This window comes from Paenibacillus sp. MMO-58 (assembly GCF_037146255.1).
In the GTDB taxonomy this organism is placed as follows: Bacteria; Bacillota; Bacilli; order Paenibacillales; family Paenibacillaceae; genus Pristimantibacillus.
Genome location: NZ_JBBCVY010000001.1, coordinates 749,729 through 865,071 on the forward strand (window position 1 = coordinate 749,729; position 115,343 = coordinate 865,071).

The window sequence follows — 115,343 nt, forward strand, 5'->3', positions numbered from 1 at the left end:
TCTGGCGGAAATTATTCTGCTCTTTATCGATGATGTGTTCGCAGCGCTTAAGCCTGACGGTATTTACATTGCATCGGGTATTTACATGAACAAAGAAGCCGACGTGGAGGAAGGACTGATCCGCTCGGGCTTTGAAATCGTAGATAAGCGCCGCGATCAGGATTGGATTGCATTCGTGGCGAGAAAGCCGCAGGTGAATGAATGAGCTGGGATGATTTCTTAGCGTATCCAATCGAGGACCTGCCGTTTATTGCGCTGGTCCTGATCATATCGTTTACGGTGCATGAGTTCGCCCATGCCTATAGCGCTTATAAGTTTGGCGATAACACGCCTAAAGAGATGGGAAGAGTAACTCTCAACCCGCGCGTGCATATCGATCTGCTTGGCGCCATCCTTATTCTGATCGCAGGCTTCGGTTGGGCGAGGCCTGTTCAGATCAACCCAAGCCGGTTCAAGAATCCGCGCGTCATGGGAGTTATCGTATCGGCCCTTGGTCCTATCAGCAATTTGCTTCTTGGCGTCTTAGGCGTTCTTATTGTGTTAATACTGGAGAAGACCGGTCTGATGTATGCAGGTTCAAACGGCGTTAACTTGGCGCTTCAGCATTTTTTCTTTTATTTCATGTATCTGAACTTCCTTTTGTTTATCTTTAACCTGATTCCGCTGCCGCCACTCGACGGTTACCGGATTATTCAGGATCTGGTGCCGCTGAAGGCACGGATTAAGATGGATCAAAACGTACAGTGGGGTATGTACATTTTCCTCCTGCTCGTGTTTCTTCCACCGCTTCGCCGGGTTACGCTAGATCCGATTCTCGGCTGGTGGGAGCCGCTTTACAATTTCTTTTTCAATTTATTCCAACCGCTGTTTTAAGCCGCATTTCATAGATTTTTAAGGCGGAAACATGCTATTATGAAGGATGGTTAGACTGACGCAATGCAGCGATATTTTGTGGCAGCGGAGCAGTTTGACGGCTCTAGCGTGCGTTTAATAGGAGAAGATGCCTTCCACGCCGTCCGCGTGATGCGGATGAAGCCGGAAGAAAAGTTTATCGCTAGCGACGGCATTTCCCGCGTCGTGCTTGCTTCGGTACGCGAGGCAACCTCTTCGGAGGTAGTAGCGGATATTGTGGATGAGCTGCCGATGGGCAGCGAGTCCAGCTGGTCGGTAACCATCGCGCAAAGCCTGCCGAAGGGCGATAAGATGGAGTTGGTCATCCAGAAAGGGACCGAGATTGGCGCTTATGCTTTTGCGCCTTTTCAATCCGAGCGGATGATCGTTCAATATGACGGCAAGAAGGAAGCGAAGCGTATGGAGCGCTGGAGCAAGATTGCCAAGGAAGCAGCGGAGCAGTCGCACCGCTGCCGTGTTCCGGCTATCGAGCCCGTGCGCAGCTGGCGCGAGCTGAAGGAAGTTATTCCGGCTTTTGATTTAGCGTTATTTTGTTATGAACGGGAAGGCGATGCAGCAGCGGGAACGGGCATCCGGGATGCCGTGATAAGCTGGAGGAAGGCTGGCCATACGCCAGCCGAGCCGAAGGTGCTGCTCATCGTTGGTCCCGAAGGCGGCTTTACGGAACGGGAAGCAGATGAGGCAGAGGCGGCTGGAGCCGTTATCGTAGGCCTTGGCCGGAGGATCTTGCGGACGGAAACCGCGGGGATCGTCGGTCTTACCTGCTTGCTGTACGAAGCCGGAGAAATGGGAGGAGCGTAACGATTTTATGCCATCGGTTGCATTTTACACCTTGGGATGCAAAGTTAACTTTTACGACACGGAAGCGATTTGGCAGCTGTTCAAAAACGAAGGATACGAGCAGGTTGATTTCGAATCGACGGCTGACGTTTATCTGATCAATACATGTACGGTTACCAATACGGGCGACAAGAAGAGCCGCCAGATTATCCGCCGCGCGGTGCGCCGTAATCCGGATGCGGTTATAGCGGTTACGGGCTGTTATGCCCAGACATCCCCAGCGGAAATTATGGCGATTCCGGGGGTTGACCTCGTTATCGGAACGCAGGACCGCGAGAAAATCATGACGTTTGTGAACCAGATTCACGATGACCGCCAGCCGGTTAACGCGGTTCGCAACATTATGAAGACCCGTGAGTTCGAGGAGCTCGACGTACCGGATTTCAACGAGCGCACGCGCGCTTTCCTGAAAATCCAGGAAGGCTGCAACAACTTCTGCACCTTCTGCATTATTCCGTGGTCGCGCGGTCTTTCGCGCAGCCGCGATCCGAAGAGCGTGCTCGAGCAAGCGAAGCAGCTTGTAGCTTCCGGCTACAAGGAAATCGTCCTTACCGGTATTCATACGGGCGGTTACGGCGACGATATGGAGAACTACCGTCTCGTTGACCTGCTGTGGGATCTGGATAAGATCGACGGACTGGAGCGGATCCGGATCAGCTCGATTGAAGCCAGCCAGATTGACGATGCGATGATCGACGTGCTTAACCGTTCGACCAAAATGTGCCGTCATCTGCATATTCCGCTTCAAGCCGGCGATACCTCGGTGCTCAAGCGGATGCGCCGCAAATATACGACGGACGAGTTCGCTGCCAAGCTGAAACGGATCCGCGAAGCTATGCCTGGCGTGGCGATTACGACTGACGTTATCGTTGGCTTCCCTGGCGAAACGGAAGAAATGTTCGAGAACGGCTACAAGTTTATGGAAGAGGTTGGCTTCTCGGAAATGCACGTCTTCCCTTATTCGAAGCGAACAGGCACGCCGGCTGCCCGCATGGACGAGCAAGTGGACGAAGAAGTGAAGAACGAACGCGTTCATAAGCTGATCGATCTGTCCGAGAAAATGCAGCTTGCTTATGCCGAGCAGCATGTAGGTGCCGTACTGGATGTAATTCCGGAGCGTGACTACAAAGGCGCTCCCGGTACGGGGCTTGTGATGGGGTACTCGGATAACTATATTCAGATTGTGTTTGAAGGAACCGAAGCGCTTGTCGGCAAGCTTTGCCGCGTAAAAATTACTGAAGCAGGCGTCAATGAATGCCGCGCTCAGCTTGTCCGCGTACTGGACGATGTACCGGCAGAAGCGATGAGAGCTTAGAGATAGTAATAACGCACGAGGATTTCACGCTCATTTCTGTCGTATCGGAATAAGTGGGGAATCCTCGTTGTTGCATGCAAATGTCAAGCAGGCAAGGGGGGAAACGGAAATGGTTGAAATTTCGGCAGGAGGCGTAGTCTATCGCCGGAACGAGGCTGGACTTTTGCAAATCCAGCTGATACAGGACCGTTATGGCAAAGTGTCGCTCCCGAAAGGCAAGATGGAGCCCGGGGAGACGGTCGAACAAACGGCGCTTAGGGAAATTGCCGAGGAAACGGGCATGATCGGGGTTATCGTTAAACCGATTGACCAAATCAAGTATCAGTATCATGATGCGAATAAGGGAACCGTCAATAAGGAGGTTCATTATTATTTGGTTGAAGCGGTTGGCGGATCGCTCCAGGCACAGGTGGAAGAAATCCGCGGTGTCGAATGGTTTGATCCGCTTGAAGCCTGGAGACGCCAGAAGCAGTCGGGCTATGAGAATAATAACCGGATTGTAGCGGGAGCCCTCAGCTTGCTTGGCGTAAAGTTTGATTAGACCGGAAGCTTGCGGAAAGCCGGCAAATAGCAGAACGGCAAGGCAATCAGCGAGCTTAGAATATTGAAAATCGTTTGGGCGTGTGCGATTTGGCTGGCCGGGGAATGGGCGAACCAGCCTGAAATAGCCGATAGCTCGCCAAGGAACGGCATGAAAAGCAAAGCGCCGCCGGCGTTTAGGATGGTATGAGACCATGCTACGTATTGACCAGACTTTGAACCGCTGAAGGATGCGAGCAGCGCGGTTGCGCATGTACCGATATTCGCGCCTAACACAACGGCAACGCCAAGCTCGAGAGGCATTGCCCCGATGGCTGCAAAGCCCATAATAATACCGATTACAGCAGCACTGCTGTGGACGATTGCTGTCAGCACCGCGCCGGCGGCTAATCCCCACCAGAGGCTGCTTGTTGATTTTTCCAGGAACCAGCTGAACATGGAGCTTTCCTGCACGGCGGGACCAATCGCCTGCATCATGGCCATCCCGGCAAGCAGCAGGCTGAAGCCGCCTAAGGCAACGGCGGAGGAGCGAACGGTCTCGAGCAGCCGAAGCGACCGGTTTTTGGGCCAGATTCCGAGTTCGTTCAGCAGTACGGTTGAAAGCCAGCCGGTCAGGGACAGCAGAAGCAATGGAACGGACAGTTTATTTAAGCTCAGGCCGATAAGCTCGGTCGTCAGGCAGGTGCCGATGTTGCTTCCTAGGATAATGCCTAGTGTCCGGGGGAAGGTAAGCAGGCCGGCATTGACGAGCCCTATGGCGATAACGGTAACGGCTGTGCTGCTTTGCAAAAATGCGGTAGTTGCCGTGCCGACTGCAAGGCCATGGATGGGGGTCGCCGTTGAACGATGCAGCATACGCTGCAGATACGGGCCGGCTAACCGGTGCAGCGCCAGCTCCATCAGCTTCATCCCGCTTATAAAGATGGTGAAGCCGATCGCCATTGGCAGAAGAATGGAATGGAGCATAGCAGGATTCTCCTTTTTATAAAAAGTTATCGTTGATACATATGCTTACGCTAAGACAAGCATGACAAGCCAGGAACAGAGAGGGAGATTAACGAAGTGAGCAAAGCGAAAGTATGGCTGCAGAAGGGCCGCAGGAAACGTCTTGAAGCAGGCCACCCATGGATTTACGCAAATGAAATCGAAAAGCTGGAAGGGGAAGCGGAGCCGGGAGCGCTGGTAGATGTCGTTGGGTCTAACGGTAAATATTTGGCAACCGGTTATTACAATCCCAAGTCCCAAATCACGGTCCGGGTCGCCTCCTATCAGCCGCTTGAAGAGATGGACGCGGGCTTCTTCCGCGAGAAGTTTCGTCTTTGCGAAGCGCACCGCAGCCGGTTCGTGCAGGACCGCGATTGCCGGCTCGTTTACGGAGAGGCTGATTTTGTTCCCGGTCTAGTGGTAGACCGTTTCGCCGATGTGCTGGTCGTTCAGATTCTGACGCTTGGACTGGATATCCGCCGGGAAGCGATTGTAGACGCTCTTGTTGACGTATTCCAGCCGAAGGGGATCTACGAGCGGAGCGATGTGGGAGTTAGGCAGCTGGAAGGACTTGAGCTGCGTACCGGAGTTCTGTACGGGGAGTGCCCGCGGATACTCGAGATTGAAGAGAATGGTCTTAAGCTGGAAGTCGATATCGTGGAAGGTCAAAAGACCGGTTATTTCTACGATCAACGCGAGAACCGCGCTTCTATCGAACCCCTGATGAAGGGCTGGGGAGCTCGCAGCGGCATTCGCCTCGAGAACCGTCCGGCTGATACGGATACCGAAGTTACGAGGCTTGTACCGGTGAATACGAACGGCAAAGAAGTGACTTTCCCTTATTGGGACGGTGCGACCGTGCTGGAGTGCTTTGCCCATACCGGCAGCTTCACTCTCCATGCCTGCAAATACGGCGCGAAAAAAGTAACCTGTCTCGACGTATCCGAGCATGCCATCGATACGGCGCGCCGCAACGTGGAGCGTAACGGCTTCACGGATCGCGTAGAATTTGTCGTGGCGGATGCCTTTGATTATTTGCGCACGCAGGTAAAAGGCGTTGAAGAGCGTGCGGAGCGCAGCCGTGCCGGTGCGGATACTTCGAAGCCTCTTAGCGGCGGGGGCCGTACATGGGATGTTGTTATCCTCGATCCTCCCGCTTTCGCAAAGACCAAAAGCGCAGTTGCCGGAGCATGCCGGGGTTATAAAGACATCAACCTGCATGGCCTCAAGCTGGTTAACGAAGGCGGCTATCTCGTTACGGCCAGCTGCTCGTACCATATGCGGCCGGATCTGTTCCTAGAGACGATTCAGGAAGCGGCATCCGATGCCGGCAAGCTGCTGCGTCTCGTGGAGTGGCGGGCTGCTGGCAAGGATCATCCGCAGCTGCTTGGCGTATCGGAAGGGCATTACTTGAAATTTGCCGTGTTCGAAGTGCGGAGTAAATAATACGGAAAAAGCCGTATGGATCGGTGAGGGATCCATGCGGCTTCTTGTTCGAAAAATAGACATATTCAATCGATTAATAGATGTGTATAATAGGAATGTAACGCTGAGAGACAGACGACTGTACCCAGCGGTTCCATAATGGACAGAGCAGTTCACTGCATGTCTGCTAACCCATAATCCGGCAGAGCGGAAATCCGCATGCGGGATTTTTTATTTTATTCTAAGAATTTATAATGGACGATAGCCGGTTCACCTTGCTAGAAGGATTCTTTGAATTGACGGCTCAGCTCGACACGCTGAAGCTTCAGCAGCCAGACCTCTTCCCGTAACGTTTTCAAATCGGAGGAATCATCGGAATTTCTCAATTGCCGATAAAGATCAAGCATCTTCCGGTTGATGACGTCAAACTTTCTCCATAGTTCAGCGGCTTTCACTGACAGAGCCTGCTGGCATGCTTGTTCCTTCCACCCGGCGAGCGAACGGGTAATCTCCTGCTGCCACTCCAGATCGCCGATTTGCTTGGCATAGTTGTATAAATCCAGATAATCGTTAATCCATTGCGTATCTTCCGAGGTCATTTGCCGTTCCTCCAATCCGGATCATTATATTACCTAGTATTATACTCGGCATTTAAGGGATTGCAATATTTTCTTGTTAAAAAGATAGCACTTCTTCCAGAACATACGTTTGTCGTCCGGGTGAAAAAGGACCCGCGCTATGATAGAATGATAGATTATGAGATAGATTCGGAGGGGAAGAGTTAGGATGGGGCTTCGATTTGTGCTTGGCCGCTCGGGAACGGGGAAAACAACGTATTGTCTGGACGCAATCCGCGCCAAGCTGCAAGGCGAGCCGGATGGAGCGCCGCTTGTTATGCTGGTCCCGGAACAGGCTACATTCCAGACGGAGTACGCGCTTTTGAAAGGCACGTCGCTAAGCGGGACGATTCGCGCCCAGGCGCTTAGCTTCCGCCGTCTGGCCTTTCGCGTCATGCAGGAGACGGGCGGCACCGCGTTAATTCCGATCAGCGATAACGGCAAGCATATGATGCTGTTCAAGATTATACACAGGCTCGGCAAGCAGCTTGAGCTTTTCCAAAGCGGGGCGGAGCAGCCCGGTTTCATTGAACGGCTTGGCGAGCTGCTGACCGAGTGGAAGCGCTACGGGATTGATGCCGATCTGCTGAAGGAAAAAACGGCATCGGTAGAAGACGCGTCGCTACTTAACCGGAAGCTGCATGATCTTCGGCTTGTATATGACAAGCTGGAGCAGGAATTGCTTGGCCTTTATATCGATTCGGAAGATTATTTGACGCAGCTGATTGCAGGCTATGCCAACGCGCCGGCGATGCAGGGTGCCCATCTGTGGATTGACGGCTTCCATGGTTTTACGCCGAAGGAATACGATGCGCTTGGCACGCTGATCGCTTCTTCCGCGGAAGTGACCGTTGCGCTTACGCTTGACCGTCCTTACGATAACGGCGAAATGCCGCATGAGCTTGAACTTTTCCACCCTACGGCCGAAACGTACGGCAAACTGGCTGCTCTAGCGGCGCAAGCCGGCGTACCCGTGCATGAAACCGTCGTGCTGGATGAAGGAGTTCCATACCGCTTCAAAGGGAGTTCGATGCTGGCTCATCTAGAGAAGCATTATGGCGGAAGAACCCCAATGCTTATACCGGATAAGAAGCTGCTGGCTGTAGACAGTTCTGCCTGCGGCGTATCCCTCCATGCCTCCGCCAACAGAAGAGCCGAGGTGGAAGCAGCGGCGCGGGATATGGTTAGGCGGGCACGCGAAGAGGGTCTTCGCTGGCGAGACATGGCGGTTATGGTGCGGAACGCGGCTGAATATACGGACTATATTCAAACGATTTTCGATGATTACGAGATTCCCTACTTCCTTGACCAAAAGAATAATACGGTCCATCATCCGCTCGTTGAATTTATCCGTTCCGCGCTGGAGACGGTGCTACACGGCTGGCATTACGAGGCGGTATTCCGGTGCATCAAGACGGAGCTGCTGTTCCCGATTGACGGCAGCATGTCGCGCGAGCTTTTTGACCGCTTGGAGAACTATGTGCTGGCAGCCGGAGTCGACGGATGGAAGTGGCTTGACCGCTCCAGGTGGAAGCCGCTTATGCAGCAGTCTCTTGAGGATGAGCCGGAAACGGTATCCGAGCCGTCCGCAAAAGCCAAACGGGAATTTCAGGCCGTTATGGCGGCGAGAGAGGCGATTGTACCTCCGCTTCGCCGGTTCGAACAGTCTTTGAAGAAAGCCTCCAACGTCAAGGACATGTGCGAAGCGTTATACAAGCTGCTGGATCATGCGGATGCCGCCGACCGCCTTGAACGATGGAGCCGCGAGGACAGCGCGTCCGGTCGTACGCAGCGTGCCAGATCACACCGCCAGCTATGGGATGGCGTCATGCAATTGCTGGATCAGCTGGTGGAAATGGTCGGGGACGAGGATATGCCTCCGGAGCTGTTCGCCGGCATGGTGGAGACGGGGCTCGAAAATCTGAAGCTTGCGGCGGTACCTCCCGCGCTTGATCAGGCACTGATCGGCAGCATGGACCGGACGCGTTCCGGGGATGTAAAGATCTGTTATGTGCTTGGCGCCAACGACGGCGTAATGCCGATGCGCATTCAAGAGGACGGCGTGCTGACCGAGCAGGAGCGGGAACGCCTTGCCGAAGAAGGTCTGGTCATGGCGCCGGGCGTAAGACGCAGACTTCTCGACGAACGTTTCCTGATCTATAACGCCCTGACAACGGCCAGCCAGCATCTGTGGATCAGCTGGGCGCAGGCCGATGAGGAAGGGAAAACGCTGCTGCCTTCGGAAGTGATCCGGCAGGTGAGGCAGCTGTTCCCCGGCATTCCGGTCTATCAGAAGGCGGGAGAGCCGACTCCGGGTATGGAGACGGGCGAGCAGCGCTCTTATATCGAGCATCCTCAGAGGACGCTTGCCTATTTGATCACGGAGCTTCGTGCCTGGCGGCAAGGGTCCGAGATTGCGCCATTCTGGTGGGACGTCTATAACTGGTTTGCGATCCGGCCGGAGTGGCAGGACAAGCTGCACCTCATGAACGGGTCATTAAGCTTCTCCAATCAGGAGACGGTGCTTACGACAACAACGGCAGAGCAGCTCTACGGGACCAAGCTGAAGGCAAGCGTGTCGCGGATGGAGCGATTCGTATCCTGTCCGTTCCAGCATTTTGCCATTCACGGCTTAAGGCTGCGCGAACGCCAGATGTACCGGCTTGAAGCGCCGGATGTCGGGCAGCTGTTCCATGCGGCGCTCAGCCGTCTGGCCGGAAGCGTCGGGCAGCGCTGGGGCTCGATGCCGGAAGGGCAAATTCGCGAAGCGGCGGCGAAGGCCGTTGACGAGCTGGCGCCAAGGCTGCAGTCGCAAATCCTGCTCAGCAGCGGCAGGTTCCAATACATTGCCCGCAAGCTGAAGGAAATTGTTGCACAGGCGGCGGTTATTTTAAGCGAGCATTCCCGCAGGGCTCAGTTCCAGCCGGTCGGGCTCGAGGTTGATTTTGGCCCGGACGGCACGCTGCCTTCCCTTGTCATTCCATTAGATAACGGGGGCACGATGGAAATTATCGGACGGATTGACCGCGTAGACGCGGCTGAGACCGAGGAGGGCTTGCTGCTGCGCGTCTTGGATTACAAATCGAGCGCAACTCAGCTCAGGCTGGAGGAAGTGGCGTTTGGACTGTCTCTGCAGATGCTCACATACCTTGACGTGCTTGTTACGCATGCTTCCGAATGGCTCGGAAAGCCGGCATCGCCTGCGGGCGTGCTTTATTTCCACGTTCATAATCCGATGCTTGCGGTATCCAACGGGCTATCCGTGGCCGAGGTAAACGCAAGAATGCTGAAAAAATTCAAAACTCGGGGACTTATTACAGCCGAAGCGGAAACGGCCAGGCTGATGGACGGCGATCTGGAATCCGGCTACTCGGAGATTCTTCCTGTTGCATTGAAGCGCGACGGAAGCTTTTACAGCAGTTCTTCCGTTGTGACGGACGATCAGTGGGATGTGCTGCGCAGCTCTGTCAGACGGACCATCGGAAAAATAGGTGCGGAAATCGGCTGCGGAAAGGTGTCGATCGAGCCTTACCGTCTCGGAACGAAGTCGCCTTGCCAATACTGCGATTACAAGCCGGTATGCCAATTTGACCCGTTATTCGACGGCAATGAATACACGAAGCTGAGCAAGCTTTCGGAAGATGAAATTTGGCAGCAGCTGCATGGAGAGGAGGAGACAGCGGATGGAAACGAATAATAGGCCGGCTAAACCGGAGAACAGCACATGGACCGATGACCAGTGGCACGCGATTGTGACGGAAGGCTCGGATGTTCTGGTTGCCGCGGCGGCAGGTTCGGGAAAAACGGCGGTACTGGTAGAACGGATAATTCGGAAAATCTCCTCGTTCTCCGATGTTGACCGGCTGCTGGTCGCAACCTTCACGAAAGCGGCGGCTGCCGAAATGAAGGACCGGATCCGGATTGCGCTGGAGAAAGAGCTCGAAAGGCAGCCGGAATCGGAGCATCTGCGCAGACAGCTTGCGCTTATGAACCGGGCGTCGATTACGACGCTCCACTCATTTTGTCTCGATGTTATACGCAGGTATTATCCGTTAATCGGGCTCGATCCGGGCTTCCGGATTGCTAATGAAACAGAAAGCGAACTGATGCGCATCGACGTGTTGGATCAGCTGTTCGAAGAAAAATACGAAGGATCCGCCGAAGACAGCGGGGCATTCCTGCGCCTGGCCGACCGCTACGGCGGCGAGCGCGGCGACGAGCCGTTGTACAAGCTGGTTCAACAGCTCTATGACTTTGCGCAGAGCCATCCTTGGCCGGAGCATTGGCTCCGCCAAACCGCGTCCAGCTTTATGGTTGAGGACGTGGAAGGGCTCAGGAGCAGTCCTTGGGTGGCCAGCTTGAGGACTGACGTCGAGCTGGCGCTGTCGGGTGCGGCGTCCCTTCTTGAGCAGGCAATGCGGTTGACGCGGGAGCCGGCGGGGCCGGCCCCTTATGCGGCAACCTTAGAAGAGGATCTCGCGGTTGTGGCCAGCCTAGCCGAAACCGTACGCATGCATCCTTGGGAGATGTGGTTCGAATCGTTCCAATCCGTGCAGTTCGGCAAGCTGAAGGCTATGCGCGGCGATGATTACGATAAAGGCATGCAAGAGCAGGCCAAGGAGCTTCGCGATCAAGCGAAGAAGCTGATCAGCTCGCTTGCGGACGAATTGTTCGGACGTTCGGCGGAGGAGTTCGCGTGGGAGCTGCGGGAGCTTGCTCCGCTCATGGCTGCGCTGTCCGAGCTTGTCATTGAATTCGGACAGCGGTACGAAGCCGCGAAGCGGGCGAAGGGTCTGCTCGATTTTGGCGACCTGGAGCATTATTGCTTAAGGATATTGAGATCGCCGGAGTCAACGCCTGAGCTTACGACTCCGTCGTCTGCGGCTACGGAGTATCAGCGCCAGTTCGATGAGATTCTGCTTGACGAGTATCAGGATACCAACATGGTGCAGGAAGCTATCGTGTCCCTGATTGCCAATCCGCATGCCGGCAACCGGTTTATGGTAGGCGATGTGAAGCAGAGTATTTACCGGTTCCGTCTGGCGGAGCCGAATTTGTTCATGAGCAAATACAAAAATTACGGTGCGCCGGGCGGTGACGGTCTTCGTATCGATCTGGCCCGCAACTTTCGGAGCCGGCTTGAAGTCGTTGACGGAGTAAATGACGTATTCCGCGCCATCATGAGAGAAACGGTCGCGGAGATGGATTACGACAAGCGTGCCGAGCTGGTATGCGGGGCTTCCTATCCCGAGCCTGACAGGCCAGGACGATTTGCCGTCGAGCTTGCGGTTATCGATAAAGCGGGCTCTTCGGACGAGGAGGATGGGTCGGCATCAGCTGCGGATTCCGATGAAGAATCCGAGCAAGGCGCCGGCCCGGCTGCCGAATCGGCGGAAGAGCTGCAGACGGCGCAGCTGGAGGCAAGGCTTATTGCCCGCCAGATCCGTACGCTGCTTGACGAAGGCTTCCGAGTCTATGACGGCAAGAAGCGGGAGAACCGCCCGATGGAATGGCGCGACATTGTCATTTTGCTGCGGGCCACGCAGGCTTGGGCTCCCGTCATTATCGAGGAGCTTCAAGGTGCGGGCATTCCCGCCTACGCGGAGCTGAGCAGCGGGTATTTCGACGCGACAGAGGTGGAGACGATCCTTTCCTTGCTTCGGGTGATTGATAATCCGTATCAGGATATCCCGCTAGCGGGTACTCTTCGCTCCCCGATTTTCGGCTTGAATGCCGAAGAGCTGGCTCTTATCCGGATCGGTGCAATGCATGATACCTACTATGACGCGGTGCTGCAGGCGGCGGGCGATCTTCTTTTGCCGGATGAGCTGAGACGCAAGCTGTCGCTGTTTCTTGACCGGCTGGACAGATGGCGGAATGATGCTAGACAAGGCTCGCTAGCCGATTTGATCTGGAGTATATACCGGGAGACCGGCTATTACGATTTTGCGGGGGGTCTACCCGGAGGCGTGCAGCGTCAAGCGAATCTTAGAGCGCTGCATGACCGTGCCCGCCAGTATGAGGCGACCTCCTTCCGGGGCTTGTTCCGCTTCCTGCGCTTCGTTGAGCGGATGCGGGACAGCGGCGGTGATCTGGGTACCGCCAGGGCGCTTGGGGAACAGGAAAACGTCGTGCGCATTATGTCCATTCATAAGAGTAAAGGACTTGAATTTCCCGTCGTGTTTGTGGCAGGCTTAGGCAAGAACTTTAATCAACAGGATTTGCGCAGCGCATTTCTGAAGCATAAGCAGCTTGGCTTCGGTCCCAAATTTATCGACCCGGAGAAACGCGTCAGCTATCCGACTCTGCCGTTCCTCTCGATCAGGCGGCGTATGCGGATGGAAATGCTTGCCGAGGAAATGCGTATTCTCTACGTTGCGTTAACCCGTCCCAAGGAGAAAATGTTCCTGGTCGGCACCGTGTCCGATGCCGCGGCCAAACAGCGCCGCTGGCAGACCGCCTCGGATGCCAAGGGATATATTCCGGATTTCCGGTTAAGCTCGGCGTCTACATTTCTGGACTGGCTGGGTCCGCTCGCATCCGCAGCTTTTAATCAGCTGCCGGATGAAACGGTGCCGGGACAGGAGGAATCAAGACTGCTGCAATGGCGTGCAGGCGTTGTAGATGCCGCCATGCTGGGGCTTGAAGCGGCGATTGGCGTCGAGGAGCGTACGGAAGAGGATCAGGCGAGGGAAGACCGCCTGCAAGGGGTATTGTCTTTAGCCCAGCTCGATCGGGTGGACCGGGATGAAGAGCTTCGCAATCGGCTGGAGTGGCGTTACGGCTATCGCGCATCTACCCTTGTAGCGGCCAAAACGTCGGTTACGGAGATGAAACGGCTGCATTCGGAAGCGGTGGAAATGCCGGAGGACAGCGCAGCTTTATATCCGGTCGGTGCCTTTTCCGAAAGGCAACAAGAAGACGGCAAGAAGAGCGGCAGCGGTGGCAGTTATACCTTCCGGTTAAGACGGCCGCGGTTCATGGAGGAAGCCGCGCTTACGGCTGCCGAGAAGGGAACGGTAAGCCATCTTCTGATGCAGCATTTACCGCTTACCGGTGATGTAAACGTGGTCCGGCTTGAGTCTATTCTGAGCGATATGGTATCGCGAAAGCTGCTGACCGCAAGACAAGCAGAGTCGATCGATCTTCCGGCCGTTGCAGCCTTTTTCGACACGGAGATCGGCAAGCGGCTTGTTCTTGCCAAATGGGTAAGGAGAGAGGTTCCGTTCAGCTGCATGTTCCCGGCGCAGCGCGTGTATCCGGGACTGGCATCCGATATGGCCGGAGAACCGGTTCTGATTCAGGGCGTCATTGACTGTCTCTTCGAAGACGAGAACGGCATTGTCCTGCTTGATTATAAAACCGACCGGATCTATATGAAGCAGTGGGAGCAGGCGGCAGAGCGCCACAGATTCCAATTGGAGCTGTACGCGGAGGCTATCGAGTCGGTTATCGGCCGGCCGATTGCGGAAAGCCATGTATTCTTTTTTGATGGCGGACAGGCAGTAAAGTTATAAAGACGCTAGGCTATCGCATTCATCTCCGCGGGAGGACAGCATTCCTGTCTTTCCGCGGAATAATGACTTTTTTTATCGACTTGGAAGGATGAACAAGAGATGGAACAGGATAAGGAACAATCAAAGAAACGGTCTTACGCACTGCCGATTACTTTATTGCTGCTTGTATTCAGCCTTACGGGCAACGTGTTTCTATACTCGCAATCGCTGCAGGGCGGCCAGGATGATAAGTACGAAAAAGGGTTGGATGTAATCGAGGCCGCTAAGAAAGCAACCTCTTATTATCAGGCCGTGCTTGATGATGCGGCTGCTATTTTGGAAGGGAAAACGTCAGAGGCAGGCACCGTGATCCGCGATGCAGCCGGTGTGAATGATTTCTTGCAGCAAGCGGGCAGCTTTGATGCGGATCATCCCTTTGATTCCGGCAAAATCTATGCCTACATGATTGACGTTGATCATTCTCTATCGTACATAAAAGAGCAGGACGGACCGCTTACAACGCAGGAATCCGCGTACTTGAAAGCACTGCAGGACGTCTATTCGAAGCAGCTGGCGATCGTCAAGCAGTTTAACTTCGACGCGGACAAAACGCGCAGCGGTGCGATTCAGATCGGGGCGGGAATCGGATGGCTTGATATCGCCAAGCAGTTGGAGCAATCTATCGAAGAGCAATCTAGCATGAAATTGTCCGCCCAGTAGCCAAAAGCCCAGTTCTGCATACGCTAGTAGCAGACGGGAGGCTGACAAGGATGGAGAAAAGCAAGAAGGAAAAAGGGAAATTGACAGAGGTGAAGCCGGCTGCGTCCAAGCCGGCAACGATTGCTCCAGAAAAGGCAGAGAGCCTGGCACCGGCCGTGCAGGCGGCGGTAACGGCGCCGCAGACCCAATCGCTGAAGGAACACTGCTCCGCGCATATTCACCGCTATGTGCTCGCGCAGACGCATGACGGATGGTGTATCGACGGCATCGTTGAATACGTGGATGACCAATATTTATGTCTGGCAGTCCCAAGCAGCGGGTCCATGGGCTGGGACAGCAGAGCATTTTTGCCGTACCCTGGTCTTTATCCGTATCCCTACTACCCAAGAGGACGCTTCAATCGCCAGGTATTGCCTCTGGCAGGGCTCCTCGCATTGTCGCTATTGCCATTTTATTAAGAGCAAAAGGTTATATCCGGTTCAGGAACGCGTTTGCGTTCCGGCTGGCATTCTCCGATTGGACGAGCATACCATTTGTTTGTTATAATTATTGGCATAGTATGGAATGAAGGGAGGGGCATATTTGGACTGTATTTTTTGCAAAATTATCGAAGGCTCCATTCCTTCGACGAAAGTGTTTGAATCCGAGAACGTCATTGCGTTTAAAGATATTCAGCCCGCGGCTCCTGTACATATATTGATTATTCCCAAAAAACATATTCCTACGATGAACGATGTTACCGAAGAGGATGGACCGGTCATCGCGGAATTGTTTGCAGCTGCTCGGGAAATCGCTAAGCAGCAAGGAATTGCCGAGTCCGGTTACCGGCTCGTTAATAATGTGAACAGCGACGGCGGCCAGGTTGTTTATCATCTTCACATCCATTTACTGGGTGGGGAGAAGCTAGGTGCACTAGTAGGAAATAGTGTAAGTTGACACTTCATTTTGTTTTGTCTTATAATGAAGTGTGATAAACCGTGTTTATGTTTAATGCTCTGGACGGTCTGTTTCGGAGGGAGGGAAAACTGGTGTCTGAAACTAAAGTTCGCAAAAACGAAACTATTGATGCTGCGCTTCGCCGCTTTAAACGTTCCATCGCTAAAGATGGTGTTTTGGCAGAGGTGAAAAAACGCAAGCATTATGAAAAGCCAAGTGTAAAGCGCAAGAAGAAGTCCGAGGCTGCGCGTAAGAGAAAGTTTTAGGAGGATCCTTCCATAATGAACCTGAGCGATAGATTGAACGACGATATGAAGCAAGCCATGAAGAATCAGGACAAGTTCAAGCTGACTACGATTCGCATGATTCGTGCAGCTGCTAAAAATTTGGAAATTGATTTGAAGCGTCCTCTCGAGGATGCTGAAGTGGTAGATATACTTAGTCGTGAAATCAAACAACGTAAAGATTCCCTCCAAGAATTTAGCAAAGCCGGCCGAGATGATCTGGTTACAGATCTTTCAGCAGAAATTGAAATTATTAGTCAATACCTTCCCGTACAGCTGACCGAAGAAGAGATAAAAGCGATTGTAACGCAGACCATCCAGGAACTCGGTGCTTCTTCCAAAGCCGAGATGGGAAAAGTCATGGGTGCGCTTTTGCCAAAAACAAAAGGGCGCGCTGATGGTAAACTAGTAAATCAATATGTACAACAATTTCTGCAATAACTATATGTTCGGACGAAAACACCCCTTTCGAGGGGTGTTTTTGCTTTATTTATGACAATTTTGAAACATAATGTTCATATAAGCGTATTAACGGTTACTGATTGAAAAGGAGGAGCGACACTTTGCAAACGAAACGATGGCGCATTGCAGCTGTCATTTGGCCTCTTCTGATGCTTGTTTCGATGCTGCTGGTTACGGCAGGCGGACTGGCAACCGGCGGTAAAACCGCGCATGGAGCGGAAGGGTCAGGGCTTGGTCCCGCGGTGTACGTTGTGCCGGTTAAGCAAACGGTGGAGTCCGGACTTAAATCGTTTTTGGAGCGGGCATACAAAGAAGCGGCCGAAGCAAAAGCGGAGAGAGTTATTCTGGTGATCAATACGTTTGGCGGAGAAGTAACCAGCGCCGAGGAGATTGGCGAACTGATCCGTAAAAGCAGTATTCCTACTACTGCTTATGTAGAAGGTAAAGCGGTTTCGGCAGGAACTTATATTGCGCTTAATGCGCAAAACATTGTTATGGAACCCGGGAGCACGATTGGCGCAGCGGCAGTCGTTAACGGCTCCGGCGATCTTATCGACAACCCGAAGGTTGTTTCCTTCTGGGTGAAGACGATGAGGGAGGCTGCTGAGCTAAATGGCCGTAACCCGGATATTGCCGCCGCGATGGTGGATCCAGGAGCGACATTGCCCCTTCCGGATCTGAAACAGGTGAAGCAGTCCGGCCAGATTCTGACCTTAACGGCTGATGAAGCGCTTAAAGTCGGATATGCCGAATACAAAGCGGAGTCCGTGGATGACGCGATCAAATGGCTGGGGCTTGAAAACAGGGAGCGGATCGAACTTAATCCTTCGATTGCGGAAAAGATTGCTACCTGGCTGGTAAATCCGATCGTCATGACCGTGTTATTCATCTTGGGCATTGCAGGTATTGCGATCGAGCTGTTTGTGCCGGGCTTTGGAGTTCCGGGCATTGTAGGCATTCTGTCGTTTGGCTTGTATTTCTTCGGCCATTACATTGCGGGGTTTGCGGGGATGGAGTCCGTTGTGCTCTTCATTGTCGGAATTGCGCTGTTGTTAATCGAGGTCTTTGTGCCTAGCTGGGGAATACTCGGCATTCTCGGCAGTGCCTCGCTGATCGCCGGCGTGTTGACAGCAGCTTCAAATCCGATGACGGCATTTATCTCGCTCGTTATCGCTTTGGTGGCAGCGGCCGTAATCCTGTACTTTGTAGTCCGAAAATACAAAGACCGGGGGATCTGGAACAAATTTATTTTGCGCGAGAAGCTGACAACCGAACAAGGGTATTTGTCCGCGGAAACCAAGGAGGATCTTCTTGGCCAGGAGGGGATTGCGATAACGCCGCTCCGCCCGGCGGGCACGATTCAGATTGGTGAGAACCGGATTGACGTTGTGACATCCGGCGAATTTATCGCTTCGGGCAAAACGGTAAAAGTAATAAAAACCGAAGGGACTTGGGTTGTCGTAAGAGAGGTCCTATAGGATAATAAGAAAAAAATGACATGGAGGGTTATACCCAATGGACGGAATGGTATCAGTTTTAATTATTGTAGTGGTAGCGATTATTGCGCTATCGGTATTCCTCAGCTTCTTCCCGATTATGCTGTGGATTTCCGCTCTGGCATCGGGCGTACGGATCGGCATTATTACGCTGGTTGCGATGCGTCTTCGCCGCGTAACGCCTAGCCGGATCGTGAACCCGTTGATTAAAGCGACAAAAGCCGGTCTAGGGCTTACGATTAATCAGCTGGAGAGTCACTTCCTCGCCGGCGGTAATGTTGACCGTGTCGTTAACGCCTTGATTGCAGCGCAACGCGCGAACATTCCGCTCGTCTTCGAGCGTGCGGCCGCAATTGACCTCGCAGGCCGCGATGTCCTGCAAGCCGTGCAAATGAGCGTTAATCCGCGTGTTATCGAGACGCCTATCGTAGCTGCGGTTGCGAAGGACGGCATTGAAGTGAAGGTTAAAGCCCGCGTGACGGTACGCGCTAATATCGAACGCCTCGTCGGCGGTGCCGGCGAAGAAACGATTATCGCCCGTGTCGGCGAAGGTATCGTTACAACGGTTGGTTCTTCGAATTCGCATAAAGACGTACTCGAGAATCCGGACATGATCTCCCGTACCGTGCTTGGCAAAGGTCTTGACGCGGGTACGGCCTTCGAAATCCTGTCCATCGACATCGCGGACGTAGACGTAGGCAAAAATATCGGCGCACACCTGCAAACCGAGCAGGCTGAAGCAGACAAGCGGATCGCGCAGGCGAAAGCCGAAGAGCGCCGCGCGATGGCGGTAGCGCAGGAGCAAGAGATGAAGGCCCGCGTCGTAGAGATGCGCGCGAAGGTCGTGGAGTCCGAATCCCAAGTACCGCTCGCGATGGCGGATGCTTTGAAATCCGGTAAAATCGGCGTAATGGATTACATGAACCTTAAGAATATCGAAGCCGATACCCAAATGAGAAATACGATTGGCAAGCCGGACACTCCTAACGATAAAGACAACTAAGGCGTTTAAGCCGTGTCTGGCAAGGAGGTGCTGGCGTGAAAATTATAAGTTTCCTTCTCGAAAATATATATTGGGTAATCGTGGTGGGCGGGGTGCTCTTCTCGATGTTCGGGCGTTCGGGCGCCAAGAAGCGTACGAACCGGATGCCGAGCTTTGGAGGAAGCAACGAACGCGAGCCGCAAAAACCGGAATACCGTCAAGAACCGGCATGGGAAGAGGATGACGAAGAGGAATATCAGCCTCAGAAGCCCATAATGGCTGGCTCTCCCGTTCAAGGAGAAAGGGGTGGCTCCGTGGAAGGGAACAGGTCGCAAACGCTGGAGAGGACGATTCAGGCGGCACCAAGCCGGCCTGCGGAACCGCCTCGAGCGCGGCTTGCTGCAGCTAACAAACCTCAGACGGCAGCGGCTCCTGCAGCATCTGGTCAAACCGATACGTCGAATCCTAAAGCCGACGAGCTGCGCAAAGCGGTCGTATGGGCCGAAATATTAGGTCCTCCGCGTTCCAAGCGCCCATTTGGCAAATAGACCTTAAAACCATAACAGCCGGGTAACGATGCGATCATGCATCGTTGCCCGGCTGTTTTTTTATCGGAACGCTACTCCATATATCTCATAAATCGTTCCAACGTCGCATATTTTGGTACAGTACAATAATGTGCACTCGCGCGGCGGAGGGGGACAATGGATCAACTATGGGCCGTATAAACCGTAAATTTCGAAAATGGACTGCCGATATATTGGATTTGCCGCAGGATGTGGTCTATGATCTGCCCCGCATGACGATGATCGGCGATCGACAGCTCTATATCGAGAATCACCGCGGCGTGCTTCATTTCTCCAGCGATAAGCTGAGACTTGCCTTAAGCAAAGGCGAGCTGGAGGTAACGGGAACCTCGCTTGTCATACGTACGATCTGGACGGAAGAGGTATTCATAGAGGGTCAAATTAAAAGTATCGAAGTAAGGGATCAGGAGGGATAAGCATGGCGGGTCAATGGCTGCAGTGGGTACGCGGTGTTGTTACGGTGCATATCAGGGGCGGACAACCTGAACGGCTTGTGAACAGGGCTCTCGAAGGGGGGCTCGAGCTGTCTTCCATTCGGTGGACAAGCGGTGGGAAGCTGGAATTCGAACTGTCGGTAGGCGATTTTTTCCGTCTTCGCCCGTTTCTGAAAGAGACAGGCTGCAGGGCGCATGTCGTCAAGCGGGAAGGGATGCCTTTCTGGCTGGTCCGCTTTGAGAAAAGAAAGTTTTTCGCGATCGGGATCGGACTGTTTTTTGTAGGCATCTATTTGCTGTCCTCCCTTGTCTGGTCCATTGAGGTGAAGGGGAATGTCAAGCTGACCGAGGAACAGATACTGACCGCTGCCAAGAAGGAAGGAATCTTTCCGATGCAATGGTCGTTCAAGCTAAAGGATAAAGACCTGTTATCCAAGGAATTGGTAACCGACCTTCCGGGAACGACCTGGGTTGGCGTAGAGAAAAAAGGGACAAGGATCGTTATTCAGGTCGTTGAATCGACGGAAGCGGAAAAGGCGGAGCTTCAGAGTCCGAGGCATTTGGTTGCTTCGAACGATGCTGTCATAACGGAAATCTATACCGAGAAGGGCCGCCCTGTCGTCAAGAAAAATATGAAAGTCAAAAAAGGACAGACTTTAATCTCGGGAACGATCGGAGGCGGTTCGTATACGCAGTCGGTTGTGGCGAAAGGCAAGGTCCGAGGCCTTGTCTGGTACGAATTCAATGTCGCTTCTCCTCTGACGCAGGAGGTTAAAGTATACACGGGAGAGAAGAAAACAAAGTGGTACGCGGTCATTGGAAGCCGTGCGCTGCAAGTAAGCGGTTATGGCAAAAATCCGTTCGACACGTCCGAAAACGTTGTCGTGGAGGAACAAGCGACATGGCGCGGCTTGAAGCTGCCGTTCGGACGGCTTAAGAAAACGGTTATGGAGGTCCGCACCGATGAGCGGGAGCTTACCGAAGAGGAAGCGAAAAGCAACGGAATGCTCCAGGCGAAGGCCGATGTCATGGTGAAAGCAGGCAATGACGCGGTTATATTAAAGGAAATTGTTTTGCATGAAAAGACGGACAATGGTAAAGTTTATATGAAAGTTCTATTTGAAGTGGAGCAATCAATCGTAGAAGAGATGCCACTAGTCCAGATGCAAGGAGAATGAGGTTGTTGCAGAGTGAAGCAAAAGTAGTCAAAATTCCGCTCCAAAATGCAGTAGAGGGCTTGGCCGTATTTGGTCCCCAAGATAAGTATCTAAAGCTTGTGCAGCAACAGATGGAGGCTACTCTGTCATCCCGAGACGCGGAAATTGTTATTTCCGGCCCGGCACAAGAGGTGGAATCGCTAGAGCAGTTGTATAACGTGCTGCTACAGCTTGTCCGCGGCGGATATACTCCGTCCGAGAGAGACATTACTTATGCGCTTGATCTTGCGCGCAGCATGCAAGCGGAAGAATTGCTCGATTTGCTTAAGGCTGAGATTACGACGACTTACAGAGGCAAGCCGATTCGCGTGAAGACGATCGGTCAGCGGCATTACGTGAAGACAATCAAGAAGCAGGATATCGTGTTCGGTATTGGCCCTGCCGGTACCGGCAAGACTTATCTTGCGGTTGTTTTGGCCGTAGCGGCGCTTAAGGAAGGCTCTGTTAAAAAAATAATGTTGACCCGTCCTGCAGTTGAAGCCGGCGAAAATTTGGGCTTCCTGCCAGGCGACCTGCAAGAAAAGGTAGATCCGTATTTGCGCCCGCTCTATGACGCGCTGCATGACGTACTGGGTCCTGATCAGACGACAAAGGCGTTTGAGCGCGGAACCATCGAGATTGCACCGTTAGCTTATATGCGCGGACGCACGCTCGATGATTCGTTTATTATTTTGGACGAAGCGCAAAACACGACCCCGGAGCAAATGAAAATGTTCCTGACAAGGCTCGGCTTTGGCTCGAAAATGGTGATTACAGGCGACGTGACGCAAATTGATTTGCCGCGGGGCAAAAACTCCGGGCTTATCGAAGCGCAACGCATTTTGAGAGATATTGAGGAAATTGGTTTTATTCATTTTTCCGAGCAGGACGTCGTTCGCCATTCCTTGGTTCAGAAAATAATCGTGGCATACAACTGGGACGCTGAAAACAAAGCATAGAGAGGAATGTCCGCTCGATGAATCAGACTCAGGCCGGAAAACAAATTAACCTTCAACAGACAAAATCGGCTGGCTGGAAGCAGAGCACAGCAGTGCGAGTCCTGCTCTTATTTTTGTTTGTGCTGCTGTTTTATTTCAGTCTGGCTCCCCATCTGGTACCCGAAACTTACGATATTCAGGTGGAAGCCCCAAGCGACAAGGATATCGCAGCCCCGCATCAAATATTCGACAGCAAGGCTACGCTGGAAGCGCAGGAACAGGCAGCGAATAAAATCGATTCCATCTATTCCAATGTTGCTCTGCGCAACGAACAGCTGATCGATCAAATTTTTATTCGGATTGAGCAGCTGAATCTGGATGATCAGGTGACGGTACAGAACAAGGTTGAAATTTACCGGAATGAGATTCCCGGCAAATACGATGCGTTTGTCGATAATTTCGTCAAAATGAATATGGGCACGGGCAAGTACAACGACTCGCTGCTCGAAGAGATGTCGAAGGTAATCAAGGAGCAGGTATATACGATTCCGGAAGAGACGTTCTACAAGCTTCCGAATCTGACGCTGGATCAGCTGGAAGAGATGCGTTCCGTCGGACAGGATGTCGTACGCAAGCTGATGAGCGAGCAGCTTCGCGATGCGGAAACGGCGCGCACGAAGGTTGCGGAGCTGGTGAACGCAAGCTCGCTGACCAACCGCTCCAGCCGCGAAATTGTGCAGGAGCTGGCACGTTTTACGATTATGCCGAACCGGTTCCTCGATCAGCAGGCAACCGATGAAGCGAAAATTCTCGCGAAGCAGAATACGCCGCAGGTCGTCATCAAAGAAGGCGATCTCATCGTGAAAAAAGGCGAGATCATCACGCCCGAGATGTATGAGCTGCTGAAGGAATCCGAGCTTCTGCAGGACAAGCGCAATTATTGGCCGCAGCTTGGCCTGCTGCTCATGTCCGTGATGATCGTAGTTGGCCTGTATACATATATACACCAATATGGTAGCAGCGACACGACCAAGCCAAGCTACGGCAATACTCATTTGCTGATGCTCTGGCTCATTTATCTGATTAATATTATTACGATGCAGGTCATCTCCCTTACGCAGACCGATTCGGCGCCTTATGCCGGTTATTTGGCCCCGGCTGCGCTAGGCACAATGCTGATTACGCTGCTGCTTGATGTGCATTTGGCGCTTATCAGCTCTGTTTTGTTTGCGCTATGCGGAAGTATTATACTTAATACGCAAACCAGTCAAATTTTCGACTACCAATACGGGTTTGTTATTATCGTCGTATCCCTGGCTGCGATATTCTCGATTCACCGGGCAAGCCAGCGGTCTACCATCCTTAAGGCGGGCATTATGGTCAGCTTGTTCGGTTCGCTGGCTGTATTGTCGCTTATGTTCCTGAAGGAGCAGATGGAGCAGGGACCGCTCGTGTATTCCCTTGCTTTTGCCTTTGCAAGCGGACTATTAACGGCGATTCTTGTTATCGGGCTTATGCCATTCTTTGAAATTACGTTTGGTATATTGTCCGCGCTGAAGCTCGTAGAGCTGTCGAATCCGAATCATCCGCTGCTGCGCAAGCTGCTTACGGAGACGCCGGGTACTTACCATCACAGCGTAATGGTAGGCAATCTTGCCGAAGCCGCTGCCGAGTCTATCGGGGCAGACGGTCTACTGTGCCGCGTAGGTTCTTATTATCACGATATCGGCAAGACGAAACGGCCAAGCTATTTTATCGAGAATCAGACGAATATGGAAAACCCGCATGATACGATCGAACCCAAGTTAAGCAAGTCGATCATTGTCGCTCATGCGCGCGACGGCGTGGATATGCTGAAGGCGCAGAATATTCCTAAGCCAATCCGGGATATCGCGGAGCAGCATCATGGGACAACCTCCTTGAAATTCTTCTACTTCAAAGCGCTGAAACAAGCGGAGGAGCAGGGGCTAACCGTGAATTTCACGGAGGATGACTACCGTTATCCGGGTCCAAAAGCGCAATCGAAGGAAGCCGCGATCGTTGGTCTGGCCGATTGCGTGGAGGCGGCCGTACGCAGCCTGCGCAGCCCTACGGTCGAGCAGGTAGAAGCGATGATCCAGAAGATTATTAAAAGCCGCGTAGATGACAATCAATATAATGAGTGCGACCTGACCATGAAGGAGCTCGACAAAATCGCGCATTCTTTGAAAGAGAGCGTTATTGGTATATTCCACTCGCGGATTGAATACCCGGAAGATGTAAAACCAAAGGAGCGTTAACTAAGCATGAGCTTGCAATTAGACTGGAGCAACGAACAAGAAAAAATGGAGATTCCCGATCAATGGGTCGAGAGGCTGGAGCAGCTTTTACAGATTGCCGGCGAAATGGAAGGACTCACGGATGGCGAAGTGACGTTGACCTTTACCGACAACGAGCAGATTCACCAGCTTAACCGCGAATACCGCAATATCGACCGCCCTACGGATGTTTTGTCCTTCGCGATGCAGGATGACGGAACGGAAGAGCTCGATATTATTTTCGAGGTGGAGAGCGAGGATGAGATTGATCCGATCTCCGGCATGCTTGGCGATATCGTGATCTCGGTTGAGAAAGCGCAGGAGCAAAGCGAGGATTACGGTCATTCCCTGGAGCGGGAGATTGGCTTCCTCTTTGTACACGGATTCCTTCATTTGCTCGGTTATGACCATATGGACGACACGGGCGAAGCCGAAATGACGGCTAAACAGGAAGCCGTTCTTCAAAAGGCAGGTCTGTCGCGTTAATGCCGAAGTTTATCCGCAGCCTGTCTTTTGCTTGTTCAGGAATTGTCTTGGCTGTCCGGTCTCAGCGTCATATGAAGATTCATACGGCGGCAGCCGTTATCGTGTGCCTGTTAGGGGCGTTCCTGCCCCTGACCCGACTGGAATGGGCGGTGCTGCTGTTAACGATATCTGTTGTATTCACGCTGGAAATGGTGAACACGGCGATTGAAAAAACCGTTGACCTGGCTAGTCCCGGCATCCACCCGCTTGCGAAAGCGGCCAAGGATATTGCTGCCGGTGCCGTGCTGGTTGCGGCATGTTGTGCGATAATGATTGGGCTGCTCATTCTTGGGCCGCCCTTATGGCATTTTATATTGGATTAATACGAAGAATAGGAGTTGAGGCTCATGGCATTCGAAGGATTATCGGAGCAGTATTCGAAATTGCTTGAAGCAGCGAAGGAGGCCATGTCGCGGGCATACGTGCCTTACTCCAATTTTCGCGTAGGCGCCGCGCTTCTGGATGAAAGCGGCCATGTCCACTCCGGCTGCAATGTGGAGAATGCCGCGTACAGCCCTTGCAATTGCGCCGAGAGAACGGCGTTGTTCCGCGCAATCTCCGATGGCAAGCGGCCGGGAGAATTTCAGGTCATTGCCGTCGTGGGCGATACTGACGGACCAATAACCCCTTGCGGAGTATGCCGTCAGGTACTGGTTGAGCTGTGCAAGCCGGATATGCCGGTTGTTATGGGCAATCTGCGCGGCGACTGGAACATTATGACGGTTAGCGAGTTGCTGCCGGGTGCATTTACACCGGCTTCATTAGAGAAAGGAAGTTAACTATACACATGACTCAAACGAAATTCCGTTCCGGATTCGTGGCGATTATCGGTCGTCCGAATGTCGGCAAATCTACGCTTATGAATCATTTAATCGGGCAGAAAATTGCCATTATGTCGGACAAGCCGCAGACGACCCGGAATAAAATCCATGGCGTGTACACGACAGATACATCGCAGATCGTTTTCCTCGATACGCCCGGTATTCATAAACCTCAGTCCAAGCTTGGCGACTATATGATGAAAACAGCCGAAGGCGCCCTAAAAGAGGTTGAAGCCGTACTCTTCCTGATTGACGTTGCCGACGGACTAGGCGGCGGTGACCGATTTATCATCGAGCAGCTGAAAAAGGTGGATACGCCCGTATTCCTTGTAATGAACAAGATTGACAAGGTTCAGCCGGAGAAGCTTCTTGAAATTATCACCCAATACAAGGATCTGTATCCGTTTGCGGAAATTGTGCCGATCTCGGCGCTTCAAGGCAACAACGTCGAGACGCTGCTTGCGCAGATCCAGAAATATTTGCCGGAAGGACCGCAATATTATCCGGCTGATCAGGTAACCGACCATCCGGAGCAATTCGTCTGCGCGGAGCTTATCCGCGAGAAGATTTTGCATATGACCCGTGAAGAAATTCCGCATTCCATTGCTGTTGGCATCGAGGATATGAGAGTGCAGGAGAATGGCGTTGTTTATATCGGCGCGGTTATTTTCGTGGAGCGGGATTCCCAGAAGGGCATTATTATCGGGAAGAAGGGTGCTTTGCTGAAGGAAGTCGGCAAGCAGGCCCGCCGCGATATCGAAGCGCTGCTTGGATCGCGCACTTTCCTGGAGCTTTGGGTCAAGGTGAAGAAGGATTGGCGCAATCAGGAGCGCGTGTTGAAGGACTTCGGCTTCCGGCATGATTAAGCCGGATTTGACGAATTTTGTTAAGGATAGCATTCGGAAAAATGCCGTATCCTAATTACCGTCTGGGGCTTCATTTCCATGGCGGAAAGGGATGAATACGAATGCGAAATTTTTCGTGGAAGTATTTTACATTGACCGGTGATGTGGAGTCATACATGCTCTACAAGGAAATGGATCAACTTGGTCCAGAGAATCATCCTCAACATTTGCCGGGAGACAATGAGGAGCTTGCTGCTGAGTTCGAGGATTCGTCTGCCCTTTAATGGATTACCCTGCAGGCTGCCTTGAATCAAGCATGGGGGAGAAGGTAGTATGCTATATCGTGTGGAGGGCATTGTCATCCGCAGCATGGATTATGGGGAAGGCAACAAAATAATTACGCTGCTTACGAAAACAAACGGAAAGCTTGGCGTAATGGTGCGCGGCGCGAAGAAGATGAAGAGCAGGCATGCTTCTCTCGCGCAGCCATTTACATTCGGTGAGTTCGTATTTTTCAGGAATAAAGGTTTAGGCACGCTTAATGCTGGTGAGATTCTTGAATCTCACCATCTTTTACGTGAGAAGCTCGATTTGGCGGCTTACGCCTCTTATTTGGCAGAGCTGACGGACAAAATGCTCCAGGAAGACGAATCCGGTGCCATGTTGTTTGAACAGCTTAAGGCAGGGTTTGCCGCAATGGAGGAAGGCAAAGATCCGCAAATCGTATCGCATCTGTTCGAGATGCGCATATTAGAGGCTGCGGGTTATGCTCCGGAACTGGAAATTTGCGTCAATTGCAGCAGCGAGCAGGGACCGTTCCGGTTAAGTCCGTACGCTGGCGGCGTATTGTGCCCGAGATGCGCAAGGAACGATGCCCAGGCGATCCCGATTGGGGAAGGGGCTTACAAGCTTTTGCGGTTGTTCAGTCGTATGGACTTGAGGCGTCTTGGAGCTATTCAGGTGAAGCCGGAGACGAAAAAAGAACTGAAGAAGCTGATGCGGGAGCTTATGGACGTCCACATCGGCATTCCGCTGAAATCCAGAACATTTCTTGATCAAATGGACAAATATTCCTTCGAATAAACGGCGTGCTCGGTCCCCAGACTGAGCACGCCGTTTTTATTTTCCTGTATGATTAATCTTGTTCAATTGGGAGGAAATGGAGGTATCGACGCATGTCAGCACAGCAAAACAAATTGGGCTGGTCGTTGCGGGATTGCTGCTCGGCATATTGGTTGCGGCTATAGACAATACGATCGTCTCAACCGCTATGGCGACGATTGTCAGCGATCTTGGCGGACTGGACAAATTCGTTTGGGTTACCTCAGCTTATCTGGTGACAGAGATGGCAGGTATGCCGATCTTCGGGAAGCTGTCCGATATGTACGGACGGAAAAGGTTTTTTATATTGGGAATCAGCTTGTTTCTGATCGGTTCCATCTTGTGCGGTACAGCTGAATCGATTACGCAGCTCAGTATTTACCGAGCGATACAAGGGATCGGCGGCGGTGCGATGATGCCGATTGCCTTCACGATTGCGTTTGATATTTTTCCTCCGGAGAAGCGGGGAAAGATGGGCGGCTTATTTGGCGCCGTATTTGGAATGTCCAGTTTATTCGGACCGTTAGCCGGCGCTTATTTTACCGATCATATTAACTGGCGCTGGATATTCTACATCAATATTCCTCTGGGAGTTATTGCGCTGCTGTTTATCGTTTTATTCTATAAGGAATCGCTTGTCCATTCCAAACCCAAGATTGACTGGCTTGGAGCGGGGACTTTGTTGGTGCGATTGTCAGCCTGATGTTTGCCTTGGAGCTTGGCGGGAATAAGTATGCTTGGGATTCGGCGCAAATTCTCGGATTGTTCGGCGTATTTATTGCTTTGTTTCTACTTTTTCTCTATGCGGAGACCAAAGCGGCGGATCCAATTATCTCGTTCTCGATGTTCAGGCAGCGGCTGTTTGGGGCTAGCACAAGCGCGGGTTTGTTTTACGGAGCGGCTTTTATTACAGCCGCGTTGTATATCCCGATCTTCGTCCAAGGCGTGTTTGGCGGTACAGCCACTAATTCCGGACTAATGCTGCTTCCGATGACGCTGGGATCGGGTTCTCATTCTCGGTGCTTGGTATGTCGGCGATTCACGGGATGGAGATGCGCCAGCGCGGCTCGGCCAATTCCACGATGGCATTTGTCCGTTCCCTTGGGATGACGGTCGGAATTACGATTTTCGGAATCATTCAGAGAAACGATTTTGCAAGCCGGATGGCCGATTCATTCGGTGGCGGAGGCGGAGCAGCAGTACCTTCCGGGGATAATGCCAGACAAATGCTGGCGCCGGAGACGAGAGCTCAGATTCCGCAGGACGTTATGGACAAAATCGTCGGCATGCTCTCAAGTTCGATTTCCGTTACTTTTATGTGGTCGATCATTCCGGCCGTGCTTGCGCTTGTCAGTGTCTTGTTTATGGGGAAGGCCTCCATGAAGGATCTAATCGGTCATCCCGTAAAGACGGAATCGAGCGCTACGGAAGTGGCTGGGCATTAGTACCTAATAACTGGTTTGACAACGGCATTAAAAATGTTTAATATATTTGAATATGAATATGGACAGTGATGGAGAAAGTAGCAGTTGATGCCTTGAGCTAGCGATCCGGGGATAGTGGAAGCCCGGGCAGGCTAAACATGCGAAAAGGCACTCCGGAGTCAATTAACGAAAAGAGGATTTTCGCACGCTGCCGGAATGAGCAGCGACAAGCGGAAGTCAAGTAGGGTGGAACCGCGGGAGTCAGCTCTCGTCCCTACGTCTGGCAGCAGGCGTAGGGACGAGAGCTTTTTGTGTCCCGCCTTCGCCATACTCATTGATAAAGGAGCGGAAATTGTCATGAATTTTCAAAACATGATATTGACTCTGCAGCAGTTCTGGGCAGAGCAAAACTGTATTCTCGTACAGCCGTACGATGTCGAGAAGGGTGCGGGAACGATGAACCCGATGACCTTCCTCCGCACGATTGGCCCAGAGCCATGGAACGTAGCTTACGTCGAGCCTTCCCGCCGTCCTGCCGACGGCCGTTACGGCGAGAACCCGAACCGGTTGTACCAGCATCATCAATTCCAGGTTATCCTGAAGCCGTCCCCGGACAACATTCAGGAGTTGTATCTGGAAAGCTTGAAGCGTCTTGGAATCGATCCGAAGCATCACGATATCCGCTTTGTTGAAGACAACTGGGAATCGCCAACTCTGGGCGCATGGGGCCTTGGCTGGGAAGTGTGGCTGAACGGCATGGAAATTACCCAGTTTACGTATTTCCAGCAAGTCGGAGGCATCGACGCTAACCCGGTTGCGGTCGAAATTACGTACGGTATGGAGCGTCTGGCTTCGTACATTCAGGAAAAAGAGAATGTGTTTGATCTGGAATGGGTAGACGGCGTAACTTACGGTGACGTCTTCCTGCAGCCGGAATTCGAGCATTCGAAATATACGTTTGAAACTTCCGATTCCGCGATGTTGTTCCAGCTGTTCAACATGTATGAGGAAGAAGCGAAAAAAACGATGGAGCATAACCTCGTATTCCCGGCTTACGATTACGTGCTGAAATGCTCCCATACGTTTAACCTGCTGGACGCACGCGGCGCGATCAGCGTAACGGAACGTACGGGCTATATTATGCGCGTCCGTAATCTGGCGCGCGCTTGCGCAGCGACTTATCTCGAGGAGCGGGAACGTCTCGGCTTCCCTCTGCTGAAGAAAGGAGTGGAGAACAATGGCTAAGGATTTATTACTGGAGATCGGGCTTGAGGAAGTACCGGCGCGTTTTGTGCGCGGTGCCATGAACCAATTGAAGGAGAAGGCGGTCAAATGGTTCGACGATTCGCGTATTTCTTACGATTCGGTTGAAGTGTTTGCGACTCCTCGGCGTCTGGCCCTGTATGTAAAAGGCGTAGCCGAAAAACAGGAAGACGTAAACGAACAGGTTAAAGGTCCTTCGCGTAAAATCGCCCTTGACGATCAAGGCAACTGGAGCAAAGCGGCGCTTGGTTTCGCGCGCAGCCAAGGCGTTGATCCGGAACAATTCTTTTTCCAGGAGCTTGCCGGCGTTGAGTATGTGTATGCGAACAAAAGCAGCGTAGGCACGGAAACGGCTTCCGTATTGCCGGAAGGGCTGACAAACCTGATCACATCGATGTCCTTCCCGAAAAACATGCGCTGGGGCAGCTATGAACTGAAGTTCGTGCGTCCTATCAAATGGATTATCGCTTTGTTTGGCCAAGATATTATTCCGCTCGAAATCACGAACGTGAAGAGCGGCAACGTATCCCGCGGCCATCGCTTCCTTGGCGAAGAGACGGTTGTGGCATCTCCCGCGGATTATAAAGAGCGTCTGCGCGAGCAGCATGTCATTGTTGACGTTGAAGAACGCGAGCAGCTGATCGTGGCTCAAATCCAGGAGCTGGCCAAAGAGAAGAACTGGGAAATCGCGATTAAAGAAGATTTGCTCGAAGAGGTCTTATTCCTGGTCGAGTATCCGAACGTATTATATGGGACATTTGATCCTGCATTCCTCAATATCCCGCAAGAGGTTCTTATTACGTCGATGCGCGAGCATCAGCGCTACTTCCCGGTATTAAATGCGGAAGGCCAGCTGCAGCCATTCTTCGTAACGGTGCGTAACGGCGACCGGACTTCGATCGAGAACGTTGCGAAAGGCAACGAGAAGGTTCTTCGCGCCCGTCTTTCCGACGCGAAATTCTTCTACGAGGAAGATCAGAAGCTTGCGATTAACGATGCGCTTGCGAAGCTTGAAAATATCGTTTATCACGAAGAGCTGGGTACGGTTGCGGACAAGGTTAGAAGAATCCGCGCAACAACCGATCTGATTGCTGCAAAACTTGGTGTCGACACAGATACCGCTGCAGCTGCAAGCCGAGCGGCGGATATTTGCAAATTCGACCTGGTTACTCAGATGGTATACGAATTCCCAGAGCTGCAAGGCATTATGGGCGAAGATTATGCCCGCAAAGCAGGAGAAAGCGAAGCGGTAGCGAAAGCGATCAATGAGCATTATCAGCCTCGCTTTGCAGGCGACCGTGCGCCGGCATCTCTTGTAGGCGCTATTGTAAGCCTTGCCGACAAGATGGATACCATCGCGGGCTGTTTCTCGATCGGCATCATTCCGACAGGTTCGCAGGATCCTTATGCTCTGCGCCGCCAAGCATCGGGTATCGTCCAGATCATTCTGGCTCAAGGTCTCGATCTGGAGCTGACAGACCTGTTCGACGCAGCGCTCCAGGTGCATGAAGCACGCGGAATGAAACGCGGCGCGGACGAGATCCGTAAAGATTTGAACGACTTCTTTGCGCTTCGCGTGAAGAATGTTCTGTCGGAGCAAGCTAACCGTTATGACGTCGTTGATGCAGTTATGGCAACCGGCTTTAATGATTTGCGTATTACCGTTGAACGGGCGGCACTGATTAACGAACTGGCATCCGGCAATGAGCGCAGCGAGTTCAAGCTGACGATCGATGCCTTCAACCGGGTATGCAACCTGGCTTCCAAAGCGGAGTCGCGTGCAGTGGATCCGGCTCTGTTCGAAGTAGAGGCAGAAGGTGCTCTTTACGAGCAATGGCAAAAAGCCCATCCAGCGGTTGCAGCAGCTATCGCCGAGGGAGATATTGCTTCTGCGCTTGCTAATTTGTCTTCGCTTAAGCAGGCGATTAACGCATATTTCGATTCGGTTATGGTTATGGCCAAGGATGACGCTGTGCGCAGCAACCGTCTGGCAACTCTTTCGCTTATCGCGGACGACATTACGGCGATTGCCGACTTCTCGAAGCTGGTCTGGTAATTCAGGTTGCACTCGTCAATGTATCATTGTCGTCAATCCATAGAGGGAAGGGATGATGATTACGGCAGGTTCAGCTGAAGTGATTATTTACGTTGTATCCGACGCTGCGGGGGATACCGGAGAGCTCGTCGTAAGAGCTGCGGTCGCGCAGTTCCATCCGGTTCAGACGGACATTCGCCGCGCGCCGTTTGTCATGGATGTGCCCACTCTTGAGCGGTTTGTTGTGCAAGCCAAGCTGTCGGGCGCTATCGTTCTCTATACGCTTGTCATCCCGCATTTGCGGGAAGCGATGAAGAACCTGGCCAAGGAGCATCAAGTGGAAGCCATTGATCTGCTAGGATCGCTGATCGAAAGCCTGGAACGGCAGACCGGCCGTCATTCGCGTCAGGAGCCAGGTCTTAACCATGTTCTTGACGCGGATTACTTCCGCAAGGTGGATGCCGTCGAGTTTGCGGTGCGTTACGATGATGCCAAGGACCCTTCCGGCGTTCTTAAAGCGGATATCGTGCTGATCGGTGTATCGCGGACGTCGAAGACGCCGCTGTCCATGTATCTGGCGCATCAAAAATTCAAGGTAGCCAATATTCCGCTCGTTCCGGAAATTAAGCCACCCAAGGAACTGTTCAACGTCCCGGTCGAAAGAATTATCGGCCTGACGATTGGCGTTCCGTACTTGAATACGATCCGGAAGGAAAGGCTCAAGGCGCTTGGTTTGCCGAACAGCGCGTCGTATGCCGCGGAGGACCGGATCTTGAAGGAGCTTGAATACGCGGAAGCGATTATGAGACAAATCGGCTGCGTCGTTATCGACGTATCGCATCGCGCGGTAGAAGAAACAGCGAGTTTGATTATGGAGCATTTTCGCGGCGTTTAAGCCAAAATGCAGGATTTTTTTGAAGTATTGCCGTATATAATAGTACGGTAATTGAAATATACAACAATAAGCGGTGATGCGTGATGGAGCTTAATCAACCGACAGTCGTCGTTGACGGCGACGCTTGTCCCGTTAAGACCGAAATTGCTCGGACCGCACGCAGCTTCCGCGTCCCGGTTGTCATGGTATCTTCCTATGACCATCGGCTTGAGCCGCAGGAAGGTGTTTCGGTTGTGCAGGTCGACCGGAGCAGCCAATCGGTCGACTTGTATATCGTCAATCATATAGCCAAAGGCGATATCGTGATTACGCAGGATTTTGGTCTGGCATGTATTGCAATCGGAAAAGGGGCGGTCGTCTTGTCTCCGCGCGGCGAGCAGTATTCGGACGAGAACATCGATTATTTGATGGAGCGGCGTCATGAATCTGCGAAAAGAAGGCGTGCCGGGGGTAAAACGAAAGGCCCAAAAGCAATGAATCATGAGGATCGGGAGCGTTTTCAACAAAAGTTGACAAAAGTTTTATCAAACTTGCAGGAGAAACATGACATTTAGCGAATATTATTTACGTGTCATTAGGATGAAGGTGATGGATAATGACCTACGGTAAAATACCGGATGACGTTATTGAGGCGGTACGCCGTCATCATGACATCGTAGATACGGTGAGCAAATACGTTCATCTCTCTAAGAACGGCAAGTATATGAAAGGGCTTTGTCCCTTCCACTCGGAGAAGACGCCTTCCTTCACCGTGACGCCGGAGCTGCAGATTTTTCACTGCTACGGCTGCGGCAAGACAGGCAACGTTATCCGGTTCGTGGAAGAGATTGAAAGCTATACCTTTCCAGAAGCGGTCCGAGTGCTTGCCGAAGAGGCAGGCATCCCTGTTACCTGGGCTAATCCGGACGGCTCTAAGCCAACGGCAGCCGATACGGAACGCAGCGCTGTTCTTGAAGCGCACGAGCTGACTGCTAAGTTGTACAACTATTTGTTGAATAATACGCAGCATGGCCGTGCCGCTAAAGACTATTTGCGCGATCGCGGGCTCGGCGACAAACTGATCAATCATTTTATGATCGGTTACGCGCCGGAACAGTGGGATACGCTAAGCCGGTTCTTAACAGCCAGAAATTTCGATTCCTCCTTAATGGAAAAAGGCGGGCTGCTATCCGCGAAATCAGACGGAAGCGGATATGTGGACCGGTTTCGGGGACGAATTATGTTTCCGATTTGGGATCGGGACGGCAAAGTAACGGCGTTTGCGGGACGAATAATCGGTGAAGGCCAGCCGAAATATTTGAATTCACCGGAGACGATGTTGTTTACGAAAAGCCGCACGATTTACAATCTGCATCATGCGCGACCTGCCATCCGCAAGAGCAAGCAAGTTGTTTTATTCGAAGGGTATATGGATGTTATTAAATCTTGGAGTGCGGGCGTAAAGAACGGGATTGCCACAATGGGAACGGCCTTGACGGAAGAGCATTGCAGCATTCTTGCAAGGCAGGCTGAAGAAATTGTGATCTGTTACGACGGTGATGACGCCGGACAAGCTGCCGCCATGAAGTCAATTCCGATGCTCGAAGGAGCAGGTCTTAGAGTGATGGTGGCCATGCTTCCGAAAGGAAAGGATCCGGATGAATATATTACCGAATACGGTCCGGATGATTATCTTCGGGAGGTCATTGATCAGCCTGTCACAACTACAAAATTTAAGCTTATATATTCAAGAAAAAACCATATACTGCTAAAAGAAGAAGGTCGGAAAAATTACTTGCTTGAAGCCGCCGGAATTGTGGCAGAGCTTGATTCGGCTATTGAACGCGAGGTTTACCTGCAGGAGCTTTCGCGCGAATTTAATTTCCCATTAGAGGTATTAAAGCAGGATTGTCACCTTAAGCATCAAGAATTGCAAAAAAAGAAACCCGGAAGGGATAATAACGACAATTCGTGGAATAATGGTAGGAATGAAAATCGCCGAAGATCGGGGCCTCCCGTGCTAATGCCTGCCTATACGTATGTAGAGCGGAGGCTGCTTCATGTGATGATGCGCGACAGGGATGTGGCGCAAACCGTACATGAAAAGCTGGGAGACGCGTTCAATATTGAGGATCACGCAGCGCTTGCTGCTTATTTATACGCTTTTTATGCGCAGGGCTATGATCCGGATGCCGGGAGGTTTATTGCCTCGCTCCAAGACGAACGTCTGGAGAGAACGGCTGCAGCCATTCTGATGATGGACGGAGATTTTCCTTTTGACGATGCAATTTTGGAAGCCGATATTCAGGACATTATCAAAGTACCTAGGTTCCGGGAGATCGACCGAAAAAAAGAGGAAATGATGCAGGCGGAACGCGCCGGAGATCATCTGCTCGCCGCGCAAATGTTAAGTGAGATTATAACCCTAGAGAGACAGCTAAAAGGAACGACTTGACGATCGGTTCTAGGGAGGAGGGAGTCGGAATATGGCGAATGATCAGCATACTGAACTAGATGCCGAACAAAAATTGGATTTAGTGAAGGAACAATTGATTGAACAGGGGAAGAAAAGAGCCTCCTTAACTTATAAAGAGATAATGGAGAAATTATCGCCGTTTGATCAGGATCCGGAGCAAATCGATGAGTTTTTCGAACAGCTTGACGATTTAGGAATTGAGGTATTGAACGAGAGGGACGAGGATCGCGACCCGCTTAACCGCGGAGAAGATTCGGAACGCGAAAGTGATGATTTTAACTTCGACGATGACCTGGCTCTTCCTCCAGGGATCAAAATTAATGACCCTGTACGCATGTATTTGAAGGAAATCGGCCGTGTTCCGCTCCTGTCGGCGGATGATGAAATCGAACTGGCAAGACGGATCGAGAACGGGGATGAGGAAGCGAAGCGCAGACTTGCGGAAGCTAACCTTCGTCTCGTTGTCAGTATCGCGAAACGCTACGTCGGCCGCGGCATGCTTTTCCTTGATTTAATTCAGGAAGGCAACATGGGTCTGATTAAAGCGGTAGAGAAGTTTGATCATCAAAAAGGCTTTAAGTTCAGTACGTACGCAACCTGGTGGATTCGCCAAGCGATTACGCGCGCCATTGCGGACCAAGCGCGTACCATTCGGATTCCGGTTCATATGGTCGAAACGATCAACAAGCTGATCCGGGTTTCGAGACAGCTCCTTCAAGAGCTCGGGCGCGAACCGACCCCTGAAGAAATCGCTGCGGAGATGGAACTCAGTACCGATAAAGTAAGGGAAATTATGAAGATTGCTCAAGAACCGGTATCGCTCGAAACACCGATCGGTGAAGAAGACGATTCGCATCTTGGCGATTTTATAGAGGATCAGGAAGCACTTGCACCTGCGGACGCGGCGGCTTACGAGCTGCTTAAGGAGCAGTTGGAAGATGTACTTGATACATTGACAGAGCGTGAGGAAAATGTACTCCGTCTGCGTTTTGGCCTTGACGATGGCCGTACTCGCACCCTCGAAGAGGTTGGCAAAGTATTCGGCGTAACCCGTGAACGGATTCGTCAGATCGAAGCGAAAGCACTCCGCAAGCTCCGTCACCCAAGCCGCAGCAAACGGCTTAAAGATTTCCTAGAATAAGATAGCATTAACCGATAAGGACCTTTCTGCTCTTGCAGCAAGGTCTTTTTTTCCAATTGAACCTATCGTCATTCTACCTGAGAGGATAACATAAGGCATATGAATGAAGAGCGACGCCAGATTATCGTCAGAGAAATTGAGCACTGGAGCAGGAGCAAATTGCTGCCCGATCAATATTGTGATTTTCTGCTTAACTTGTATATGGATCATGATCAGGAAGTAAGGCGTGAATCCAATCATTCGATAGCCAAGGCGGTAATGGCCGTTCAACAGGCTTCAGGTAAGCATTGGCTCCTTACATTTGGTTTTTTTACCTTTATTTCCTTTGTTGTGCTTTATTTTAACGTTTTTCACCCTCTATTGCAAATTGGGGTTTCGGCTGTTGGCGTCATTGGTCTTCTGTGGTTTGGCGCCCGTTTGAGAAGGCGTCATGAGTCAGCCGGGCTTGCTGTTACCGGTGCCGGCATGCTGTTGATGCTTGGTGCCGGCCTATACATATTGGATCTGCACGAGATGACGGAATGGGGTTGGCAGGCGGGGATGCTTGGTTTTTGCGCGCTGTTCTGGGGGGTGTACGGAATTGCGTCAAGAATCCAGCTGCTGCATCTTTGCGGCTGGCTTGCGGGAATAATGGTATATGCATGGCTGCTGGCCAAGTTTACGAGCGCGCCGGAGTGGTATGAATCGCAGCTGTATTGGATGCCGCTCTCGGTTCTGTTCGGTTGGGGAAGCTGGTTTGTCCACCGCTGGTCCAAGCAGGCAGCGATGGTTTTATTCGCGGCATGCGCGATTTTGTGGTTTATGCCGGAGTTATACGAAATGATTGTATGGAAGGAACCGGTTATGCTGCAGCTGCAGCTTCAATTGCTCTTGAAGATTGCGGCGGGCGGCGGGCTGTTGTTCTTTATGCGAAAACAATGGATGGTGTGGGTTGCTTAATGTTGAAATTATCGAGACGTCTGCAAAGGATTGCAGACTTTGTAACGCCAGGCTCGCGTGTAGCGGATATCGGTTCGGATCACGCGCTGCTTCCGGTTTATTTGATTCAATCTGGCCGAGTACCGTCTGCCATTGCAGGCGAGCTGAATCCCGGTCCTTTTGAAGCAGCGCGTAAGCAAGCCGCGGACGCGGGCCTTACCGGCAAGCTGGAGGTCCGTCGCGGGGACGGGTTATCCGTCCTGCAGCCGGGGGAAACCGATACGGTAACTATTGCGGGCATGGGCGGAAGCTTAATGAGCAGCATTTTGGAAGAAGGTTATTTAGCCGGAAAGCTGGATGGGGTAAAAGAACTGATTCTCCAGCCAAATGTCGGCGAAGAATTTGTGCGAAGCTGGTTATTGAAGCGCGGTTGGTTCCTTGCGGAAGAGTCCATTCTTGAAGAAGACGATAAAATTTACGAAGTGCTGCATGCCTTCAAATATGATGAAGCCGAATGGAAGAAGCGGAATGCGGAAGTGTACGATCCCTCTTTCCTTGGACTACCCACTTATCAAGAGAACGGTGCTGCGATTCTGGAAAAGATGGGGCCGCATCTGCTTCGCGCGCCGCAGGAGGTCTTTTTCAAAAAGTGGCGTCTTGAGCTCGATAAGCTTGGCAAGATTGTAGCTCAGATGTCCCAATCCGATCTCGAGCAGGCGGAACAGAAAAAGCAGCAATTCCGTAATGAAATGAATGTTATCGAGGAGGTGCTTCAATGTTTGCAAACGGGCAGACCGTCGTCCAAATAATGGAGCAGCTTGTGCCAAAGCATTATGCGGTTGAGAATGACAAAATCGGACTGCAGCTTGGGACGTTGAACAAGGAGATCCGGAAAATCGTTGTAGCTCTGGATGTGACGGATGAAGTTGTCGATGAGGCCATCGCCGCTGGTGCGGAGCTTATTATTGCTCATCATGCCATTATCTACCGACCTTTGGCGAAGCTGGATACTTCAACTCCGGCAGGCAGGCTGTATGAGAAGCTGATCAAGAATGATGTCGCGGTCTACATCTCTCATACCAATCTGGATGTGGCCGACGGCGGCATTAACGACTGGATGGCCGATCTGGTTGGGATTAAGGCGGAAGGCCGCCAATGTCTCGAAGAGGTGCATACGGATAAGCTTTATAAGCTGGTTGTTTTTGTTCCTGAGGAGCAGCATGAAAAGGTGCTTCAAGCCATGTTCCAGGCGGGAGCGGGCCATATCGGAGATTACAGCCACTGCAGCTTTAATATCGAAGGAACGGGAACGTTCCTTCCTGGAGATGGTACGAATCCGTTTATCGGCAAGCAGGGGCAATTGGAAAAAGCGAAGGAAATCCGCATTGAAACGATTGTTCCGCATAGCGTTCACCGCAAGGTCGTCCAAGCCATGCTGAAGGCGCATCCTTACGAGGAAGTGGCCTATGATTTGTATTCGGTTGATCTGAAGGGCAGATCCTTTGGTCTTGGCCGCAGCGGAAAGCTGGAGCAGCCTGTCACTCTTGGCGAACTGGTCGAAAAGGTAAAGGAAGTATTCGAAGTACCTTATGTTCGTCTGGTTGGCGACCCTAACCGTATCATTAAGAAAGCTGCCGTATTAGGCGGCTCTGGCGGGCGTTACACCCGTCATGCGCAATTTGCCGGTGCGGATGTGCTTATCACGGGGGATGTCGATTATCATACCGCTCATGACGCGCTTGCGGACGGTCTTTCCATTATTGATCCGGGTCATAATGTTGAGAAAATCATGAAGAATCGTGTAGCCGACTGGCTGAATCAACAGCTTGCGGAACGCAAATACGAGACAAAAGCTGTTCATTCCTCCATTAATACGGAGCCTTTCCGGTTCATGTAGCATTTGGAACGATAAAACAGGTTGAGGTTTTGTAAAATACCCTGTATACTTATTCGTGCATCGGAAAGTTTGACAGACAATCGCTGGCGGCCTTGTTGCCGCGAGAGGAAAGTCCGGGCTCCACAGGGCAGGGTGCTGGATAACGTCCAGTCAGCGCGAGCTGAAGGATAGTGCCACAGAAATGGACCGCCGATGGCTGGTTTACGCCGGCACAGGCAAGGGTGGAACCGTGGTGTAAGAGACCACGAGGAGTATGGGTGACTATATTCCTGGTAAACCCCACTTGGAGCAAGACCGAGAGAACGTAGCAGCCTAGAGCTGCAGCCTTAGCCCGAGGCTCGTTCGGGTTGGTTGCTTGAGCTGTTCAGCAATGAATGGCCTAGATAGATGATTGTCGCTTCTTCGTGGGAGGGTCGTTCCCGTTAATACCACCTGAAGTACAGAACCCGGCTTACGGCAAACTTTCCGCAACGGACAACAAATTACGCCTCCTGGCATTCGCCGGGAGGCTTTTTTGTTGCTTGTTGCGGAAAGTTCAGGTGGTTGGGCTGTTGGGTCGTCGGGGCTGGAGTATCTCTTTAGACCGCTGTTGTCTGTCCTTTTCCTTTAACAAGTTTGACCGAGGTGGCAAAGGACAGACAAAGGCGGATGCTTCGCTTCTCAAGAGATACCCCTATCCCTCCTCAATACCAACCACTTTCCTGTACGACAACAAAAAAGATCCCTCGGCTTATGCCAAGGGATCTTTTTTGTTTAGCTCAAACCGAGGGTTGCCTCGCAAGGCTTTGCTGCTCGGTGCAGCAAGCAATATTGGCGGGCTCAGCTGAGTTGCACGAAATGCAGGATATTTTGGGGTTTGTAGCAAGAGAGGGAGATACATTGCAGAAAATACAGGATATCTCACTGGGAAAGCGTTAGAAAAGCATATTTGGCGAAATATACTGCATTTCATACAATATAAGTCCGATTACATGCTAAAAAAGGCTTAATACACTGTATTTCGTGCAAGGTGAGCAATTTTGCGGGTCACCTCAAAAGAAAAGCATCCTCAGCGAAATGCCTGAGGATGCTTTCCTTGTTTTTAATAATTGAACGGCGGGAGTCGAGGGTAAGGACAAGTATGTTCTGGAGGAGTTTACGTCCGCCTTTTTGAGCCCATTTCAACCTTTAAAAATTCAAATCAAGAAATGGGCGAAAACAGCGGCTGGAAGAACATACTGTCCGTCCCGAGCGATCAGCAGAGTTGAACTCCATACTGTCCGTCCCGAGCGTCAGCGGTGTTCAATGTCCCGAGCGATCAACCGTACTTAGCTTTCCGAGTTATACCGCCGTCTAATCGCTTCAAGGCGACGTTCGGTTTGACTGGGGAAGTTCTGCAGGGCAGTGGTGTAGTTCGAAGCTGCCATCAGAGCTTTGTCGACATCGATCAAACCGTAGCCGTAATAGTTGTCTTTACCCTTGTCGCCGAGGTCAATGGCGGATTTACGCATTATGTCCATAACCTCTTCATTGTTGAGGTCAGGGTTGATCGAGCGAATCAAACCAGCTAATGCCGCGACATGCGGGCTCGCCATTGAGGTGCCAGACAAGGCCGCATATTGGCTGCCTGGATAGGTGCTGGCGATGCTGTCGCCAGGTGCGGCAACGTCAATGTAATCGCCGTAGTTCGAGAACGAAGCTTTGTTTTTCGACGCGTCCGTTGCGGCAACCGCAAAAACTTCCGGATACGCGGCTGGGTAACCAGGGCGATCGGTATTGTCATTGCCGCTGGCTGCAACCAACACGACGTCATGATCATAAGCATACTTAATCGCATCGTGCAGGAACTCGGCTTGCGCATAGTTGCCAAGACTCATGTTGATGACTTTGGCGCCATGGTCGGTCGCCCAGATAATCCCTTGCGCAACCGAGTAGGTCGAGCCCGCACCGGTGCTGTCGAGCACTTTGACCGGCATAATTTTGTTATACCAGGAGATGCCCGCAACGCCTTCCCCATTGTTCACGGTAGCTCCGATAATGCCGGCCACATGGGTACCGTGACCAACATCGTCATTTGGAGCGGCATTCGGATCCACGATGTTGGTTCCCTCTAACAGCCTTCCCTTCAAATCAGGGTGATCGGCTTGGACACCAGTGTCCATAGTCGCAACGATTACTTTGTCATTCCCTTTTGATAAGCCCCAACCTTTTTCGGTTTCAATGGAAGGCAGATTCCATTGGTATTGGGAATACAGGGCATCGTTAGGAGTAATAATGTCGGCAGTGTTACCCGCCGTTTCGTTCGTCAGATACAGATAGTGAGGCTCCACGTATTCGGTTTTCCATGACTTTTGGAAATAATGAACCATTTTATCGGCATCCATGTTCTTGGAACGGAATACATAGGTGTCGCCAATGCGCTGAATTTTCTCGGCATTGATTTTTTGCTTGATTTGTTCTAATTGCTTGTTTGTCAGCTTATCTTGGAAATGAACAACCACATCCTTGACGTGATAATGGCTGGCATTGCCGTTGTCTTCGCCATCCCGTACTGTCGTTTCGCGGTTCGTGTTAGGTTCTACAGATTCAATTCGGTAGTTGCCCTCGGCTGGATAAGGTACAAGCCGTAAATTCCGTTTCTGATGGCGCTCGACCTGCATAACGATATCCTGATTGATGACGCCTACGACACCAATGCCGTTATTTTTGCCGCTTGGCACCCCAAGCACCATGTACCGGCTGCCGGTTTCACTCATAAACGGCTTGGAGTGATAAGGCTGGCTGGCTTTTATCTTAGCCTTGGCTTCTTCAACATATTGCGATGCTGCTTTGTCCGGGAGCGCGCCGCGTTCTACGCTTCGATTTCCATTAATCCAGCTGATGTAGACCATATGCTTATGCATGTTCATCATATGGGCTACTTTGTCCGACTGCGCCTTCATTGCACCCGTTTTGATGTCGCTGTTCATCAGCTTGCGGAATTCCTTGCTGCATTCCGTTGTGCAGAGCAGAGCGGTAGCGTCCATATCCTTGTTCAAGGTTTTGACTTTAAGTGTTTTTTCCTGATGCGCTGAAAAATTTCTTACTTCGGATTCAGGAGCTTTCCGGTCATTAAAAATATATCGCGTACCGGGTACAACAATGGCTACCAGTGCTATAATGGCACAAAGACCAACCCATTTTCTCGCATTCATTGTTTCTTTCGTCCCTTCATCGCTTTGCCAGCTTAGTTGCAACGCTAATGGATAGGTTGCGCATCGCATGGCCCAAAATATGCGCCGAACAATGTCTGAACCGCCAGTACCAAACGAATGTAATTTGTGGTATCATGTTGTTGATGCCTTAGTTTTTTTTGTTGTAGTAGAAGAAAGGGGAACTACCTATGCCATCGACCAATGCGAAGTCGCTCAGTGAAACATCGCGTACAAAGTTAAAAGATGCAATTAATCAATTGGAAACGTTTCTTAACCAGTATTCGCTGAACCAATTAGTCGGCGAAGAGACTGGAGACGAAGCACAAACGTTCTACAAAGGCCTCTTGTCTGATTTGAGACATCTGTTGGTCTTCTCTGAAGTCTCGGTTGAGAAACTTGGAGTACTGCTCAGACGGCCAAATTTCGATAACGATTTTGCTGAACGCGCCTTGTACGATGTTTATCATCAGTGCGTGAATGCCTTCTTCTATCCGAAGAATGAATGTTATTCGGAAGACGGCCGTTATGCCTACACCGGACAAGACGCCATCCGTTTCCGCTTCAAGCCTGTCCGCGAAGCGCGTAACATCGTTCTCAGCGTTTCGAAAATTTACGAAGAGCTCCGCGACGAGCTGGCGTATTATGAGAATGACTACATGACCCAGCGCCGTATGCAGGGGCAAAAATAGGACGGAATGAATCACTTTCGATCAGGGAAACTTGATATCGGAGGTGATTTTTTTATGCCGAAAGGTGTAACCTGCAGCGTGTCCAATTGCGCCTTCTGGAAAGAGGGCAACAATTGCAATGCTGATGCCATTTCCATCGATATTGATCAGCATGCAGACTTCAACGAAGAATTCGCAGCTGATGATCTTGGGCTTTATCATCAGGATCAAGCTACAGAATCATCCGCTACCTGCTGCCACACTTTTAAACCGAAGGAGTGACGGGGAATGGATCAACGAGGCGTAAAAATCACGGATCGTCACAAGAACGATTATCCGCAATACGAAGTGTCTGCACCCAATGCAATGCCTGATCTGAACGGCGGTAAAGTGGAAGAGTGGGCTAATGAGAATAACGTGGGTAACGTCCACGAAGAGATGGCAGCGGATTTCGCTGTAAGCAGTCCAGTCTCCTATGTACCGAGAGAACAGAAAATCGAAGAAGCGGCAGATGCTGTGGAGTCCGGGGGAACAGCCCTTGGCTGGGTAGCGCTTGTATTTGCGGCAGCATCCTGGTTCTTGTGGCCGGTGGTGCTGGGCATCACTTCAGCCGTACTGGGCTTTATTGCTTTCCGTCAGGGAACAAGGGCGCTTGGCGGCTGGGCGATGGCAATTGGTCTTATCGCCGTATTGCTTTCATTAGTTATTGTTCCGTTTTATTATGCGGTCACATGAAGAATTGGCCTTGGCAGCAACTGCTGCCGAGGCTTTTTTTGTTTTCCAAATCGTACATAACGGAAAAGTATTAATAGACTTGTCAATAACTTTGGATTGCCGCTCTGCCCGATTTTACCTATAATTTATAGATGTATGGGAGGGAACAACCGATGATTATTGATATTCAGCAGGCTAGCTGGGAACGTGGGGGCAAGCAGGTCCTTCACAATATTAATTGGAAGGTTCAGCCAAACGAGCATTGGTGCTTGCTGGGCTTGAACGGATCCGGGAAAACAACACTTCTCAACATGATTAACGGCTATATTTGGCCAACCAGCGGACAGCTTTCGGTACTTGGCAAAAAATTCGGGGAATACGATTTACGCGAGCTGCGGAAAAGCATCGGCTGGGTAAGTACCTCGCTTCAGCAAAAGCTGTACGGCAGCGAGAATGCCATTAACATTGTGCTAAGCGGAAAGTTCGCTACGATTGGTCTTTACGATCATACAAATGAAGCCGATCGAGATCAGGCGTTGGCTCAGCTAACGAGTCTGGGCTGTGCTTATTTGGCTGAACGTACTTATGATACGATGTCGCAAGGCGAGCGGCAGCGCGTTTTGATCGCAAGAGCATTAATGGCAAAGCCAAAGCTGCTTATCCTGGACGAGCCATGTACGGGACTTGACGTTTTCGCGCGAGAGCAGCTGTTGTCCATGATTCATAAAGTGGCGAAAGACGGCCCTACTATTATATACGTCACGCATCATGTGGAGGAAATATTGCCTTGTTTCAGTCATACGCTGTTGATTAAGCAAGGTGAAGTTTTTGCTGCGGGAGCTACCAACGATGTTTTAACCTCTGAACGAATGAGCCGTTTCTTTGATGTGCCGGTTGAGATTGAACGCCGTGACGGCCGGAACTGGCTGTTCGTCAAACAATCGGAGTCGCTATGGAACTCGAATTAGTTCAATCGCATTTGCAGCCGGAACCGGAGCCGCGAGGAAAGAGATTTCTTCGTTGGCTTCGTGCCCGAATGGGCAACCGGCTCGAATACGATGGTCCGCTCTGGCGTTCCGGAGCGGCGGGACTCCTGTTATTCGGATCCGCAGCAATCATAACCATCGCATTAGGCATGCCGACCGGTTTTGGGACGGCTATCGACGTTGGGGCGTTTGTGCTTGCGAATGCAGTGGCTTTGCTGATCGCTTCACAGCTTATTGCGATTATCTTATCGTTGCTGTATGTGCCGGTACCGCGTTTATTCTCCGGTTTTCTGATTTATGTCGGCTTCGAGTGCTATTATATTTTGTATTATTCGGATTTTGAAATTTTCAATTCGGTTCTATGCGCTGTTATCTATACATTAATAGGTGCTGTTGCCGGCATATTGATCGGCTGGTTTAGCCTAAGCCGCATACGGTTGATATCCGGCATTGTGATTGCCGCCATGGCGGTATCCGCTGTATTTATATGGATTAAAGAGCCTTATGGCGGCGGGCATGCGGCAGCCGTATTCGCAGGAGCAGAGGAGATAGGAGCTTCCCAAGTAGCTGCTATCGATGCCAAAGACCCTAGCGAGCCTGGGAGCTACAGCTATCGTTTTTTCACGTATGGCAGCGGAACGGACAAGCAGCGCAAGGAGTATGGAAAAGGCGCTGAGCTGATCTCCGCAACAGTGGATGCATCCGATTACATCAAAAACTGGTATTGGATGAAGGAAAGGTTCTGGGGCTTCGACGAAGAGAAGCTGCCGCTGAATGGCCGGGTATGGATGCCCGACGGGGATGGCCCGTTTCCTCTCGTCCTGATGGTCCATGGCAATCATCTGATGGAAGAGTTCTCGGATGCCGGTTATGACTATTTGGGCAAGCTTCTTGCTAGCCGTGGATACATCGCCATTTCGGTAGACGAGAATTTCTTGAATTATTCGACTTGGTCGGGTATTCCGGATAATGATTTTAAAGTCAGAGCTTGGATGCTGCTTAAGCATATTCAGCAGATTCAAACGTTTAGCGAGATGCCGGATAGTGCTTTCTATAATAAGGTGGATTTCTCCGATATTGCACTCATCGGGCATTCACGCGGCGGTCAAGCTGTAGCAATGGCAGCCGACCGGAATACCTGGTTTGCCGGCGACCGGACGCTCGACAGTTTCGATGAGAAACAGGTGCGTATTCAAACGGTAATTGCTCTCGCTCCAACGGATAAAGCAATCGATAACAAGTCAGCTAACCTTGCCAATGTGAATTATCTTGTCCTGCAAGGGGCGCGAGACGGAGATGTAAATGACTTTTACGGAGACCGGCAATATATTCGGACTAGCTTTTCCCCGGGTTCCGGTTACATGAAAGCTTCCGTTTATTTGTCCGAGGCGAATCACAGCCGGTTTAATACCGAGTGGGGAACAATGGACGAACGTCCGCCAGGCGGTCTTTTCCTGAGTCAACGGGGAATGATGGAGCCTTTAGAGCAGCAACGGGCTGCTCAAGTCTATGTCTCTGCATTCCTTGAAACAACGCTGCACCATCAGGAGGAATATATCCCGCTGCTGCAGGATTACCGTGCCGGCCTCGATTGGCTGCCTGATTCCACGGCTTACGTATCCAGATATGAGGATTCGAGCTTTGATATGATTGCAAGGTACGACGAGGACCGGAACAAAACAACGCTTCCGGAAGGCGGGAAGCTGGAAGAAGAGAATCTGAAATCCTGGGATGAGCTGGACGTTAAGGATCGGGATCACAATAACAAAGGAACGGTGGGTGCGCAGGTCGAATGGCAGGAGGACAGCTCTTATACCTTATCTTTAGCTGAGCCATTCTCGCTTGCAAGCGCGGCCAACGCGAATCGAATGTTCACTTTCTCTCTCGCCAATCTGGCGTCGCAACTTGATCCCGACCACCAGGAATCCGCTCCGCAGATTCAAATTGAGTTAATGTCAACGGCCGGTGATACCATTATTCTACCGCTGAATGCGTATATGCCGGTTCAACAGCCGTTCGTTACGACGTACACCATTATTCCTTGGCTTGAGAAGACAATTAAAAGCGGGAAGTACAAGCATGACACGGAGTCGGTATTCCAGACGTTCCGGGTACCGCTCGATGACTTTGCCGAGGCGGTTGACAACAAGGACTTATCCATCAGTCAGATTACTTTCCGTTTTATTGGCGGTCCGGGCAAAATCATGCTTGATGATATTGGATTATCCAATTGAATTCACCAAAAGAAGAGCCCCCTCACCGGGAGCTCTTTTTTAAAACCTTACATTTATTCTTCCTTAAACGTAAACCGTCTTGCTGCATACAAGAACGGAGTAGAACAAAGGGATACGATAAATTTAATGACGTAGGTCGAGAGGAAGACCGAAACCCATACGCTTCCTTCCAATGTGCCGGCGAATGCGATGGTGCAGAATATAAGGGTATCCACAAGTTGGCTGATAACGGTACTGCCGTTATTACGGATCCACAGTTGTCCTGGGGCAGGGAATACCCTCTTAAGAATGGAATAGATCCTCACGTCAAGAAACTGGCTGACGAAATACGCGCATAAGCTTCCTAACGCAATTTGCGGCATCAGCCCGAATATCATGTGCAGGGCATCATTGGTGTCATGGGCAAGCTCGGAGCTGTCCGGGTTGAAGACAAGCGCCATCTGCATAATGATCGTTGATGCAATCAGCGTAAAGAAGCCGAACCACACCGCTTTTTTGGCAGCACGCTCTCCGTACTTCTCGTTAAGCAGATCGGATGCGAGATAAATGGTGCCATACATCGTATTGCCAAGCGTAATCACGATATCAAAGGGCATTTCGACGGTTTTGACAACCTGTACATTCGCCAGTACGGTTGCCATGCCAATCCAGGCGTAAATACCCACACGGCCAAATAACCGGTAAGAGATCAGAAATAAGGTAAAATGGACGAGCATAAATAGCGCGCCAAACCACAAATTAAACATATTGCCTCCCTGTAAGTTTCAATATGAAGTAGAGCGATGCATGGAACTTGCAGCAGGGCATCGCAAGGTGTATGATAGATTTTCTGCCTTTGACATTATAATCGCTTGTTATCGGTGTATCAATACTCCTGCCAAAACACGGAGAAACCGTTTCACCTTGACAGGCAGATTTTGTTACAATGGTAAACGAACTTTTAACAGTATTTCGCGTAATTACGCTTGAAGGAGAGGATAAATCATGCAGGACGAACAGCGAATCGAGGAGCAGAAGCGAGTGGACCGTGTGATGCGGCTGATTCGCGAGCAGCTGGGCAAGCTACTGCAAAACTCAAGCGGTATGCGGGAAGATATCGTGGACATCCGGAAAAATTTCTGGGACGATGTCACGCTGAATTTCGAGGATGCGTCGGAAGCGGCGGAGTCCGCCGCGAGCCTGAAGCAGCAGGCTGAGGTGCTTGCGGAGCGGGAGCACAGCCACAGGCATGCATCGCAGCAGGTAAAGCTATTGCGGAAGCTGGAGCAGACCCCATACTTCGGGCGTGTTGATTTTATAGAAAATGGCAGCTCCGAGGAAGAGCAGATCTATCTTGGAGTTGGCTCCATGCTGGATGAAAGCGGATCAAATTATTTAATTTACGACTGGCGTGCGCCAGTCTCGAGTCTCTACTATGATTATTCGCCGGGTCCGGCCCAATATATTACTCCTACAGGATCGATAGAAGGCCAGATGACGCTGAAGCGCCAATATGTCATTCGCCGCGGGCAAATCGACGGTATGTTCGATACCGGTGTCACTATCGGCGACGAGCTGCTGCAAGAGGTGCTTGGCAAGCATTCGGACGCCCAGATGAAGAGCATTGTAGCTACGATTCAGCGGGAACAAAACCAGATTATCCGCAATGAACGGGCAAGGCTTCTGATTGTTCAAGGTGCAGCCGGAAGCGGTAAAACTTCTGCGGCGCTGCAGCGTGTTGCCTATCTGCTATACCGTTACAGAGGATCGCTGCAAGCCGATCAAATTGTCCTGTTCTCGCCGAACCCGATGTTTAATAGCTATATCGCGACGGTTCTTCCGGAGCTTGGCGAACAGAATATGCAGCAAACAACTTACCAGCAATATCTCGAGCATCGTATTGGGCAATCGTTTGCGCTGGAAGACCCGTTTGCTCAGATGGAGTATACGCTTGGAAGCATGGAGGATCCGGATTATGAGACGCGCATCGCCTCCATTCGACATAAATCGGGCGCATCCTTCATGAAAGTGATCGAGCGTTATGTAGATTCACTGGGAGAATCGGGATTATTGTTTAAAGCAATCAAGTTCCGGGGACGCAAGCTGATTGCGGCAGAAGTTATCGAAGAGCATTTTTACAGCTTGGACAAAAGCTTCACGATTCCGAACCGGTTCAAGATGACAGCCGATTGGCTGCTTAAGGAGCTTACGCGGCTAAGCAAGGAAGAACGGAAGAAACAGTGGGTAGAAGACGAGATGGAGCTGCTGGATAAAGAAGCCTATATCCACGCGTTTAATGAATTAAACCGCAAGGAACGTTATACTTCGGACTCCTTTGATGATTTTGACCGCGAAAAAGATGTGCTGGCTACCATGATCGTTCAGGAAAGGTTCAAACGTTTGCGGAGCCGCGTGAAGAAACTAAGATTTGTCGACACGCAGACCTTATACTTGCGATTATATGAAAGCGAGCAGGCTCCTTGGCTTGTCGAAGAAAGTCGGGCTGAATGGGAGGCATTCCGCAGGCTCACCGTGGAACAGCTTAAGCGTGGTATACTTACTTATGAAGACGCAACACCTTACTTATATATGAAGGATTTAATTGAAGGCTTCCAGACCAATACATCGGTAAGGCATCTGTTTATCGATGAAGCGCAGGATTATTCGCCATTCCAGTTCTATTATTTGAAGAGAGTTTTTCCAATGGCGAAGATGACGGCGCTCGGCGACCTGAACCAATCGATATTCGCGCATGCCGCTTTGGGGAATGGATTCGATCCGTTGGGAGAGCTGTACAGCAAGGAAGAGACCGAGACAATAGTACTGACTCGCAGTTATCGTTCGACAAAACAGATTGTCGAATTTACGAGCCGGATGATCGAGGGTGGAAGTCGAATCGTGCCGTTTAATCGTAACGGAGACGAGCCGACGGTAACGGCTGCTCCGGATGAATCGGTGCTGCATGGGATGATCATGGAGCGAATCCGACACCTGCAAGAGGAAGGCGCAAATTCCATTGCGGTCATTTGCAAGACTGCGGAGGAAAGCCGGACAGCTTTTGAGGCATTGAAGCAGAACTGTCCCGGAATGCGGCTGATTGAGAAAGAGACGGTAACCTTCGAGAACGGCACCGTCGTCATTCCGTCATATTTGGCTAAAGGCGTAGAGTTTGATGCCGTAATTCTGTACAACGCTTCAAGCAACGTTTATGGCAGGGAGAGCGAGCGCAAGCTGTTCTATACCGCATGCACTCGCGCGATGCATGAGCTGCATCTGTACTATCTCTCGGAACCGACGCCATTCCTGACGCAAGCCATGTCCAAAAAATAAGTCAGCGATTACCGACCGTTACGTACTTCCGGCCAGATATCGCTGACAGCAACCTGCAGTTCTCCTGCAATTAGCTCAGCCGTTAACCGGTTGGGCTTTTGTATATGTCCATTTCGAAGCTTGGAGATGGTCTGCAAGGAAATATTCGTCGCCGCAGCCATCTGGTTGGCGCTTATATCCCTCTTGGCCATCCACATCTTAAGCCGTTTGGAAGAGTCATAGACTTGCTTAATCGCTGTTAACGGCTCCTCTTGCGCATTTTCGCTCTTATTTCCGAAGATGATCAGCGCATATCTGGCTTCGTCCTGATCGGAGATCGTCAAAGCCCGGAATTCCACATGCACGGCAATCTCATCTTGTTTGGCGGAATTGAGGGTCGTCTCCTGCGTAAAATGCAGGCTGCTGTCACATGGCAAATAATTGGCTATAAGCAGCTCGATCGACATTCCCTTCAGCTGCTCCTGTTTATATCCGGAAAGCCTGCAGAAGGCTTCATTTGTTTCATGGATCGTTGTTGCAACCTTTGATACTCGGACAAGTATCATAGGTTGATCAAGTATTTGGAAAATGTGATAGAATGCTGTCAAAATTGGTCCTCCTTAATTCCAAGCGCGCCAATGCACAAAATCGAGTATAAGCTTTACGCTTGTACTATACAATAGCTTTACTGTATTTAACAAAATCGTCAAGCATAAATGCAGTTTGGTTTAATAAATTAAACTTGCTGGCATGAAATGGTTCAATCATGCGGAAGCCGTCATTTCTATGACAAAATGATAGAGTGTTCAGCTAACAGCGAGTTTTGTAGAATCTATGTTCTCGGGTAATATAAGAAAACGCAGGTTTGAAACTTAGGGGGAAACAGACAACATGAAAACATGCGGGATCGATAATTGCTCCAAACCGGTCAAGGCAAGAGACCTGTGCTCCATGCACCATCAACGCCTGATGAGACATGGCGATCCTAATACCGTTATGCCTCGCAGGACAAAGAAACTGGTCACTTGCAGTTGGATCAATTGTTTAAGTCAAGCCGTATCGAAAGGACTGTGTGTTAAACATTATTACATCAATCGAGTTTTGAAGAAAAATGATCAAATTGATGTAAGGTAACATCACATCCATTTTCTGAAAATGGGGTGTTTATTTTCATGAAAATATGTATAATGGAGGTAACTCCCTATTTACCAGAGAATGAATCCTTTAACGCTACGGTACCATTGTAACCAAATGGAGGCGATTGTCGGAAATGATTCAAACGGCACCATACGGCCTTCTGCTGAGCGATTTGTATCTGTTCAACAAAGGCTGCTCTCACCACAGTTACCGGTTCATGGGTGCTCATGTCATGGACTGGGACGGTAAAGATGGCGTCAGGTTTGCAGTGTGGGCTCCGCACGCCAGGGAGGTTCGGCTTGTTGGCCAGCATAACAACTGGGATGGTTCCGGTTCGTTAATGGAGCGCGTTTCTTCGACAGGGGTCTGGGTTCTCTTTGTACCGGGACTTGGCGAAGGGGCTGTTTACAAGTACGAGATTTTGACCTCAACAGGTCAGCGGCTGCTCAAGGCAGATCCTTACGCTTTCCTCGCCGAAAGGCGTCCTCAAACCGCCTCCGTAGTGTCTGATCTATACGGATTCCCATGGCGGGATAAGAAATGGATGGATTCCAGGCAAAAGCAGCCCGCTTACTCCAATCCACTAATGCTTTACGAAGTGCATGCCGGCTCCTGGCAGTTGAAAGGGGAGGAGAACTTTCTCACCTACGAAGAACTTGCCGAGCAGCTTGTTCCTTACGTAGCCAAGATGGGATATACTCACATCGAGCTGATGCCGATCAATGAACATCCATTCGACCAGTCTTGGGGTTATCAGATTACCGGTTACTATGCGCCGTCCAGCCGTTACGGCAAGCCTAAGCAGCTGATGAAATTTATCGATCGCTGCCACGCGTACGGCATTGGCGTTATTCTGGACTGGGTTCCCGGACATTTCTGTAAGGATGAACATGGATTGCGCGGCTTTGACGGTACTCCGATCTTTGAAGGAAATGACGAGCGGCTTGCCGAAAAGCCTTTATGGGGAACACTGGCCTTCGATTTCAAGCGAAACGAAGTGATCAGCTTCCTGATCTCCAATGCCATCTACTGGATGGAAATGTTCCACTTCGACGGTCTTCGGATTGACGCCGTCGCCAGCATGATCAATCTCCACATGGATAAACCGCCCGAGCTCTTCACCTGGAACGAGTATGGCGGCACTGACAATCTAGACGCTCTCCGCTTCATGAAACGGCTTAACGAAACCGTATTTCACTACTACCCAGACGCACTAATGATCGCAGAAGATTCTTCCGCTTGGCCTGCAGTCACCTCACCTACATACTTAGGCGGGCTGGGATTTAACTTTAAATGGAATATGGGCTGGATGAACGACGTGCTCAAATACATGTCGATGGATCCTGCCGACCGCACACACCACCACCACTTACTTACTTTCTCACTTTTGTACGCTTTCTCGGAAAATTATGTTTTACCGTTCTCGCATGACGAGGTTGTACACGGCAAACGTTCTTTGTTGAACAAAATGCCGGGCTCCTACGAGGAGAAATTCGCTCAATTACGTTTGTTATACGGCTATTGGATCGCTCATCCGGGCAAGAAGCTGCTGTTTATGGGCAGCGAATGGGGACAGTTCGACGAATGGAAGGACCGCGAACCGCTTGATTGGATGCTGCTCGATTTCGATCTTCACGGCAAGATGCACGACTATGTCAAAACTTTGAACCATGTTTATACCCATGAGCCGTCTCTATGGGAAAGAGATCAAGACGCTAATGCATTTCAATGGATTGATGTGAATAATGCTGAACAATCGATCATATCTTTCATTCGTTATGGCAAGCAGGGCTTCACTGTTACGGTTGCCAACTTCTCCAGAAACGGTTATACCCATTATCGATTAGGCGTGCCGCAGCCGGGCTGTTATCGCATGATCCTAAACAGCAATGAGGTACAGTTCGGAGGTTCCGATTCACAGTGTTTACAGAAGCATGACAGCGAGAAAGTGAGCTGGCACGGCTATAACCAAAGCATTTCCATCAATCTCCCCCCTCTATCCTTCCAATTATTCAGCTTTGCGGGCGGAGACCACATTAAGAAGGGGTTGGTGTCATGGGTCGAAAAAAGGAAATGATTGCAATGCTGCTTGCGGGAGGAGAAGGCAAGCGATTGGGGGTTCTCACCAAGGATTTGGCGAAGCCGGCTGTCTATTTTGGGGGAAAGTACCGCATTATTGACTTTACTTTAAGTAATTGCACGCATTCTGGCATCGACACGGTTGGCGTTCTTACGCAATACCAGCCGCTCGAATTGAATCGGTATTTGGGCATCGGAAGCCCATGGGGGCTGGACCGCAGGGATGGCGGCATGGCCATTCTGCCTCCATTCGTCAAACAAAAAGGCGGGGTATGGTATAAAGGCACGGCAAATGCAATCTATCAAAATATGGCGTTTATTGAAGGTTATGACCCAACCTATGTTCTGGTCATCTCGGGTGACCATATTTATAAAATGGATTACGATCTGATGCTGCAGCATCACAAGAAAAGCGGGGCGGATATTACGATTGCCGGCATTGAAGTGCCGTGGAAGGAAGCAAGCCGCTTTGGCGTCATGCACGTGGATGACGAAGACCGGATTACGGCATTTGAAGAAAAGCCTAAAAATCCAACCAGCAATATCGCATCGATGGGCGTATATATTTTCACCTGGTCGGTACTGAAAAAGTATTTGATTTACGATGAAGCCAGCCGCAATTCCAGCCATGACTTCGGCAAGGATGTAATCCCGTGCATGCTGAGAGACGGATTGCATTTGAGCACGTATGCTTTCCGCGGTTATTGGAAGGATGTCGGCACGATCGAAAGCTTATGGGAAGCCAATATGGATTTGCTCGACGATAAGCCTTCGCTTGATCTGGCCGATAAAGATTGGAGAATTTTCTCCGTCAGCCCTAACCGTCCGGCCCAATACGTGGCCTGCGGGGCGAGCGTATCCTCCTCTATGGTGACGGAAGGCTGCATTGTGGAAGGCGATGTCGAGCGGTCAGTTTTGTTCTTTGGCGTTACGACGGGTAAAAACAGTATCGTTAGCGAATCGGTCATTATGCCGAATGTGAAAATTGGCAAAGGAGCCCGCATCTATCGGGCGATAATTGGTGAAGGTGCTGTAATTGAAGACGGCGTATGCATCGGCAGTCCCGACGATGATGCAATTACCGTTGTTGCTGTAGGCGAGTTTGTATCCAATGAACCGATGCTGCTGGAGGTGGAGCCGTCATGAAACATCAAGTTATGGGCGTTATCAATCTGATTCACGAGAACGATGATATGGAGCGGCTGACGCAAAACCGCTGCCTTGCTACCGTGCCGTTTGGCGCAAGATACCGGCTTATCGATTTCATTCTGTCAAGCATGGTGAACTCCGGAATCAATAAAGTAGCCGTATTCGCACATACGAAATACCGTTCCCTCATGGATCACGTCGGTTCCGGCGACCATTGGGACTTAAATAACCGCCAGAGCGGCTTGTTCCTGCTTCCTCCGGCAACGGACGATATTCAGGAAGTCAGCCGCGGGGACTTATATCATTTCTACCAGCACCGCGATTACTTCAACCGCTCTACGCTGGAATATGTCGTGATCGCCCGCAGTCATATGGTTTGCAATATCGATTTCGAACCGATTATCGAAGCGCATAAGGAACGCCAAGCGGATATTACGGTCGTATGCAAGCGGGATGCCGATCTGATGGGCGGCAAGGCCCGCAAGATGAAGATGGATCCGGATGGCCGTATCACGGCCATGCAGGATCATTACGGAAGAATGAACAGCGATATTTCTTCCATGGAAATGTACGTGATGCGCAAGGATCTCCTGATGGAGCTTGTCGAGACATCCCTTGCCCAAGGTCAGGACCATCTGGTCCGCCACGCGATTTTCTCAAGAATCGATAAGCTTCGCGTCTACGGTTATCTGCACGAGGGTTATCTGGCTGTCGTGAATACTCTGTCGAGCTTTTACCAGAGCAACATGAGCCTGCTTCACCCCGAAATATGGCGCGAGTTGTTCTTCCAGCCGGGCATGGTCTTCACGAAAGGCAAGGATGAACCGCCAGCCCGCTATTTGGGAACCTCCAAAGTGACCGATTCCCTTATCGCTAACGGCTGCCGTATTGAAGGAACGGTCGAGAACAGCATTCTGTTCCGCGGTGTTCATGTCCGTAAAGGTGCCGTTGTCCGCAACAGCATTATTATGCAAAACGGCGACATCGGCGAGAACAGTCTAGTCCAGCACTGTATTCTTGATAAGGATGTACGCGTACAGTATGACCGCGATATCCGCGGTTCTTCCGAAAATCCATTTTTGGCAGGCAAGCGTAAGATTATATAAATAGCAATTAAATTATGGATAGGGTATGAGGTGATCAGGCGTGAATATATTAATGGCCGCTTCCGAAGCAACTCCGCTCGCCAAATCGGGCGGACTGGCTGACGTTGCAGGAGCTTTGCCGAAGGCGCTTAAGCAACGTGGAGCCGATGTTCGTATTATTATGCCCAAGTATGAAGAGATCCCAGATTATTATATTCAGAATTTTGAGCGAATTGCAGAATTTTATGTAAATTTTGGTTGGAGAAGTCAATATTGCGGGTTGTTCCGGGCGGAAATCGACGGTGTGATCTTTTATCTGATCGATAATGAGTTCTATTTCGGGCGCAGAGGGCTGTACGGCTATAACGACGATGCCGAGCGTTTCGTCTTCTATTCCGTTGCGGTTATGGAGGCTGTGCGGTACCTGGATTACACTCCGGATATTGTTCATTGCCATGATTGGCAGGCCGGACTTATCCCGTTTCTGCTCCGCACTCGTTATTCGAATGATCCTGCCTGGGACGGCGTGAAGTCGGTATTCACGATCCATAACCTGATGTATCAAGGGTTGTTCGGCATTGATCTATTGAAGGAGCTTCTGGGAGCGGGAGACGAGATGTTCACCGCCGACAAGCTGGAGTTCCACGGTGCCGCAAGCTGCCTGAAAGGGGGGCTTGTCTATGCGGACAAGCTGACAACGGTCAGTGAAACCTATGCCCGGGAAATCCAGAGCTGGGAGCACGGCGAGAAGCTTGACGGACTGCTAAGCAGCCGTTCCGGTGATCTTACAGGCATAATTAATGGGATTGATACCGAATTATACGACCCGATGAACGATGATGCCCTACATACGCCTTACCGTTCCTCTATCTCCCGCAAGCGCAAGAACAAGCTGAGCTTGCAGGCGGAGCTTGGTCTTCCCGAATCGGAGGAAACCCCGCTGATCGGTATTATCAGCCGTCTGGTGGAGTCGAAAGGGATGGACCTCATTATCTGGAAGCTTGACGAGCTTATGCAGGAGGATGTACAGCTTGTTGTTCTGGGGGCGGGAGATTGGCATTACGAGAATGCCATGAATCATCTGGTCGCCCGTTATCCGAATAAAGCCGCCGTATGGCTTGGTTATAATGACCGTCTGGCAAGAAGGATCTATGCAGGCTCGGATATTTTCCTTATGCCTTCCCGTTTTGAGCCTTGCGGCTTAAGCCAGCTGCTCGCTCTTCGTTACCGTTCCATTCCCGTTGTCCGGGAAACTGGCGGTCTAAAGGATACGGTCTTCTCCTATAATGAAGAGACCGGGGAAGGCAACGGCTTCAGCTTCACGCACTATAATGCGGACGATTTCATGTATACGGTGAGGCGGGCGCTGCACTTCTACCGCGATGATGCCGTATGGCGCCGCATCGTAGACAATGCCGGCAAGGAAGATTATAGCTGGAGCCGCTCGGCAAAAGCTTATATAGCCTTGTACGATCAACTTCTTGCTTCTCGAAAGGGGACTGAAAGATGGCCCGTCACCTTGTAATCGGCAATGGTAAATTGCTGCTCAATTTGGATCAACATTGTTTTATTCGGGATATTTATTTTCCGTATGTCGGACAGCTAAACCATGTGGGCGGTCACTATTGCCGGTTCGGGATCTGGATCGGAGGCGCATTTTCTTGGCTGGATGAGAAGGAATGGACATTCGAGCTCAACTATATCGAGGATTCCCTTGTGACGAACATCATTGCTAGGCATGAGGGATTAGGCGTAGAGCTGCAAATGAACGATGGCATTCATCAGCGCGAATGCATCTATATTAAACGGGTTGTTGTGCGCAATAGGAGGAACGAAAGCCGGGAAGCCCGGCTTTTCTTCCATCAGGATTTAATGATTGAAGGATCTGAGGTAGGAGATACGGCTGCTTATTATCCGGAAAATAATACAATGTTCCACTACAAACGCTCGAATTACTTCATGTTCAGCGGATGTACGGACGAAGGCGGCATCATGCAGTATTCTACCGGTATTAAAAGGTTTCACTCCGCCGAAGGAACCTGGCGCGACGCGGAAGACGGCGTGCTGATGGGCAATACGATTGCCCAAGGCTCGGTTGACAGTACGATTGGCCTTCGCACAACGGTACCGGGCAATGGCGAGAAGACGCTGTATTATTGGATGTCCGTTGGCAAAAATCTCGAGGAAGTTAAAACCCTTCATAAATACGTGAAGGATAATCATCCCGAGAAGCTGCTCAGCCGGATTGTCATTTACTGGAAGCATTGGCTGCAGCGTGCGGAGTCCGATCTAGGGGATTTGCCCAAAGAAGTCACCCGGATGTTTAAGCATAGTCTGCTGCTTGTCCGGACGCAGGTCGATGAGCGCGGTGCTATTTTGGCTGCGAATGATACGGATATTTTGCAGTACAACCGGGATCATTACAGCTATATGTGGCCGCGTGACGGCGCGCTAATCGCCGAGGCGATGTCACTGGCTGGCTATCAGAGCGTCATTTCGCCGTTTTTCTATTTCTGCGCGAACGCGTTGTCGCCGGAAGGTTATCTGTATCATAAGTACAATCCGGACGGCACGGTAGGCTCCAGCTGGCATCCTTATATTGTGAAGGGGAGCCAGAGAATTCCGATACAGGAAGACGAGACAGCGCTTGTCCTGTTTGCGTTGTGGCAGGACTACTCTCGGAATCAGGTTATCGAGCTGCCTCAATCGCTCTACAGCAACTTGATCCGGAAGGCTGCTTCCTTCCTAAGCGAATATATCGAGCCGGAGCTGTCGCTTCCGAAGCCAAGCTATGATCTATGGGAGGAACGGTACGGGATCTGGACGTATACCGCTGCTTCCGTCTATGCCGGTCTAATGGCAGGCGCTTTCTTCACCGAGCTGTTCGGTGATTATGAGCGGAGCGACCACTACCGCAATATGGCCCATACGGTCAAGACCGGAATATTAACCCATCTCTGGGATGAAGAATCCGGCCGTTTCGCCCGCGGGCTTGTACAACGGGATAACCGGTGGGTAAAAGATATGACGCTGGAGAGCAGTATATTCGGATTATGGGAGTTTGGCGTCTTGTCCGTTCACGATGAACGCGTGCAGAAGACGATGAATGCCATTAAAGAAGGTCTACGCGTAAGGACTCATATTGGCGGTATCGCCAGATATACCAATGATTATTATTTCCAGCAATCCGGAGAAATCGATCAGGTTCCGGGCAATCCGTGGATCATATGCACGCTGTGGGTTGCTAATTACGAGATTGAATCCGCACTTACGCTGGCAGACCTGGAAGGTCCGCTTAGGACGTTGGAATGGGTCGTCGATCATGCCTTGTCGAGCGGGCTGCTTCCGGAGCAGCTTAATCCGTACGACGGCTCGCCGCTGTCCGTGGCACCGCTCACCTGGTCGCATGCAACCTTTGTCCAAAGCGTAAGCAAATACGCTGCGAAGTATAAAGAACTCCAAGGCGCAAAGACGTAAATACATGAAATTAAAGCCGCTTAGCTGTCAGCTAAGCGGCTTTGTTTAGATCCGTAGAGCTCCTTAGAAGAAGCTGCAGGTACGGATAATGATAACCAGCAATACGAATAAAACAAGAATAAAGGCTGCGCTATTGTTCCAGACTCCTTGAACCGGTCCATAGCCCGTATTAGCTCCTGCTACAGGGTAACCCATTGTTCATTCCTCCCGAGTCGTTGTCTTGATTGTCAATTACAAGACCAATATATGAGCGGAGTGGGTGGAGGAATTGGACATTTGTACCTGTGCAGATGGTTTTGATGAATTCGCCTAGGTGAGATGGATCATCGTTTTTTCATATTGCCGGATATCTTTGATCCTTGATTCTGCGGTAGTCCGCATCGAATTGCCCGCCAGCAGGCTAGAGGTGGAGCCGACGCCAACCACGCTGATGCAGCCTACATTAATGCGCGGGCAGTGGTTCACCCGCTTGATTCGAACATCCTCTCCGGCGTCTGCAACCGGGTCGATAAGCTTCGGTAGCGGACGGCTGAAGATCGGATAGGACTCGAAATAAACGCTTCCCGCTTTGGTATGGTCAATGGCGCGCTGTACGGCAAGAGCGTACAGCTTTGGCGTGCCTTCCGCACGATCCCCGAATTGGATAATCGACCCAATCGAGACATCGATAACGGATACCAGCCCAATGTGGGATACCCGTATCGGATAAGCCTCCTCCATTCAGACGGTACCTCCTAACCGGCCATCGGGGATTCGCCAACCGCTTCCTCTTCGCCTTCCGGAGTGGGGAGCGGGGCTAATGGGCCAACAATGACGGATTCGGGAGGGGTATCAAACATCGAATACAAGGTGACAAAATCGGAGTCGCCGATCTGGAACATCGATGCCGACGTTACACCGAGTATTTCAATATTGCCAACGGTCAACCCGCAATTGTGTACGGTGAAATTCACCATCGCTAACTCCTCCTGTCAGCTGCCATTGCCGCTTTTAAGCGACTGGACATATTTCTGCATGGCAGCGTCTGCGTCTCTGATCGTCTTGGATAAAATCATTTCTTTCTTCTCCTGCTCGGTTGGCGGATCCTGTCCCTGTCCGGCAGCTCCTGCTTCAGCCTCGCCAGGCTTAAGCTGCATATAGAAATGAATACGGGAAGGAAGCTGCCTGCGGATATCCTCCAGAACCATATGCCGATGATAAGGATCAAGGTCTACTCCGTATTCGGTCTCAAGTGCGATAAGCCTTTGCGTTCCGTGCTGGCTCAAAAACCGGTCCACTTCCGCTCGGACGTCTGCATAGGGCTCTGCCGGCGGGGTTAACCCGTAGGCAGCCGAAGGAAAGACGGTTGGCTTTTGCTGCACGGCGAGCTGATCGATATCGCCTTCCCCGGGCGCTATCCCGGGCGGTGTCATTCCGATATTTAAAGTGCCTTCAAGCTTCTCTACTTTTAATTGGTCAAAATGATATTCCAGCTTCTCGATATTATAGATCGGCTTGTTCTCCAGTTGCTTCAGCTGCTCGCTAAGAACAGCGAGTTGCTTCTCCAGTGAATAAATCTGGCTCTGCTGCGCTCTCAGCTTTGTCTGGAGCTCAAGCGACCAGGCTTGCCATGGAGACAGCCCATTGCCGGGCGGCTGCTGCTGCATGATGACAGCCTCCTCTCTCTATGTGGGATTAGGAAGCGGAACAAGAGAAATTGGGCTTTCCTCTCCTAGCTGCGGAGCGGGGCCCGTAAACCCTCCCGAATTGTACAGTTGGGATAAAGAACGGATCGATCCTGCGCTTCCGACCTGAAGGACAGAGCTGTTCGTCACACTGTTTACCTTAAGCTGCTGTATGGTGATTGTCTGATAAATGGTCCAGTTCATACGTTACACCACGGTTTCCAGATTGTTCTGAGAGCTGTCTTGAACGTCCGGATCAAGCGTGTTTGTCGCGCTGACGGCATTGTTAGAGTTTGCCAGGCTTCCTGTCAGGAACGAGCCGGAGCCGGCATAGGTTTTCGTTTGGCTGGAGGGCGATACTTGGACCGCGTCTCCGAACTGAACGACGGCACTGGAGCCGACGCTGACTAATTTCACAAATCCAACGATAGAAGGCATTCATACTCACCCTTTTCCCTTAAAGCGTCTCGTATATTATCGTATGCGGCATATGCCCAGAGGTTCCGACGCCCGTGTGGATAAGTGCCTATCGAAGGAAGAAAGTAGCCTCTCCGCCCAGCTTCGCATATGCTAATGGGGAACGGCTGGAGGTGAACGGGAACGTGGAGAAGAAATGGGATGAACTCGAGAGATGGCTCGACGGCCAACGGCTGCCAAAAGGCTTCGATGTCATGAAGGAACCGGATTGGGTGGAGAAATTCGTCCGGAAGATGATGACCAAATCACTGCCTGCGGCCGCAAATTCCATCTTGGATCAAGCGGAAGCCAGCGAGGGAATTTCTTTCTTTGAGACTCATCAAGACTTGCTTGTGAAGTTCCACCTCCCGCGCGAAGTAAGCCGGGCAGATCTTCGCTTGTATGTCCGGGATGACCGCTTAAGGATTGAAGGACTTCCCAATCAGAAGAAGGAAATCATCAAACTGCCTAAGCTTGTTAAGCCGACCATTTGTCAGGCGGTTGTGAAAAACTACGTTTTGCAGGTAAAGCTGCGCAAAAGACCTCGGGCCGGTACTTATTATGAAACGGATATACGATGGTTGAAAGGTCGCTAATCCAGGGCCTTGCGGCCGTCGTTTTCTTTGCGTAAAAAACGTTTTGGGCCAATGGGTGGTGAAAGCCGTTTCATTTTGTCACCTTTTCTTACGGATTGTGGTTGGCGAACGGAGGGACAATCCCTTATAATGCTAATTGTGTACTTGCATTATTACATAGGGGAGTGTATGCAGTGACTTTAGTCGATGTCAGTGACATCTCTACTTCGTTATTTATTATCGGGGTTGTCTTTTTATTGCTCATTTTCGGATTATTAAGTCTTGGCATTCTTCGTATGTTCCAGCAGCGCTTCCGTTACGGATGGGTTTGCTTTGCGGGAGCGGTCGTCAGCTTTATCGCCTTAATGATTATTTTGAACAAATGGTATTTATAGCGGGTTTCTGCAAATAAATAGGGAGGATGCCCGTTATGATGTGGACAGCGATCTGGTTTGTTATTAATATGTTTTTTGTTGCATCTGTCATTACGTTGTTGTTCATGCACCGGTCCGTTACGGAAGCGGCACTTGATCCCGCAGGCGGCGAACGCCTTGCGGCGGCGAAGACAAGACGCAAATGGGTGTCGATCATAAGTATGGTGTTATTTCTGGCTATGTGTGCAAGTTTTCTAATAAACATGCGGCTGAACGGATGATAAAGGCTGCGCCCTAAGAGAGGCTCTCATTGACGAGAGTCTTTTTTTTCGGCATTATGAATAGAAAGACACTTTATTTTCGGAGGTCCTTTCATTGCATACGATAGATGAAATTATACAAAGAATGACCGGACAAGGGCTTCGCATTACGGATCAGCGCAAATCACTGGCCAAATTGTTTGCGGAGAGTCCGGGATACCTGGCACCTAAGGAAGTTTACGAATATATGGGCAAGTCCTACTCGGGCCTGAGCTTTGATACCGTATACCGCAATTTGCGCGTGATGGAGGAGCTTGGGGTTATCGAGCAGGTTATTTTCGAGGATGGCGTTAAATTCAAGCTTCATTGCAGGGAAAATGACCACCACCATCATATGATCTGCCTGCAATGCGGGCACACATACCCGATTACGTTCTGTCCGATGGAGCAGACAGTCGTGCCGGATGATTTCCGGGTAGTAAAGCATAAATTCGAAGTGTTCGGCTACTGCAAAGACTGCATTCAAGAAGAGTCGGCTGCCGGGGCAAACTGATGGCACGCAGCCGAACAGCCGTAAGAGTTCTGAAGGCACCGGTCCTTTTTTACCGCAAAGTGATATCGCCGCTTACGCCTCCGACCTGCCGTTATTATCCGACTTGTTCGGCGTACGCTCTAGAGGCGCTTGAGAAGCACGGAGCAGCTAAGGGCTCATGGCTTGCCGCGAAGCGAATCGCAAGATGCCATCCCTTCCATCCGGGGGGATACGATCCGGTTCCTCCTGTCCCGGGAGAGCAGGAGGGTAATACAGGCGGAACGGCTGCTCCTTGACAATGGAGCGTTTAATTGGTTATATTTTGTCATATAAGCATATTTCCTATATTCGATGAACGGATAAGTAAGATGAAGATACCATAACAGAGAGCCGGGCAAGACGCTGGAAGCCGGTATGGTTAAGCATCCGAAGATGGTCCCGGAGAATCTGTTTCCGAGCCTCAAGTGCGAGGTAAGGGAATGGCGTGAAGCCGGCGTTAACGGCTCTGCCGCCCATAGAATGGCGGCACACGAAGCTGCTGTGCGGTAGTTGATTCACGAATGCGCAGCGGGAATTTGGGTGGTACCGCGTGAGTGAACTTCAACTCTCGTCCCATGTTGGACGGGAGTTTTTTGCGTTCTCTCGCTTTATTTTGATCATAACGGAGGAATGACAAATGGGTAACGATAAAAAATCCTTTTATATTACGACACCGATCTATTATCCGAGCGATAAGCTCCACATCGGACATGCGTATACGACGGTAGCCGGCGATGCCATGGCGCGATACAAACGTCTTCGCGGGTACGATGTCTGGTATTTGACCGGTACGGACGAGCATGGCCAGAAGATTGAACGCAATGCGAAAGACAAAAACAAATCGCCCCAGCAGTTTGTTGACGATATTGTCGTTGGCATCAAAGAGCTCTGGTCGAAGTTGGAAATTTCGAACGATGATTTCATCCGTACGACGGAGCCGCGCCATAAAGAAGCGGTTGAGAAGATTTTCGCCCAATTGTTGAAGCAGGACGATATTTATAAAGGCGAATATGAAGGCTGGTACTGTACGCCATGCGAATCGTTCTTCCTCGAGCGCCAGCTGGTAAACGGCAACTGTCCGGACTGCGGACGTCCGGTAGAGCTCGTGAAGGAAGAAAGCTATTTCTTCCGGATGAGCAAATATGCCGATCGCCTCTTGAAGCATTACGAAGAGAACCCGGATTTCATTCAACCGGAATCGCGCAAGAACGAGATGATCAACAACTTCATTAAGCCGGGCCTAGAAGATCTTGCGGTATCCCGTACAACCTTCGACTGGGGCATTAAAGTCCCTGGGGATCCAAAGCATGTGATCTATGTCTGGATTGATGCGCTTTCGAACTACATCACAGCTCTCGGTTACGGTAAAGAAGGCAGCTCCGATCTGTATGACCGCTTCTGGCCGGCGGACGTTCATCTGGTCGGCAAGGAAATCGTTCGTTTCCATACGATTTATTGGCCAATCATGCTGATGGCGCTTGGCCTGCCGCTACCGAAGAAAGTGTTCGCGCATGGCTGGCTGTTGATGAAGGACGGTAAAATGTCGAAGTCGAAAGGGAACGTTGTTGACCCGGTAACCCTGATCGACCGTTACGGTCTGGATGCGGTTCGTTACTACCTGCTCCGTGAAGTACCGTTTGGTTCCGACGGCACCTTCACCCCGGAAAACTTTGTTGACCGGATCAACTTCGATCTGGCAAACGACCTTGGCAACCTGCTTAACCGCACGGTAGCTATGATCGATAAATATTTCGACGGCGAAATTCCGGCTTACGGCGGCAATGTAACGGCGTTTGACGAATCTCTGCAAGTACTGGCGGCAGAAACCGTACGTCAGGTTGAAGCGTCTATGGAGACGATGGAGTTCTCCGTTGCTCTGTCGGCGATCTGGCAGTTTGTCAGCCGTACGAACAAATATATTGACGAGACTTCTCCTTGGGCGCTTGCGAAGGATGAAGCGAAGAAGGACGAACTGGCTTCCGTTATGTATCATCTGGCGGAATCGCTACGCATCATCTCGATCCTGCTTCAGCCTTACCTGACTCATGCTCCTCGCGAGCTGTGGCGTCAGCTTGGTCTGGAAGAGGGCGAATTGACCGCTTGGGAAAGCACGAAGCGCTTCGGACAGCTGCCAGGCGGCACGCGCGTAACCAAGGGGGCACCTGTCTTCCCTCGTCTGGATGCAGCCGAAGAAGTAGCTTATATTGCCGCTGCGATGGGCGGAGGAGCTGCGGCTAAGACGGAAGCAGCTGTGCCGGCAGCAGACAATGCCGCGCAAGCCGTTGTACCAGCGGTCGAAACGAAGGAAGAGATCGGGATCGAGGATTTCGGCAAGGTCGAGCTTCGCGTCGCTCAGGTTATTGCAGCCGAACCGGTGCAAAAAGCCGACAAGCTGCTGAAGCTGCAGCTTGATCTTGGCTACGAGCAGCGTCAGGTTGTATCCGGAATCGCGAAGTTCTACACGCCGGAGCAGATGGTTGGCCGCAAAGTGATTTGCGTAACGAACCTGAAGCCGGTGAAGCTCCGCGGCGAGCTGTCGCAGGGGATGATTCTGGCGGCTTCGCATGGCGATCAATTAACGCTTGCTACGGTGCCGGATGACATGCCTAACGGCGCAATCGTGAAGTAATATAGAAGTATTGAGAACCGCCCGGATGTTGAATCCGAGGCGGTTCTCTTGCTTCTTAACGTATGTTGAGGTACAAGCATGTAAATAGTAGTTAATAGTTTATGGTTGACAGGGTGTAAGACCGCTCGTATAATCTAGAACGTAATAGTAACGATTACTAAAAAGAGTTTTGAAATGGAGATTATACGAATGCGTTCTGTTAAACATATGAGTGTAATGCTGTTTGTCATGACCGTTTTGCTCTCCGCATGCGGCGCTAATTCGGGTAAAACGCTTGTTGAAGGCAAGACCAACGTGGTTACGAGCTTTTATCCGCTCTATTATCTGGCAACCGAGATTGGCGGAGACAATGTGAATGTCGTTAATCTTATTCCCGCTGGGGTAGAGCCTCATGATTGGACGCCTAAAAGCCAGGATTTGACCATCGCATCCAAGGCGCAGCTGTTCCTGTATAACGGTGCCGGTCTAGAGGGCTGGACGGATGATTTTTTGAAAGGTCTGCCGAAGAACGGCGGTCTGATCACGGCCGAAATGAGTAAGGGAATTGAACTCATCCATGGAAATCCGGAAGAAGAGGAAGGGCACGATCATGGCGATCATGACCACGATCTTGATGTCGACCCGCATACTTGGGTTAGTCCGAAGTCTGCTAAGGTTATGGCGGCAAACGTGAAAGACAGTCTGATCCAGGCGGATCCTGCCCATAAGGAAGCGTTCGAAGCGAATTATCAAACGCTTGTAGGCAAGCTGGAAGCGCTGAACGAAGAGTTTGAGTCTAAATTAGCGGCAGCGCCGCATAAATCGATTGTCGTCTCCCATCAAGCTTTTGGTTATTTGGCCAGAGATTACGGGCTGACGCAGATCGCGATAACGGGTCTGTCTCCGGATGCCGAGCCTCGTGCCCAGGATTTGCTCAAGGTTGCGAAGTTTGTGAAATCGGAAGGCATCAAATATATTTATTTCGAAGAGATGGTATCGCCTGATCTGGCAAAAACGATCGCAAGCGAAACGCATACCAAGCTGCTTGTGCTTAATCCGATCGAAGGCCTTACGCCGAAGCAGGAAAAGGCTGGCGAGGATTATCTTAGCCTGATGGAGCAAAATCTGCAAAATTTATTGACCGGATTACAGAAATAATAGGAATGATATAGCGAAAGAGAGGTGGGGAACGATGCAAAATATAAGTTGTCATCAAGAAATAATAACGCTTGAGGATGTATCCTTTTCCTATCAGAGCCAAACGGTTCATAAAGGCCTTAATTTCTCGGTGAAAGAACGGGATTTCATCGGACTTATCGGTTCAAACGGTGCTGGCAAAACAACCCTGCTTCGCATGATTGTTGGGCTGCTTAAGCCGGAGAGCGGAACGATCCGTCTGTTCGGACAGCCGGTATCCCAGTTCAAGGATTGGGACCGGATCGGTTACGTCCCGCAGAAAAACTCGTTTAATCCGCTGTTCCCGGCTACCGTCCGCGAGGTTGTATTGTCGGGTCTATACAGCCGGAATAAATTGTTCCGCAAAATTACGAAAGCCGATCAGAAAAAATGCGAGGACGCCCTTCATGCCATGAATATTGAAGATCTGGCTATGAAGCGGATCGGAGAGCTGTCCGGCGGACAGCAGCAGCGGGTATTTCTTGCAAGAGCGTTAATCAACAATCCGTCGCTGCTCATCTTGGATGAACCAACGGTTGGCATCGATTCGGAGACGCAGGAAGGCTTCTTCCATATGATCAAGCATATGCACCAGCATCATAACATTACGTTTCTAATGGTATCGCATGACATGGAAATGATCCGGTCCTATTTGGGCCAGCAGCCTGCAGCGGAGAGCGGCAAGCTGAAATTTTACAAGAAGCATTCGCATGATCTGCAGAATTGCGTAGAGAACGATTTGACGCATAGCTTGAAGGAGCTTCGTCAACAAATGGAGAGCAGGAGAGAGGTCGTTACGGTTGGAGATCTTAGCTAGTGAGTTTTTTCAGCGGGCGTTAATCGGAGGCGTATTAATCGGGATAACGGCACCGCTTATGGGTATTTTTCTGGTGCTACGCCGCTTATCGATGATTGGCGACACCTTGTCCCACGTATCGATTGCGGGGGTTGCCCTAGGATTCCTGATTGGCGTATATCCGGTAGCGGTTGGCCTGGTGTTCGCGATTATTGCTTCATTCTTTATTGAGAAGCTGCGGAAAACATACAAAACCTACGCGGAATTGTCCATTGCCATTATCATGTCCGGCGGCGTTGCGCTGGCGTCGATTCTGTTCACTATGGGCAGGGGCTTTAATATTAACGTGAACGGCTATTTGTTCGGAAGTATTTTTACCCTCGACAATGTGGATCTCATTACGATTGCCGTCGTTACGGTTGTGGTTTTGGTCGCTATCCGCACACAGCTGAAGGAGCTGTTCCTGCTTACGTTCGACGAGGATGCGGCAGCGGTAAGCGGCTTGCCCGTTCGGTTCTATAATGTTATGATTAGCGTGCTTACTGCACTTGTCATTAGCGCGTCTATTAAAATCGTGGGAGCGTTGCTTGTTTCCGCATTGCTTACTATTCCGGCGGCCTGCAGCCTTATTATTGCCCGCAGCTTCCGTCAAAGCGTCATTACGGTAGTTGTGATCGGGGAGCTAGCCGTTGTAGCCGGACTGATGTTGGCAGGCGTATGGAATCTTGCGCCGGGCGGTACAATCGTTTTGTTATTGATTGCGATTATGCTTGTTCTTCTGTTGCTGAAGCGCGGCATGAAGATGGGAAGTTAACTTCGACTGAGGTGTTTAACTTTGGATAACATTAACGTATGGCTGGCGTTTGGCGCCGGCTTTGCTTCATTTATCTCGCCTTGCTGCCTGCCTTTATATCCTTCGTATTTATCTTACATAACCGGCATTTCCGTTAGTGATTTGAAGAATAATAATCAGACTTCCCAGATGAGAATGAGGACGATGTCGCATACCTTGTTTTTCATACTGGGATTTTGTACGGTCTATTACACGCTGGGCTACGGCTCCAACGTGTTCGCAGAATTTTTCAGCCAATATGAGGATTTGATCCGTAAGCTGTCGGCTATTCTGATCGTGCTTATGGGTTTATTCCTCGCGGGTATTTTTCAGCCGCAGGTGCTCATGAAGGAACGGCGTTTCAACTTTGACCCGACCAAAAAAACCGGCTATCTCGGCTCCTTTATTTTTGGCGTTGGCTTCTCGGCAGGCTGGACGCCTTGTATCGGACCGGCATTAACCGCCATTCTGGCTTTGGCTGCTTCGAAGCCGGGGACATGGTTCGAGCTGACAACAGCGTATGCGTTAGGGTTTGCCATTCCGTTTTTCCTGTTGGCCTTTTTCCTTGGATCGGCACGCTGGCTGCTTAAATATTCGTCCGTTGTTATGCGAATCGGCGGAGGCGTAATGGTGCTGATGGGGATTCTTCTGTTTACGGATCAGATGACCAAAATTACGATTTGGCTGAATCAGGTAACGCCCGCTTTTATGAAGTTTTAATGGGGAAGCGTAAGTTAATCGGCTTGCAGTAGCATTAAAAATCGTTGTATGATACTAAGAGTAACGCCATGAGACAAGGTGTAGAATGCAGGGTTAGGGGGTTCTTCATTGCCGACTCCGAGCATGGAAGACTACTTGGAACGTATTTATAAGCTTATTGACGAGAAAGGCTATGCGCGCGTATCGGATATAGCCGAAGGGCTTGAGGTGCATCCTTCATCTGTCACCAAGATGATTCAGAAGCTGGATAAAGACAACTATTTGATTTATGAGAAATACCGCGGGCTTGTTCTGACAAGCAAAGGGAAAAAGATGGGCAAACGGCTTGTTGACCGCCATCATTTGCTCGAGTCGTTCCTGACGATTATCGGCGTGCAGGAAGAGAACATTTACCGCGATGTGGAAGGCATCGAGCATCATCTAAGCTGGGATTCAATTACATGTATCGAGACATTGGTTGAATTCTTTAACCGTGAGCCATCTCGCTTGGACGAGCTGAGAGGAATCCGGACTGAACTAGAAACGGAATGAAAAGCTCGCCGCTTGCGGCGGGCTTTTTTAGTTGTCCTTGGGGGCGGCCGGAATCGGGCTTGGGGCACGGGGTATCTCCTTCGGCATCTGTTGTCCGGGTATTTGCTTGAACAATATGCAGCTAAGGCTGCAATACCCGGACAAAGGCTGACGCTTCGCTCCTCCAGGATATACCCCTTAGCCCCGGCGCGCCGGCGGCCGCTGCAGACAACGTAAAAAAGCCCGCCGCGAATTCATTCGGCGGGCTTTTTTGGGGAGGGGCAAAGGGAGGCAGCCGAAGTCAGGCCGGCTGCCGTAAGGCAATATAGAATCAGCCCGCGGCGAAATCGGCTGGCGTAGTATATCTATCTTTTTAGGTTAAGAACATCCCAGACCCTCTCTCTAATCTCGGGAATTCTTTTCTCCTCGAACGATGGATGGGTTTTGAACCATCTCGCATTTAGCGGAGAAGGATGGGGCAGCACGATGGTTGGTTTACCGTTAATCAGATAGTTTCTGAGAACCAAGTCTTCGAAACTTTCCTTTGGAAATAAATATTTAGCCGCTCTGGCACCGATGACGATATAGATCTCGTTGTCCACCATTTCCATCTCTTTGGCTAGCCATTTATTCGCGCACGCAAGAGGTGGAGGGTTGTCTCCGCCTTTAGGGTGCTTGCCGGGAAAGCAATGGGCGAGTCCCGTCATGTAGAAGTTATCTTCATTGTAAAAAATATCGTCCGTAATATGATACCACTGATACTTCAGCTTTGCTCCCGAAGGGTCGTTAAACGGCAAGCCGCTCTCATGCACCTTTTTGGAGGGAGCTTGACCGATCTGCATAATTTTAGAGTGTGCTTTACCATGAAAGACGGGATGAGGAGTGTATCCGAACTTCTGCGCACAGTCCCGGCAGCTTATAATTTGTTCTTTTATACCATGAAAACTCATTGTCTAATCTCCGATGTCTATATAGTATCTTCTAGCTTAAACCATTTGCAGTATTGAGAGAATAGCTTCCGCAGTTGCTTCTCCCCAGCCATATGAAAGGTCTGCTCAAAGGAATACTTGTAAAAATCCAATAGATCCGTCCTAACGGATTTTAACATGGAGACGAGTTCATCATGTTCATACGAAATGCAGAACATGGCTTTTCTCTTTTCCTCAGACAATTCTTTATTCCACTTTCCCGAAAAATCATCGGACCAGACTTTTACGGTATCATCTTCATATTCAACTTCATATTCAATGGAAGGGTAGGGATCATGACCAAGCCATGGACTTGACCTGCCAAGTACCGATTTGTATACCTCTTGCCAATCTTCCAGCCCGCAGCAGCAGCTTGGAGTTATTAAGCGTTCCTCGTCTACAAAAGCGATTCCGCCTCTTATGGCGATTTCATCCTTTTTTATTAGCTCCTTAATAACCTTCTCGGGTTTCTGTTCAATATCAACATCGTTATACCAACATAACAACGTCAGAAAGAGTACGGCATCTTCTTTTGTAGAGTTCCTCGATAGAAAAACCGTATCTTTATAGGTAACTTCCGGCAGCCAAGGGGGCTGCTTAAAGTAAGGATTGGTAATGACTGCATGTATTATTGCCATACTACAACTCCTGTCAGCCTTGCAGGGTGAATGGTTCTTCGCTATATTTTCTCACAACGCTAACATGTAGACAATTCTTCTTCGCATATATACTTCTGATGGAAGCCGGATTTGACACTGCTTCCGTTGTCCGGAGGATGCGGAAGTGAAGATTAATGCAGTGTTCGAGGGCGGAGGAGTGAAGGGGATATCCCTGGCAGGTGCGGTCAGGGCTGCGGAGATGCAGGGGATTCAATTTAACCAGGTGGCGGGTACATCAAGCGGTGCCATCATCTCGGCGCTGATAGCGGCAAATTACAGCGGTCTCGACATTAAGCGGATCGTGGAGAATACGCCGTTCTCGTCGTTTCTGAAAAGATCGTTTATTTTTAACCTGAAGGTGATCAGCCCGGCCTTAAGGGTGCTTATCAAAAAAGGACTTTATAGCGGCGAAGCGCTGGAATATTGGATTTCATGCTTGCTCGAGGCTAAGGGGATAAAGACGTTTGGAGATTTGCCGGAGTGCAAGCTTCGAATCGTAGCTTCGGATATTACGAACGGGAGATTGCTTGTCCTGCCTGAGGATGTGAAAATTTACGGCATGGATCCGAAAAAGCTTAGCGTTGCCCGGGCGGTCCGGATGAGCGCCAGCATTCCCTATTTCTTCGACCCGGTCGTAATCCGTTACTCAAAGCTTCATTCCTTAACGAATAAGGAGAAAGAGAAAGCGCAGCTTCATCAGGCTTATATTGTGGACGGAGGCTTGTTAAGTAATTTTCCGTTGTGGCTGTTTGATAAGGAGCAGGCTGGAAGGACAAATCCCGTTCCGACGGTAGGCTTTCAAATGGTCGGTAAAAACGACAACGAACCGCATGAAATACGCGGTCCGTTGACAATGCTTGAAGCGATATTCGAGACGATGATGCAAGCTCATGACGAGCGGTATATCAAGAAATACGCGCGTGACCGGACGGTGAAAATTCCTACTCTAGGCGTCCGGACTACTCAATTCCATTTGCCTGAAGGGATGGCGGAAAAGCTGTTCCATTCAGGCTTCAAGGCAGCAACGCAGTTTTTTGAAGGCTTTCGTCAGTGATACTTCGGCAGATCATCGTCATCTTTGCCGCCATCTATTACGCGGAACGGCGTCTTGCGGGACTTCGGTTTTTGCCGAGGGGTCGTTCTGGTCTGTTTCACGTAGGGCTGCTGTCTGACCCGGACACGGGTGCCCCATGCATTAGGCGGATATTTATACAGCAGGAAAATGCCGCCCAGCACAATGATGGGAATTAGAAACGAAGTAAGATGCTGTCCGATTCCGTACAAAATCCCGATTGCCAGTAACGTCAGCACGATAATTGACGATGCGTTCCATCTCCGCGGCATAATATCACCTGTCCTTTATGTTGGAGTAGATTTAAGCTTTGATGCTCATTTGCTTGTCGAGCTCGCGCATCCGGTTGAAGGAAGCGATGGATACGGCGACTTGATCATCCTTGGGTTCTTTTGTGGTCAAAAGTTGAAGCCACAGCCCGGGATAACCCAGGTAACGCAGTACCGGTACATCACGCAAGGCGTTTGTCCAGCGGAGTACTTCGTAAGAGATACCCAAGGTAACCGGCAGAAGCAAAATTCGGATGTATACGCGTTCCCAAATGCTGTGCCACTCGAAGATCGGCAGGGAGTAGATGATAACCCCGACGATAACGGTAAAAATGATAAAGCTGCTTCCGCAGCGGTAATGAAGCCTGCTGTACTTCTGAACGTTGGCGACGGTTAGTTCTTCGCCTGCTTCGTATGCGCTTATAACCTTGTGCTCGGCGCCGTGATATTGGAACAAACGCTTGATAAGCGGCGTCATCGACATGAGGTACAGGTAGGCAAGAAGCATAATGAGTTTAATAAGTCCTTCTAACAGGTTATGACCAACTTTGTTCTCGAATACATTCTCGAACAGCAAACTTTCGATCGCTGCCGGCGCTGCGGTCAGAAGCAGCTTGCCGAATATAAAGGAGATAACGCCTGCGGCGGCGACGCCTACAATCATGCCCAGGCTCCAGCCGGATTTTTCTTTTTTCTGAGCTGCCGCTTTATCCGCCTCGGACATATCCGAAGTCTCGTCCTCCGCATAAGCCTCCATGGAGAAATTCAAATGCTGGGAGCCCTTGGCGCTGGAATCAATAATCCCTACAAAACCACGGACGAGAGGGATTTTCTTAAGAACCTGGATCCACCGCTGCGTCGTGCGGGGCACCTCGTAAAAAACGATCTCATCGTTTTTTCTGCGTACAGCGGTTACATTTACATGCTTGCCTGCGAACATGACGCCTTCGATCACAGCTTGTCCGCCGTAAATGCTTGTAGTGTTTTGAGACAAGAGCTTGTCACCTTCCTTAATAGTATCGTCCCGATCAGGTGACGAAAGGTATACGTCTATTGTACTTGATCGCTAATGGATTTGCCAACGCCATCATCTTGGTTATCCGCGAAGCTTAAGTTGCATACTAGGAGAAGAATTCAAGCGGATAATGAATGGAGGCATACCCATGGCGGTAACAAACGAAAAAGGCATTGGCAAGAAAGGCCATGATCATCGCAAAAGCGAGTATGGCGGTCAGCATCATACGAACCCTTGGCTTTTCAGCGGCATGATCGGGTTGTTTGCGGGATTAATCTGGGGAATTCTCCGCTGGCTCTTTTACGAATTGAAATTTACGACCGAGCTGCCGGGCATGTTGGCCGATCCCTTCTTTAAGTCTACTTATTTAAAGACAGGCTGGGGAATCGTTGTCGGCATTGCAAGCTATATCGTATTTTCCGTTCTGGCTGCTCTGCTGTATAAAGTGCTTCTAGGCCGTCTAAAAGGGCCGTGGCCGGGCGTATTGTATGGACTTGCATGGTGGGCGGTCATTTTTCTGCTGCTTGGTCCGGTACTCGGCATATCCCGTCAAATTACGGTTGCAGGTTGGAATACGTTGTTCTCCGAGTTATGCATTTTCCTCTTATGGGGGCTCTTTATCGGCTATTCCATCGCCTTCGAATTTACCGATGAAGCATCGCGGGAGCCGTTAGGCGCGCATTAAGCAGGTTGCGGCTTCTCAAGAAGCGGTCATATGTGGTAAAATGGCTAATGATCTTTGGCTTGATGCAAGATTCGGCTGATTGGGAGGTGCGAAATTGCTTAGAATTGTTGTTTTAAACGGGCCTAACTTGAATATGCTTGGCGTACGAGAGCCAGGTGTTTACGGCACAGAGACGCTGGCCCAGATCGAAGCGAAATTGCGCGAACTAGCTTTGCAGCTCGACGTGGAGCTGGATTTTTTCCAATCCAATCACGAGGGCGCCCTTATTGACCGGATACATAGCGCATTTGGACAGGCGGATGGTATACTCATTAATCCGGGTGCATTAACGCATTACAGCTATGCGCTGAGAGACGCGTTAAGCACGGTAGCTTTGCCGGTTGTTGAGGTGCATCTGTCCAATATACATAAACGTGAATCCTTCCGTCATGTATCGGTCATTGCGCCGGTGGCGATTGGCCAAATCGCAGGCTTTGGCGGTCAAAGCTATGAGCTTGGACTTGCAGCGCTTGTTGCAAAGCTTCAAAATGGTGCAGCGTGAAAGGGGAGAGTAACATGACACTCGAAAGAGTTAACCGGCTGAGACAAGTCATGGCCGAACAAAACCTTGAAGCGATCATTATCGGAAGCGAGCATAACCGTCGTTATCTCAGCGGCTTTACGGGATCATCCGGAACGGTTGTTATAACCCGGCAGGAGCAGTTCTTGTTTACGGACTTCCGTTATATGACGCAGGCACCGCAGCAGGCGACTTCTTTCCAGGTGATCGAGCATGGATCGAAAGTCATCGGGGATATCCGCGATTTGCTGGCAGGCAAAGGAATCCGCAACGCTGCGTTTGAACAGGATCAAGTCGTGTACAGCCAATATGCAGCCTGGAGCGAAGCATTAGGAGATATCAAGCTGACGCCGGTATCCGGTCTTGTCGAGAATCTGCGGATGATTAAGGACGACGCGGAGCTGCAAATTATGCAGGAAGCGGCCGATCTGGCCGATGCCACGTTCCGCCACGTGCAGAATATCATCAGACCCGGCATGAAAGAAAGCGATATTGCGCTTGAGATGGAGATGTATATGAGGAGCCATGGGGCTACTTCATCCTCCTTCGATACGATAGTAGCGTCCGGCGAACGTTCCGCATTGCCGCATGGCGTGGCTAGCGAGCGGGTTATTGGCAATAATGAGTTTGTAAAGCTTGATTTCGGCGCTTATTATCAAGGATACTGCTCCGACCTCACCCGTACGGTTGTCGTCGGAACTCCTACCGATAAACATCGCGAAATCTATGATATCGTGCTGGAAGCCCAGCTTCATGCTCTCGAGAACATTCGTCCGGGCATGACCGGCCATGAGGCCGACGCGCTTACCCGCGATATCATTACGAAGTACGGTTACGGCGATAAGTTCGGCCATAGCACAGGCCACGGACTCGGCATGGAAATTCACGAGTATCCGCGCCTTGCAAGAAACAGCGACACGATTTTAACCCCCGGAATGACCGTGACGGTTGAACCCGGCATCTATCTCCCCGGTTTTGGCGGAGTACGGATCGAAGACGATATCGTCATTACGGAATCCGGTATTAAAATATTAACCTCATCCCCGAAACAATTAATTACTCTGGGTTAAGGACTATTAAAGCAGCTATTTCAGGAGGGAATTTGAAGTGACAGTTTCAGTTAACGATTTCAAAACAGGCTTGACCGTCGAAGTGGACGGCGATATTTTCTCGGTTACCGAATTCCAGCACGTAAAACCAGGTAAAGGCGCGGCATTCGTCCGTTCCAAATTGAAAAACCTCCGCAACGGCAACGTTGTTGAGAAAACTTTCCGTGCAGGCGAAACAATCGGCCGCGCAATCATCGAGAACCGCGAAGTGCAATACCTGTACAACTCCGGCGATGAGTACACTTTCATGGATAACGAAACTTACGACCAATTTGGTCTGGATTACAAACAGCTCGAGTGGGAACTGAACTTCCTGAAAGAGAACATGAACGTAAACATCTCCAGCTACCAAGGCGAAATCATCGGCATCCAAATGCCGAACAGCGTTGAGCTGAAAGTTGTTGAGACAGACGCAGCCGTTAAAGGCAATACTGCACAAGGCGCGACAAAGAATGCTAAAGTCGAAACAGGCCTGAACGTTCAAGTTCCTCTGTTCATCAACGAAGGCGATGTACTCCTGATCGATACTCGCGAAGGCAAATACATCTCCCGTGCATAGTATATAGAAGACAAGCCGCTCGAATCCTCCGATTCGGGCGGCTTTTTCTTTTTCGACAAAATCCGTGGGCGGATATACCCAGACAAGCCGGGGATGTGATATACTATTGACTTGTATGTTATATGTCAAGGTTGGGAGTGAATCAGCTTTGTCGTTGATTGTGATGAAGTTTGGCGGAAGCTCGGTAGGAACACCGGAGCGGATGCAACGTGTTGCGAAGCGGATTGTAGACAGCCAGTTGGCGGGTAACCGCGTCATTGTTGTCGTGTCCGCGATGGGAGATACAACGGATGATTTAATCGATCAGTCGAAGCTGCTTAACCCGAACCCGCCGGCGCGGGAGATGGATATGCTGCTTACGACGGGTGAACAAATATCGGTTGCATTATTGTCGATGACGATTCATCAGCTGGGCCATCAAGCCGTATCGCTTACAGGCTGGCAGGCTGGCATTCGGACGGAAGCAGTACACAGCAAGGCGAAGATTACGGATATTCGTCCTGATCGTTTGTTCAAGGAATTGGATGCGGGCAATGTCGTTATTGTCGCGGGCTTCCAAGGCATGACGGAAGACGGAGACATTACAACGCTCGGACGCGGCGGTTCGGATACGACAGCCGTAGCGCTTGCCGCAGCAGTTAAAGCGGATGTGTGCGAAATTTACACGGACGTGGACGGCGTTTATTCGACGGACCCGCGCGTCGTGAAAGTTGCGCGCAAATTGAATGAAATTTCGTATGACGAAATGCTGGAGCTTGCACATTTGGGCGCAGCCGTTCTTCACCCTCGTGCGGTGGAATACGCAAAGCATAACAATGTGAAGCTTGTCGTACGTTCCAGCTTTACGCAAAACGAAGGTACTAGTGTGAAGGAGGAAGCGGTCATGGAGCAAGGCGTAGTTGTACGCGGCATCGCTTTTGACAAAAATGTAGCAAGAATCAGCATCCTCGGCGTGGAGGATGAGCCAGGCGTACTGGCTAATGTGTTCGGTTCGCTGGCAAATAGCGGAATCGACGTAGACGTTATCGTGCAAAGCGGAGTGAAAAGCGGCAAAGCAGACTTTTCCTTTACGGTTTCCGGTGATGACGAAGCTCGTGCGGTTGACGTAATCAATGGCATTCGCTCGGAAGTTCCGTTCAGCGAAGTTACTTCCGAATCGGCCCTAGTGAAAGTCTCGATCGTTGGCGCGGGCATGGTCAGCAACCCTGGCGTTGCCGCAACGATGTTTAAGGCGATTTCGTCGCTGGGCGTCAGCATCAAGATGGTCAGCACTTCCGAAATCAAAGTATCCTGCATTATCGCAGCCGAACCTCTGCAAGAGGTTGTTCGCTCGCTTCATACGGCTTACGGCCTGGACACGGCTGAGCAAGTATTCGTCGGCGGACCTCAAGACCGCCGTTAATAAGCAACTATTCAATTCAAAAAAGCCGTGCGCGATTTCAAATGCGCACGGTTTTTTTTGGTCCCCACATATTAAATTGAGATTCTTTTTGAGAGGTTAACTCCAAACGGAGCAATTAAATGATTCTGTAGAAACGGAGAGTATGCTTCCGAAGCAGCTTTCTTTCAGAAAGCTTTTAAGTGGTCGCTTTTGCTCGGGGATTTCAACCTTGTTACCTTAATTCTAAGAAATCCTCGAGCAATGGCGATCGGAAGAACATTTAGTTGCGCAGTTTGGCTTTTAACCCGAGAATGGAATGAAATTTATCCGCCGCCGATTAGCTTAAACAACTTGTACAAAATCGCCGTAATCCCCGCAGCCATCAGAGGACCAACCGGGATCCCCCGCAAAAAAATAATGCCGAAAATCGAACCGATAACAAGTCCTACGACCATCTGCGGATCAAGCTTGAGCAAATCAAGTCCCTTGGCATTCATATAAGCGGCGACTGCCCCGCCAATTAGGGCGAGCCAGCCCGGCCAAGTATTGAAGGCGGCAATCAGTTCCTTCATCTGCACTTTGCCTGAGGCAAACGGGACAAGGACGCTAAGCGTAAGGAATAATAAACCGAGCTCCAGCCCCCGACGCTCGATCGAAGGCAGGAACCGGCTTAGATGAAGAAGCTTGACGGCCAGAAGCACGCAAGCCGCCGTTGCTATAATTGGCGAACGCCCAATCAGACCAATAACAATCAAACCTACTAATATCAATTCACCAGTCATCATTCGTACCCCAGTCATGAAGCGGATAAACTGCTTGCTCCATTATATGGACAGACACTGGCGAATATGTCAGCAGCAAGAACAGATCAACGTATCTCCTTTAGCCTGTAGCCGGGGAACCCCCGTGAAGGCGTCCACCTCCGAACAGAGATCGATATCTTTCCCCATGCCCAGCTTGAGAAGCCGTTTGCCGGTTGCGCCTTTCCGAATCGTTTCTTTTATATCATTGGCGCGTTCTTGATAGAGTGATAGCATGGCGAGTCCGAAGTCATCCATTTCGAGCGGAACAGAAACTAGATCCTGCATTCTGGAAAGAAGCAGTCCGGCGCATAAACCATCCTCAATGGCGAATTCATCATGGCTCCCCGCACACAAAATAACAACATCCCGCCGAAGATCAACCGCCGCTTTCGCGCATGCGGAGGCATTCAGCAAAGCAGCAACCAGTACATAATCCGCCCGGGTAGATTTGTGAATGGCCCGGGTGCCGTTCGTTGTCGTTAAGATGACACGGCGGTCTTTAACCGAATTGAGCAGTAACTCGTCAGGCGAATTTCCTAGATCGAAGCCGGCGATTTTTTTGCAGAAGCGTTCCCCGCATAAAAGATCGCCTTCCTGCTGCGCAGCCCGTGCCTCCATCACGGTCTCCACGGGGACAACGCCGGAAGAACCGGCAGCCAGCGCGGTAATAATGGAGCTAGTAGCCCGTAGCACGTCGATAATAATAGCCGTTTTATGGACGAATTGCGCGGAGCTGGCTTCATTCACGCTTGAAATGACTTGCACCTGCATAGCAATCGCTCTTCCTTTCTGTTGTTGCTTAAATCATGTAATGAGCGGGCTCCTCCCGCGTTCCGAACTCGAAGGTGTCGGAACGGAGTCCGCGGCGCATCGCTTCAAGCGCCAAGGCATCGCTAGGCGGAATGTTGCCAAGATGCACGTTTGGACCAAACTGCTGGAGCAAATAAGCCTGCTGCTGCTTCAGCGGAGCTTCCCACATCAAACATTCCTGGTTAGTCATTTCGGCTAGAATTTGCTCAATCGTCTGCTCGCGGCAATTGCCCTTTTCGTCAAATAGGCCAACATCGATGCCCGATTCCCTGGCTTCTACCGTAATCCAAGCGGCGCCAGCCGCAAGATCGTAATCGGCGGTAACGGCCAACTGCTCGGGATCAATTAGCGAACCTGCCGTTTTTTTGCCGTATTCGGTTAGAACCAGGAGACCCCTTTGTTTGCCCTCTTTTATAAGCTCTGTCCGCTGTTTTCTGCTCATTTCTATTGTGCCGTCCGAAACCTCGATTCCGTTAAAGCCTAGCTCGCAGATGGAATCAAAAAACGATCCGGCCAAATGCTGCTGGACTGCTGTTTCCAATAGCGTTCCGCCGGGCATGATGATAAGCCCGTTTTTTCGGGCAAGCTCGATTTTGCGCTGCAGGAACTCCGGTTCATATAGAACGGCCGTACCGAATCCAAGCTTGATGACATCCATATAGGCACCCGCTACTTGAATGAGATCGGAGAAAGCGTTTAGTCCGATTCCTTTGTCGATTACCATCGTTTTGCCTTTATGTCTTGCAGGGCCGTAATCGCGATATCCGCTTGGATCATGCAGGGTGCGGTGCCAGAAGCTTGTTTTTGTCATGGGAGTTGACTCCTAACATTTGATGATACCCGCATGAGGGCGGGGCATGGAGCAATATATGCAGCAACTGCTGGGCGTGTGCCCGAACGGGAAGCATGAACAGGAGACGAGCCTGCATAGGATGTAGAGATGGTAGGTTGTTCATAGCTGCTTGAATAAGGCCTGATTCGTTAGGAACGGACAAGGAGGTGAACGGTTATGTTGAATAAAATCGTGCTCACCATGGCGTCTCTGAGGATAACCTCGGGGACAATCGAAATTTGCGCGGCGCTGCTAATGCTCCGGTTAAACCAGATCGACAAGGCGCTGGTCGTCAATTCTTCGCTCGCGTTAGTAGGACCTTTTATATTAATCGCCACAACCACTGTCGGACTCATAGGCATGACAGACAAGCTTTCTTTCGGGAAGCTGGCTTGGGTTACGGCGGGAGTCGTCTGTTTGTTAATAGGAATCTTAAAAAAATAGTAATCTAGCAATCTTCAAGAAGTTGGACATATTTATGAGGGTCAAGCATACAAATAAGAGTACGTACGAAGGACTTTTCATCCGGGAGTGATGACTCATGCTGGACCGTGTCATACATCTGCTTCCGCCTGAGCTTAAGGCGGTGCTGGAGAGACTGCCTGAATCGGCAATGGAGCATTTGGAGGAAATTCGGATCCGGGAGGGCCGGCCGCTGGAGCTTGGTATCCGGGGGCAGTCCCGATTCGCTGCATCCGACGGAACTCTTCGTGCAGGAAGTGACGGAGCGTACAAGCCAACTGCCGATATTTGCCGTAAGCTTCTGGAGAAAATAACCAATCATTCGCTATACGCAATGGAAGAGGAGTTAAAGAGGGGATTTATTACTGTAGCAGGCGGGCATCGGATCGGGCTTGCCGGCCGGACGATTCTGGACGGCGGCAATGTACGAGGGATACGCGATATCGGCGGATTTAACATCCGAATCGCCCGGGAAGTAGTCGGCTCGGCCCGATACCTGCTGCCCAAGCTGCTGGACAAGAACCGCAAGACGGTTCATTCGACGCTGATCCTCGCCCCCCCTCAGCAAGGCAAAACGACTATTGTCCGCGACATTGCCCGCTCGATCAGCTACGGACATTGGGGGCTGTTCGAGAACACGGCAGGCTGGGCCGGGCGCAAGGTTGGCATCGTGGATGAACGCTCGGAGATCGCAGCTTGCGTGAGAGGAATTCCGACCTTTGACGTTGGACCGCGGACGGATATTATGGATGCCTGTCCCAAAGCGGAAGGCATGATGATGCTGCTTCGGTCCATGTCTCCGGAAGTGGTTATCGCCGACGAGATCGGCCGGCCCGAGGATGGAGAGGCGATCCGCGAAGCCAGTCATGCCGGAATCAGCGTCATTGCAACCGCTCATGCTTACGATCTTCAGGATGCAAGAGGAAGACCGGTACTGAAGCAGCTGCTCGAGGACGGGACCTTTGCTTACGTCGTTGAGCTCAAGCGAACCGGGGAAGGTTTCATGCACAGGGTTGTTGCTGCCGATCTGAAAGACAAGCTGCCTCCCGCCGCCAGGGAACCTACTGCTGCAGTCTCTAAAGGCGAGCAGGGGCGGTCATACGCCGGAATGCAGAGGGGAGATGCCCTTTGATCAAGCTGCTGGGCGCAGTACTCATCCTTTTCGCAGGTACGATGATCGGCTTTCAACAGGCTGCCAGGCTAGCCGCGAGACCGCGGCAGCTTCGCCAGCTGGCGCATGCCTTGCAGAGACTCGAGACGGAGATCGGCTATGGCCATACTCCGCTTCCGGAAGCGCTCGAGAGGACCGCGGAAGCTGTGCCGGAGCCGCTCGCTGAACTGTTTCGGGATACCGCAGACCGGGTGCAGGGACCTGAGGGGCTTACCTTTCGCGAGAGCTGGGAGCAAGCGATGACAAGCGGATGGGGCTTGACGGCGCTTCGGCAGACGGAGCAATCGGTTATGCTGAGGCTTGGTTCAACCCTTGGCATCAGCGATAAGGAGGATCAGCTGAAGCATATCCACCTGGCGCTGCTCCAGTTGAAGGCGGAGGAAGACACAGCAAGAGAGGATCAATCGCGCTATGAAAAAATGTGGAAAAGCCTAGGTGTATTGATCGCCGTGCTCGTCGTGATATTGATGGTTTAGTGGGGTGCCGCACAAATGAACATGGATGTGAGCGCTATTTTCCAAATTGCAGGTATCGGAATTATCATTGGCATGATTCATACGGTACTGAAGCAGATGGGGAAAGAGGATATGGCGCAATGGGTAACCTTGATCGGCTTTGTCGTTGTACTATTTATGGTCATTCGGCTGCTGAACGATTTGTTTCAAGAAATCAAGACGATCTTCCTGTTCCAGTGAGATATCTAGAGAAGCCGCAAGTAGGTGAATAGAGTTGGAGATTATTCAGATCGTCGGCCTAGGGCTGATCGCCACCATTCTCATCATTGTTGTCCGGGAGCAGAAGCCGTTGTTCGCCTTTCTGCTTGCGGCTTTTACCGGGCTTTTTATCTTCATTTTTCTTATCGGTAAAATCGATTCGGTCATCAAAGTTCTTGAGGATCTGGCGAACCGCTCCGGCATACCATCCATCTACTTGAAGACGATTCTGAAAATTATCGGTATCGCCTACATCGTTGAATTTGGCGCACAGATTGTAAGGGATGCAGGTCAGGAAAGCATCGCATCAAGAATTGAGTTCGCCGGTAAGGTGCTTATTCTCGTCATGGCCGTTCCGATAATAAGCGTCATTGTCGAGACTGTAATCGGGCTGCTGCCGGCGGGGAGTTGAACGGATGAACAAGCTCTATAAGTATACCTTCCGTTTAATAACGTTTGTATGCATCGCCTGGCTGGTCAGCATGCTTCTGGTATCGCCGGTTACGGCAGCAGAGAATGCTCCGGCTGACGGGGCGGCTCAGCAGCAAAGCGATACGGCAATGACGGATCAGCTGACGGAGAGCCAGCTTAAAGGCTTGGACACGGGAACCGTCGAGAACTACTGGAACCAGCTGAAGGAAGAATACGGCGGCTATTTTCCCGATGAGAAGATGCCTAGCTTCTTCGAAATGCTAAAGCCCGGCGGTGAAGGGCTCAAGCTGTCTACCGTATTCAAGGGATTGCTTGGTTACTTCTTTCATGAAGTTCTTTACAATAGCAAGCTGCTTGTCACCATCGTTATGCTCACGGTATTCAGCATGGTGCTGGAAACGCTGCAGAACGCTTTCGAACGCAATGCCGTCAGCAAAGTAGCTTACTCGATCACCTACATGGTGCTTATCATCATTGCCGTCAACAGCTTTCATGTCGCGATCGGGTATGCCAAGGATGCGATCGGCACCATGATCCAGTTCATGCTTGCCATGATGCCGCTGCTTCTGACCTTGCTTGCTGCGATGGGCAATGTGCTGACCGTCTCGATTTTGCATCCGCTGATCATTTTTATGATCCATACGGTTGGAACCGTCATCTATGCCATCGTGTTCCCGCTGCTGTTCTTCTCGGCCGTCCTTCACATCGTTAGCGCAATGTCAGACAAGTTCAAAGTGACCCAGCTGGCGAATCTGTTACGGAACATCGGCGTTGGGATCATGGGGGTGCTGGTTACGGTGTTTCTGGGCGTGCTTTCGGTGCAGGGGGCAAAAGGAGCGGTAACCGACGGAATTACGATGAGGACAGCCAAGTTCGTCACCGGCAACTTCGTTCCGGTGGTCGGGCGGATGTTCACGGATGCGGCGGATACGGTAATCTCGGCTTCCTTGCTTGCCAAAAACGCGATCGGACTCGCCGGCGTTATTATTCTTCTGTTTCTCTGCGCATTCCCGGCGATCAAAATACTGACGCTTGCGCTTATCTACAACGTCTCTGCCGCAGCGATGCAGCCGCTTGGCGATTCTCCCATCGTCGCTTGCCTGCAAACGATCGGCAAAACGATGATCTACGTATTCGCCGCGCTTGCTGCCGTCAGTCTCATGTTCTTTCTGGCCGTTACCATCGTACTCACGGCGGGCAACGCCGCTCTTATGGTTCGATGATGACATTGCGGCATACCGAAGGGAGCGAGGATTCGTGATTGCTTGGCTCAGCGACTGGCTGAAGAATATTATCGCGGTTATCATGCTGGCGGCATTCGTCGAATTGCTCCTTCCGAACAAAGCGATGCTTCGTTATGCAAGGCTGGTCATAGGGCTTCTCATTTTGCTTACGATCATGTCGCCGATCCTTCGGCTGCTGCAAGGAGATTTTAATGCCAAGCTGAAGGAGGGAATTACTCAGTGGGACCAGCTTGAACCGCAGCATGAGGTGAAGATGCCTACTCTGAGCGATATTCAGAAAAAAGCGGAGGAGCTTAACCAGCAGCAAAACAATGACGCGGCGGTCTTGATGGAGCAAACGCTGGAAGCCGCCATGAAGGATGCGGTAGTCAAGCAAATGAAGCTGGCTGTCGAGGCGGTGGACGTATCCTTGAACTGGGAAAAGCAGGGACAGAAATTAACGCCAACGATCGCTTCCGTACTTGTGACTTTGCCTGCGGCGAAAGAAGTGCCTGCCGGAACGGCTGAGCCGAATGAGGAGGACGTCAAAGAGGTTTCCGCTATTTCGGTAGACGTGGACGTACAGACGGAAACAGGGGGAACGGATAAGCGGCAGGCCGAAGCAGGCAAGTCAGAGGCCAGTAATGGCTGGGTACAGGTCAACCCTTCCGAAAGCAAGGAGATCAGGGGCTTGTTAGCCGAAGGCTGGGGGATCAGTTCAGCGAACGTACAGGTAAGGCAGCGGGCAGAGAATAACGATTAAAGGAAAAAGGAGAGGAAGCGCAGTGGCCAAATGGCTGAGTGGTCTCGAATCGATGGTGGGCGGCGGTCCGGGTGGTCCGAAGCGGGTTAAGACATTTAGGCTGCTTCTCGTTATCGGTTGTATTGGAGCGGCCCTCATGCTGCTGAACTCCTTTCTCAAATTTGACAAGGTCGATACCTTGACCCAAGGGCCGAACCCGCCTCCCCAGGATACGGCGGCATTGGGAGCAATAGGATCTTCCGACAACTCCTCATTTTCAGCTATTGAGCGACCGCTGGAAAACAGGTTGAAAGAGATTTTGGAGAAAATCGTTGGCGTCGGCTCGGTAGACGTACTGGTGACGATCGATTCTACGGAGGAGATTGAAATTGCCAGGAATGATCAGGAGTCGCAAAACATAACGGACGAGACGGACCGCAACGGAGGCAAGCGGCATATCACGGCAATTAACAAAGATGGCCAGGTTGTCATTGTAGAAGTAGCGGGCGATCAGAAACCGATTGTGACGAAGACGATTAATCCGAGCATTCGCGGTGTGATTATCGTCGCCAAGGGCGCCGAGAACCAGACCGTGAGACGCCTTATCATAGACGCGGTGGAGAAGGGCGTAAACGTACCGGCCAACCGCATTTCCGTAGCGCCAAGCAAGCAATGATAATAAACCAATATTAGGAGGGTGTTCTATGAACACGAAAAGACAAACAATTTGGCTCGTATCGATGCTTAGTTTGATGGTCGTATTGTCCGCGTATTACCTGTTTACGCAAGACACCAAGTCCCCGGATATGCTCTCTGACGGTACGCAGCAGGAACAAAAGGCGGGAGCGACGGAAGCGTCGTCAGGCAATAACAGCCAGATCGTTGTGGACCAAGTGGATCCTGCGGGCAAAGCATCCGCATCGGATGACAAAAGCATCTCTGATGCAGACAAGCAAGTGCTTGATCAGCTGGAATCGCAAGGCGGGGTGGACAGCAGCGTATTTGCCCAGGCGGAAGAGAAGCGCAGCGAGCTGAACAGCACGCAGCAGGATAAACTGATGTCCGATATCACGAACCTGCAAAACCCTGACGACAGCAAAGCGGCAATGGAGCAGCTTGATCAATTGGAAGAAAAAAACTCCAAACTGACAAGCATCGAGAACGAGCTGATGAAAACTTTCCAACAGGCAATCGTTAATCAAGAGGGCAACGGGTACAAGGTTCTGGTTGAAAGCGATAAGCTCGACAAGAGCCAAGCGGCAAACATTATCGACCTCGTTATGAAAACATTGGGCGTAGACGCAGACCAAGTTTCCGTGCAATTTATCAAATAAGGATAGTAGAGGCCGGCAGGGTTTCATGCCCTGGCCGGCTTCTTTTTATTTGCGCTTTTGACGCCTATTGTTCAACACGAAAACGCGTGGTTGCTTCTTCGTGGAAGGATGCCGCATCCGTTGGCGCCTGGCCGTGTTAAAAAATTGATTCGTGTTCTGCCGCGTTTATGATATAATGTTAGACGTTATGTAAAGGATAACTAGGATTATCCATCGAAACTGAATAATGCTATTTCCATCTGAGAAAACGCATACGAAGCAGAAGGCTTCGGAAACTTTTAAGGAGTGAAAACTATTCATGTTCAAATTGAGCGAGATTAAGGAATTGATCAAACTGGTTGATCAGACTTCCGTTCATGAGCTGGAGATCGAAAACGAAGGAGCACGCTTATTCATTCGCAAGCCTGGCAAAACCGAAGTGGTGAATGTACAAGCTGCAGCCCCAATTACGCATACATATACGCAGGCGCCTGTACTTGCACCGCAGCCGGTTCAAGAAGCTCCCGCAGCAGCGGTACAAACCAGCACGCCTGCAGCACGTCCCAGCACGGACAACCTGCATCAGATTGTATCGCCGATGGTCGGCACATTCTACAGCTCCCCGTCTCCGGATGCTGCGGCATTCGTTAAAGAAGGCGACCGCGTAAACGAGAAGAGCGTTGTATGTATCCTTGAAGCAATGAAGCTGATGAACGAGCTCGAAGCGGAAGTTCGCGGTGAAATCGTTGAGATTCTGGTGTCGAACGGTCAACTGGTTGAATACGGCCAGCCGCTCTTCCTTGTTAAGCCGGAATAATACAACCTCCGAATTTGGAGAAATTGTTGCTTGAGAGGAGTACAAACGTGAAATTCCAAAAAGTATTAATCGCTAACCGCGGAGAAATCGCGGTACGCATCATTCGTGCCTGCCGCGAGCTCGGTATTTCTACAGTTGCCGTTTATTCCGAAGCTGACCGCGACTCCCTGCATGTACGCCTTGCTGACGAAGCGTACTGCATCGGTCCAACCGCATCCAAGGACAGCTATCTGAACCTGACCAACCTGATGAGCGTTGCTACGCTTACAGGCTGCGATGCCGTGCATCCGGGCTATGGATTCCTGGCGGAGAATGCGGATTTCGCCGAAATCTGCGAATCCTGCAACATTACGTTTATCGGTCCTTCCCCTGAGGCCATCAGCAAGATGGGTGACAAGGCGGTAGCCAAGCAAACCATGAAGGAAGCCGACGTACCGGTAATTCCGGGCTCTGACGGTCTGATTGAAAATATGGATGAAGCTGTCCGCATTGCGCGCGACATCGGTTATCCGGTTATCATCAAAGCGACAGCCGGCGGCGGCGGTAAAGGGATTCGTATCGCCGATGACGAGGAATCGCTTGTTCAGCAAATTACGACAGCCCAGCAGGAAGCTCAGAAGGCGTTCGGCAATGCCGGCGTTTACCTGGAGAAATACTTGACTGGCATGAAGCACGTCGAAATCCAAATTATGGCCGACAAGCATGGCAATGCCGTACATCTGTTCGAGCGCGATTGCTCGGTGCAGCGCCGCCGCCAGAAGCTTGTTGAAGAAGCTCCGTGTCCGGTTCTGACGCCGGCCATGCGCGAGCGGATGGGCCGCGCTGCCGTTCGTGCGGCGCTCGCGGTGCAATATTCGGGAGCGGGAACGCTTGAATTCCTGCTTGGTCCCGACGGCAACTTCTACTTTATGGAGATGAACACTCGTATTCAGGTTGAACATCCGGTAACCGAGATGATTACAAATGTCGACCTGATCAAAGAGATGATCTCCGTAGCCGAAGGAAACCCGCTGTCGTTCAAGCAAGAAGATCTTCAGATCAACGGCTGGGCGATTGAATGCCGCATTAACGCGGAAGATTCGGATCGCAACTTTATGCCGTCTCCGGGTCCGATTCCGTTCTACCTGCCGCCGGGCGGCACGGGCGTACGGGTGGACAGCGCCGTATATCCGGGCTACACGATTTCCCCGCATTACGATTCGATGATTGCGAAGCTGATTGTTTGGGGCAGAACAAGGGAAGAAGCGATTGCGCGGATGAAGCGCGCCCTTGCCGAGTTTGCGATCGACGGCATCAAGACAACGATTCCGTTCCACCAGAAGCTTCTGAATCACCCGGTCTTTGTGAAGGGTAATTTTGATATTAAATTCCTCGAGGAATATGACGTTAACCAGCCGGAATTAGCCGAATAGTACAATCTGCTCCTGGTTTGTCATATTTCACGTCGAATGCTATAGTATAGAAATAAGATGCGAAGGCAACACTCCGGGTATTTACCTCCCGGTAAATACCCGGAGCGCGCAACTTTAAGGAGGTGTACAACCATCATGAGTACGATTGCTGCAGATTATGAGAGAACGGACATTGGCACGATTCAAATTGCCCCTGAAGTCATTGAAGTTATCGCGGGACTAGCTGCTGTCGAAGTGAAGGGCGTAGCGGGTATGAGCGGAGGTTTTGCAGGCGGTATCGCCGAGCTGCTTGGCCGAAAAAATTTATCCAAGGGTGTAAAAGTTGAAGTTGGCCAGCGGGAAGCCGCGGTCGATGTGTCGATTATCGTGGAGTACGGCAACCGGATTCCGGAGATCGCCTCGGAGATTCAACAGAACGTGAAACGCTCCATTGAAATGATGACGGGATTGAACGTTATTGAAGTGAACGTACATATTCACGATGTCCATTTCAAGACAGAGAGCAAGCCGGAAGAAGAAGATTCGAATTTCCGCGTGAAATAACATATACACGCAAATGAATTGAATTCATATAACCCCCTCGTGATGGTTATGCCGCTTCGCGCCAGGGGGTTTTCATTCGCTCAAATGCGAGGAGGCGTTACGTTGATCCGAATTATAGACAAGCTGTTCTTGTTTATTTACAGTATAGTCATCGGCGTTATATCCGTCTTTATTGCCTGTATCGGTTTTGAGTGGATACGGGAAGACGATCTGAATAATATGGTCAGCGAGCTTTACGGAACGAACTCATTCCTGATAACAACTACTGTAGTTGGTCTGGTTCTGCTCGTACTCAGCTTGCGCTTCTTTATTGTATCGCTGAAACGTTCTTCCTCTTCGGCACCGTCGATCGACCAGCGCACCGACTTTGGCGATATTCGTATCTCGATTGAGACGATTGAGAATCTGGCTCTTAAGGCTGCCGGTAAACAACGCGGCGTAAAGGATCTGAAAGCGCGGATTCAGGCTTCCGATTCGGGTCTCAACATTATTTTGCGTGCGGTAGTAGATGGGGAAAACTCCATTCCTAGTCTTACTGAGGAAATCCAGAAGGCCGTAAAGGATCATGTGGAGGAAATCGCCGGCATTCCGGTGACGAACGTAGCCGTCTATATTGCTAACGTCATTCAATCCGCACCGAATAAAAGTCGCGTCGAGTAAAGGGGAGAATGCCGATGTGGAGGGAGTACTGGGCAGTCTATGGGAAACGGACGGTCGGCGCTGCCGCCGGTCTGTTTTTTGGATTTGTGTACTTGTTTGCCGGTTTTTGGGACATGCTGTTTTTCATACTGCTCGTCTCGGTTGGTTATTGGATTGGCAAACAAAAGGACTTGCAGAACGGTTCTATCCTGCCTTGGCAGAGGCTTTGGTCATGGCTCATGGAAAGATATCGGCCGTTTAGATAATCCTGTGGTCTCCTCCGTACGCCGGAAGATGGATTGCCGCCAGTTCCGGGCAGGGAGGAGATCATAGGTTTTTTTATAAAAATAAGAGTAGATCGGCAGAGAGGCTGCCGAGGAGGAATTCATGAAACGTAGATTAGCACGCGAGATTGCAGTATCAAGCTTGTATCAATTGGAAATGAACGAAGTAACCCCCATGGAAGCCGTGGACATGCTTATGGAGGAAGCGCGTTCCGAGAACGAGATCGAAGCGGAATTCGTAGAGAATGATCAGACTGACAATTATGTCCGTGAGCTGGTTAACGGCGTTGCCGATAACAAAGCTGCGATCGACGAGATGCTTCAGCACTATTTGACGGGCTGGCAGGTTGACCGTTTGTCCCGCGTTGACCGTCAAATTTTGCGTCTTGCCTGCTTTGAGATTGCCTACCGCAACGATGTTCCGCCCAAAGCCGCAATCAACGAAGCGATCGAACTGGCCAAGCATTTCGGCACGGAGGAATCCGGCAAATTCGTAAATGGCGTGCTGGGCAAATTGCTTAAAGAACGCGAAGGCGAGACAGCTAATTCGGAATCGACTAATTAGATAAGCGGCCTGGCGGCCGTCTACATAGGGGAGAGATGATGATGAGCGCACAAATTATTGCAGGGAAAAAGATTTCGGATATGATCCGGGAAGAAATTCAGAAGGAAACGGCTGATCTGAGAGAGAAAGGCGTCGTACCTGGTCTTGCGGTTGTTCTCGTAGGCGAGGACCCGGCTTCGAAGGTCTATGTGGGCTCGAAAGAGAAAGCCTGTCAGCAGCTTGGCTTCCATTCCGAGGTTCACCGCTTGGAAGAGTCTGCTTCGGAAGAGCAATTGCTTGCGCTTATTAATCAATTGAATAACGATGACCAAATTAACGGTATTCTCGTACAGCTTCCATTGCCTAAACATATCAATGAAAAAGCGGTTATTGACGCCATTCGCGTCGAGAAGGACGTTGACGGCTTCCATCCTGAAAGCGTCGGCAATCTGGTAATTGGCGATGACAGCCTGCTGCCATGTACGCCTGCCGGCTGCATCGAACTGATCAAACGGAGCGGCGTGGATATTTCGGGTAAACACGCTGTCGTGATCGGCCGCAGCAACATTGTGGGCAAACCGGTAGCCATGCTGCTTCTCCGGGAAAACGCAACGGTAACGATCTGTCATTCCCGTACGGCCAACATGGAGGAAATCGCTAAACAAGCTGACATCCTCGTTGTAGCCATCGGCAAAGCGAAAGCTATTGACAGCAAATATGTTAAGCCGGGTGCTGTCGTTATCGACGTAGGCATTAATCGGCTGCCTGACGGCAAGCTTTGCGGGGACGTGGACTATGATGACTGTCTGGAAACGGCAGGCTTTATTACCCCGGTTCCGGGCGGAGTTGGCCCAATGACGATTACCATGCTTATGAGCAACACGATTACTGCTGCGAAGCGAGCACACAAAATCGGGGAGTGATTGATGTCCTATGGCAGATCAACCTCGCATTTATTCGATAAAAGATATTAACCGGTATATCCGGATGAAGCTCGAGTCGGATGCTTTACTTGGGGACGTATGGCTGAGAGGCGAGATTTCCAATTTTACTCACCACTCCAGCGGCCATATGTATTTTACGCTCAAGGACAAGGACAGCCGGCTAAAATGCATCATGTTTGCTTCACATAATCAGCGGCTGCCGTTTATCCCTCGTGAAGGTTCTAAAGTCATGGCGCGCGGGAATGTATCGGTCTACGAGCGTGACGGAAACTATCAGTTTTATGTGACGGCAATGCAGCCGGACGGGATTGGCAGCTTGTATCTAGCTTATGAACAGCTGAAATCAAAGCTGGAGACAGAAGGGTTGTTTGCCGAATCGCGCAAACGGCCCATTCCGCGTTTTCCCCGGGCAATAGGCGTAATCACTTCTCCTACCGGCGCGGCGGTCCGGGATATTATCATTACGCTGCAGCGCAGGCATCCTTCCGTTCCTATTTATGTGTTTCCGGTGCTGGTCCAAGGGACGCAGGCGGCACCTTCTATTGTAAAAGCGATTGAATCGATGAACCGTTTTGGCGAAGTCGACGTATTAATTGTAGGCAGGGGCGGAGGTTCTTTGGAAGAACTTTGGGCATTTAACGAAGAACCTGTCGCAAGAAGCATTGCCGCATCGCAAATTCCGGTCATTAGCGCGGTTGGCCACGAGACGGATTTTACGATAGCGGATTTTGTCGCCGATCTTCGGGCGGCAACGCCAACCGCGGCCGCGGAGCTTGCGGTGCCGCATGTAGCGGAGCTGCAGCAGCAGCTGGCAAGACAACGGCAACGGTTAGAGCAATCGCTCCGGATGATGGTTCAAGGCCGGAAGGAGCAGCTGCAGCGCGTTAGACGGTCGCCGTTTTTCGTGCATCCGCGCAAATATTTGCTGGATCAGGCACAGCGGCTGGACCGCTTGCAAGAACGCCTGCAACATCGGACTCTACGAGTAACCGAACGCGGGAAAGCAAAGCTTGAAAGACTTCAAAGTCAATTAGCCGGACATCATCCGGGAGAGCAAGCTGCTTTTGCGGCTAAGCGTCTGAAAGGTGATGTTAAGCGGCTTGAGCAGGCGATGGTATCCTCTCTGAAAGAGCGGCGTTTACAGCTCCACAGCGCAATTAGGCAGCTGGATGCGCTTAGTCCTCTCAAAGTAATGGCCAGAGGCTACAGCCTGGTCTACGACGAACAGGAAAAGCGACTGATTAAATCCATTGCAGATGTTCAGCCGGGTGATCTTGTAAGGGTGAAGGTAGCCGACGGACAGTTAGATTGTCATGTCTGGTCAATGAAAGGAGAAGATGGCGTTGAAAGCAGCGGAGAATAGTGAACTTAGTTTTGAGGAAGCAATGGAACAGCTGGAGAAAATCGTCGAACGCCTTGAAAACGGCGATGTACCGCTCGAAACGGCAATTGATCTGTTCCAGGAAGGCATGAAGCTGTCGCAGCTGTGCGGCGGCAAGCTGGAGCAGGTAGAGCGCAAGATTGAAGTGCTGATTGAAACAGAGCAAGGTTTTCAGAAGAAGGCATTCGCTCCAATGAACGAGGAAAAAGGGGAATAACGTTGATTACAGATATCAAGACCTACTTGCATGAATGTGCCGCGCTTGTTGAAAAGTCGCTTCCCGAAGCGCTGCCTGCCGAATGGAATATTCCGCTGCAGCTCAGGGAATCCATGCTGTATTCCCTGCAGGCCGGAGGAAAACGGTTGCGTCCGGCACTCGTTCTGGCTGCCGCGGAGGCCGTGCATGGCCAGGCAGCGGCTGCCCGCCATGCGCTTCCGGTTGCATGCGCAATTGAATATATTCACACTTACTCGTTGATCCATGACGACCTGCCGGCCATGGACAACGATGATTATCGCCGCGGGAAATTGACGAATCACAAGGTGTTCGGAGAGGCGATGGCAATTCTGGCGGGAGACGCCCTGCTGACGCACGCGTTTCACCTTATTCCGAAAGTAACTCGCCTTGGCGGAATCAGCGTCGAAGTAGCTCTTGATATCGTAGAAGACCTTGCCATGCTTGCGGGAGCAAGAGGCATGGTTGGCGGTCAGGCGGCCGATATGCAGGGAGAGCAGGGAATCACCTCGATAGAGGAGCTTGAATACATTCATCTTCACAAAACGAGCGATTTGATTGTTTTCTCGGTAACGGCGGGCGGCCGCATTGGGGGCGCAACGGCAGAGCAGCTTGAAGCGCTGCGCCATTACGGGCGCAATATCGGTCTTGCCTTCCAGATTCAAGACGATATTCTTGATCTGATTGGCGACGAGCAAAAGCTTGGCAAAAAAACAAACAGCGATGTTGAGCAGCAAAAGGTTACGTATCCTTATCTAATCGGGATCGAAGAGAGCAAAGCGCAAGTCAAACGGTTAACTCGCGAAGCGAAGGCTGCCATTCACGAAGCACAGCTGGATGCGCCTGATAAATTGCTGCTTATTGCCGATTACCTCGTACAGCGCGACTATTGATTAGGATCGTTCAACTGGGTACATTGGGAAATGTTCAGCAATTGTGCTATAATGATTGAAATATTTTGACGTTTATTGTGGAATGGGACCGTGTTCAAAATGTCGTATTCCAGAAAGCGAGGAAGTAACGTGCTGCTTGATCAAATTAACGGACCTCAAGACCTGAAAGATTTATCAGTAGGAGAGCTGGAGCGGTTAGCTGAGGAAATTCGCCAGTTTCTTATTGAGAAGCTTTCCGTTACAGGTGGTCATCTCGCACCTAACCTGGGGGTTGTGGAGCTGACTCTCGTCCTCCATTATCTATTTGACAGTCCGAAGGATAAGTTTCTATTTGACGTAGGACATCAATCGTATGTTCACAAAGTTTTGACCGGGCGTAAAGACCGGTTTGATACATTGCGTAAATATAAAGGGCTGTGCGGCTTTGTTAAACGCGCCGAAAGCGAGCATGACGTTTGGGAAGCCGGCCACAGCAGCACTTCTCTGTCGGCCGCGATGGGCATGGCTTTAGCCCGTGACCTGAAAGGCGAGAATAACCGGGTTGTTGCCGTCATCGGCGATGGCGCTCTGACAGGCGGCATGGCGCTTGAAGCGTTGAACCATATCGGGGACGAGAAGAGAAAACTGATTGTCGTTCTGAATGACAACGAAATGTCGATCGCGCCAAACGTTGGTGCCATGCATCATTATTTGAGCAAGATCCGTACTGACCGCCATTACCAGAAGGCGAAGGATGAGCTTCAGCATCTGCTGAACAAAATTCCGGCCATCGGCGGCAAGCTGGCGAAGACGGCCGAGCGTTTCAAGGACAGCTTGAAATATTTGCTTGTCAGCGGCATTTTGTTTGAACAGTTCGGCTTTACGTATCTTGGACCGGTAGACGGCCATGACATGGAGCAGATGCTTGAACTCTTCAAGCAGGCGGATTCCATCCCCGGGCCGGTTCTAGTACACGTTATAACGGTGAAAGGAAAAGGCTATTCTCCAGCCGAGGTAGATTCCTTCAAGTGGCATGGAATTTCACCTTACAAAATTGAATCGGGCCAAGTGGTAAAGGCGGTTGGTCCGCCAATGTACACGGAAGTATTCGGCAACGCCCTTATTGAGCTGGCTGAGAAGGATAAACGGATTGTTGCGGTAACTCCGGCAATGCCGGGCGGTTCCGGCTTGCTCCCGTTCGCTGAACGGTTCCCGAACCGCATGATCGACGTTGGCATTGCCGAGCAGCATGCCGCTACGATGTCGGCGGCTCTCGCCATGGAAGGCATGAAGCCGGTCTACGCCGTTTACTCGACATTCCTGCAGCGTGCCTACGACCAGGTCGTGCATGACATCTGCCGCCAGAACGCCAACGTGGTATTCGCGATTGACCGGGCGGGCTTTGTTGGTCCGGACGGCGAGACGCATCAAGGGGTGTACGATATTGCGTTCCTGCGCCACGTGCCTAACCTTGTCATTATGATGCCTAAAGACGAGAATGAGCTTCGCCGCATGATGAAGACGGCGATTGACTATAACGAAGGACCGATCGCGGTCCGTTATCCGCGCATTAACGGCCTCGGCGTGAAGATGGACGAAGTGATGCGTCCGCTTCCGATCGGGAAGTGGGAGACGCTTCGCGAAGGCGATTCCGCCGTTATCCTGGCGATGGGGCCAATGATTCAGGTAGCCGAAGAAGCTGCGGATCTTTTGAAGAGAGACGGCCTCAATGTTCAAATCGTTAATGCCAGATTCATTAAGCCGCTTGATGAAGAGATGCTGCTGTCGTTTGCTGCGGAAGGCAAACATATTCTTGTCATCGAAGAAAGCTCCGAGCTTGGCGGGTTCGGCAGTTCGGTAATGGAGTTTTACTCCCTCCGCGGAATTTATGGCATGCCGGTCCGCATTATGGGCGTTCCGGATATTTTCGTGGAACATGGTTCCATAAAGGAGCAGCGCGTGGAAGTTGGTTTAACGGGAGAACGGGCGGCGATGGAGATCAAAAACCTGCTGCCAAGCCTCCAAAAACGCGCAACCGGGCAGTAACGAAGGAGAATCATGACGACAATACCTAAGGAAAGAATAGATGTATTGCTTGTGGAACGCGGGTTCTACGAGAGCAGGGAAAAAGCGAAGGCGGCCGTCATGGCCGGTCTTGTGCTGGTGAATAACGAGCCGGTAGACAAAGGCGGCATGAAGGTCCCGCGGGAAGCCGAGATCAAAGTGAAAGGCGCTATCCACCCTTACGTCAGCCGCGGCGGGCTTAAGCTGGAAAAAGCGATCCGGTCCTTCGATATCGATCTGGCCGGGAGGGTTATGCTGGACATCGGCGCTTCAACCGGCGGTTTTACCGATTGTGCCTTGCAGCACGGCGCTTCGTTTGTTTATGCTATCGATGTTGGTTATAACCAGCTGGATTGGTCGCTCAGACAGGATGAACGGGTGCGCGTAATGGAGCGTACCAACTTCCGATATACGCAGCCGGCCGATCTGGAAGGTCCGCCGCCTACCTTTGCCTCGATTGACGTATCCTTTATATCGCTCAAGCTGATATTGCCGGCACTCAGCGGTCTGCTGGGCGTAGGCTCCGGAATCGTCGCCCTTATTAAGCCGCAATTCGAGGCAGGGCGGGAGAAGGTTGGCAAATCGGGCGTTGTCCGGGAGCCAAGCGTTCATAAGGAAGTGCTCGAGACGGTTCTGAAGGCTGCGTCAGAGCTTGGCTACAAGCTGCAAAATCTAACGTTCTCACCGATTACGGGCGGGGAGGGCAACATCGAGTTTCTCGCCTACTGGACTTGGGAGAATGAGCCGAACGGGTCATTCCCTGACGAAGAAGCCATCAAGGACGTTGTCCGTCAAGCTGGCGAGACCTTTACCGTAAAACAGAAACATTAACCGTAGCAGCCGTGTATTGCGCAATTGGCGTAATCGCCCGTATTGGAGCAACATGTAAAAAGGGAATGCTTCGGCCGTTTAGAAAGCGGCCAGCGTTCCCTTTTGTTTTCCCTCTTTACAAACATGTGTTCGATTTGCTAAACTGAAATCAACCAAACATGCGTTCGTCCATTTGTTTGTAAGAGGAAAATGCTCCCTTCATCACGAACCAATTAAGATAGGTTCTAATGGAATGGAGGGCTGTGTATGGAAATGTACGGTGACTGGTTTATTATGCTGGTCGCTGGCGCGTTTTTGTTATTCTGGGCGTACCGGGGATTCTATCGCTGGCTTCACCAGCCCGCGAGCGTCAATCGATTGACGCTTGGCAAAGGCGGTGAACTTGCTAAAGATGACGAGAACATTCAATTCCTGAAACGTTCGGGATATGATGTTATTTCCGGTAAGCACAGGGTTCCGATCGGAATCGAATTGGACGGACAATCACTTAACAGCCGATTGTACATTGATTATATTGCCGAGCAAGATGGCAAAATGTATATTGTAAAAACTGCCCGAGAACGTATGCCGATGGATTGGACAGGCAGCGGTGTTCGAGACCGTCTGCTTGTATATTCCCTCCTGTTGCCTGAATGCGCGGGAGTATTGTTTGTAGACGTGAAGGAGCAGATCATTCGGCGAATTATTTTTGACATAAGCGATTAGCTTGTTTGGGGAGGAAAGTTATGAAGGGCATCAGACAATACAAAATCAAGGAATTAGTTACGAAAAATACAATCGAAACGCAAGAGGAACTGGTGGACGCCCTTAGAGATGCGGGACTCCAGGTTACTCAAGCTACCGTATCCAGAGATATGAAAGAGCTTATGCTCATTAAAGTACCCGCAGGCGATGGGCGTTATAAATATTCGCTGCCACAGGATCAGCAGCGTCAGAATCCCATTAATAAGCTGAAGCGGGCGCTTATCGATCATTTTACCCATATCGACTTTACCGAGAATCTGGTGGTCATGAAATGCTTGCCTGGCACAGCCAATGCGATTGGCGCGCTGATCGACAACATGGAATGGCCTGAGGTCATGGGGACGATATGCGGCGATGATACGATCCTAATCATTTGCAGAACGAAGGAGAAGAGCGGCGAGCTTGTCGAGAAGCTGCTCGACCTTCTGAATTAAACATTGTTGGAGGTCATTGGCCATGCTGCGCGAGCTATCCATTCGGAATTTAGCCGTTATTGAGGAAGTAAACGTTTCGTTTCATCATGGATTTCATGTATTAACAGGCGAGACAGGTGCGGGGAAATCCATTCTTATTGACGCACTTAGCTTAATTGTTGGTGGACGGGGCTCCGCAGATATGGTCAGGTATGGCTGTGATAAAGCCGAGATGGAGGCAATGTTCGATTTGCCGTCCCAGCATCCGGTATGGGCCGTAATGGAGCGGCTTGGCGTACAGGCAGCAAGAGAAGAGATGCTTGTTATCAGACGCGAGCTGACTTCTCATGGCAAGAGCAGCAGTCGTGTTAACGGGCAGCTTGTCACGATGACGATGCTGAGGGAGATCGGCGAGTGCCTTGTTAATATACATGGTCAGCATGAGCATCAATCGCTCTTGAGAACCGAACAGCATCTTGAATGGCTGGACTTGTTTGCCGGCGATCTACTGATTGAGCGAAAGACCGCTTATCGGGCCGTGTATCAGCAGCTTCAGCAAGCGCGTGCATCCCTTCGCGAGCTTGAAGAGACAACCCGCCATAATGTTCAGATGCTGGATTTGTACCGATACCAGATCGAAGAGATCTCAAATGCCAATCTGAAAGACGGCGAAGATGAGCAGTTGATGGAGGAGCGCCGCAAGCTGCAATATGCAGGCAAACGGATGGACTCCGTATCCGAAGCCTATGCCTTACTGTACAACGGCAAAGGGCTTGACGCTATCACTAAAGCGATCAGCAAGCTGACCGATATCCAGACTTATGATCCTGCAGTTCTGACGCCTATGCTGGAACAGCTTCAGTCTGCTTTTTATCAAGCCGAAGATGCGGTATTCCAACTTCGCGATTACCGGGACAGCATTGATTCTGATCCTGAGCAGCTGTCCATTATTGAAGACAGGCTGGATCTGATCAACGGACTGAAACGCAAATACGGAGAGTCGATTCCGGATATTCTTCAATATTTGGAGCGCATTACGGAAGAGCGTGACAAGATTGAGAACCGCGACGAGTATCTGGAAAAGCTGCGAAAAGATGAACTGCGGCTGTATTTGCAGGCACATGAATTGGCACAGGAATTGTCCGAGCTTCGCTCCCATGCATCTGAACGTCTCGCAGCCGCAATCGAGCTTGAGCTTAAGCAGCTTCAAATGGGCAATACGATCTTCCGGGTTCAGCTAGACCATCCGACAGCGTCTGAAACATCCGAGATGGCGGCTCTTAACGCTAACGGTATCGATGAAGTCATCTTTATGTTGTCGACGAATCCGGGCGAACCGCTTAAACCGCTCAATAAAATTGCTTCCGGCGGTGAGATGTCCCGAATTATGCTTGCGCTTAAGGCGATTTTTGCCGAGATTGACCAAGTGCCTGTTCTGGTCTTTGATGAAGTGGATACCGGCGTCAGCGGCAGAGCGGCACAAGCTATTGCGGAGAAAATGTCGCAGCTGTCAGCGAAATGCCAGATCTTCTCCATTACGCATCTGCCTCAAGTTGCTTGCATGGCGGATCACCATTACGAAATTAAGAAGCATATTATTGAACAACGTACTTCCACAAATGTCACAAAGCTGGTGGAGCATTCGCGAATTGAAGAGCTCGCCCGCATGCTGGGCGGCGTTGAAGTAACGGAAAAAACCCGTCATCATGCTCAAGAAATGCTTGTTTTGGCGGATCGGCAGAAGGGAGCCTAAAGGAAGGTATTCAGGGAATGTTTTTGTGGTCATAAAACAAACAGTGCGGGGTAACTTAAAGGTACGCCAATGGCGAAACGACCTTACTCGTCATGCGATGGAATAACAGGGAGCGTGAAATCATTGAACTCCAGCCCAAGGAAGAAATGGTTTGGCCTAGTTCTCGTTATCTGCGTCTGCATGATCGGACTCTCCGCGCCGTTTCAACATTTTGCCGCATTCCCGAATGAACTTCGTTTATTCTCCGGCCAACTGAAACGATTACAATATGGAGTACCCGTACATGCAGAAGTTACCGTGGATCCACGAATGCTTCAAATCAATGGCTCAACCCGTCAGTCATTATCAGTCAATTTGAATGACCCGATTTCGTTACAGCCGCATCAGAGCGGCCAGACGAGCATGAAAGTGAAATTATTTGGTAAAATTCCTTTCAAGACCGTTAAAGTTAATGTCGTGCCTGATTTAAGGGTCATCCCAGGCGGTCAGACAATTGGCGTGAAAGTGAAATCGGCCGGTATTCTTGTTGTGGGCCATCATCAGGTTCGCGCAAGTAACGGAACAAAGGAGTCGCCTGGTGAAAAAGCAGGTCTTCGTTTAGGCGATCTTATTATCAGGATCGATGGGCACAATATTAATGAAGTCAGCAAGGTGGCCAATCTGGTGGAGCAAGCAGGCAGGGAGCAGCGTCCGCTTGCAATAACTTACAAACGTAATGGTACCATCGGAGAAACAAAGCTGTACCCGGTCCGCGATGCGGAAGAGCGCAATTGGAAGCTTGGTCTTTATATTCGTGATTCAGCGGCCGGTGTTGGTACATTAACGTTTTATGCTCCTGATCAAGGTGTTTACGGTGCTCTTGGGCATGTCATTACCGATATGGATACCCAGACGCCGATCGAAGTTGGCGAAGGGCAGATCTTGCAGTCCAGCGTGACGTCCATTAACAAGAGCCAAACGGGAGAGCCGGGTGAGAAACGTGCCCATTTTGTCAAAGAAGGCAAGATTTTAGGCAATATCGAACGAAATACGCCATTCGGTATTTTTGGCAAAATGGGCGAAAACCCGAATCATAGCTTTAGCGATAAAACGATTCCTGTGACGTTCGCCGAAGATGTTAAAGAAGGTCCGGCTCAAATTTTGACTGTTGTTAACGGACAAAAGGTCGAGCGGTTTGATATCGAGATCGCTCATGTTACGAAACAGCCTGCCCCAGCAACCAAAGGTATGGTAATCAAGATTACCGATAAACGCCTTCTCGATAAAACGGGCGGGATTGTTCAAGGGATGTCGGGCTCGCCGATTATCCAGAACGGGAAGCTGGTAGGAGCCGTTACACATGTCTTTGTTAACGATCCTGCTTCGGGCTACGGATGCTTTATCGAATGGATGCTGCAGGATGCAGGCATCTTGATGAGAGAGAAATCGACGCAAGGTACAGCTGCATAAACCAATAAAATAACCGCTGATTGGGCTTGTTAAACCCTTCAGCGGTTTCTTCATGAATACGTCTAGAATTGGTTGGATTTGTCGAAAATTTACGAACGGCATCATAAAATGTAATAAATTATTAATTATAACGAAAAAGATTAAAAAATCAAAGGAAAAAAATTTTCGACAGAAGGAATTTAAACTGGCATGTCGAAAACTTTATTCCAAGACAACTAGGGAAAGGTAATCGCGCAGTGAATACCATTTAAGGGAGGACCAGACCTTGCACAAGATCGAAGTATTGCTGGCAGATGACAATCGTGAATTCACCAATTTATTATCCGAATACATATCGGAACAAAATGATATGAACGTAAGCGGAGTGGCTTATAACGGTGAAGAGGTATTGACTTATTTCGAAGAAGGCAGAAAAGTACCCGATGTTCTAATCCTTGATATTATAATGCCTCACCTGGACGGTTTAGGTGTATTGGAACGCATTAAGGAATTAAATATCACGCCTATGCCTAAAATCATCATGCTGACCGCTTTCGGTCAAGAGAATATCACTCAAAAAGCCGTTCAGCTTGGCGCATCTTATTATATTTTGAAACCGTTCGATATGGAGATCCTCGCAAATCGGATTCGTCAATTGGTGGGCAATTCCACGTTTTCTTCCTCGGCATCGTTTAGCAGCTCTGCCGCAACAACGACGGTCAAATCGAATGTCGTGCCACTTGCCAAAGGCAAGAACCTCGACGCCAACATTACGAGCATCATTCATGAAATTGGGGTTCCGGCCCATATCAAAGGTTATCAGTACTTGCGCGAAGCGATTACGATGGTGTACAACAACATCGAAATTCTCGGAGCCATTACGAAGACTTTGTATCCGGCAATCGCCGAAAAATTCAAAACAACGCCATCCCGCGTTGAACGCGCTATCCGTCACGCAATCGAGGTTGCATGGACGCGCGGCAATATCGACAGCATCTCCCACCTGTTCGGCTATACGATCAACATCAGCAAATCCAAGCCGACCAACTCCGAATTCATTGCGATGGTAGCTGATAAGCTCCGGATCGAGCACAAAGTAAGCTAAAGAATAAAACCGCTATTTATTATTGGTTCCACCCAATATGAAGGCGGTTTTTCTTTTCAGGCCAAAAAAGAAAACCCCGCAATACTCAAGGAGTACAGCGGGGTTTTTCTATGTTCTTTAAGCTTGCGGTTTTGGAGGTCTAGGTCGTTTCGGACGGAATCTTGGGGCTACGTAATTGCGTTTACGGTCGCGGAAGAAGATCCATCCGCCAATAAAACCGACGCCGATTGCAAAGAGAACCAGTCCAAACAAGAAGCTGAGCCAGGCAAAATCCGGATGAATGGCATCGTTCCCAAAATCGGAAAAGTAATTGAATAAGGCGTTTTTCATCTTGAGAAAACCGATACAGGCCGCAATACCGGGAATGACGAGAAGCAAAACGGCAACTAGACGAGCAGCAACTAATCTCATATGTACGATGTTCTCCTTGTATCCGTTATTAAACATTCCTTCCTATGATACCTTTTTCCGAAGGCAGTGTCTATTTCGGAAATTTAACGATGTAAATCGATTTGAAAAAAGGTACAATAGGACGAGTGGTAATCGGATGCTTGCGATGCAAGAACGGTCACGAATCACCTGCACATAATGGGCTAACTAGGCAACAATTTTTAGCGAACGCGCTTTCGAAGTATGCATCATCACGATGACCACAGTACGGCCATTGTGGGGGATAATTCATTTCAGGAGGGAATACATAATGACGATCCAAGTGGATGTAGCTGTGCTTGGCGGCGGCCCGGGCGGATATACAGCAGCGATTAGAGCTGCTCAGCTGGGCAAAAGCGTAGCTATCGTGGAGCTCGATAAGTTGGGCGGCACTTGCTTACATAGAGGATGTATACCAAGCAAATCGCTGCTTCGCAGCGCTGAGGTTTATGCGACTTTGCTTGAAGCGGACAAATACGGAGTTTCGGTTACTGAGGGTGCTCTGTCACTGGATTTCAATAAAGTTCAGGACCGTAAGGAAAAGACGGTTGAACAATTGCATCGCGGCCTTAAAGGCTTGATGAAGAAGTATGATATTCAGATTATTAACGGTAAAGGCCGCATTATCGGCCCGTCCATTTTTTCGCCGCGCAGCGGTTCATTAGCGGTTGAAATGGCTGATGGAGAAATGGAATCGGTTGTTTCGACGAACCTGATTATCGCAACGGGCTCGCGCCCTCGTCATCTGCCGGGGCTAAAACCGGACGGCGTGCATATCTTGTCCAGCGACGATGCTCTTCAGCTCGAGAAGCTTCCCGAATCAATGTTAATCGTTGGCGGCGGCGTTATCGGGGTGGAATGGGCCTCGATGCTGCAGGATTTTGGCGTGCAGATAACCTTGGTGGAGGTTGGAGCAAGACTTCTTCCGGGCGAAGATGTGGAAGTGTCGGCAGAGCTGACAAGACTGCTTCGCCGCCGCGGAGTGCGGGTTCTCACAAATGTACAGCTCAAAACCGATGAGCTCTCGATAAACGGAGATGAAGTATCCATTACAGCGGAAACTTCCGAAGGAAATATTATGCTTACAGCAAGCAAGCTGCTCCTGTCTGTCGGCCGTCAGGCGAACATTGAAAACATCGGTCTTGAGAATACGGATATTCAAACCAAAAATGGCGTCATCTATGTCAATGAATTCGGGCAAACAACCGAGCCGCATATTTATGCGATTGGCGATGTAATTGGCGGGGTACAGCTTGCGCATGCGGCATCTCATGAGGGCGTTGCGGCAGCCGAGCATATTGCGGGACATAAGAAAGCGTCGGTTGATCCCAATCTTATCCCGCGCTGCATCTATTCCCGCCCGGAAGTGGCTTCTTACGGTTTGACCGAAGACGGCGCCCGGACGAAAGGGCATGATATTAAGACCGGTAAAATTCCGTTCGCCGCAATTGGCAAAGCTCTTGTGCTTGGCGAAGCAGACGGGTTTGTGAAGGTGATTGCAGACCGTAAGACCAATGATATTATTGGGGTCCATATGATTGGTCCGCATGCAACGGATCTGATTTCGGAGGCCTCGCTTGCCGGACTGCTTAATGCAACGCCTTGGGAAGTCGGTCAGCTTATTCACCCGCATCCAACCTTATCCGAAGCTCTTGGGGAAGCTATGCTTGCCATTGACGGCAAATCGCTCGCTCTCTAGCGAAGGATTTTCTTTTTCGACCGAATGCGGTTATAATAGGTAATATCAAGTCTTAGTACCTGGTTTTAAAATCAGGTTAAAGGAGGCACAACCTCATGAGTCAATCAACCGAACAAACCTTTCGTCATAACGAATTAGGCTTAACTAACGAACAGGCTCTTGAAATGTACGCAATGATGGTGCTCGCCCGTAAATTCGACGAGCGCAACTTGCTGCTGCAAAGAGCGGGTAAAATTAATTTCCACGTCTCCGGCATCGGCCAAGAGGTTGCACAAGTGGCAGCTGCTTTTGCGCTCGACCGGGAGAATGATTATTTCCTGCCTTATTATCGCGATTATGGATTTGTCCTTGCCGTCGGCATGACGGTAAAAGAATTAATGCTGTCTGTTTTCGCGAAAGCAGAAGACCCGAATAGCGGAGGCCGTCAGATGCCTGGCCACTTCGGAAGCAAGCGACTTCGGATCGTGACCGGCTCCAGCCCGGTTACGACGCAGGTGCCGCATGCGGTTGGTATTGCTTTGGCCGCAAAAATGAAAAACAAACCGATCGTCAGCTTTGTAACCTTCGGGGAAGGCTCGAGCAACCAGGGCGATTTCCATGAAGGCTGTAACTTTGCCGGAGTACATAAACTTCCGGTCATCCTGATGTGCGAAAATAACCAATACGCGATCTCGGTACCGGTGCACAAGCAGCTTGGCGGACGAGTGGCCGACCGTGCCCTTGGCTACGGTTTCCCGGGCTTCCAGGTTGACGGCAATGATGCGCTTGAAGTATTCCGGGTAGTGAAGGAAGCTCGTGAGCGTGCGATTGCCGGTGAAGGCCCGACACTGATCGAAGCGATGATGTACCGCTTGTCCCCGCATTCTACTTCCGATAACGATCTTGCGTACCGCACGAAGGAAGAAGTAGACCAGAACCGCGCGAAGGACGGCATCCCGAAATATAAAAGTTATCTTGAAGAATGCGGCCTTTGGAATGAAGAGCTTGAAGCTGAGCTTCAAGCGCGTACCCGCAAGATGATCGATGAAGCAACGGAATACGGCGACAACGCGCCATTCCCGGCACCAGAATCCGTACTGTTGCACGTATACGCGGAGGAGGGACGCTAAGATGGCAAAAATGGATTATATCGATGCGATTCGTTTGGCAATGAAAGAAGAGATGGAGCGCGACGAAGACGTATTCGTGCTTGGGGAAGACGTTGGCGTAAAGGGCGGCGTATTCACAACAACCAAAGGGCTGCTTGAGCAATTCGGCGAGATGCGTGCGCTTGATACGCCGCTTGCCGAGTCCGCTATTGCTGGGGTTGCGATTGGCGCAGCTATGTACGGCATGAAGCCGATTGCGGAAATGCAATATTCGGACTTCATGTTCCCGGCGACTAATCAAATTATTAGCGAAGCGGCAAAAATCCGTTACCGCTCCAATAACGACTGGAGTTGTCCGCTTGTAATCCGTGCGCCAATCGGCGGCGGTATTTTTGGCGGCTTGTATCACTCGCAATGCCCGGAGTCTGTATTTTTCGGAACGCCCGGCATCAAGATTGTAGCGCCCTATACCGCTTATGATGCAAAAGGTCTATTAAAAGCAGCAGTCCGGGATCCCGATCCGGTTATTTTCTTCGAAAATAAAAAATGCTACAAGCTTATTAACGGCGATGTTCCAGAGGATGATTATGTTGTTGAGCTCGGGAAAGCCAACGTTCTGCGCGAAGGCGACGACATCACCGTTATCGGTTACAGCATGCCTCTAATGTTTGTTGAGCAGGCAGCTGCAGAGCTTGCGCAAGAAGGCATCAGCACTCATATTCTTGACCTTAGAACGCTGCAGCCGCTCGACAAGGAAGCCATTCTCGCGGCAGTCCGCAAGACGGGCAAAGTATTGATTATTCATGAAGACAACAAGACTGGCGGCGTAGGTGCGGAAGTATCGGCTATTATTGCGGAAGAGCTGCTGTATGAGCTGGATGCTCCTATCCAAAGACTTTGTGGTCCGGATGTGCCGGCTATGCCGATTAACCCGCCGGGCGAGAAGTTTTTCTTGCTCAATAAAGACAAAGTAAAAGAAGCAATGCGCAATTTGGCGCTATACTAAGCGACAAGTACGTGTCAGGTAGGGAGATGGATAATTAATGAAATCGGTAAAGGAGATCGTTATTCCTCAGTTGGCGGAATCGCTGGTCTCGGCGACTATTGACAAATGGCTGAAGCAGCCGGGAGACCGGATTGAGATGTATGAACCGATCTGTGAGCTTATCACGGATAAAGTAAGCGCGGAGCTGCCCTCCACAATTGCCGGCACGCTGATTGAGATTCTGGTCGGCAATGGCGAGACGGTACCGGTCGGGACTCCGGTATGCCGCGTTGAGACGGAAGTTGCTTCATCGGCAACGGAAGCTTCGGGGGCATCGGAAGCAACAAAAGCTGCCGTAAACGCGGAATCGGCCGATGAAGACGACAATTCGATGCGCAACCGCTTCTCGCCGGCTGTTCAGCAGCTTGCGGCTGAGCATGGCGTCCGTCTGGCTGATGTGCCGGGTACTGGACTTGGCGGAAGAATTACGCGGAAGGATATTCTGGCTTACGTGGCTTCCGGTGTGGGACAAGCGCCTGCGCCTGCTGCGGCCAAGCCGGTCACACCTCCGCCAAGCACAACCGTAACGGAAGTTCGTTCGTCCGGCTTGCATTTAACGGAGACGCCTCGTACGCCAACCGTACCTAGTCAAAGCGCCTCGATTCAGGGCCGTGGAGAAGATTTCATCGACGTATCGCCGATCCGGAGCGCAATCGCCCGCAATACAATGCTAAGCGTCAATGAAATTCCGCATGGCTGGATGATGATTGAGATCGACGTTACCAATCTGGTTCAGCTTCGCAACAAGGTGAAGGATGAATTCATGAAGCGCGAAGGCATTAATCTGACGTATCTGGCCTTTGTTCTGAAGGCTGTCGTTAATGCTTTGAAGGATTTCCCGATCATGAACTCCATGTGGGCTGTCGACAAAATCATTGTGAAGCGGGATATCAATATCTCCCTTGCAGTCGGAACCGAAGAGTCCGTCGCGACACCTGTTATCAAAAACGCCGACCACAAGACAATAGCCGGCCTTGCGCGGGAAATCGATGATCTGGCACGCCGCGGACGCGAAGGCAAGCTGACGCTCAGCGATATGCAGGGCGGTACCTTTACCGTCAACAATACAGGCTCCTTTGGTTCGATTATTACGAACCCGATTATTAACTATCCGCAGGCAGCTATTCTGACCTTTGAATCGATCGTGAAGCGTCCTGTCGTGATCAACGACATGATTGCAATCCGTTCCATGGCGAATATGTGCTTGTCGCTTGACCACCGCGTACTGGACGGCGTTATCTGCGGCCGCTTCCTGCAGCGCGTGAAAGACAATCTTGAAAGCTTTAACGTAGACACGAAATTGTACTAGAAGAAACGGGGTAATCCAGCATGACTGACACGGCATCTAAACACGTGGAGCGGCAAATGGAAGCCCGATATATACCGATGATCGGTTATGCGGAAGCTTGGGAAATGCAGAAATCGATCGTGCGGCAGATCAGCCAGGAGGAGCGTCAGGAAACGCTTCTCCTTCTTCAGCATCCGCCTACTTATACGCTGGGCACGGACCGTCATCACGAGCATCTGCTGCTTAGCGAGGATGAGCTGAACGAGCGCGGAATATCGGTCTTCGAAATCGACCGCGGCGGGGACATTACTTATCATGGGCCGGGACAATTAGTCGGTTATCCGATGCTGTTCCTGCCGATGGAGGGATTGGATCTGCATGCGTACCTGCGCAATGTAGAGCAGGCTATAATAAATTGGCTGGCCGAATATGGTATAGAAGCGGGGAGAAAGCCGGAATATACTGGGGTATGGGTCGGCAATGAGAAAATCGCCGCAATCGGCGTGAAATTCAATCGCGCCCGCGATCGCGGCGGTTTTGTAACAAGCCATGGCTTTGCCTTGAATATTGAGGCGGGAATAGGCAACGAGGGCTTTAGCGGCATTATTCCATGCGGCATTCAGGAGTATGGGGTAACATCCTTTAACGACTTGTCCGGCGTTACCCTGTCCGTAGAAGAGGCAGCGCGGCAGCTGCTGCCGCATTTCTGCCGTGTATTCGGATTTTCGACTCCCGCTCTGCTAGAGCAGCGAGCTGAGTGAAGCAACAAGCGTCGTAATGACAAGGGCGGTAACAACAAGAATAGCAACTAGACGAATAAGCTTTTGCATCTTCAAGGGTAAAAACTCCTTTCTTTTAAAAAACAAGCTCCCGTCTATTGTAATCGAAAACAGAGAGCGGAGGAAATAGTTATGGTGAATCAGGAACGGATCGTCAGCGAGTTCATCGAACTCGTCAAGGTAGACAGCGAGACAAGATTCGAGCAGGAAATCAGCAAAGTGCTGAAAGCAAAGTTTTCGGAGCTGGGTCTTTCGATTGAGGAAGATGACGCGATGGAAAAAACGGGGCATGGCGCAAACAATTTGTTCGCTTTGTTGGAAGGTACAGGAGAAGCAGGCGCGCCTACGATTTTGTTCACTTCCCATATGGATACCGTAGCGCCCGGAAACGGCATCAAGCCGCAAATTGACAGTGACGGTTACATACGAAGCGATGGCACAACGATACTCGGCAGCGACGATAAAGCTGGGCTGGCCGCCATGCTGGAAGCGATCCGCGTGCTCAAGGAAAACAACATTCCTCATGGACCGATCCAATTTGTCATTACAGTCGGAGAGGAATCCGGTCTTCTTGGCGCACGGAATATGGATGCCTCCAAGCTGAAAGCATCGTTTGGTTATGCGATTGATTCCAACGGTTCGATTGGGGATATGGCCGTCGCAGCGCCTACCCAAGCGAAAGTCATCATGAAGCTGCATGGCAAGTCGGCGCATGCCGGCGTAAATCCGGAAGATGGCATCAGCGCGATCCAAGTAGCCGCAAAAGCAATCTCCCGTATGCCGCTTGGTCGTATCGACAAAGAGACAACGGCTAATATCGGCAGCTTTGAGGGCGGCGGCGCAACCAATGTCGTCTGCGATTTCGTGAAGCTGGTAGCGGAAGCACGCAGTATCGTGCAGGAGAAGCTGGACCGTCAGGTGGACGCCATGCGCGAGGCGCTGGAGAGTGCGGCGGAGGAGTTTGGTGCAAGAGCGGAATTTGAAAGCCAGTTAATCTACCCGGCTTATGTCCATGACGATAACTCGCCGGTTGTCCAGCTGGCCAAGTCGGCAGCAACGGCAATTGGACTTACGCCGCGCACGTTCCATTCCGGGGGCGGCAGCGACGCGAATATTTTCAATGGTCTCGGCGTGCCTACGGTCAATCTGGCCGTTGGTTACGAGCATATCCATACAACGAAGGAACAGATCAAGGTCGTTGACCTTGTGAAAATTACGGAGTTCATTATCGAGATCATCAAACAAGCCTCGAAAGCTTAAACATCCGAGAACAAACGGCTTGTCCAAGGCAGGATAAGCCGTTTATTTCGTTTTTTGCGGGGAGAGCAGCTTTTGAAGCGGGATATCCATTCGGGAGAGCTTGCGGAGTTGAGTTTGAATTTCCCAGGCTTTGCCGACGAGTCTCAGTTCATTATGCGTTAGATATTGTTTCATCTTTCACACGCTCCTTTGTGGATGTCTTATATGCAATGGATATGTAAAAAGAGGACAAGTTATTCCGTATTTCATCATTCGAAGAACAGGGGAGAATCAGTATGAGTCAGAACAACGAGCTATGGCGGGAAGAAACAATCAGCACACAACCTATTTTCGAGGGGAAAATGATTACGCTCCAGGTGGATACCGTTGCGATGCCGGATGGCCGCACAGCTACGCGCGAGATTGTGAAGCATCCGGGCGCTGCTGCCGTTATGGCACTGCTTGACGGAAAGCTGCTTGTTGTCGAACAGTTCCGTAAGCCGCTGGAGAAGTTCCAGATTGAAATTCCCGCCGGTAAGCTGGATGCCGGAGAAGATCCGATGGAAGCCGCGGCACGCGAGCTGGAAGAAGAGACCGGCTATAAGTCCGACAGCCTGAAGCTTGTCAGCGGCTTTTTTACCTCGCCCGGCTTTGCCGACGAGAAGCTGTACCTGTATTTCGCGGAAAAGGTAACGGCAGGCACGCAGCATACGGATGAAGATGAGTATCTGCGGGTAGAAGCGATAACGCTAGAGCAGGCGGAGGCTTATATCGCGGAAGGCCGAATCAGCGACGCAAAGACGATTCTGGCCGTGTACGCGTGGAAGCTTTATCAGTTGACGGGGAAGATCTAAAACTTGTCCCGAGCGCTCTCTTGGACGTCATACGGTGAATAAAGGGAACATACACTTTATCATCAGGACAAGAAGGGAGAGTGTTCCATGCGTTCGCCAGCTTTTCAAGACGCGGTAAAAAACCAGCTGACCTTGTATGTTTTCGTTGCCGTATTGTTTGTCGTAGGAGCCATATTCGGCGGGCTGATGGTCAACGCTTTGACACTGGAGCAGCAGCAGGATTTGGCGGCGGATGTGAATCAATATATCAGGCTGGTGAATGACGGCGTAACGCCCGATGCGGCGCAGTCGTTCTGGGACAGCTTTTTCTTTCATGGCAAATGGCTGTTTTTGTTATGGTTTCTAGGCATATCGGTAGTGGGGATTCCGTTTGTTCTGGCGCTGGATTTTCTGAAAGGGGCGCTGGTCGGCTTTGCGGTTGGGTCCTTAATCTCCCAGCATGCATGGAAAGGCGTATTGTTCTCGCTGGCCTCCGTTGCTCCGCCGAATCTGATCGTAGTGCCGGCTATTATGATAACTAGCGTTGCAGCCATTACCTTTTCGACCTATGTCATCAAAAATCGCCTGCTTCAGCAAAAAGGAACATTGGCTCCCCAAATCGCGACGTTTACGTCGACGGCACTGCTTATGCTGCTGCTTTTGGCCGGAGCATCTTTGCTGGAAGCGTATCTGTCGCCTTACTTCATGCAGTGGGCGGCTCCTTATCTGACAGGGGCTGCAACAGGCGTCTAACGGCAAAATGTTTGACTTTAGGAATGGTTAACCCCTATAATGAAAGCAAACGTTTCCTGATGTTGGCGCAGACATGTGGTAGGGGGGAAATCATGGAAGCCCGGATTGAGAAGATAAAACAACAGTTGCAGTCGCAGGGCTACAAATTAACCCCGCAGCGTGAAGCAACCGTTCGTGTATTGCTTGAGAATGAAGAGGATCACTTAAGCGCCGAGGATGTATTCATGCTCGTAAAGGACAAGGCCCCGGAAATCGGACTCGCTACGGTATACCGTACGCTCGAATTGCTGAGCGAAATGCATGTAGTCGAGAAACTTAACTTTGGTGACGGCGTTGCCCGCTATGATCTTCGTACGGATAGCAGCAAGCACCATCATCATCATCTAATTTGCGTACAGTGCGGCGCAATGGACGAGATTAAGGAAGATTGGCTTCTTCCGCTGGAGGAACGGCTGGAGCAAGAATACGGCTTTACCGTTATCGACCATCGTCTCGACTTCCAAGGCGTATGTCACCGTTGCAACGCGAATAATGACAAATCAAATGAATAAACGGCTTTGCTGCCCAGCGTAACTGGACGGCAAAGCCGTTTTGGCGTTTCTTGGACGATCTGATTGTACCGTTAAATGCGATCCAGCTGCAGGAGGCCTGCACCACGCTCGTTCTCGCTCTCGGAAAGCAGCGGAAGCGCCCAGCTCTTAAGCTGCTCCGTGGCCTTGGTTGGGCTAAGTCCCGTCTGTCTGGATAACAGTAGAGCAACTCCGCCCGCAGCATGCGGGGAGGACATGCTGGTGCCGGATAGCGTCATATATCCGCCATTTAGCCATGTGGACTTTATCTGCTCACCGGGTGCGGCAAGATCGATCCCCGAGCCTCGGCTGCTAAAGCCGGTAACTTTATCCGACATATCGGTTGCGGCAATAGCCATCACTTCGGGAAAAGATGCCGGTGCGTCAATCTTGCCGTTATCCTCCGTACCGGAGTTGCCTGCAGAAGCGACGATAACAATTCCCTGATTATAGGCTTTTGCGATAACCTCTCTGAGCGCGCGGCTGACGGAAGAACCAACAAGGCCAAAGCTCATATTGATGACATCCATCTTATTGCGGATACACCAGTCTACGCCGGCAATGATGCTGGAGACGTACCCGCCGCCCCGGCTGTCCAAGGCTTTAACGGCATACAGCTCGACATCGGGGGCTACCCCCTTAATTCCGTCCAAGCCTTTGGCTGCGGTTATTCCCGCGACATGGGTGCCATGGCCGTTGTCATCCGCGTAGCTTCCGCCCCGAATCGTGTTAACTCCTCCTGCAATCTGCAGATTAGGATGCGCTGCAATTCCCGTATCGATAATAGCGACCTTTATCTTCCCGCCGGTTATCCGCGGCCATGCTTCATGGGCCTTTATGCGGCATATATTCCATGTCAGCTCAGGCGGGCATGCCGCCGCCGTTGCATGGACCGTTTTGCTTCTCGCCGATGCCTTATGCTTTCTGAAGAGATGCACCCGGATCCGGACATCGCTCTCGACCCTTTTTACTTCCGGGTGTCTTGCAATGGATTTCCAAGGGCGGCGCTTGTCGAAATGACAGCCGATCGTTCGGAGGGCCGGCATCCGTTTGTATGGCTTTAACCCTTTAATACGGAGCTTTTTGAGATATTTTTTATATGATCGACCCGTTTTAAAGGTAATTAGTTTACGGAAGGTATTTCTGGATGGGACACGCTTTGAGCTTGTGAACAGCAGCTTTTCCAGCTTTGGCATATGCATTCTCCTATTCGTTCTATATAAAGATCGACAAAGCCAATGAAAATGTGCTTGTTCAGTGTATGGAGAGCCAGCCGCGTTCGTTATGGACACCTGTACGGAATAAAAGCACATATTTTTCGATCGGGCTGGAAAAGGTAGGCTTATGGGCTGACATTTGTCCCTAAAGTTTCATACAACATAGTAGATAGTGCGCCACATTCCAGGAGGGGTAGCTAATGATTATCGGCGTTCCGAAGGAAATTAAATCGAGCGAGTACCGTGTTGCGCTTACCCCGGCGGGCGTAACCATGCTGAAGGCGGCAGGCCATAAGGTGATTGTGGAGACGAAAGCCGGCGAAGGAAGCGGATTTGAGGATCGGGATTACGAGTATGAAGGTGCGGAGATTCGAGGGGACGCATCGGAGGTATGGAGAGAAGCGGATATGATCATGAAGGTCAAGGAGCCGCTTAAGGAAGAATACGCCTATTTTCGCGAAGGATTGATATTGTTCACGTATTTGCATCTTGCCGCAGCACCCGAGCTTACGCGAGCATTGATGGACAGCGGTGTAACGGGGATTGCTTACGAGACGATTCAGCTCGCAAACGGAAGCCTGCCCTTGTTAACGCCAATGAGCGAAGTGGCGGGACGCATGTCCGTACAGGTGGGTTCGCAGTTTCTTGAAGCTTTTAACGGCGGCAGGGGCGTATTGTTGGGAGGCGTTCCGGGGGTACCGCCAGCTGAGGTCGTTATTATTGGCGGTGGAATTGTAGGAACCAACGCAGCCAAGATAGCATTAGGCATGGGCGCTAACGTTGTGATTTTGGAAAAAAGCACAGACCGCATGAGATACCTGGATGATGTGTTCGGAGGACGGCTCCGGACGGTCATGTCGAGTCCCTATAATATTGCGGAAGCTGTTGGAAAAGCGGATCTACTGATTGGAGCGGTCTTGATACCGGGAGCAAAAGCGCCGCATCTGGTTACGGAAACGATGGTGCAATCCATGAAAAAAGGCTCGGTTATTGTCGATGTCGCGGTTGACCAAGGCGGGTCGATTGCAACCGTTGACCGGCCAACCACGCACAAGGATCCCATCTATATCAAGCATGGCGTGGTCCATTATGCGGTCGCCAATATTCCGGGTGCCGTTCCGCGCACGTCCACCTTTGCTTTAACGAATGTTACGATGCCGTATGCGCTTGATCTTGCAAGCCGGGGATGGGGGGCGATTAGAAGCAGTGTGCCGCTGCAGAAAGGCGTCAACACTCACAGGGGCACTGTCACCTATGAGCCTGTCGCAGAGGCTTCGGGACTCCCGTACACTCCCCTGCAACGCT

At 50.8% G+C, this 115,343-nt stretch carries 120 protein-coding genes, 1 other RNA gene and 1 pseudogene (2 of these 122 running past the window's edge); 101 read left to right on the forward strand and 21 right to left on the reverse strand.

What is annotated here, in order from left to right; all coding sequences use genetic code 11:
• From prmA to WFJ73_RS03350, 5 genes are all read left to right on the forward strand, one after another.
• Positions 1-205, forward strand: the final stretch of a protein-coding gene (gene prmA, locus WFJ73_RS03330) for a 50S ribosomal protein L11 methyltransferase (RefSeq protein ID WP_336771702.1). Its footprint begins 797 nt before the window's first position; 205 of the gene's 1,002 nt are visible here — the last part of the coding sequence; its start codon lies off the left edge, out of view; the stop codon is at positions 203-205.
• Complete coding sequence (locus WFJ73_RS03335; RefSeq protein ID WP_336771703.1) at positions 202-873, forward strand: site-2 protease family protein; 672 nt, start codon at positions 202-204, stop codon at positions 871-873. The genes prmA and WFJ73_RS03335 overlap by 4 nt, the downstream gene beginning before the upstream one ends.
• A 63-nt stretch (positions 874-936) precedes the next feature.
• Complete coding sequence (locus WFJ73_RS03340; RefSeq protein WP_336771704.1) at positions 937-1,713, forward strand: RsmE family RNA methyltransferase; 777 nt, start codon at positions 937-939, stop codon at positions 1,711-1,713.
• Between the two features lie 7 nt (positions 1,714-1,720).
• Positions 1,721-3,067 carry a tRNA (N(6)-L-threonylcarbamoyladenosine(37)-C(2))-methylthiotransferase MtaB gene (gene mtaB, locus WFJ73_RS03345; RefSeq protein WP_336771705.1) on the forward strand — a complete coding sequence of 449 codons (1,347 nt, stop codon included), beginning with the start codon at positions 1,721-1,723 and terminating at the stop codon, positions 3,065-3,067.
• Positions 3,068-3,176: 109 nt separating this feature from the next.
• On the forward strand, positions 3,177-3,608 hold the full coding sequence (locus tag WFJ73_RS03350; RefSeq protein ID WP_336771706.1) for an NUDIX hydrolase: 432 nt from the start codon (positions 3,177-3,179) through the stop codon (positions 3,606-3,608).
• Here WFJ73_RS03350 and WFJ73_RS03355 read toward each other — a convergent pair.
• Positions 3,605-4,573 carry a Na/Pi cotransporter family protein gene (locus tag WFJ73_RS03355; RefSeq protein WP_336771707.1) on the reverse strand — a complete coding sequence of 323 codons (969 nt, stop codon included), beginning with the start codon at positions 4,571-4,573 and terminating at the stop codon, positions 3,605-3,607. The two genes, WFJ73_RS03350 and WFJ73_RS03355, sit on opposite strands and share 4 nt — an antisense overlap.
• A 96-nt stretch (positions 4,574-4,669) precedes the next feature.
• On the opposite strand from WFJ73_RS03355, the gene WFJ73_RS03360 reads away from it, so the two are divergent.
• Positions 4,670-6,037 (forward strand): class I SAM-dependent rRNA methyltransferase, encoded by a 1,368-nt coding sequence (locus WFJ73_RS03360; RefSeq protein WP_336771708.1) that lies wholly within the window; start codon positions 4,670-4,672, stop codon positions 6,035-6,037.
• A gap of 257 nt (positions 6,038-6,294) precedes the next feature.
• Here the strand turns inward: WFJ73_RS03360 and WFJ73_RS03365 are convergent, their stop codons facing one another.
• Positions 6,295-6,615 (reverse strand): hypothetical protein, encoded by a 321-nt coding sequence (locus tag WFJ73_RS03365; RefSeq protein ID WP_336771709.1) that lies wholly within the window; start codon positions 6,613-6,615, stop codon positions 6,295-6,297.
• A gap of 187 nt (positions 6,616-6,802) precedes the next feature.
• Here WFJ73_RS03365 and addB point away from each other — a divergent pair, with 187 nt between their 5' ends.
• From addB to rnpB, 31 genes and pseudogenes are all read left to right on the forward strand, one after another.
• Positions 6,803-10,330, forward strand: a complete 3,528-nt coding sequence (addB, locus tag WFJ73_RS03370; RefSeq protein ID WP_336771710.1) for a helicase-exonuclease AddAB subunit AddB — start codon at positions 6,803-6,805, stop codon at positions 10,328-10,330.
• Positions 10,317-14,150, forward strand: coding sequence for a helicase-exonuclease AddAB subunit AddA (gene addA / locus WFJ73_RS03375; RefSeq protein ID WP_336771711.1), 3,834 nt, complete (start codon positions 10,317-10,319; stop codon positions 14,148-14,150). The genes addB and addA overlap by 14 nt, the downstream gene beginning before the upstream one ends.
• Positions 14,151-14,249: 99 nt before the next feature.
• A complete protein-coding gene (locus WFJ73_RS03380) occupies positions 14,250-14,849 on the forward strand; it encodes a hypothetical protein (RefSeq protein WP_336771712.1) in 600 nt (199 codons plus the stop codon).
• Positions 14,850-14,899: 50 nt separating this feature from the next.
• Positions 14,900-15,307: a hypothetical protein gene (locus WFJ73_RS03385; RefSeq protein ID WP_336771713.1), complete on the forward strand. Its 408-nt coding sequence runs from the start codon at positions 14,900-14,902 to the stop codon at positions 15,305-15,307.
• Between the two features lie 124 nt (positions 15,308-15,431).
• Positions 15,432-15,785, forward strand: coding sequence for a histidine triad nucleotide-binding protein (locus WFJ73_RS03390; RefSeq protein WP_336771714.1), 354 nt, complete (start codon positions 15,432-15,434; stop codon positions 15,783-15,785).
• A gap of 92 nt (positions 15,786-15,877) precedes the next feature.
• Positions 15,878-16,051: a 30S ribosomal protein S21 gene (gene rpsU / locus WFJ73_RS03395; protein WP_005547957.1), complete on the forward strand. Its 174-nt coding sequence runs from the start codon at positions 15,878-15,880 to the stop codon at positions 16,049-16,051.
• Between the two features lie 15 nt (positions 16,052-16,066).
• The gene (locus tag WFJ73_RS03400; protein WP_015843825.1) at positions 16,067-16,510 is read left to right on the forward strand and encodes a GatB/YqeY domain-containing protein; all 444 of its coding nucleotides are present in this window, start codon (positions 16,067-16,069) and stop codon (positions 16,508-16,510) included.
• Between the two features lie 122 nt (positions 16,511-16,632).
• Positions 16,633-18,009: an NfeD family protein gene (locus tag WFJ73_RS03405; RefSeq protein ID WP_336771715.1), complete on the forward strand. Its 1,377-nt coding sequence runs from the start codon at positions 16,633-16,635 to the stop codon at positions 18,007-18,009.
• 37 nt (positions 18,010-18,046) lie between these two features.
• Positions 18,047-19,030 (forward strand): flotillin-like protein FloA, encoded by a 984-nt coding sequence (gene floA / locus WFJ73_RS03410; protein WP_127496399.1) that lies wholly within the window; start codon positions 18,047-18,049, stop codon positions 19,028-19,030.
• A gap of 35 nt (positions 19,031-19,065) precedes the next feature.
• Entirely contained in the window at positions 19,066-19,557 is a 492-nt protein-coding gene (locus tag WFJ73_RS03415; protein WP_336771716.1) for a hypothetical protein, read from the forward strand.
• Between the two features lie 167 nt (positions 19,558-19,724).
• Positions 19,725-20,012, forward strand: a complete 288-nt coding sequence (gene yqfC / locus WFJ73_RS03420; RefSeq protein ID WP_015843829.1) for a sporulation protein YqfC — start codon at positions 19,725-19,727, stop codon at positions 20,010-20,012.
• Between the two features lie 2 nt (positions 20,013-20,014).
• Complete coding sequence (yqfD, locus tag WFJ73_RS03425; protein WP_336771717.1) at positions 20,015-21,208, forward strand: sporulation protein YqfD; 1,194 nt, start codon at positions 20,015-20,017, stop codon at positions 21,206-21,208.
• Positions 21,205-22,185, forward strand: coding sequence for a PhoH family protein (locus WFJ73_RS03430; RefSeq protein WP_201003738.1), 981 nt, complete (start codon positions 21,205-21,207; stop codon positions 22,183-22,185). Before yqfD ends, WFJ73_RS03430 begins: the two co-directional genes overlap by 4 nt.
• Before the next feature lie 17 nt (positions 22,186-22,202).
• Positions 22,203-24,443: an HD family phosphohydrolase gene (locus WFJ73_RS03435; RefSeq protein WP_336771718.1), complete on the forward strand. Its 2,241-nt coding sequence runs from the start codon at positions 22,203-22,205 to the stop codon at positions 24,441-24,443.
• A gap of 6 nt (positions 24,444-24,449) precedes the next feature.
• A complete protein-coding gene (ybeY, locus tag WFJ73_RS03440; RefSeq protein WP_336771719.1) occupies positions 24,450-24,947 on the forward strand; it encodes an rRNA maturation RNase YbeY in 498 nt (165 codons plus the stop codon).
• Complete coding sequence (locus WFJ73_RS03445; RefSeq protein ID WP_336771720.1) at positions 24,947-25,309, forward strand: diacylglycerol kinase family protein; 363 nt, start codon at positions 24,947-24,949, stop codon at positions 25,307-25,309. The genes ybeY and WFJ73_RS03445 overlap by 1 nt, the downstream gene beginning before the upstream one ends.
• A 24-nt stretch (positions 25,310-25,333) precedes the next feature.
• A complete protein-coding gene (cdd, locus tag WFJ73_RS03450; protein ID WP_336771721.1) occupies positions 25,334-25,765 on the forward strand; it encodes a cytidine deaminase in 432 nt (143 codons plus the stop codon).
• A gap of 8 nt (positions 25,766-25,773) precedes the next feature.
• A complete protein-coding gene (era, locus tag WFJ73_RS03455) occupies positions 25,774-26,673 on the forward strand; it encodes a GTPase Era (protein ID WP_248756263.1) in 900 nt (299 codons plus the stop codon).
• 101 nt (positions 26,674-26,774) lie between these two features.
• Positions 26,775-26,936, forward strand: a complete 162-nt coding sequence (locus WFJ73_RS03460) for a YqzL family protein (protein ID WP_091188858.1) — start codon at positions 26,775-26,777, stop codon at positions 26,934-26,936.
• 49 nt (positions 26,937-26,985) lie between these two features.
• The gene (gene recO, locus WFJ73_RS03465) at positions 26,986-27,735 is read left to right on the forward strand and encodes a DNA repair protein RecO (RefSeq protein WP_336771722.1); all 750 of its coding nucleotides are present in this window, start codon (positions 26,986-26,988) and stop codon (positions 27,733-27,735) included.
• Positions 27,736-27,811: 76 nt separating this feature from the next.
• A pseudogene (locus WFJ73_RS03470) lies at positions 27,812-29,198 on the forward strand (MFS transporter).
• Positions 29,199-29,534: 336 nt separating this feature from the next.
• Entirely contained in the window at positions 29,535-30,422 is an 888-nt protein-coding gene (gene glyQ / locus WFJ73_RS03475) for a glycine--tRNA ligase subunit alpha (protein WP_127496388.1), read from the forward strand.
• The gene (glyS, locus tag WFJ73_RS03480) at positions 30,415-32,496 is read left to right on the forward strand and encodes a glycine--tRNA ligase subunit beta (RefSeq protein ID WP_336771723.1); all 2,082 of its coding nucleotides are present in this window, start codon (positions 30,415-30,417) and stop codon (positions 32,494-32,496) included. The genes glyQ and glyS overlap by 8 nt, the downstream gene beginning before the upstream one ends.
• Before the next feature lie 55 nt (positions 32,497-32,551).
• Positions 32,552-33,370, forward strand: a complete 819-nt coding sequence (locus tag WFJ73_RS03485) for a pyruvate, water dikinase regulatory protein (protein ID WP_336772122.1) — start codon at positions 32,552-32,554, stop codon at positions 33,368-33,370.
• 83 nt (positions 33,371-33,453) lie between these two features.
• Entirely contained in the window at positions 33,454-33,924 is a 471-nt protein-coding gene (locus WFJ73_RS03490; protein WP_127496385.1) for a YaiI/YqxD family protein, read from the forward strand.
• A 41-nt stretch (positions 33,925-33,965) separates the two neighbouring features.
• On the forward strand, positions 33,966-35,804 hold the full coding sequence (gene dnaG / locus WFJ73_RS03495) for a DNA primase (protein WP_336771724.1): 1,839 nt from the start codon (positions 33,966-33,968) through the stop codon (positions 35,802-35,804).
• A gap of 31 nt (positions 35,805-35,835) precedes the next feature.
• Positions 35,836-36,966 carry an RNA polymerase sigma factor RpoD gene (gene rpoD, locus WFJ73_RS03500; protein ID WP_015843844.1) on the forward strand — a complete coding sequence of 377 codons (1,131 nt, stop codon included), beginning with the start codon at positions 35,836-35,838 and terminating at the stop codon, positions 36,964-36,966.
• Positions 36,967-37,065: 99 nt separating this feature from the next.
• Complete coding sequence (locus WFJ73_RS03505) at positions 37,066-37,905, forward strand: hypothetical protein (protein WP_336771725.1); 840 nt, start codon at positions 37,066-37,068, stop codon at positions 37,903-37,905.
• On the forward strand, positions 37,905-38,693 hold the full coding sequence (locus tag WFJ73_RS03510; RefSeq protein WP_336771726.1) for a tRNA (adenine(22)-N(1))-methyltransferase: 789 nt from the start codon (positions 37,905-37,907) through the stop codon (positions 38,691-38,693). Before WFJ73_RS03505 ends, WFJ73_RS03510 begins: the two co-directional genes overlap by 1 nt.
• The gene (locus WFJ73_RS03515; protein WP_336771727.1) at positions 38,660-39,781 is read left to right on the forward strand and encodes a Nif3-like dinuclear metal center hexameric protein; all 1,122 of its coding nucleotides are present in this window, start codon (positions 38,660-38,662) and stop codon (positions 39,779-39,781) included. The genes WFJ73_RS03510 and WFJ73_RS03515 overlap by 34 nt, the downstream gene beginning before the upstream one ends.
• A gap of 64 nt (positions 39,782-39,845) precedes the next feature.
• Positions 39,846-40,250: RNase P RNA component class A (gene rnpB, locus WFJ73_RS03520), an RNA gene on the forward strand.
• Between the two features lie 838 nt (positions 40,251-41,088).
• Here rnpB and WFJ73_RS03525 read toward each other — a convergent pair.
• A complete protein-coding gene (locus WFJ73_RS03525; protein ID WP_336771728.1) occupies positions 41,089-42,954 on the reverse strand; it encodes a S8 family peptidase in 1,866 nt (621 codons plus the stop codon).
• A 188-nt stretch (positions 42,955-43,142) separates the two neighbouring features.
• On the opposite strand from WFJ73_RS03525, the gene WFJ73_RS03530 reads away from it, so the two are divergent.
• The 5 genes from WFJ73_RS03530 (at position 43,143) to WFJ73_RS03550 (ending at position 47,556) form a co-directional block, all read left to right on the forward strand.
• The gene (locus WFJ73_RS03530; protein ID WP_336771729.1) at positions 43,143-43,643 is read left to right on the forward strand and encodes a YpuI family protein; all 501 of its coding nucleotides are present in this window, start codon (positions 43,143-43,145) and stop codon (positions 43,641-43,643) included.
• Between the two features lie 54 nt (positions 43,644-43,697).
• Complete coding sequence (locus tag WFJ73_RS03535; protein WP_127496377.1) at positions 43,698-43,904, forward strand: DUF1540 domain-containing protein; 207 nt, start codon at positions 43,698-43,700, stop codon at positions 43,902-43,904.
• A gap of 6 nt (positions 43,905-43,910) precedes the next feature.
• Positions 43,911-44,357, forward strand: coding sequence for a DUF4190 domain-containing protein (locus WFJ73_RS03540; RefSeq protein ID WP_336771730.1), 447 nt, complete (start codon positions 43,911-43,913; stop codon positions 44,355-44,357).
• A 152-nt stretch (positions 44,358-44,509) separates the two neighbouring features.
• On the forward strand, positions 44,510-45,304 hold the full coding sequence (locus tag WFJ73_RS03545) for an ABC transporter ATP-binding protein (protein WP_336771731.1): 795 nt from the start codon (positions 44,510-44,512) through the stop codon (positions 45,302-45,304).
• On the forward strand, positions 45,289-47,556 hold the full coding sequence (locus WFJ73_RS03550; protein ID WP_336771732.1) for a poly(ethylene terephthalate) hydrolase family protein: 2,268 nt from the start codon (positions 45,289-45,291) through the stop codon (positions 47,554-47,556). The genes WFJ73_RS03545 and WFJ73_RS03550 overlap by 16 nt, the downstream gene beginning before the upstream one ends.
• 53 nt (positions 47,557-47,609) lie before the next feature.
• Here WFJ73_RS03550 and WFJ73_RS03555 read toward each other — a convergent pair whose 3' ends face one another.
• On the reverse strand, positions 47,610-48,302 hold the full coding sequence (locus WFJ73_RS03555) for a queuosine precursor transporter (protein WP_336771733.1): 693 nt from the start codon (positions 48,300-48,302) through the stop codon (positions 47,610-47,612).
• 238 nt (positions 48,303-48,540) lie between these two features.
• On the opposite strand from WFJ73_RS03555, the gene helD reads away from it, so the two are divergent.
• Entirely contained in the window at positions 48,541-50,865 is a 2,325-nt protein-coding gene (helD, locus tag WFJ73_RS03560; protein ID WP_336771734.1) for an RNA polymerase recycling motor HelD, read from the forward strand.
• 8 nt (positions 50,866-50,873) lie between these two features.
• On the opposite strand, the gene WFJ73_RS03565 is transcribed toward helD, so the two are convergent.
• Positions 50,874-51,452, reverse strand: a complete 579-nt coding sequence (locus WFJ73_RS03565; protein ID WP_336771735.1) for a helix-turn-helix domain-containing protein — start codon at positions 51,450-51,452, stop codon at positions 50,874-50,876.
• A 662-nt stretch (positions 51,453-52,114) separates the two neighbouring features.
• Here WFJ73_RS03565 and glgB point away from each other — a divergent pair.
• Genes glgB through WFJ73_RS03590 form a run of 5 tightly spaced genes read left to right on the forward strand, consistent with a single transcriptional unit; the run spans position 52,115 to position 59,771 of the window.
• Positions 52,115-54,058, forward strand: a complete 1,944-nt coding sequence (gene glgB, locus WFJ73_RS03570) for a 1,4-alpha-glucan branching protein GlgB (protein WP_336771736.1) — start codon at positions 52,115-52,117, stop codon at positions 54,056-54,058.
• A complete protein-coding gene (locus WFJ73_RS03575; protein ID WP_336771737.1) occupies positions 54,037-55,206 on the forward strand; it encodes a glucose-1-phosphate adenylyltransferase in 1,170 nt (389 codons plus the stop codon). The genes glgB and WFJ73_RS03575 overlap by 22 nt, the downstream gene beginning before the upstream one ends.
• On the forward strand, positions 55,203-56,315 hold the full coding sequence (gene glgD, locus WFJ73_RS03580; protein WP_336771738.1) for a glucose-1-phosphate adenylyltransferase subunit GlgD: 1,113 nt from the start codon (positions 55,203-55,205) through the stop codon (positions 56,313-56,315). The genes WFJ73_RS03575 and glgD overlap by 4 nt, the downstream gene beginning before the upstream one ends.
• A 40-nt stretch (positions 56,316-56,355) precedes the next feature.
• Positions 56,356-57,819, forward strand: a complete 1,464-nt coding sequence (glgA, locus tag WFJ73_RS03585) for a glycogen synthase GlgA (protein ID WP_336771739.1) — start codon at positions 56,356-56,358, stop codon at positions 57,817-57,819.
• The gene (locus WFJ73_RS03590) at positions 57,801-59,771 is read left to right on the forward strand and encodes a glycoside hydrolase family 15 protein (RefSeq protein WP_336771740.1); all 1,971 of its coding nucleotides are present in this window, start codon (positions 57,801-57,803) and stop codon (positions 59,769-59,771) included. Before glgA ends, WFJ73_RS03590 begins: the two co-directional genes overlap by 19 nt.
• A 63-nt stretch (positions 59,772-59,834) precedes the next feature.
• Here WFJ73_RS03590 and WFJ73_RS03595 read toward each other — a convergent pair whose 3' ends face one another.
• From WFJ73_RS03595 to WFJ73_RS03620, 6 genes are all read right to left on the reverse strand, one after another.
• Positions 59,835-59,966, reverse strand: a complete 132-nt coding sequence (locus WFJ73_RS03595; RefSeq protein WP_336771741.1) for a sporulation protein YjcZ — start codon at positions 59,964-59,966, stop codon at positions 59,835-59,837.
• Between the two features lie 114 nt (positions 59,967-60,080).
• A complete protein-coding gene (locus tag WFJ73_RS03600) occupies positions 60,081-60,491 on the reverse strand; it encodes a spore germination protein GerPE (RefSeq protein WP_336771742.1) in 411 nt (136 codons plus the stop codon).
• A gap of 14 nt (positions 60,492-60,505) precedes the next feature.
• The gene (locus WFJ73_RS03605; protein ID WP_336771743.1) at positions 60,506-60,727 is read right to left on the reverse strand and encodes a hypothetical protein; all 222 of its coding nucleotides are present in this window, start codon (positions 60,725-60,727) and stop codon (positions 60,506-60,508) included.
• 15 nt (positions 60,728-60,742) lie between these two features.
• Positions 60,743-61,417: a spore germination protein GerPC gene (locus WFJ73_RS03610; protein ID WP_336771744.1), complete on the reverse strand. Its 675-nt coding sequence runs from the start codon at positions 61,415-61,417 to the stop codon at positions 60,743-60,745.
• A gap of 18 nt (positions 61,418-61,435) precedes the next feature.
• Positions 61,436-61,639 carry a spore germination protein GerPB gene (locus WFJ73_RS03615; RefSeq protein ID WP_336771745.1) on the reverse strand — a complete coding sequence of 68 codons (204 nt, stop codon included), beginning with the start codon at positions 61,637-61,639 and terminating at the stop codon, positions 61,436-61,438.
• Between the two features lie 3 nt (positions 61,640-61,642).
• On the reverse strand, positions 61,643-61,873 hold the full coding sequence (locus tag WFJ73_RS03620) for a spore germination protein (RefSeq protein ID WP_336771746.1): 231 nt from the start codon (positions 61,871-61,873) through the stop codon (positions 61,643-61,645).
• 164 nt (positions 61,874-62,037) lie between these two features.
• On the opposite strand from WFJ73_RS03620, the gene WFJ73_RS03625 reads away from it, so the two are divergent.
• From WFJ73_RS03625 to mntR, 11 genes are all read left to right on the forward strand, one after another.
• Positions 62,038-62,487 (forward strand): Hsp20/alpha crystallin family protein, encoded by a 450-nt coding sequence (locus tag WFJ73_RS03625; protein WP_336771747.1) that lies wholly within the window; start codon positions 62,038-62,040, stop codon positions 62,485-62,487.
• 173 nt (positions 62,488-62,660) lie between these two features.
• Positions 62,661-62,861, forward strand: a complete 201-nt coding sequence (locus WFJ73_RS03630) for a hypothetical protein (protein WP_127496358.1) — start codon at positions 62,661-62,663, stop codon at positions 62,859-62,861.
• A 35-nt stretch (positions 62,862-62,896) separates the two neighbouring features.
• Positions 62,897-63,121: a hypothetical protein gene (locus tag WFJ73_RS03635; RefSeq protein ID WP_336771748.1), complete on the forward strand. Its 225-nt coding sequence runs from the start codon at positions 62,897-62,899 to the stop codon at positions 63,119-63,121.
• Between the two features lie 94 nt (positions 63,122-63,215).
• Complete coding sequence (locus WFJ73_RS03640) at positions 63,216-63,653, forward strand: Fur family transcriptional regulator (RefSeq protein ID WP_336771749.1); 438 nt, start codon at positions 63,216-63,218, stop codon at positions 63,651-63,653.
• Entirely contained in the window at positions 63,653-63,928 is a 276-nt protein-coding gene (yidD, locus tag WFJ73_RS03645; RefSeq protein WP_336771750.1) for a membrane protein insertion efficiency factor YidD, read from the forward strand. Before WFJ73_RS03640 ends, yidD begins: the two co-directional genes overlap by 1 nt.
• Before the next feature lie 380 nt (positions 63,929-64,308).
• Entirely contained in the window at positions 64,309-66,300 is a 1,992-nt protein-coding gene (metG, locus tag WFJ73_RS03650; protein WP_336771751.1) for a methionine--tRNA ligase, read from the forward strand.
• A 189-nt stretch (positions 66,301-66,489) separates the two neighbouring features.
• Entirely contained in the window at positions 66,490-67,437 is a 948-nt protein-coding gene (locus tag WFJ73_RS03655; protein WP_336771752.1) for a metal ABC transporter solute-binding protein, Zn/Mn family, read from the forward strand.
• 34 nt (positions 67,438-67,471) lie between these two features.
• On the forward strand, positions 67,472-68,272 hold the full coding sequence (locus tag WFJ73_RS03660; protein ID WP_336771753.1) for a metal ABC transporter ATP-binding protein: 801 nt from the start codon (positions 67,472-67,474) through the stop codon (positions 68,270-68,272).
• Positions 68,256-69,065 carry a metal ABC transporter permease gene (locus WFJ73_RS03665; protein ID WP_015843876.1) on the forward strand — a complete coding sequence of 270 codons (810 nt, stop codon included), beginning with the start codon at positions 68,256-68,258 and terminating at the stop codon, positions 69,063-69,065. Before WFJ73_RS03660 ends, WFJ73_RS03665 begins: the two co-directional genes overlap by 17 nt.
• 21 nt (positions 69,066-69,086) lie before the next feature.
• Positions 69,087-69,803, forward strand: a complete 717-nt coding sequence (locus WFJ73_RS03670; RefSeq protein ID WP_248756287.1) for a cytochrome c biogenesis CcdA family protein — start codon at positions 69,087-69,089, stop codon at positions 69,801-69,803.
• A gap of 108 nt (positions 69,804-69,911) precedes the next feature.
• Positions 69,912-70,334, forward strand: coding sequence for a transcriptional regulator MntR (gene mntR / locus WFJ73_RS03675; protein WP_015843878.1), 423 nt, complete (start codon positions 69,912-69,914; stop codon positions 70,332-70,334).
• Between the two features lie 344 nt (positions 70,335-70,678).
• Here mntR and WFJ73_RS03680 read toward each other — a convergent pair whose 3' ends face one another.
• Positions 70,679-71,263, reverse strand: coding sequence for a uracil-DNA glycosylase family protein (locus tag WFJ73_RS03680; protein WP_336771754.1), 585 nt, complete (start codon positions 71,261-71,263; stop codon positions 70,679-70,681).
• A gap of 17 nt (positions 71,264-71,280) precedes the next feature.
• Positions 71,281-71,919 (reverse strand): hypothetical protein, encoded by a 639-nt coding sequence (locus WFJ73_RS03685; protein ID WP_336771755.1) that lies wholly within the window; start codon positions 71,917-71,919, stop codon positions 71,281-71,283.
• Between the two features lie 145 nt (positions 71,920-72,064).
• Here WFJ73_RS03685 and WFJ73_RS03690 point away from each other — a divergent pair, with 145 nt between their 5' ends.
• Positions 72,065-72,994, forward strand: a complete 930-nt coding sequence (locus tag WFJ73_RS03690) for a patatin-like phospholipase family protein (RefSeq protein ID WP_336771756.1) — start codon at positions 72,065-72,067, stop codon at positions 72,992-72,994.
• Here the strand turns inward: WFJ73_RS03690 and WFJ73_RS03695 are convergent.
• Both WFJ73_RS03695 and WFJ73_RS03700 read right to left on the reverse strand, forming a co-directional pair.
• On the reverse strand, positions 72,988-73,284 hold the full coding sequence (locus WFJ73_RS03695) for a hypothetical protein (protein ID WP_336771757.1): 297 nt from the start codon (positions 73,282-73,284) through the stop codon (positions 72,988-72,990). The genes WFJ73_RS03690 and WFJ73_RS03695 overlap by 7 nt on opposite strands.
• A gap of 31 nt (positions 73,285-73,315) precedes the next feature.
• The gene (locus WFJ73_RS03700) at positions 73,316-74,221 is read right to left on the reverse strand and encodes a DUF1385 domain-containing protein (protein ID WP_127494414.1); all 906 of its coding nucleotides are present in this window, start codon (positions 74,219-74,221) and stop codon (positions 73,316-73,318) included.
• A 223-nt stretch (positions 74,222-74,444) separates the two neighbouring features.
• Between WFJ73_RS03700 and WFJ73_RS03705 the strand changes: the two genes are divergently transcribed.
• The 5 genes from WFJ73_RS03705 to WFJ73_RS03725 all read left to right on the forward strand — a co-directional run bounded on the left by WFJ73_RS03705 (position 74,445) and on the right by WFJ73_RS03725 (position 78,610).
• Positions 74,445-74,981, forward strand: coding sequence for a YqhR family membrane protein (locus WFJ73_RS03705; protein WP_336771758.1), 537 nt, complete (start codon positions 74,445-74,447; stop codon positions 74,979-74,981).
• Positions 74,982-75,075: 94 nt separating this feature from the next.
• A complete protein-coding gene (gene aroQ, locus WFJ73_RS03710) occupies positions 75,076-75,522 on the forward strand; it encodes a type II 3-dehydroquinate dehydratase (protein ID WP_336771759.1) in 447 nt (148 codons plus the stop codon).
• Positions 75,523-75,536: 14 nt separating this feature from the next.
• The gene (locus WFJ73_RS03715; protein ID WP_336771760.1) at positions 75,537-76,610 is read left to right on the forward strand and encodes a M24 family metallopeptidase; all 1,074 of its coding nucleotides are present in this window, start codon (positions 75,537-75,539) and stop codon (positions 76,608-76,610) included.
• Positions 76,611-76,647: 37 nt separating this feature from the next.
• Positions 76,648-77,208 carry an elongation factor P gene (efp, locus tag WFJ73_RS03720; protein ID WP_127494388.1) on the forward strand — a complete coding sequence of 187 codons (561 nt, stop codon included), beginning with the start codon at positions 76,648-76,650 and terminating at the stop codon, positions 77,206-77,208.
• A 148-nt stretch (positions 77,209-77,356) separates the two neighbouring features.
• Positions 77,357-78,610: an aspartate kinase gene (locus WFJ73_RS03725; RefSeq protein WP_336771761.1), complete on the forward strand. Its 1,254-nt coding sequence runs from the start codon at positions 77,357-77,359 to the stop codon at positions 78,608-78,610.
• Between the two features lie 302 nt (positions 78,611-78,912).
• Here WFJ73_RS03725 and WFJ73_RS03730 read toward each other — a convergent pair whose 3' ends face one another.
• The 3 genes from WFJ73_RS03730 to WFJ73_RS03740 all read right to left on the reverse strand — a co-directional run bounded on the left by WFJ73_RS03730 (position 78,913) and on the right by WFJ73_RS03740 (position 81,013).
• A complete protein-coding gene (locus WFJ73_RS03730) occupies positions 78,913-79,371 on the reverse strand; it encodes a DUF441 domain-containing protein (RefSeq protein WP_336772123.1) in 459 nt (152 codons plus the stop codon).
• Between the two features lie 69 nt (positions 79,372-79,440).
• On the reverse strand, positions 79,441-80,163 hold the full coding sequence (locus tag WFJ73_RS03735; RefSeq protein ID WP_336771762.1) for a 2-phosphosulfolactate phosphatase: 723 nt from the start codon (positions 80,161-80,163) through the stop codon (positions 79,441-79,443).
• A 28-nt stretch (positions 80,164-80,191) separates the two neighbouring features.
• Positions 80,192-81,013, reverse strand: a complete 822-nt coding sequence (locus WFJ73_RS03740) for a phosphosulfolactate synthase (RefSeq protein WP_336771763.1) — start codon at positions 81,011-81,013, stop codon at positions 80,192-80,194.
• Between the two features lie 198 nt (positions 81,014-81,211).
• Between WFJ73_RS03740 and WFJ73_RS03745 the strand changes: the two genes are divergently transcribed.
• The 26 genes from WFJ73_RS03745 (at position 81,212) to spo0A (ending at position 103,099) form a co-directional block, all read left to right on the forward strand.
• On the forward strand, positions 81,212-81,478 hold the full coding sequence (locus WFJ73_RS03745) for a YqhV family protein (RefSeq protein WP_336771764.1): 267 nt from the start codon (positions 81,212-81,214) through the stop codon (positions 81,476-81,478).
• A gap of 97 nt (positions 81,479-81,575) precedes the next feature.
• The gene (spoIIIAA, locus tag WFJ73_RS03750) at positions 81,576-82,628 is read left to right on the forward strand and encodes a stage III sporulation protein AA (protein WP_336771765.1); all 1,053 of its coding nucleotides are present in this window, start codon (positions 81,576-81,578) and stop codon (positions 82,626-82,628) included.
• Positions 82,625-83,143, forward strand: coding sequence for a stage III sporulation protein SpoIIIAB (gene spoIIIAB / locus WFJ73_RS03755; protein WP_127494373.1), 519 nt, complete (start codon positions 82,625-82,627; stop codon positions 83,141-83,143). Before spoIIIAA ends, spoIIIAB begins: the two co-directional genes overlap by 4 nt.
• A 15-nt stretch (positions 83,144-83,158) precedes the next feature.
• On the forward strand, positions 83,159-83,362 hold the full coding sequence (gene spoIIIAC / locus WFJ73_RS03760; RefSeq protein ID WP_015843896.1) for a stage III sporulation protein AC: 204 nt from the start codon (positions 83,159-83,161) through the stop codon (positions 83,360-83,362).
• 34 nt (positions 83,363-83,396) lie between these two features.
• Positions 83,397-83,792, forward strand: coding sequence for a stage III sporulation protein AD (spoIIIAD, locus tag WFJ73_RS03765; RefSeq protein ID WP_015843897.1), 396 nt, complete (start codon positions 83,397-83,399; stop codon positions 83,790-83,792).
• 4 nt (positions 83,793-83,796) lie between these two features.
• Positions 83,797-85,035, forward strand: coding sequence for a stage III sporulation protein AE (spoIIIAE, locus tag WFJ73_RS03770; protein ID WP_336771766.1), 1,239 nt, complete (start codon positions 83,797-83,799; stop codon positions 85,033-85,035).
• Between the two features lie 34 nt (positions 85,036-85,069).
• Entirely contained in the window at positions 85,070-85,798 is a 729-nt protein-coding gene (gene spoIIIAF / locus WFJ73_RS03775; protein ID WP_336771767.1) for a stage III sporulation protein AF, read from the forward strand.
• Between the two features lie 22 nt (positions 85,799-85,820).
• A complete protein-coding gene (spoIIIAG, locus tag WFJ73_RS03780; protein ID WP_336771768.1) occupies positions 85,821-86,453 on the forward strand; it encodes a stage III sporulation protein AG in 633 nt (210 codons plus the stop codon).
• A gap of 28 nt (positions 86,454-86,481) precedes the next feature.
• Positions 86,482-87,111 carry a SpoIIIAH-like family protein gene (locus WFJ73_RS03785; protein WP_336771769.1) on the forward strand — a complete coding sequence of 210 codons (630 nt, stop codon included), beginning with the start codon at positions 86,482-86,484 and terminating at the stop codon, positions 87,109-87,111.
• 298 nt (positions 87,112-87,409) lie between these two features.
• A complete protein-coding gene (gene accB / locus WFJ73_RS03790) occupies positions 87,410-87,907 on the forward strand; it encodes an acetyl-CoA carboxylase biotin carboxyl carrier protein (RefSeq protein WP_336771770.1) in 498 nt (165 codons plus the stop codon).
• Positions 87,908-87,954: 47 nt separating this feature from the next.
• Positions 87,955-89,319, forward strand: coding sequence for an acetyl-CoA carboxylase biotin carboxylase subunit (gene accC, locus WFJ73_RS03795; RefSeq protein ID WP_336771771.1), 1,365 nt, complete (start codon positions 87,955-87,957; stop codon positions 89,317-89,319).
• Between the two features lie 135 nt (positions 89,320-89,454).
• Complete coding sequence (locus WFJ73_RS03800; RefSeq protein ID WP_127494359.1) at positions 89,455-89,862, forward strand: Asp23/Gls24 family envelope stress response protein; 408 nt, start codon at positions 89,455-89,457, stop codon at positions 89,860-89,862.
• 102 nt (positions 89,863-89,964) lie between these two features.
• Positions 89,965-90,522, forward strand: a complete 558-nt coding sequence (gene amaP, locus WFJ73_RS03805; protein ID WP_336771772.1) for an alkaline shock response membrane anchor protein AmaP — start codon at positions 89,965-89,967, stop codon at positions 90,520-90,522.
• 14 nt (positions 90,523-90,536) lie between these two features.
• A complete protein-coding gene (locus WFJ73_RS03810) occupies positions 90,537-90,767 on the forward strand; it encodes a DUF2273 domain-containing protein (RefSeq protein ID WP_015843906.1) in 231 nt (76 codons plus the stop codon).
• A gap of 121 nt (positions 90,768-90,888) precedes the next feature.
• Entirely contained in the window at positions 90,889-91,350 is a 462-nt protein-coding gene (nusB, locus tag WFJ73_RS03815) for a transcription antitermination factor NusB (protein WP_336771773.1), read from the forward strand.
• A gap of 41 nt (positions 91,351-91,391) precedes the next feature.
• The gene (gene folD / locus WFJ73_RS03820; protein ID WP_336771774.1) at positions 91,392-92,252 is read left to right on the forward strand and encodes a bifunctional methylenetetrahydrofolate dehydrogenase/methenyltetrahydrofolate cyclohydrolase FolD; all 861 of its coding nucleotides are present in this window, start codon (positions 91,392-91,394) and stop codon (positions 92,250-92,252) included.
• Positions 92,253-92,262: 10 nt separating this feature from the next.
• Entirely contained in the window at positions 92,263-93,636 is a 1,374-nt protein-coding gene (xseA, locus tag WFJ73_RS03825) for an exodeoxyribonuclease VII large subunit (protein WP_336771775.1), read from the forward strand.
• Positions 93,611-93,871, forward strand: coding sequence for an exodeoxyribonuclease VII small subunit (gene xseB / locus WFJ73_RS03830; RefSeq protein ID WP_127494349.1), 261 nt, complete (start codon positions 93,611-93,613; stop codon positions 93,869-93,871). The genes xseA and xseB overlap by 26 nt, the downstream gene beginning before the upstream one ends.
• Before the next feature lie 2 nt (positions 93,872-93,873).
• Positions 93,874-94,782, forward strand: coding sequence for a polyprenyl synthetase family protein (locus WFJ73_RS03835; RefSeq protein WP_336771776.1), 909 nt, complete (start codon positions 93,874-93,876; stop codon positions 94,780-94,782).
• Between the two features lie 129 nt (positions 94,783-94,911).
• Entirely contained in the window at positions 94,912-96,807 is a 1,896-nt protein-coding gene (dxs, locus tag WFJ73_RS03840) for a 1-deoxy-D-xylulose-5-phosphate synthase (RefSeq protein ID WP_201003646.1), read from the forward strand.
• 12 nt (positions 96,808-96,819) lie between these two features.
• Entirely contained in the window at positions 96,820-97,656 is an 837-nt protein-coding gene (locus WFJ73_RS03845) for a TlyA family RNA methyltransferase (protein ID WP_336771777.1), read from the forward strand.
• Between the two features lie 246 nt (positions 97,657-97,902).
• On the forward strand, positions 97,903-98,361 hold the full coding sequence (locus WFJ73_RS03850; protein ID WP_336771778.1) for a hypothetical protein: 459 nt from the start codon (positions 97,903-97,905) through the stop codon (positions 98,359-98,361).
• Positions 98,362-98,381: 20 nt separating this feature from the next.
• A complete protein-coding gene (gene ahrC / locus WFJ73_RS03855; RefSeq protein ID WP_336771779.1) occupies positions 98,382-98,834 on the forward strand; it encodes a transcriptional regulator AhrC/ArgR in 453 nt (150 codons plus the stop codon).
• A gap of 22 nt (positions 98,835-98,856) precedes the next feature.
• Positions 98,857-100,566 carry a DNA repair protein RecN gene (gene recN, locus WFJ73_RS03860; protein WP_336771780.1) on the forward strand — a complete coding sequence of 570 codons (1,710 nt, stop codon included), beginning with the start codon at positions 98,857-98,859 and terminating at the stop codon, positions 100,564-100,566.
• Between the two features lie 123 nt (positions 100,567-100,689).
• The gene (gene spoIVB / locus WFJ73_RS03865) at positions 100,690-102,015 is read left to right on the forward strand and encodes a SpoIVB peptidase (RefSeq protein ID WP_336772124.1); all 1,326 of its coding nucleotides are present in this window, start codon (positions 100,690-100,692) and stop codon (positions 102,013-102,015) included.
• A gap of 265 nt (positions 102,016-102,280) precedes the next feature.
• Positions 102,281-103,099, forward strand: coding sequence for a sporulation transcription factor Spo0A (gene spo0A / locus WFJ73_RS03870; protein WP_336771781.1), 819 nt, complete (start codon positions 102,281-102,283; stop codon positions 103,097-103,099).
• Between the two features lie 117 nt (positions 103,100-103,216).
• Here the strand turns inward: spo0A and WFJ73_RS03875 are convergent, their stop codons facing one another.
• Entirely contained in the window at positions 103,217-103,510 is a 294-nt protein-coding gene (locus WFJ73_RS03875) for a DUF2627 domain-containing protein (RefSeq protein WP_336771782.1), read from the reverse strand.
• A 289-nt stretch (positions 103,511-103,799) separates the two neighbouring features.
• On the opposite strand from WFJ73_RS03875, the gene lpdA reads away from it, so the two are divergent.
• The 6 genes from lpdA (at position 103,800) to WFJ73_RS03905 (ending at position 110,687) form a co-directional block, all read left to right on the forward strand.
• Positions 103,800-105,227, forward strand: a complete 1,428-nt coding sequence (lpdA, locus tag WFJ73_RS03880; RefSeq protein ID WP_336771783.1) for a dihydrolipoyl dehydrogenase — start codon at positions 103,800-103,802, stop codon at positions 105,225-105,227.
• Between the two features lie 95 nt (positions 105,228-105,322).
• The gene (locus WFJ73_RS03885; protein ID WP_336771784.1) at positions 105,323-106,336 is read left to right on the forward strand and encodes a thiamine pyrophosphate-dependent dehydrogenase E1 component subunit alpha; all 1,014 of its coding nucleotides are present in this window, start codon (positions 105,323-105,325) and stop codon (positions 106,334-106,336) included.
• 1 nt (position 106,337) lies between these two features.
• Positions 106,338-107,321, forward strand: a complete 984-nt coding sequence (locus WFJ73_RS03890) for an alpha-ketoacid dehydrogenase subunit beta (protein ID WP_336771785.1) — start codon at positions 106,338-106,340, stop codon at positions 107,319-107,321.
• 37 nt (positions 107,322-107,358) lie between these two features.
• Positions 107,359-108,669: a dihydrolipoamide acetyltransferase family protein gene (locus WFJ73_RS03895; protein WP_336771786.1), complete on the forward strand. Its 1,311-nt coding sequence runs from the start codon at positions 107,359-107,361 to the stop codon at positions 108,667-108,669.
• Positions 108,670-108,689: 20 nt separating this feature from the next.
• Positions 108,690-109,409: a lipoyl(octanoyl) transferase LipB gene (gene lipB, locus WFJ73_RS03900; RefSeq protein ID WP_336771787.1), complete on the forward strand. Its 720-nt coding sequence runs from the start codon at positions 108,690-108,692 to the stop codon at positions 109,407-109,409.
• A gap of 150 nt (positions 109,410-109,559) precedes the next feature.
• Positions 109,560-110,687 carry a M20/M25/M40 family metallo-hydrolase gene (locus tag WFJ73_RS03905; RefSeq protein WP_336771788.1) on the forward strand — a complete coding sequence of 376 codons (1,128 nt, stop codon included), beginning with the start codon at positions 109,560-109,562 and terminating at the stop codon, positions 110,685-110,687.
• Between the two features lie 42 nt (positions 110,688-110,729).
• On the opposite strand, the gene mciZ is transcribed toward WFJ73_RS03905, so the two are convergent.
• Positions 110,730-110,861, reverse strand: coding sequence for a Z-ring formation inhibitor MciZ (gene mciZ, locus WFJ73_RS03910; RefSeq protein ID WP_336771789.1), 132 nt, complete (start codon positions 110,859-110,861; stop codon positions 110,730-110,732).
• 101 nt (positions 110,862-110,962) lie between these two features.
• Here mciZ and WFJ73_RS03915 point away from each other — a divergent pair, with 101 nt between their 5' ends.
• The 3 genes from WFJ73_RS03915 (at position 110,963) to fur (ending at position 112,803) form a co-directional block, all read left to right on the forward strand.
• Positions 110,963-111,520 carry an NUDIX hydrolase gene (locus tag WFJ73_RS03915; RefSeq protein WP_336771790.1) on the forward strand — a complete coding sequence of 186 codons (558 nt, stop codon included), beginning with the start codon at positions 110,963-110,965 and terminating at the stop codon, positions 111,518-111,520.
• 87 nt (positions 111,521-111,607) lie between these two features.
• Positions 111,608-112,252, forward strand: a complete 645-nt coding sequence (gene spoIIM, locus WFJ73_RS03920; RefSeq protein ID WP_336771791.1) for a stage II sporulation protein M — start codon at positions 111,608-111,610, stop codon at positions 112,250-112,252.
• A 92-nt stretch (positions 112,253-112,344) separates the two neighbouring features.
• Complete coding sequence (fur, locus tag WFJ73_RS03925; RefSeq protein ID WP_015843928.1) at positions 112,345-112,803, forward strand: ferric iron uptake transcriptional regulator; 459 nt, start codon at positions 112,345-112,347, stop codon at positions 112,801-112,803.
• A gap of 71 nt (positions 112,804-112,874) precedes the next feature.
• Here the strand turns inward: fur and WFJ73_RS03930 are convergent, their stop codons facing one another.
• Positions 112,875-114,017, reverse strand: coding sequence for a S8 family peptidase (locus WFJ73_RS03930; RefSeq protein WP_336771792.1), 1,143 nt, complete (start codon positions 114,015-114,017; stop codon positions 112,875-112,877).
• Positions 114,018-114,238: 221 nt separating this feature from the next.
• Between WFJ73_RS03930 and ald the strand changes: the two genes are divergently transcribed.
• Positions 114,239-115,343, forward strand: the 5' portion of a protein-coding gene (ald, locus tag WFJ73_RS03935) for an alanine dehydrogenase (RefSeq protein ID WP_336771793.1). 38 nt of this gene lie beyond the right edge of the window; 1,105 of the gene's 1,143 nt are visible here — the first part of the coding sequence; it begins with the start codon at positions 114,239-114,241; its stop codon lies off the right edge, out of view.

Bases quoted from the DNA above. Each gene is read 5' to 3' on its own strand.
- WFJ73_RS03335 (WP_336771703.1), top strand. From the start codon at position 202: ATGAGCTGGGATGATTTCTTAGCGTATCCAATCGAGGACCTGCCGTTT.
- WFJ73_RS03340 (WP_336771704.1), top strand. From the start codon at position 937: ATGCAGCGATATTTTGTGGCAGCGGAGCAGTTTGACGGCTCTAGCGTG.
- mtaB (WP_336771705.1), top strand. From the start codon at position 1,721: ATGCCATCGGTTGCATTTTACACCTTGGGATGCAAAGTTAACTTTTAC.
- WFJ73_RS03350 (WP_336771706.1), top strand. From the start codon at position 3,177: ATGGTTGAAATTTCGGCAGGAGGCGTAGTCTATCGCCGGAACGAGGCT.
- WFJ73_RS03355 (WP_336771707.1), bottom strand. From the start codon at position 4,573: ATGCTCCATTCCATTCTTCTGCCAATGGCGATCGGCTTCACCATCTTT.
- WFJ73_RS03365 (WP_336771709.1), bottom strand. From the start codon at position 6,615: ATGACCTCGGAAGATACGCAATGGATTAACGATTATCTGGATTTATAC.
- addB (WP_336771710.1), top strand. From the start codon at position 6,803: ATGGGGCTTCGATTTGTGCTTGGCCGCTCGGGAACGGGGAAAACAACG.
- addA (WP_336771711.1), top strand. From the start codon at position 10,317: ATGGAAACGAATAATAGGCCGGCTAAACCGGAGAACAGCACATGGACC.
- WFJ73_RS03380 (WP_336771712.1), top strand. From the start codon at position 14,250: ATGGAACAGGATAAGGAACAATCAAAGAAACGGTCTTACGCACTGCCG.
- WFJ73_RS03385 (WP_336771713.1), top strand. From the start codon at position 14,900: ATGGAGAAAAGCAAGAAGGAAAAAGGGAAATTGACAGAGGTGAAGCCG.
- WFJ73_RS03400 (WP_015843825.1), top strand. From the start codon at position 16,067: ATGAACCTGAGCGATAGATTGAACGACGATATGAAGCAAGCCATGAAG.
- floA (WP_127496399.1), top strand. From the start codon at position 18,047: ATGGACGGAATGGTATCAGTTTTAATTATTGTAGTGGTAGCGATTATT.
- yqfC (WP_015843829.1), top strand. From the start codon at position 19,725: ATGGGCCGTATAAACCGTAAATTTCGAAAATGGACTGCCGATATATTG.
- yqfD (WP_336771717.1), top strand. From the start codon at position 20,015: ATGGCGGGTCAATGGCTGCAGTGGGTACGCGGTGTTGTTACGGTGCAT.
- WFJ73_RS03430 (WP_201003738.1), top strand. From the start codon at position 21,205: ATGAGGTTGTTGCAGAGTGAAGCAAAAGTAGTCAAAATTCCGCTCCAA.
- WFJ73_RS03435 (WP_336771718.1), top strand. From the start codon at position 22,203: ATGAATCAGACTCAGGCCGGAAAACAAATTAACCTTCAACAGACAAAA.
- ybeY (WP_336771719.1), top strand. From the start codon at position 24,450: ATGAGCTTGCAATTAGACTGGAGCAACGAACAAGAAAAAATGGAGATT.
- WFJ73_RS03445 (WP_336771720.1), top strand. From the start codon at position 24,947: ATGCCGAAGTTTATCCGCAGCCTGTCTTTTGCTTGTTCAGGAATTGTC.
- cdd (WP_336771721.1), top strand. From the start codon at position 25,334: ATGGCATTCGAAGGATTATCGGAGCAGTATTCGAAATTGCTTGAAGCA.
- era (WP_248756263.1), top strand. From the start codon at position 25,774: ATGACTCAAACGAAATTCCGTTCCGGATTCGTGGCGATTATCGGTCGT.
- WFJ73_RS03460 (WP_091188858.1), top strand. From the start codon at position 26,775: ATGCGAAATTTTTCGTGGAAGTATTTTACATTGACCGGTGATGTGGAG.
- recO (WP_336771722.1), top strand. From the start codon at position 26,986: ATGCTATATCGTGTGGAGGGCATTGTCATCCGCAGCATGGATTATGGG.
- glyQ (WP_127496388.1), top strand. From the start codon at position 29,535: ATGAATTTTCAAAACATGATATTGACTCTGCAGCAGTTCTGGGCAGAG.
- glyS (WP_336771723.1), top strand. From the start codon at position 30,415: ATGGCTAAGGATTTATTACTGGAGATCGGGCTTGAGGAAGTACCGGCG.
- WFJ73_RS03485 (WP_336772122.1), top strand. From the start codon at position 32,552: ATGATTACGGCAGGTTCAGCTGAAGTGATTATTTACGTTGTATCCGAC.
- WFJ73_RS03490 (WP_127496385.1), top strand. From the start codon at position 33,454: ATGGAGCTTAATCAACCGACAGTCGTCGTTGACGGCGACGCTTGTCCC.
- dnaG (WP_336771724.1), top strand. From the start codon at position 33,966: ATGACCTACGGTAAAATACCGGATGACGTTATTGAGGCGGTACGCCGT.
- rpoD (WP_015843844.1), top strand. From the start codon at position 35,836: ATGGCGAATGATCAGCATACTGAACTAGATGCCGAACAAAAATTGGAT.
- WFJ73_RS03505 (WP_336771725.1), top strand. From the start codon at position 37,066: ATGAATGAAGAGCGACGCCAGATTATCGTCAGAGAAATTGAGCACTGG.
- WFJ73_RS03510 (WP_336771726.1), top strand. From the start codon at position 37,905: ATGTTGAAATTATCGAGACGTCTGCAAAGGATTGCAGACTTTGTAACG.
- WFJ73_RS03515 (WP_336771727.1), top strand. From the start codon at position 38,660: ATGTTTGCAAACGGGCAGACCGTCGTCCAAATAATGGAGCAGCTTGTG.
- WFJ73_RS03525 (WP_336771728.1), bottom strand. From the start codon at position 42,954: ATGAATGCGAGAAAATGGGTTGGTCTTTGTGCCATTATAGCACTGGTA.
- WFJ73_RS03530 (WP_336771729.1), top strand. From the start codon at position 43,143: ATGCCATCGACCAATGCGAAGTCGCTCAGTGAAACATCGCGTACAAAG.
- WFJ73_RS03535 (WP_127496377.1), top strand. From the start codon at position 43,698: ATGCCGAAAGGTGTAACCTGCAGCGTGTCCAATTGCGCCTTCTGGAAA.
- WFJ73_RS03540 (WP_336771730.1), top strand. From the start codon at position 43,911: ATGGATCAACGAGGCGTAAAAATCACGGATCGTCACAAGAACGATTAT.
- WFJ73_RS03545 (WP_336771731.1), top strand. From the start codon at position 44,510: ATGATTATTGATATTCAGCAGGCTAGCTGGGAACGTGGGGGCAAGCAG.
- WFJ73_RS03550 (WP_336771732.1), top strand. From the start codon at position 45,289: ATGGAACTCGAATTAGTTCAATCGCATTTGCAGCCGGAACCGGAGCCG.
- WFJ73_RS03555 (WP_336771733.1), bottom strand. From the start codon at position 48,302: ATGTTTAATTTGTGGTTTGGCGCGCTATTTATGCTCGTCCATTTTACC.
- helD (WP_336771734.1), top strand. From the start codon at position 48,541: ATGCAGGACGAACAGCGAATCGAGGAGCAGAAGCGAGTGGACCGTGTG.
- glgB (WP_336771736.1), top strand. From the start codon at position 52,115: ATGATTCAAACGGCACCATACGGCCTTCTGCTGAGCGATTTGTATCTG.
- WFJ73_RS03575 (WP_336771737.1), top strand. From the start codon at position 54,037: ATGGGTCGAAAAAAGGAAATGATTGCAATGCTGCTTGCGGGAGGAGAA.
- glgD (WP_336771738.1), top strand. From the start codon at position 55,203: ATGAAACATCAAGTTATGGGCGTTATCAATCTGATTCACGAGAACGAT.
- WFJ73_RS03590 (WP_336771740.1), top strand. From the start codon at position 57,801: ATGGCCCGTCACCTTGTAATCGGCAATGGTAAATTGCTGCTCAATTTG.
- WFJ73_RS03595 (WP_336771741.1), bottom strand. From the start codon at position 59,966: ATGGGTTACCCTGTAGCAGGAGCTAATACGGGCTATGGACCGGTTCAA.
- WFJ73_RS03600 (WP_336771742.1), bottom strand. From the start codon at position 60,491: ATGGAGGAGGCTTATCCGATACGGGTATCCCACATTGGGCTGGTATCC.
- WFJ73_RS03605 (WP_336771743.1), bottom strand. From the start codon at position 60,727: ATGGTGAATTTCACCGTACACAATTGCGGGTTGACCGTTGGCAATATT.
- WFJ73_RS03610 (WP_336771744.1), bottom strand. From the start codon at position 61,417: ATGCAGCAGCAGCCGCCCGGCAATGGGCTGTCTCCATGGCAAGCCTGG.
- WFJ73_RS03615 (WP_336771745.1), bottom strand. From the start codon at position 61,639: ATGAACTGGACCATTTATCAGACAATCACCATACAGCAGCTTAAGGTA.
- WFJ73_RS03620 (WP_336771746.1), bottom strand. From the start codon at position 61,873: ATGCCTTCTATCGTTGGATTTGTGAAATTAGTCAGCGTCGGCTCCAGT.
- WFJ73_RS03635 (WP_336771748.1), top strand. From the start codon at position 62,897: ATGATGTGGACAGCGATCTGGTTTGTTATTAATATGTTTTTTGTTGCA.
- yidD (WP_336771750.1), top strand. From the start codon at position 63,653: ATGGCACGCAGCCGAACAGCCGTAAGAGTTCTGAAGGCACCGGTCCTT.
- metG (WP_336771751.1), top strand. From the start codon at position 64,309: ATGGGTAACGATAAAAAATCCTTTTATATTACGACACCGATCTATTAT.
- WFJ73_RS03655 (WP_336771752.1), top strand. From the start codon at position 66,490: ATGCGTTCTGTTAAACATATGAGTGTAATGCTGTTTGTCATGACCGTT.
- WFJ73_RS03660 (WP_336771753.1), top strand. From the start codon at position 67,472: ATGCAAAATATAAGTTGTCATCAAGAAATAATAACGCTTGAGGATGTA.
- WFJ73_RS03680 (WP_336771754.1), bottom strand. From the start codon at position 71,263: ATGAGTTTTCATGGTATAAAAGAACAAATTATAAGCTGCCGGGACTGT.
- WFJ73_RS03685 (WP_336771755.1), bottom strand. From the start codon at position 71,919: ATGGCAATAATACATGCAGTCATTACCAATCCTTACTTTAAGCAGCCC.
- WFJ73_RS03695 (WP_336771757.1), bottom strand. From the start codon at position 73,284: ATGCCGCGGAGATGGAACGCATCGTCAATTATCGTGCTGACGTTACTG.
- WFJ73_RS03700 (WP_127494414.1), bottom strand. From the start codon at position 74,221: ATGTTCGCAGGCAAGCATGTAAATGTAACCGCTGTACGCAGAAAAAAC.
- WFJ73_RS03705 (WP_336771758.1), top strand. From the start codon at position 74,445: ATGGCGGTAACAAACGAAAAAGGCATTGGCAAGAAAGGCCATGATCAT.
- WFJ73_RS03715 (WP_336771760.1), top strand. From the start codon at position 75,537: ATGACACTCGAAAGAGTTAACCGGCTGAGACAAGTCATGGCCGAACAA.
- WFJ73_RS03730 (WP_336772123.1), bottom strand. From the start codon at position 79,371: ATGACTGGTGAATTGATATTAGTAGGTTTGATTGTTATTGGTCTGATT.
- WFJ73_RS03735 (WP_336771762.1), bottom strand. From the start codon at position 80,163: ATGCAGGTGCAAGTCATTTCAAGCGTGAATGAAGCCAGCTCCGCGCAA.
- WFJ73_RS03740 (WP_336771763.1), bottom strand. From the start codon at position 81,013: ATGACAAAAACAAGCTTCTGGCACCGCACCCTGCATGATCCAAGCGGA.
- WFJ73_RS03745 (WP_336771764.1), top strand. From the start codon at position 81,212: ATGTTGAATAAAATCGTGCTCACCATGGCGTCTCTGAGGATAACCTCG.
- spoIIIAA (WP_336771765.1), top strand. From the start codon at position 81,576: ATGCTGGACCGTGTCATACATCTGCTTCCGCCTGAGCTTAAGGCGGTG.
- spoIIIAC (WP_015843896.1), top strand. From the start codon at position 83,159: ATGAACATGGATGTGAGCGCTATTTTCCAAATTGCAGGTATCGGAATT.
- spoIIIAE (WP_336771766.1), top strand. From the start codon at position 83,797: ATGAACAAGCTCTATAAGTATACCTTCCGTTTAATAACGTTTGTATGC.
- WFJ73_RS03785 (WP_336771769.1), top strand. From the start codon at position 86,482: ATGAACACGAAAAGACAAACAATTTGGCTCGTATCGATGCTTAGTTTG.
- accB (WP_336771770.1), top strand. From the start codon at position 87,410: ATGTTCAAATTGAGCGAGATTAAGGAATTGATCAAACTGGTTGATCAG.
- WFJ73_RS03800 (WP_127494359.1), top strand. From the start codon at position 89,455: ATGAGTACGATTGCTGCAGATTATGAGAGAACGGACATTGGCACGATT.
- WFJ73_RS03810 (WP_015843906.1), top strand. From the start codon at position 90,537: ATGTGGAGGGAGTACTGGGCAGTCTATGGGAAACGGACGGTCGGCGCT.
- nusB (WP_336771773.1), top strand. From the start codon at position 90,889: ATGAAACGTAGATTAGCACGCGAGATTGCAGTATCAAGCTTGTATCAA.
- folD (WP_336771774.1), top strand. From the start codon at position 91,392: ATGAGCGCACAAATTATTGCAGGGAAAAAGATTTCGGATATGATCCGG.
- xseA (WP_336771775.1), top strand. From the start codon at position 92,263: ATGGCAGATCAACCTCGCATTTATTCGATAAAAGATATTAACCGGTAT.
- xseB (WP_127494349.1), top strand. From the start codon at position 93,611: ATGGCGTTGAAAGCAGCGGAGAATAGTGAACTTAGTTTTGAGGAAGCA.
- WFJ73_RS03845 (WP_336771777.1), top strand. From the start codon at position 96,820: ATGACGACAATACCTAAGGAAAGAATAGATGTATTGCTTGTGGAACGC.
- WFJ73_RS03850 (WP_336771778.1), top strand. From the start codon at position 97,903: ATGGAAATGTACGGTGACTGGTTTATTATGCTGGTCGCTGGCGCGTTT.
- ahrC (WP_336771779.1), top strand. From the start codon at position 98,382: ATGAAGGGCATCAGACAATACAAAATCAAGGAATTAGTTACGAAAAAT.
- recN (WP_336771780.1), top strand. From the start codon at position 98,857: ATGCTGCGCGAGCTATCCATTCGGAATTTAGCCGTTATTGAGGAAGTA.
- WFJ73_RS03875 (WP_336771782.1), bottom strand. From the start codon at position 103,510: ATGAGATTAGTTGCTGCTCGTCTAGTTGCCGTTTTGCTTCTCGTCATT.
- lpdA (WP_336771783.1), top strand. From the start codon at position 103,800: ATGACGATCCAAGTGGATGTAGCTGTGCTTGGCGGCGGCCCGGGCGGA.
- WFJ73_RS03885 (WP_336771784.1), top strand. From the start codon at position 105,323: ATGAGTCAATCAACCGAACAAACCTTTCGTCATAACGAATTAGGCTTA.
- WFJ73_RS03890 (WP_336771785.1), top strand. From the start codon at position 106,338: ATGGCAAAAATGGATTATATCGATGCGATTCGTTTGGCAATGAAAGAA.
- WFJ73_RS03895 (WP_336771786.1), top strand. From the start codon at position 107,359: ATGAAATCGGTAAAGGAGATCGTTATTCCTCAGTTGGCGGAATCGCTG.
- lipB (WP_336771787.1), top strand. From the start codon at position 108,690: ATGACTGACACGGCATCTAAACACGTGGAGCGGCAAATGGAAGCCCGA.
- WFJ73_RS03905 (WP_336771788.1), top strand. From the start codon at position 109,560: ATGGTGAATCAGGAACGGATCGTCAGCGAGTTCATCGAACTCGTCAAG.
- mciZ (WP_336771789.1), bottom strand. From the start codon at position 110,861: ATGAAACAATATCTAACGCATAATGAACTGAGACTCGTCGGCAAAGCC.
- WFJ73_RS03915 (WP_336771790.1), top strand. From the start codon at position 110,963: ATGAGTCAGAACAACGAGCTATGGCGGGAAGAAACAATCAGCACACAA.
- spoIIM (WP_336771791.1), top strand. From the start codon at position 111,608: ATGCGTTCGCCAGCTTTTCAAGACGCGGTAAAAAACCAGCTGACCTTG.
- fur (WP_015843928.1), top strand. From the start codon at position 112,345: ATGGAAGCCCGGATTGAGAAGATAAAACAACAGTTGCAGTCGCAGGGC.
- WFJ73_RS03930 (WP_336771792.1), bottom strand. From the start codon at position 114,017: ATGCCAAAGCTGGAAAAGCTGCTGTTCACAAGCTCAAAGCGTGTCCCA.